Consider the following 115,343-nt stretch of genomic DNA (forward strand, 5'->3'; position numbering starts at 1 on the left):
GCTTGCATATACCTGCTTACGTAGGTGAGGCATCAGCAGCTACACCGTCTGTGAATCCGCTATAAAAGGCCGATGTACGGGAGGGAGTGAAATCGAGGGCGGAAGCGCGCATATACTACGGGCGTAAAGGATGAGACAAGAAGTCAGCTCTACTTTCTTTCGGACCAGCGCAACAGTGCGCTTACGAATCACTACCATTGCCCTCGCTCGAAAGTAAAACAAAGGTAGTCACGCCCTTATGCCCCGCGTAAGCGTATTAAGCACCATTTTACGAGGAAATTTTACCGGTTATTTTCTCCGTAGTTTCCTTTCTGCCAAGGGCGGGCTGCCTCGTTTTCGGCCAATGCCTACGTAGTCTACCCTGTCTGGCATCTTCTTGATCCTGCGCTTTACGTATCCCCGGGGGCCAGCGGGGCCCCGGCAGCGGCACGCCGCAAACAAAAACGCCAGCTGGAAACCAGCTGGCGCTTACAAAGGCGGGGGTTAGAAGGGCGGCGGCCCATCATCGAAGGTGCTGCGCGGGAAGGGCTGGGCTGGCGGTGGCCCGTCGTTGTTGATGCGGGAGCCAAGCCGAATGGTATTCGGGGCAAAGCTGGCCTGGTCGTCATCGAAGGTGCTGCTGGGGAAGGCACCGGGGTTGAAGCCCGCGTCGCCGAAGCCACCGGCCCCATCCAGGTCGGCGAATTTGGTGAAGCGGCCGATAAACTTGAGCTGCACGGTTTCCAAGGAGCCGTTCCGGTGCTTGGCAATAATTACCTCGCCGGTGCCCTGGGTAGGGTTGCCCATCTCGTCCTCGGTAATCTTGTAGTACTCCGGGCGGTACAGGAAAATTACCATATCGGCGTCCTGCTCAATGGAGCCCGATTCGCGCAGGTCACTGAGTTGGGGCTTCTTGTCGCCGCCGCGGGTTTCTACGGAGCGGGAAAGCTGGGAAAGAGCCAGCACGGGCACGTTCAGTTCCTTGGCAATACCCTTCAGGGCCCGCGAAATCGAGGCAATTTCCTGTTCGCGGTTGCCCCCACCCTTGCCATCCGTGTTACCCGTCATCAGCTGCAGGTAGTCGATGATAATCATCTGGATGTCGTGGTGGGCCTTGAGGCGGCGGCACTTGGTGCGCAGCTCCCGGATGCTCAGGCCCGGCGTATCGTCGATGTAAATCGGGGCCGACGACAGGGCCGAAATCTTATGGTTGAGCTGGGCCCACTCGTAGTCGGCCAGGTTGCCCTTCTTGATCTTTTCCGAATCCAGCTCCGCCTCCGCCGAAATCAGACGATTCACGAGTTGGAGCGAGGACATTTCCAGGGAAAAAATAGCCACCGGTTTCTTGAACTCCACCGCCGCGTTGCGCATGGCCGACACCACGAAAGCGGTTTTGCCCATGCCGGGCCGGGCTGCAATAATCACCAGGTCAGATGGTTGCCAGCCGCTAGTTACCCGGTCCAGGGCCGAGAAGCCGCTGGGCACGCCCGTGAGGCCGTCTTTCTGGTCTTTCTTTTCTTCCAGCTCCTTGATGGCCTTGCCCATCAGGCTGCGCATGTCGTCGAAGTTCTTGCGAATGTTCGACTCGGATACTTCAAACAACGACTGCTCCGTGCTGTCGAGCAGGTTGAACACGTCGGTCGTGTCCTCAAAGGCGTCGCGCTGAATGTCGCTGGCAATGCGGATCAGCTCGCGCTTGATGGCGTTTTCGGTGATGATGCGGGCGTGGTACTCAATGTTGGCCGCCGAGTTTACCTTAAAGGTCAGGTTGGCCACGTAGTGCGCGCCGCCGGCCGCTTCCAGCTCGCCCATTTCGCGCAGCTCGTGCGTAACGGTCAGAATATCAATGGGCTCCGACTTGTCAAACAAGTTCAGAATACCCTTAAAGATGCGCTGGTGCCCATCTTTATAGAAGCTCTGGGGCTTCAAAATATCAATAACGGTGGTGAGGGCATCCTTTTCCAGCATGAGGGCGCCCAGTACAGCCGCTTCCAGCTCCAGGGCCTGGGGCGGCAGCTTGCCGGCCGGGCCACCCATGGGTACCGCGGCGGGGCGGCTATTCCAGGCGGCTTTGGCCCGCGAGGCCGATAATTTCAGGCGGTCATCCATCCGGTCGTTCATCACTAGGTAAGCACTACAAGGTAAGCAGGTTGGACGGTTTGTAGCGGAGCACCGGGAAATTTCATCCCACTCACCGTCCGTTTTTTGCAAAGGGGTACAAAGCTAACGGCTGCGTCCTACAATCTGGAAGGGGTGGGAAAGGTTTCTTTTCGGTGGTGAGGTAATGAGGTGAGGAAGTTACAGGTGACAAGTGACGAAGTGACAGGTAATGAGCAGGTGAGGAGGTGACAGGTGGGTTGGGCGAAAAATGAAGAACTACGCGGGCCAAGCAGTATGCCTCCACCCACCTGTCACCTCCTCACCTCATTCATCACCCCATCACCTCCTCACTTGTCACTTGTCACCTGTAACTTCCTCACCTCATCACCCCATCACCTCATTACCTCTTACCTTTGCCGCCTGCTTACCTATTTATTGAATGGCTGCTACTCCTTCTTCGCTCCAACGTTTGCACCTGATTGCCGTCGGGGGCAGTATTATGCATAATCTGGCCCTGGCCCTGCACCAGCGCGGGGCCCACGTAACGGGCTCCGACGATGAAATTTTTGAGCCCGCCAAAAGCCGGCTGGCCAAAGCCGGGCTACTACCGGCGGCGGAGGGCTGGTACCCCGAAAAGATAACCCCGGACCTGGACGCCGTGATTGTGGGCATGCACGCCCGCCCCGACAACCCGGAGCTGCTCCGGGCCCAGGAGCTGGGGCTGCGGGTGTACTCGTTCCCGGAGTTTATTTACGAGGCTTCCCGCAACAAGCAACGGGTAGTCATTGGGGGCTCGCACGGCAAAACCAGCATTACCTCCCTGATTCTGCACGTATTGCGCTACCACCAGCGCCAGTTCGATTACGCCGTGGGCGCCCAGCTAGAGGGTTTTGAGCTGATGGTACAGCTCACCGACGACGCGCCTGTCATCATCATCGAAGGCGACGAATACCTGTCTTCGCCCATTGACCGGCGGCCCAAGTTCCACCTCTACCACCACCACATTGGGGTGATTTCCGGCATCAGCTGGGACCATATCAACGTGTTTCCGACCGAGGAAGTCTACCGCGAACAGTTCAAGATTTTCGCCGAGATGACGCCCAAGGCGGGCACCCTCATCTACGACCAGGACGACGAGCAGGTGCAGCTCGTGACCGTGCCCAGCAACCCCGATGTTACCTACATTGGCTACGGCCCCCATGAGCACGTCATCCGCAACGGCAACACCTTTCTCATCACCAAAAAGGACGATGAGGTGCCCGTTAAAGTGTTCGGGGAGCACAACCTGCGCAACATTTCCGCGGCCAAGGAAGTTTGCAAGCAGCTGGGCATCAAGGGCAAGGATTTCTACGAGGCCCTGGGCTCCTTTAAGGGGGCGGCCCGCCGCCTGGAGAAAGTAAGCGAAGGGGAAGGCTCCGTGGTGTACAAGGACTTCGCCCACGCTCCCAGCAAGCTGAAAGCCACGGCCACGGCCTTCAAGAAGCAATACCCCAAGCGCAAGCTGGTGGCCTGCCTGGAGCTGCACACGTTCAGCTCGCTTAACCCCGCCTTCCTGCCCCAGTACGCCCATACCTTCGATACGCCCGATGTGGCCGTGGTGTACTTCAACCCCCACGTGCTGGAGCACAAGCGCCTGCCGCCGCTACCCCCCGAAGCCGTGCAGCAAGCCTTCCAGCGCCCCGACCTACGGGTGTTTACCAACAGCCGGCAGCTGGCCGAGTTCCTGCACGCGCAAAACTGGCAGGACGCGAATCTGTTGATGATGAGCTCGGGCACGTTTGACGGGCTGGACCTGAACCAACTAGCCGCTGAAGTGACAAAGTAGCACCAGGTAGCAGGCGCCCGGTGAGCCAATCGGCCCCTCCCGGTGGGGGCCAGTTGGAGGCCCGGCGCCACGTACCTCTGTCGGAATCAAGACATGCAACACACGATTTTGCTTCTGCATGGGGCCCTGGCTTCGGAAGCTCAGCTAAAGTTTTTAATCCGGGAGCTGCCACCCTTCTACGCGGTGCACTCCTTTTCCTTTACCGGGCACGCGGGCCAGCCCCTGGTGGCGACCGACTTCACCATGAAGTGCTTTGCCCAGGAAGTTGCGGAGTTTATTCAGCGCCAGGGCTTGCCCCCGGTACACGTATTTGGCTACAGCATGGGCGGCTACGCCGCCCTGACCGCCGCCGTAACCGCGCCCGAGCTGTTTCGGAGCATTACGACCCTGGGCACTAAGTTCGACTGGTCGCCGACAACGGCCGCGGCAGAAACGCGCCGGCTGGATGCTGAGAGTATGCGCGAGAAGGCCCCCCAGCTGGTGGAGCAGCTGACGCGCCTGCATGCCCCTACCCCCCTACCAGAGTTGCTCACTGCCACCAGCGCCATGCTGCGCAGCCTCGGCGAAGCTCCCTTGCTGACCACCGCCAAGCTGGCCGAGCTGGAGGTGCCGGTGCAGGTGCTGGTAGGCGAGCTGGACAAAACGGCCGGCGTGGATGCTTCCCGCCACTTCGCCGACCACATGCCCCGCGCTACCTTCGAAATCATCATGAACACGCCCCACGCCCTGGAAAAAGTCAACCCCGATTTGCTAGTCAACCGCATTGCCCGCTTCGTGGAAACCGTACAGGAAGGCATGATTTAGCAGGCAGCACAACCGCTCATGCCCGAAAAAGCCCGCGACGTAGCGGGCTTTTTTCATTGACCGGTGGGCTTATCCTGGTCGTCGGGACGGGGCGCCGGGGGCGCGGGTTTCGGTTTCCGCCGGTCGGTAGTGACGAGCAGGGCCAGGGCCGTTAGAGAGAGGCGCAGAATCCATTTCCGGCTCAGCATGGCTAGCGACGGGGGAAAAAACCGTTGGTTTCTTCCACGCGCAGGTCGCAGCGGCTGCCGCCGGTGTTTTCCTCGCAGGTGGTGCCTACAATTTCGTTTTTCTCGAAGTTAAAGAAGCAGAACGTGCAGCCCACGCCCGTGATAATGTAACGGGCCGCGTTGGAGCTCAAATACAGGCTGTTATCGGAAGAAGTTTGCAGGGGCAGAGCCATGGCCCGGAACATGCCGTTGCGCAGGCCCATACCCACCAGGTAGTACACGGCCTTGTCTTTGGCTGTTTCCTGCACCTTGCGGATAACCGTTTTGTCGATGGCCGTACCATCGCCAAACTGCCGGGTGAAGGCCGCGGAAAGCTGCTCCCGGGGCACGATGTAGCGGATTTTTCCTTCCGCCACTTCCGCTACTTGCTTGCTGCTGGCTTCCAGCTTGCGGCGGTTCACCGCATCGGGGTCAGTGGAGGGCGAGCTTACCTCGGGGAAGCCCCGCTTGGTGGTTTCACAGGCGCTCAGCCCGCTTAGCAGCAGTGCTCCTCCCGCCAACGAGGAAAATAATAAACGCAGAAAACGATTCATTCGGGGTAGATAAACGGGCCGGGCTTAACGGCCTTTATAGTAGGTGCGGGCTTCCGGCAGCTGCTTCTGGATGTCGGCGATGCGCGTACCGTTCGAGGGGTGAGTGGAGAGGAATTCGGGTGGTGAAGCGCTGTTTTCCCGCGCGTCCATGCGCTGCCAAAATGCCACGGCGCCGTCGGGGTTGTAACCGGCCATGGCCATAAAGATAAGCCCTAAGTGGTCAGCTTCCGACTCCTGGCTGCGGCCGTGTTTGAGCATGCCCAGCGAGGAGCCTACCCCCACCGCCTGCAGAAATACGTTCTGCGTAACCGTTGGGCTTTGCCCGACGGCCGCCGACAACACCCCACCCAGGCCCTGGGCGGCCATTTGCTGACTCATTCGTTCGGAGCTGTGGCGGGCCACGGCGTGGGCAATTTCGTGCCCCATTACCACGGCCAGGCCGGTTTCATCCTGGGTGATGGGCAGAATGCCGGTGTACACGGCCACCTTGCCGCCGGGCATGCACCAGGCGTTTTCCTGCTTGTCATTGAGCAAATTGAATTCCCAGGCGTAGCCTTCCAGCTGGGCCTGGGCGTTCTGCTGGCGGAAGTACATTTCCACGGCCTGCTGAATGCGCTGGCCCACTCGCTTCACCATGGCCGCGTCGTTGCCGCTAGTTACTACCTGACTGGAAGCCAACACCTTCTGGTATTCCGTGGCGGCCATCGTGTTCATTTCGGTGTCCGAAATAAGGCTGAGCTGCCGGCGGCCGGTAATGGGTACCGTGGCGCAGGCGCTGGCCAGAAACAGACAACTAGCCAAGGCAATTTGGGGAAGTTTCATGCGGTAACGGTGGCTGAAGGGAGAGATACGGTCGGGACTACTGCTCGGCCTGGGTTTTGCCCGGCAGCAGCAGCAGTGGATGGAATGCTATACGTGAGGCGGCGGGCAAAATGTTTGCGGTGCGCCCGGCGGCAGGAGAACAGGGACGAATTTTGCCTTTTCGGCGCCGCGAATTAAGGCTACTTTTGGGGACTTTGCCATTGACGAAACCGGGTTAAGCGGGCGGCTCTGCGGCGCCAACGCACCTTCTTCCGCTCCCTTGGTTTTCCATCTGGTCCCTACCCCTTACGTAGCCTCCAAGCCCTCCTACCCCATGAAAATTCTCTGCATCGGCCGTAACTACGCAGAACATATCGCTGAGCTTCAGAACGAAATGCCCGACGCGCCTGTCATCTTCGCCAAGCCCGACACGGCCCTGCTCCAGCGCAACCAGCCGTTTTTCATGCCCGATTTCTCCCAGGACATTCACCACGAGATTGAGCTGGTGCTGCGCGTGTGCAAAAACGGCAAGAACATCGAGGAGAAGTTTGCGCCTACCTACTTCGACGCCATTGGTCTAGGCATCGACTTTACGGCCCGCGACCTGCAAAGCAAGCTCAAGAGCAAGGGCCTACCCTGGGAGCTGGCCAAAGGGTTCGACGGCTCGGCCCCTATCTCGCAGGAGTTCAAGCCCGTAGCCGACTTCCCCGACCTCAAGAACATCGACTTCCGGCTGGAAGTGAACGGCGAAGTGCGCCAGCAGGGCAACTCCAGCCTCATGCTCCACGACTTCAACAAAATCATCAGCTACATCTCCCAGTTCATTACCCTGAAGATGGGCGACCTGATTTTCACGGGTACTCCCAGCGGCGTAGGCCCGGTAAAAATCGGAGACCAGCTGACCGGTTACCTGGCGGACGAGAAGCTGCTGGATCTGGCCGTGAAATAAGGGGCGCACCCATCAGCCTGCCGCCTTCCTTATCATGCCGAGCCTCTTCGTGTCATTCCGAGTGAAGGGAGGAATCTGGGTTAGCCTTTGGTGAGCAGCCCAGATTTCCCGTCTCTGCGGAATGCTCGGAATGCTCGGAATGCCGCATGCAAGCCGCTCTGGTAGCAGTCGGCACCACTGACTAGACGGCGTACAGATAGGCCTTTGGGGTACTGCCGCCTGGGCTGCGGTAGGGTACGTTTTCCGGAGCGGGCCCTGCCCCTGCGCAGCTGCCATGCGCCGCGGCCGCCGGGCGCGTTCTTTACTTCCTCCGCAACCTTGCCAATGGGCTTTCCGTCCGGGAAGGCACGATAATGGCTTGCCTAGGCCCAGCGGCCGAGGGCTGCTCTTCTTTTTCTGCTGCTGATTTTTTTCCCTGAATGCCTGATTTGCTGACTACCGGGCCGCGCCGCCTGCTAAGCGTAGCCATTCCTTTCCTGTTGCTGGGGTTGCAGCCGGCCTCCTGCGGCGGCCAGGAGCCCGACTCGACTACAGAGCCTACAGTAGCCCAGGCCACCGCTGCTACCCCCGGCCCGCTCCCCACGGTGCCGCAAGGCTACTTTCTCTTTCCTATCAAGCCCGGCCAGCAAAACTTCCTGGCCGCGAGCATGGGCGAGCTCCGGCCCAACCACTTCCACGGGGGCCTCGACATCAAGACCGATGGCCGGGTTGATTTGCCGGTGTACGCCGCCGCCGAGGGCTACATCTCGCGCATGAAGCAGAGCAGCTTCGGCTACGGCAACGTGCTCTACATCACCCATCCCAACGGCCTGACGACAGTGTACGGCCACCTGAACCATTTCAAAGGCCCCGTGGCCGAGGAAATGCGCCGCCAGCAGTACCAGAAGCAGACCTATGAGCTGGAGCTGTTCTTTAAGCCCGAGCAGTTCCCGGTGAAGCGCGGCGAGGTAGTGGCCCTGTCCGGCAATACGGGCGGCTCAGCGGGCCCCCACTTGCACTGGGAGGTGCGCACGGCCGAAGGCGGGCAGCTCAACCCCTTGCAGTGGGGCGGCTTTCCGGAAATTCAGGACCACGTAGCGCCTAGCCTGCAGGCCTTTGCGGTGGAGGCGCTGGGCATTGATTCGCGGGTGCAAGGGCGCTTCGGCAAAGCCGTGTTTGTGCCCAAGGCTCCGCCCCTGCCGGGCGGGGGCGGCTACGTGTGGGCCGACACAATTCCGGCCTACGGCACGGTGGGCTTGCTGGTGCAGGGCTTCGACCGGTTCGACCAGGTGTGGAATAAGAACGGGTTTCAGAAGGTAGAAGTGCAGGTAAACGGCCGGCCCCTGCACAGCCACGTCGTCGATAATATCCCGTTCCCGCTGGGCTCCCGGCAAGTAAACCAGCACATGGACTACGAGTGGCGCGCTACCCAGGGCCGGCAGCTGGAAAAGCTGTTCGTGGATGATGGCAACGAGCTGAGCATCTACACCACTGGCTCCAGCAAGGGCAAGTTGCGGGTGGAAACCGGCAAGCTCTACAGCGTAGAAATCCGGATGAGTGACTCCTACGGCAACAGCACGCCCCTGCGCTTTGTGCTGCGCGGCACCGAGCCAACCTACCACAAAACCCGCTCGGCGGCCGTCAAAACGCAAGGGTTGCGCTACGATGTGAGCCGCAATTTGCTGGTGGCCGTAGCGGCCGACCCCGACACGGCCGCCGTGGGGGGCAACCTGACGCTGTTTAAGGGCAACCGCCGCCTCACGCTCAAGCCCAGCTACACCGAGCAAAGCCAGAACGTGTACCTCTACGACCTGCGCGCCGGCCGCCCCGATTCCCTGCAGTTTGGCCGCATTACGAAGCGGTTTGAGCGCCAAGCCCTGATTCCGTCCGGGCAGGAATACGGCTTCTCGACGGCCAATCTCAGCCTGGGCTTTGCCCCGCACACGCTGTTCGATACGCTGTATGTGCAAACCAGCTACAAGGCCGGCCTCTGGACGGTACAGCAGCCCCGCACACCCCTGCACGAAACCCTGGCCCTGACCCTTAAGCCGGAAACTCCGGTAGCAGACCCGCGGCGCACGGCTATTTACGCCGTGACGGCCAAGGGCGGCAAGGCCTACGTAGGCGGCAAATGGCAGGGCAGCACCATCACGGCCCCCATCAAAACTTTCGGGCAGTTCCGCTTACTTACGGACACCATCCCGCCCTCCGGCCGCCTCATTAGCCGGGGCGCGGCGGGGGTAGTGTTCAAGGTTGGCGACGACCTCTCGGGCCTGGCCAGCTACAAGCTGGAAGTCAACGGGCAGTTTCATTTGCTGCGCTTCGAGCACAAGAACTCCACTCTTTTCTCGGAGCGCGACGATAAGCTGGGCCCTGCCCTGCGCGGTCCGGCTACCCTCTACCTCACCGACCAGGCCGGCAACGAAAAAGCTATTCACGTAACGCTGTAAGCTAGGTGGTCAACACCATAAAAAGGGCGGCTTTCCTCAGCAGGATAGCCGCCCTTTGTTTGCGCGGTTACAAAAATCATTAAGATGATACTTCTGTCATCCTGAGCTTGCGAAGGACCTTATCACGGTAGAACGAGTGTCGTAACAACGACTTGCGCGTGCGTGATAAGGTCCTTCGCAAGCTCAGGATGACAGTTTTTAAATAAACGTTAAACTGTTCTTTGCCAGCCCGACGCCGGAGGAATGACAGTTGGTGGAAATGGCGTTAATCCACGGTTTGCTGACGGACGAACTCCTCTCCCACTTTGTCGCCGGGCTGCACGTAGGGTTGGATGATGATGCGCGTGCCCCGCTGGTAGGTAAAGAGGCGGTACAGCCAGTTGGTCATCACAATGAGCTTACTGCGGAAGCCGATGAGGTAGTAAATGTGCACGAACAGCCAAGCTACCCAGGCAATGAAGCCTTTCAGGCTCCGGTTGCCCGGCAAATCGGCTACGGCGCGGGCGCGGCCCACAATGGCTAGGGAGCCTTTGTCGAAGTACTCAAACGCCTCCCAGGCCTGGTTGCGCCGCTCACGCGTGAGGTTTTTGCCCAGCAGGCGCCCTTGCTGCAGGGCCGGCTGCGCCACCTGCGGGTGGCCCTTCGGCCACTTCTCCGACTTCATCAGGGCAATGTCGCCAATAGCGAAAATATCCTCGAAGCCCAGCACCTGATTAAAGTGATTCACAAGGTAGCGCCCCCGCTCCAATGACTCGGCGGGCAGCCCTTCCACGGTAGCCCCGGCTACCCCGGCGGCCCACACCAAGGTTTGCGTCCGGATTTGCTCGCCATCCTTAAACAGCACGGTTTCACCGTCGTACGACGAGACCAGCTTGTTGAGCTTGATGATGACGCCCAGCTCTTCCAGGTACTGATGCGTGTTTTTACTTGATTCCGGCGAGAGGGGCGGTAGCACCCGGTCCAAGCCATCGACAAGATAGATGTTCATCTGCCGGAAGTCGAGGCCGGGGTAGTCGCGGGGCAGCACGTGGCGCCGCATTTCGGCCAGGGAGCCGGCCAGCTCCACGCCCGTAGGTCCGGCCCCGGCAATAACGATGTTGAGCAAGCTCTGGCGCTGGTCCGGGTCCTTGGTGAGGTTGGCTTGCTCGAAGCTTTGCAGCAGCTGGCTGCGCAGGTTCACGGCGTCGGTCAGGTTCTTGAGGCCAAAGGAGTTGTGCTTGATCTGCTCATTACCAAAGTAGTTCGACTTGGTGCCGGTAGCAATAACCAAGTAGTCGTACTGCACGTCCCCAATCAAGGTAGTGACGGTTTTGGCGGCGGGGTTGATGGCCGTCACCCGCACGAAGCGGAAGTGAAAGTCGTTTCGGTCGTCGAACAGCTTCCGAATGGGTTCGGCAATGGACTCGGGCTCCAGGCCGGCGGTAGCCACCTGGTAGAGCAGGGGCCAGAAGCCGTAGTAATGCTGCTTGCTGAGCATCACCACCTGAAACTGGTCGTCGGGCAAGTATTTGGTCAGATTTACGGCCCCAAATCCACCACCAATTACTACCACGCGGGGCTTGGTCGTGTCCGGAATATTAAGCGAGAGTTGTTCCAGGTGCAACATGAGCGGAAAGAAAGAGTAGCTCCTACCTATACGGTTGGGTGAGTAAACCGGCTGCTACTGTCGACTCTGCCCCGGGGCTCACCGGCCCTTCCCCGCTCGGCTCAGCCCGTCCCCGTAGGGCCCGATGTAGTGGTGGTTTTCCGCCTGAAAGTGCTGCCGCTGGGTGGCGGCGGCATCTTCCGCGCCCCGGAGTTCGTACTGAGGGCGTCTTCTATCTTCTTGCTTGTTATGGCTAACCTGCTCAAACGCCGTCGTCCGGTGTTGTTTGCCGCCGCGGCCGCCGTTGTTACAACTGGCGTGGCCGCGTACACGTACGCCCGCCGCAAACTGTACGCTCCCCTGCCCACCGCAGCCCACGTGGATCTGCACAAATATGCCGGGCTCTGGTACGAGGTAGCGCGCCTGCCCACCCGGTTCGAAAAAGGCTGCCAGCACGTTACGGCCGAGTATAAGCTCCAGCCCGATGGCAAGGTCAGGGTGCTCAACACTTGCCACAAGGAAGGCCTCAACGGCCCGGTGGAAACGGCTACCGCCACCGCCCGCGCCGTGGACAGCACCAACAGCAAGCTCAAAGTCCAGTTCTTCTGGCCCTTCGAGGGCGACTACTGGATTCTGGACCTGGACCTCTCCGATTACCGCTACGCGCTGGTAGGTGAGCCCAGCCGGAAAAACCTCTGGCTGCTGAGTCGCACCCCGCACCTGGAGCGCAGCATCCGCGACCGGCTAATAACCTATGCCCGTGGGCTAGGTTTCCCCGTCGATAACCTGCTGTTTACGCCCCAGCCCGTTGGTGAGTAGTGAGATGGTGAAGTGGGTGAGTTGATGTTCAAATTGCGCTGTAGCGCTAGCGGTGCTATTAGAACATCAACTCACCATCTTACTATTTCACCACTTCACCGCTACCTTCGCGCAAACATCTGCGCTATGGCACTACCTCAAGTGGGCGAACCGGCCCCGGCTTTCGAAGCCCCCGACCAACACGGCACCCTCCACCGCCTTCAGGACTACGCGGGCCGCAAAGTAGCCCTCTACTTCTACCCCAAAGATGACACCTCGGGCTGCACGGCCCAGGCCTGCAACCTGCGCGACAACTACCCGAGCCTGCTCGGGGCCGGTATTCAGGTGCTGGGCGTGAGCATCGACTCGGAAAAATCGCACCAGAAGTTTGCTACCAAGTACGAGCTGCCCTTTCCCCTGCTGGTGGACGAGGACAAGAAAATCGTGGAAGCCTACGGGGTGTGGCAGGAAAAATCCATGTACGGCCGCAAATACATGGGCACCATGCGCTACACCTTTCTGATTGACGAGCAGGGCCGTCTGGAGAAGGTCATTACGAAAGTCGACACCAAGAACCACGCCGCCCAACTGCTGTAAAAGTTTCAGAAGCCTCGCCTATTTCGGCGGGGCTTTTTTGTGAGGGTAAGTACGGAGGCCGGCGGCGGGGCCGCCTACATCGGCCACCAGCCCGTTACCTGCTTACTTGTTGCCTGTACCTGTTCACTACCTCTCCCCTCCGCCCAACTTCCTACCTTTGACTTACCAACTCCTTACTCAATTTGAATCTATGGCTCAGGAAACATCATTCGCCGCTTCTTCCGAAACGCACGCGCCTACCCCCACCCGTTCAGTAGGCGAGCTGAAACAGATTGCCGCGCAGGTGCGCCGCGACATCGTGCGCATGGTGCACGCCGTCAACTCGGGTCACCCCGGCGGCTCGCTGGGCTGCACCGATTTGCTGGTGGCGCTTTACTTCAAGGTAATGAAGCACACCCCAGAGCCTTTCGACATGGACGGCATCGGCCAAGACCTGTTTTTCCTCTCCAACGGTCATATTTCCCCGGTTTTCTATTCGGTGCTGGCGCGCTCGGGCTACTTCCCGGTGGGGGAGCTAGCTACCTTCCGCAAGCTGAACTCACGTTTGCAGGGCCACCCCGCTACCCACGAGCACCTGCCCGGCGTACGCGTGGCTTCCGGCTCGCTGGGCCAGGGCCTGAGCGTGGCCATCGGGGCTGCCCAAGCCAAGAAGCTCAACAACGACGACCGGAAAGTATTTGTGCTGATGGGCGACGGGGAGCTGGAAGAAGGCCAGATTTGGGAGGCCGCCATGTATGCTCCTCACCACAAAGTAGATAACCTGATTGCCTTCGTGGACCGCAACGGCCAGCAGATTGACGGGCCCACCGAAAAAATTGGCGGCCTTGGCGACCTGCGTGCCAAGTTCGAAGCCTTCAACTGGCGCGTGCTCGAAACCGACGGCAACGACCTCGAAAAGCTGCTCCCCACCATCGAAGAAGCCGTGCAGCTCAGCGGCCAGGGCCAGCCGATTATGGTGCTGATGGACACGCAGATGGGCTACGGCGTTGACTTCATGATGGGCTCGCACAAGTGGCACGGCGTAGCCCCGAACGACGAGCAGCTGGAGAAAGCCCTGCAGCAGCTGAGCGTAGAAGAAGCCGGCGACTATTAGGAGTTGTTAACCGTTGGCTCGAAGTCCGTCATGCAGAGCCGGAGGCGAAGCATCTGGCTCTGCATGACGGGCTGATGCAACTCATCTATCCTAATTGTTCACTCGCCCTAGTCGCCTACCTGGTAGTAGTTCACAACCACGTGTTTGTCCTGCTGAGCGTAGTCGAAGCATCTCTCCCGCTTCGTTGCAGTAGCATTGATTACCCTCGGTAGAGATGCTTCGGCTCCGCTCAGCATGACAGTTCTTTCTTCTGCTTAAATGCGCTACTTGGTTTTGGTTACGTACTTGCTGCTGAGCCTCCTGGCTCCTTGGCAGTGCCATGCCCAAAACGTACCGCCCGAGAAGCCTCGCGTTACCCGCATCCTGTTCGTGCTCGACGCGTCGGGCTCGATGCGGGCGCCGTGGGAAGGGCAGCAGCGCTGGGACGTGGCCAAAAACCTGCTCTCCAAGATGGTGGACTCGCTCAACGCCTACCCCAACCTGGAGCTGGCCCTGCGCGCCTACGGTCATCAGCACGAGAACAAGGAAAATAACTGCGAGGACTCGAAGCTGGAAGTGGCCTTCGCGCCCAAAAACGCGGGGGCCATCAAGGCGCGGCTGAAAACCATCGAGCCCAAAGGCAACACGCCCATTACCTACTCCTTGCTGCAGTCAGCCCAGGACTTTCCGGCGGACCGCACGGCCCGCAACGTCCTGATTCTGATTACCGACGGGCTGGAATCCTGCAAAGGTGACCCATGCGCTACAGCGGTAGCTCTGCAACGAAAGCACGTATTCCTAAAGCCCTTCGTGATTGGTATTGGAGCGGAACGGGAGTTTGGCAAGCAGCTAGAATGCCTGGGGCAGTACTACAACGCGGCCGATGTGAAGACCTTTCGCACCATCCTCAATGATGTAGTAGCCCAGACCCTGGCCAAAACCACGGTGGCCGTCAACCTGACCGACGAGGCGGGCCGGCCGGTGGAATCGAACGTGAACCTGACCTTCCTGAACAACGTCACGGACCAGCCGGAGTACAACTACGTGCACTTCCGCGACGCCCAGGGCCGGCCCGATGTGCTCGACATTGACGCCCTGCAGAGCTACGATTTGGTGATTAACACGGTGCCGCCGGTGCGCCAGCAGAACCTGCCCATCCGGCCCGGCAAGGCCAATGTCCTCACCTACAAAACGCCCCAGGGCACGCTCTGGCTGCAGAACCCCGGCCTCTCACCAAATCCCTACGGTACGGTGCAGGCGGTGGTGCGGGCCCAGGGCAACCCGGCCACAGTGGTGGCCCTACCCTTTGGGAGCCGGCAGAAGCTGCTGGCCGGCAACTACGAGGTGGAGCTGCTGACCCTGCCCCGTCAGATTCGGCGCATCTCGGTGAAGCAGGGCCAGGAAACGGTCGTGACCTACGAGGCGCCCGGCATCCTGAACATTGTCAACGACCTCAAAGGTTACGGCAGCATCTACCGGCTCAATAACGACGAGTCGCAGACGTGGGTGTACAACCTGCCCGAAGGCGGCAGCAGCAAGATCAACTTGCCTCTGCAGCCGGGGGCCTACCGTCTGGTGTTCCGCACCAAAACCGCAATCGGCAGCAAGTTCACCGACGTGCGCAACTTCACCATCCGGCCGGGTCAAACCAGCTCAGTCAGCATTTTCGGGAAATGAAAAGTAGCGTGGCAACAGAAAATCAACTGAACGGTCATGCAGAGCGCAGCGAAGCATCTCGCGGGCTGACGCCTGTTTACCAGTGCAACGTCAGCCCGCGAGATGCTTCGGCGGCGCCTCGGCAGGACGTTCTGCAGGAGACAGTTCAGAAGCTGCAAGAAAATGGCTACTCGACCTTACTAGGCGTCTTTTCTCCGGCGGAGGTAGCAGCTCTGCTCCACACCGTTGAGGCGGCAGAAGCTACTACGCCCAACTTCCGGCGCAGCCAGGACGTGTTTGCCATCCGGAATCTGCTGGGCGAGCTTCCGCAGCTCCGGGAGCACCTGCTGACGCCCCGGCTGCGGGAAGTGCTGGCGGCGCTGTTCCCCGGTACCAGCCCGCATCTGACCAAGGCCATTTACTTCGACAAGCCCGCCGGCTCCAACTGGCTGGTGGCCTGGCACCAGGACGTGATGATTAGTGTGGACCGGCGGCTGGACCTGCCCGGCTACGGCCCCTGGACCAGCAAAGGCGGTGAGGTGACGGTACTGCCGCCCCGCGAGATTCTGGAAGGCATCTTCACCCTGCGCCTCCACCTCGACGACTGCGACGAAACCAATGGTGCCTTGCGGGTAGTACCCGGCTCTCACCAACACGGCGTCATTCCGAATGAGCAACACCCAACCTATACGCCCCAGGCCGTTACCTGCCCCGTACCAGCCGGCGGCCTGCTGCTGATGCAGCCCTTGACGCTCCACGCCTCCAACCGCAGCACGAGCACCCGCCCACGCCGCGTGATTCACCTGGAGTTCAGCGACGCTGATCTACCCGCAGGATTACACTGGCGGGAGCGGCAGGAGTTGCATCCCACCACTGAACGCCATTCCGAACCTGCGAGGAATCTGGCGGGCTGATGTTGAATTACTACCACAACGTCGGCCCGCGAGATGCTTCGGCGGCGCCTCTGCCTGACGTTCTTCTAAACACAAACCAAGTCCCCAAGACCCAAGTCCCTACCTTATGAAAGACTTTCCCTACACCGAATCAAAGGATACCCGCAGCGGCTTTGGCGCGGGCCTGCAAGAGCTGGGCAAAACCAACCCCAACGTGGTGGCCCTCTGCGCCGACCTCATTGGCTCGCTCAAGATGGATGCCTTTATCAAGGACAACCCCGAGCGTTTCTTCCAGGTGGGCATTGCCGAGGCCAACATGATGGGCCTGGCCGCCGGCCTCACCATTGGGGGCAAGATTCCCTTCACCGGCACCTTCGCCAACTTCAGCACGGGCCGCGTCTATGACCAGATCCGGCAGAGCATTGCCTACTCGGGCAAGAACGTGAAGATCTGCGCTTCGCACGCCGGCCTGACCCTGGGCGAAGACGGCGCAACCCACCAGATTCTGGAAGACATCGGGATGATGAAGATGCTCCCCCACATGACCGTCATCAACCCCTGCGACTACAACCAGACCAAGGCCGCTACCATCGCCATTGCCGACTACGAAGGCCCGGTGTACCTGCGCTTCGGCCGCCCGGTAGTGCCCAACTTCACCCCCGCCGACCAGCAGTTTGAGGTAGGCAAGGGCATCGTGCTTAATGAAGGTACCGACGTGAGCATTTTCGCGACCGGTCACCTGGTGTGGAAGGCTATCCTGGCGGGCAAGCTGCTGGCCGAGAAGGGCATCAACGCCGAAATCATCAACATCCACACCATCAAGCCCCTCGACGACGAGCTGGTGCTGCAGTCGGCCCGCAAGACGCGCTGCGTGGTGACGGCCGAGGAGCACCAGATGAACGGCGGCCTCGGCGACTCCATCGCCCAGCTGCTGATCCGGGAGGAGCCCCTGCCCCTGGAAATGGTGGCCGTGAATGATTCCTTCGGCGAATCGGGCACGCCCGACCAGTTGATGGAGAAATACGGCCTCAACGAGCACGCCATTGTGGCCGCCGTGGAGAAAGTACTGGCCCGCCGGAAGTAAGCTTCCTAATACAAACAAAGAACACCGCCCCGGTTGCTCTGGTAGCAGCCGGGGCGGTGGCGTGTTCCGGCGGCCTGTTCTTTGCTTTAGAAATGAGTTGCATTTAACAGTTGTCATTCCGACGAAGGAGGAATCTGGCTCAGTTCTCAGAGGGCGAATCCAGATTCCTCCTTCGTTCGGAATGACAGGAAGTGCTTGGTGACTTGTCAGATGCAGCCTAGGGGCTGCGAACAGGGAGTGTGGACGGTATGCAAAAAGACCGTCATGCTGAGCGCAGCCGAAGCATCTTTACCGCTGGCTAACTCAATCGTGGGGGCGAAGCAGTAGAGATGCTTCGGCTGCGCTCAGCATGACGGCCTAATGGGGGTGAGCATCCATTTGTGTGAGTGTCTATTTAGCAGAACTCTTCACGTATTTATTACAACTCACGACGCGGCCTAGAACACCTGCCCGATGCCGAAGAACAGCAGCCGGTCTTCCTTGGAGCGGCCGTAGTCCAGGAACACGATGGTGGACAGGTTCCAGGCCACGCGGGCGCCTATGCCGTAGGAGGTTTTGATGTCGCGGAAGCTCAGGTCCTGCCAGTGGTCGCGCACGGTGCCGGCATCGAAAAAGGGGGTCGCGCCCAGCCCGAAGTTTTGCTTGCCCAGCTTTACATCGGCCAGGCGCACGCGCAGCTCGGCGTTGGTAAAGGCCACCGTGCGGGCCAGAAAGCGGTTCTGGCGGTAGCCGCGCAAGGACTGCCGCCCGCCCAGGGCGTTGATGCTACCATCGGGGCTCCACTGGTCCTGAAACTCGAAAAACGGCGCTTTACGACCGAAAATGGTACCCACGGCGGCCCGGCCCGCCAGCACGGTGCGCTTACCAAAAGGTAATTTCTGGTAGGCGCGCCCTTGCAGAAACACCTTGTTGAAGTTGAACTGAGAGCCGATGATCTTATTCGAAAACTCATTGGCCGCTTCAAAATACCGGCCCCGGGTCGGGTCCGGGTCGAAGTCGCGGGTGTCGTAGATGAGGGCAGTCTGCACCAGAGACACCCAGCCACCGTTGAGGCCAAAAATACGCCCCTGCTCGAAGTCCCGCTCCAGCAGCGACTTACCATTGGGCGCCTTCTCGGCGTTGCCGGTGGCGGGGTTGGTGGCGTCGGTGCGGGTGCCGGTGAAGGTTTTGTACTGCAGGTTCTGCAGTTCGTAGCCGCCCATCACCCGCCACCGGCCTTTGCCCAGGGCGTAGTCGGCTTTGAGGTTGAGCATAAACTCGGTTTCGCGGAAGCGGTTCGACAGCGCATCGGTGACGAACGGAGCCTCGCCGGCTTGGCCGGGTCGTAACTGCTTGCGGGCCGCGTTGTAGGCGGCATAGGTGGCAAACGTTCTGGTTGGGTCCGAGGGTAGCCGCAGCCGGCCCAGGGTGGCTTCACTGAGGCCGAAGTACAGGTTGGCGGGGTTTTGCTGGGCCTTGAAATCAACCCGAAACCGCCAACGCGAGCCCCGGTAGTACGGCACATCGGCCGAGAGGGACAACTCGCGGGCGTTGGTAGTGTAGTAGGCCACATTGGCCTTGAGGTGAGCCAGGTAGGGCGTGTAGGCAAACAGCGGATTGTCGCGGGTGCCGTTCCAGTACACATTGGATTTGATGCCCACGCCGAAGCCCGTCACGGGGTCCGAGGAAAGGTCGGGCAGGCCCGTAACGAAGGTGCCCTCCCGCTTCTTGGCCAGGTCAGCGTCCGACATGCGCTTAGAGCGGATAAACGACAGGCTGTCGGGTTGTTGAGCCCAGGCATTCAGGCCGATGCCCTGCGCCAGCAGCGCCAGAACCAGGTGGCGGGGTAGTTTCATACAGTGTAATCGGTCAGCTCGACGTTAGGAAAAGGGGCTGCTACAACGCACCCCGGGCCGCAGTTGTTACCTGCTGCAAAGGCTCCCAGCAACGGCTGATACCAGGATTTTCGAGGTCGAACCTTTCCTCACTTGGCAAATAGCGAAATACACGCTTACTGAGCAGGTTATGCTGGCCGCCGTGGAAAGATAGTGGCCCGCCTAAAAAAGTTTTGCCGCCACGATTTCCGCCGTTGAAGCCCCGGTTGCGAGGCGGCCGGCACTGACTTGTTGGTCGGGCTCCGCTTGGTTAATGACGTAGGTTAGCCCAGCGCTGGGGCAGCACGGCATCCAGGTACAGCCATTGGTAGCGGTTGGCGAAGGTGTAGTCGTGGTAGCAGGCCAAGAAGGCCTCGGTTTCGCGGTACACGTCCTGCATTGCTTCCGCCGGGCCATCGGCGGCTCGCTCGTAGTCGGCGGCTAGGCCGTAAATCCAGCCCACTTCACGGTCCGACTCAACCAGTGTGCGCAGGCGGTAGACGGATTGAATGACCCGGCCCACCGGCCAGGCTCCAGCCGCCAGCTGCTGCAGCCACCCCAGCGCCGGCCGCACCGAAAACCGCTCGCCCTGACAGGCCCGGGTCAGGTGAGAAACTACCTGCTCCTTACCAGTGCGCAAGTGGCGGTATAACTCCACGAAGAAGCTTTCCAGGGCGGCCTCGTGCAGCAACACGTTATCGACCCACTCGCTCAGGTCAACCAGCGTCAGCAGTTCTAGCTGCAAGCCCAACCGAGCGTAAAAGGCCGTTTCGGCCACCGACAACCCTTTAAATTTCCGCATCCAGGTGCATGGCTGTAGGGGCGTCCCATCAGAGGTAGTGCCTTTTTCTCCTACGCATGGGCGCCGGGCAGGTAGTTAGCAAACGGAAGGTTTTCGGTTTGGCCCGGTACCGGAATGGCAGGCAGCCAGATAAGGAACTTACTTTTTAGGCTCCTGAATGCGGGCGGTAATGTCGCCGCTGAAGTTTTCGTGCTTGACAATGGAGCCCTTAACCAGGCGGGCCTGCTGACCCGTGTGCTCAGCTCGCGCGAAGAAGGCATTTGCCGCAGCCTGTTCTCCGCTTTTTGCAAAATACTTGCCCAGGTGCTGCAGCAGCAACTTACTTTCCTCTAGCCCGCGCATAGACTGGTAGAGCATGCTTTCCACCGATTCACTGACTTCGGACAGTAGGGCGCTAATGGTGTACGCATGGCCGGTGTGGCAGCGGTAGCGAATCAGGTTGCCTTCGATCAGCTGGGTAAGCGCTCCGTGACAATCCGGGCAGGTAAAGGGCGTTAGCTCTCCTTGCTGAATAATTCCGAGCTCAAAAGCATTGTCGTTCTTGGCAATGGCAAACTCTATTTCCAGTAGCTCCCGCGTGGCTTTAGGGACCCGGGTCGCAGCTGCTGCCGGTTCCATAGTTAGGCGCACCAACAGGGCCGAAAGCTCAGATAGTGGCACTACGTGGTCGGCCGTCACGAACTCCAGGGCGCTAAGGGGCATGAAGGGCGCCGCGGCATCTTCCGGAGTTTGCACTACGGTCACGCCTCCCAGGCGCTGTATGCTCCACAGGCCAGATGTACCGTCGTCGAGGTAGCCGGTGAGCACCACGCCAATCACGCGCGGGCCGTAGCCGTAGGCAGCCGAACGGAACAAGGCATCAATGGAGGGACGAAACCGGTTTTCCTTCGGCCCCCGCTTGACCAGCACCTTGTCGTCCTCTATCAGCAGATGCTGGTCCGGAGGCGCCACGTAAATCATGCCGGGCCGAATAGGCTCCCCGTCGCGGGGGTGCTTGGCCGGCAGGGCGGAGGCCTTGCTCAGCAGCTCGGGTAGCAAGCTAGGCGCGTAAGGTGCCACGTGCTGAACCACAAAAATAGGCGCGGGAAAGTCGTGCGGCAGGCTTCGAACTAGTTCAATCAGGGCCTGAATACCGCCGGTTGAAGCCCCAATAACTATAATATCACGGGAGGATGGAACGGGGAGAGCTTTTTTATCAGAGGGCATTCAGTACAAGCTATTTCTGGGCAAAAACCGAACCTTCAGCATCCACTATCTACCCCAAGGCAGCTTGTTCACGGCCCGTAGAGCCGCAAGCAGGGGCAGGAATTTCGGCTAGGTGCTGGTATCCAAATACGCGAAACTTTCAGCTCAGTTTACCGCCGGCCGTTCAGGTAGCCAGTCCGGCCCGACCTGCCCGGCGTGGGTTGCGGGAAAACCTGATTTCTCTCCTTTTTCAGTCGGCACATCGCCGTGGCGGGCGACAAACGAAGTCACGCGGCTTATGCACCGGTTCAAGTAGTAACAAAAGGACAGACAAGGTCCATCAGCAGTGCATTCTGTGCATGAAGCAGAAACCCAGCATGCCGGCCTCCCGACTCGCGGAACAGCTTCCTTAGCAAAGAGGGCGAGGTGTTCAACCTAGAAGTAGCCTTTCGGTGTGCTCTATTTCACTGGTAGGGGCCAGAAGCTCCGCCAGCGGCTCGTATACTTGCAGCACATCTTGAGGAACCTGCTTCCTCCCTGTGCATGCGCTTTTCCTTTCTGCTGCTTTCTGCGGGCTTGCTGCTGACCCTTGGTGCTTCAGCAGCCCACGCCCAGCGCGCCGATACTACTCTAATCCGCTACTCCGGGCAGCTCGCTGGGCAGTACACCTCCGGCGGGGTCAACCGGACGCTGTTTTCGACCAGTCACTCCGTTACGTTTCTGCGGGGTCTGCACTTTGGGGCGCCGGTTACGGGTAGCTTCGTTTTTGGCAAGCAAGACCGGCAGCTTAAGGAGCGGGAGTGGCTGCTGAACACGACCCCCTACTATTGGAAAGGCCGCTTCCGTTTCTACGGCATCGGGGGCTACGAGCGCAGCAACCTGCGCGGCATTGATAACCGCTTTCAGCTGGGAGCTGGCCCCGGCTGGGCTTTCTACTCCGATTCCCTGGGGCGGGAGGTAGCCGTCAGCAACCTGCTCATTCGGGAATCAACGTATTTCCAGGACGGCTCCACGCGCTTTGTTTCGCGCAACTCTACCCGCCTGAAAGTGGCCTATTCTTACCGCGTCTTCAGCCTGAACTCCATTACCTTCTACCAACCCAACCTGCAAAACTTTCAGGACTACCGCCTTACCCAGCAGTCAACCCTGGCGCTGCGCTTTACGCCGCGTTTTGCCATCAGCACCACCTACTCCTACACCTTTGAGCAGCGCGTGCTCGAGGGCAAACCCACCGATAACACCAACGTGACCGTAGGCGTAACGTACAGCACGAAGTAGCTCGGCTTAGGACTCTTACGCCTTTATTTAGCGCGGCTGAAATTGCCCGAGGTAGGCCAGGGCGGCCTGTTCCGTCCGGATTTCAGTGGCGGAGAGGTAGCTGAGGAAAGGATACAGCTGCTGCTTGAACACGACCAAATCGGGGTGGCGGCCGTGCAAGATTTCCAGTTGCGTGACGGCCCCCTTCGTGAGTAGCTGGCGGGCATACGTGCGCGGTACCTGCTGCTCAGTCAGCCAAGTGGCCAGGCCGGTGGCCACTATCGGGTCGGGGGTGGAGAGCCCCACCACTAGTTCGGGCATGATGCGGGCCCACTCCGCCGTGGTAGGCGGGTGGTAGCGGTAGTAGCCGCGCAGCAGCTGCATTACTTGAATTCCAAGGGTAGCATCGCGCAAAAATGGAAGTAGCTGCTGGGCCTGAGCTGCAAATTGCAGCCGGCTGGCGGCCTGGGCCACGGCTTTTTCGCGCACGGTATCAGCGGTAGCATAACACAGGGTAGCCACAGCCTGCTCAAACGTGGGAGCCACCGGTCGCTGCAGTTGCTGCAGGGCGGCCTCGTAGCGGGCCTGGTTTAGCTGGGGCGCTTTCCGGCGAAGGGCGCGCACCGCGGAAGTGTCTGGCATCCGGGCCGCCTGTAGGCTTTTGAAAGCCACCTGAAACTCTGGGGTGTGGAGCTGACGCATTTGCCAAGTGGCATTTAACTGACCGATAACTTGGGCATCCGCTTGCGCCCGTGCCCGGCACGGCGGCGATGGTTGCGAGCGGAGCGTAACCAGCATGATATTAGACAACCCAATGACGTTGGCGTCTGGGTAGCCCATGGGTCTGATGGTCGCCATGCAAACCGTTTCTTTACGGCGGTTCAGCTCGTCCACAAAATCCGTAGTAGATGTGCCGGCCGGTAAGCCCCATATTTCCACTTCCGCCGGCTTCACTTGCCCAACGGCCCGGTGGACTGTACCCGCAGCTACCCACCCTAGCAATACTAAAAAACGAAGCGTCATAGTTTACACCTAGATAATTGAAGAACAGCCGTATACCCTTCCTGCTACCTACCCGGCAGCAATATATTTCTTTCCTGGGTTAAACCTACGGGCTCCGCGCTGCTCTAACCCGGTAACTACCGCCGCCCTAACCCGCTCGCCTGCGCCCCTTGGAAGACCAGGAGATACTTCTCAAGTTTCGTGACCCGGCCTCCCGCAACGTGGCCTTCAACCAGCTGGTGCGCAAGTACCAGCAGAAGGTGTACTGGCACGTACGCAAAATGGTGGTCGACCATGATGATGCTGATGATTTAACCCAGGAAGTCTTTATTAAGGTGTGGAACCACCTGGAGAATTTCCGCCAGGATGCCTCCCTCTACACCTGGCTGTACCGCATTGCCACCAACGAGTGCCTGAGCTGGCTGCAAAGCAAGCGGCGCCGGTTTTTTCTGCCGCTGCATGACGTGGGCGCCGAGCTGGCAGCCAAGCTGGAAGCCGATGAAAGCCTGGCCGGCGACGAGGTAGAGCGCAAGCTTCAGAAAGCCATTCTGCGCCTCCCCGATAAACAGCGGCTGGTGTTTAACCTGCGCTACTACGAGGAAATGCCCTACGAGCAGATGGCCGAGGTAACCGGTACTTCCGTAGGCGCCCTGAAGGCATCGTACCACCACGCGGCCAAAAAAATTGAGCAATACGTTAACCAGCAGTCGCCCAACGATTAAACCTGCCGCCCCCCGGGGCCTCTAACTTATATGAACACTCCTTTTCGTCTGGATGAACACCGGCGCCGGCCCCAGCCCCCGCTTTCGGCGCCCCCGGACCGCTACTTTGAGCAGCTGCCCCAGCGGCTGATGCAGCGCGTGCAGGCAGCTGAGCCGGCGGCTCCGCTGGCCTGGGGCTGGGTGGCGGCCTTGTCGGGGCCCGTACGCACGGCCCTGGCCTCAGGAGTTGTGCTGGGCGGCTTCGCGGCGTGCTTCTGGCTGAGTGCCGGCCCCGCGGCCCCAGTAGCGCCCCCCGATTCGCTGGCCCTGGTGCCGCGGCAGGAAATGGTGCAGTATCTGCTGGCCAGCGACCAGCGCGTGTCCCTGACTGACCTGGCTGAGTTGCCCGCCGCTACCCCGGAGCTACTGCCCGCCGATGAGTACTTGCACGCTTCCCCCGCCGAGGTGCAGGACGCCCTGGATGCGCAGCCTCTTGAGGACGCCTACCTCTAACCCTTACTTTTGCGCCTACTTCCCTTTTCTTCCATGAAAGATTTTCTGCGTAGCGTTCTGCTGGTGCTGGTGCTGGCCGCAGTGCCCACTGTTTCCTTTGCCCAGGCCGGCCGGTCGGATCGGCTGAGCCAGCTGGAAAACGCCAAAATTGCCTATATCACCGATAAAATTGCCCTGACCCAGGACCAGGCCCAGAAGTTCTGGCCCGTTTACAATGACTTCAGCGACAAGCGCCGGGAGCTGAACCGCCGGCTGCGTCAGCTGCGCATCACGGCCCCCGACGCCCTCACCGACCAGCAGATCAAAGACAACCTAACCCAGGCCATGGACCTGCGCGAGCAGGAAGTGAAGCTGGAAAAGGACTACTTCAATAAGTTTCAGAAGCTGCTTAGCATCCGGCAGGTGGGTAAGCTTTACTCCGCCGAGCGAGACTTCACCCGCGAAGTCATCAAGCGCGTAGCCGACCGACGCGGACCGCGCACCGCTCCCTCCTCCACCCGCACCGACGAGTAAACGGCTTTACCCTTTTTTCCTTTTCCGTAGCGCGAAAAGCGGCTGCCCTGGCAGCCGCTTTTTTTGTGGCCGTCAGCGGGCAGCTCCACCGTGGTTCTGGCCGGCTGCGCGGGCAGTAGGTTGGGGAAACGCTACCCCCGGCTAGCCCGGCAAACTTCGGCCGCGACCTTACCTTTGCGGCCCGCCGTTGTTTATTCTAGTATGCTTACTCCTCGCCAGCTTTTCCTGCGCCACCAGGCCCAGACCTCCGATTTTCCCCTGCTGCTCGAAATTGAGCGCGCCGAAGGTGTGTACATGTACGATGCCGAAGGCCAGCGCTACCTCGACTTGATTTCCGGTATTGGCGTCAGCAACGTGGGCCACCGCCACCCGCGCGTGCTCCAGGCCATTCAGGATCAGCTGGATAAGTACCTGCACCTGATGGTGTACGGGGAGGTAGTACAGGCCCCCCCCGCCCAGCTAGCCGAGGCCCTGCACCAGACCCTGCCGGCCCACCTCGACAACGTATACTTCACCAACTCCGGCACCGAGGCCGTGGAAGGGGCCCTGAAGCTGGCCAAGCGCCACACGGGCCGCACCGGCCTGCTTTCCAGCTACAACGCCTACCACGGCTCTACTCATGGGGCCCTGAGCATCACTGGCTCCGAGGGGTTTAAGAACGCCTTTCGGCCCCTGCTGCCCGAGGTGCGCCACTTCCGCCACAACCACTTCGAGGACCTGCAGCTGATAAACGAGCACACGGCCGCCGTGGTCATTGAAACGGTGCAGGGCGAAGCCGGCGTGCGGGTGCCCGCGCCCGGCTACCTGCCGGCCCTGCGCCAGCGCTGCACCGAGGTCGGGGCCCTGCTCATTCTCGATGAAATCCAGTGTGGCTTCGGGCGCACCGGCACGTTCTGGGCCTTTGAGCAGTTCGGCATCGAGCCCGATATTCTACTGACGGCCAAGGGCATGGGTGGCGGTATGCCCATTGGGGCCTTTATTTCGTCCCAGGAAATTATGGCGGGCTTCAAGACCAACCCCATTCTGGGGCACTGCACTACCTTTGGGGGGCACCCGGTGTCGTGCGCCGCTTCCCTGGCTACGTTGCGGGTTATTCAGGAAGAAAACCTGCTGGCCGGGGTAGCCGATAAAGCGGCCCGCTTCCGCCGGCAGCTGGTGCACCCGGCTATTCGGGAAGTGCGGAACTGGGGGCTGCTGATGGCCGTGGAGTTTGAGTCGTTCGAGGTACTCAAGCCCATCATCGACCACGCCCTCTGGCAGGAGCACATTCTCACCGACTGGTTTCTGTTCTGCGACAACTCCCTGCGCATCGCCCCGCCCCTAACCATCACCGACGCCCAAATTGACGAGGCCTGCACCGCCCTGCTTAGGTCAATTAACAGCTAAGCAGGATTAACCAGGAGCCGTTCAACGCACTTAAAAAAATCGTTGAACGGCTCATTTTCAGGCCTTTATCCTTAACTGTTATTTTGTAATTGCTCCAGCGTATCATCTTTAATCTGCTGGCGCGGGAAGCCGTCTTTCACGCCCTGGGAGATTTTGCGCACCAGCACGGCCACGATGTCCTTGCGGAAACCGAGTTTCTCGGCCATATCCACGCAGAAGTCCATTTCGGTGTCGTCCACTACCCCGTCGGCCAGCATCATATCCACCAGGTCGAAAATCTGGTCGAACCGTTCGGAATCGTTATCTGGAATAATTAGCTGCACCGCACTGGCGTTGCCCACAATCGAGCGCACCTCATCGGCCCGCATGCCGTTTTTTTTGCCCACCGTCACGATAAAGCTCATTTCCCGCTCGTCAATGTGCCCATCGGCCTTGGCCAGCGCCACCAGGTTCATGATGTGGCTTTTGACTTTCTTGGTCTGTTCATTTTCAAAAAAACCAAACATACGAACGGGGCATTAGGTAGAATGGGTGGGATGGGACAGCGGAAAGCACAACGGCCCCGTAATCGGGGCCGGGCCATTGTACTAGTCAAGATAGCCAGTTGTGGCCCGTTGTGCAATAGCTCGCATACGCAGCTCGAGAAAAAAGGGCCGTCCGTGGGGGCTATTTTATCTTTTAAACGGCTACAGGCTGTACTTTCCCCGCGGATTTACCACCTTTGCCCGGCCCGGCTTTGTCGGGCTTTTGTTTGAGTACCGAACAGATTTATGATGAAACGCATTGCAGTTTTCACCAGTGGAGGCGACGCGCCCGGCATGAACGCGGCTATTCGGGCTGTGGTCCGCACGGCCGTCTACCACGGCATTGAAGTATACGGCATCATGCGCGGCTACAGCGGCATGATCAAGGGCGAGTTTGTGAAGCTGGATTCCGCTTCCGTAGCCAATACCATTCAAAAGGGAGGCACTATTCTGAAGTCGGCGCGCAGCCAGAAATTCCTGACCAAGGAAGGCCGCCAGCAGGCCTTCGACCAGTTGGTAAACCATGGTATCGATGGCTTGGTGGCTATTGGGGGCAACGGCACCTTTACCGGGGCCATGATCTTCGAGCAGGAGTTCGGCATTCCTACGGTAGGCGCCCCCGGCACCATTGACAATGACCTGTACGGTACTGACTATACCATTGGCTACGACACGGCCGTGAACACGGCCCTGGAGGCCATTGACAAAATCCGCGACACGGCCGACTCTCACGACCGGTGCTTTTTCGTGGAAGTAATGGGGCGCGACTCCGGTTACATTGCCATTCCGTGCGCCATCGGCGGTGGGGCCGAAATTGTCATGATTCCGGAAACGCAAATGTCGACGGAAGCGGTGGTGGACAACCTCAAAACCAGCTGGCAGCGCTCCAAAACCTCGTTTCTGGTGGTAGTGGCTGAGGGAGATGAGGAAGGCAATGCCCACGCGGTGGCTCAGCAGGTGAAAGCCGCTATTCCCGAGCTCGATACCCGCGTAACCATTATCGGGCATATTCAGCGCGGCGGCTCGCCCTCCGCTGCCGACCGCATGCTAGCCTCCCAGATTGGCATTGCAGCCGTAGAGGGCCTGATGAACGGCATGCGCAACGTCATGGCCGGCATCGTGGACCGCAAGCTGGTGTACACCCCGTTCGTAGACACTATTCACAAAAAGAAAATGATCAACCAAAGCTTCATGCGCATGGTTGAAATCCTGAGCGTATAAGCTAGCTTCCGGGCGGCTCCGCTAGCTCAATTCCCTGCCAGAGCATACAGGTCTGGCAGGGAATTTGTGTTTTGCTATATATCTCTACTATTATTTTCCTCCTATGTCTGTGCACTACTCTTCTGCCCTTTTGCTAGGTTTCTTATGCGCCCTGGCCCAGCCTAGCCACGCTCAACAGCACTCAACTACCCCTCCCGCCCATCGGCCGGCCTTGTTTCGAGTTGGGGCAGGTAGTGCACTCAATGGCTCCGGCGATTATCCGGTATTCAAGACTTACCTGGAATATGCCCCCCAAGTAGGCCAGCAGCTGCGGCTGGGGTCACGGCTGGCCTACATTGGCAACTCGCACCCTCGTCAGCTCCGCGACGGATATTCGATTCCACAGGAGTACCGGGCTGTGAATATAGAGCAAGAGATATACTGGCTTCCTTTCGGGGCTGGTAAAGTGGTAGAATTTGGGGTTGGCGGCGGCGTGGTAGCGGGCTATTCAAAGCAGAAAAGCTATAAAGCTGCGGGGTTTAACAGCCAGCAAGAATTCTTCTACACTCCTGATAATACGGAAGGTATGCACCTGGGCTATATTGGCTCACTCTACTCGGATGTTGCGCTGAACCCAGCGCGTACTTGGCGCCTTGGGGGCCGGGTAGCCTTGCAACATGACACGCGCGGTACGATTCTGCCTGGTGGCCAGTTGCAACTTAGTCGGGCTTGGTGAAACGGGAGGTCGCATTCTGCTACCCTATTTCCTCCGGGTGGAACCACTGGTACCGGGGGTCGCGGCGAAGCCAGGTGAGCTGGCGTTTGGCGTAGCGGCGGGAGTTGCGCTTGAGTAGGCGCACGGCTTCGGCGTAGTCGTAGTGACCCTCGAAATACTGGAACAGCTCCTGGTAGCCCACCGTTTGCAGGGCATTGTGGTGGCGGTGCGGGTAAAGGCTGCGGGCTTCGGCTTCCAGGCCGGCGGCCAGCATTTGGTCCATGCGCTGGTCGATGCGCTGGTAGAGCTCTTCCCGTTCCCTAGTGAGGGCCACTTTCACTACCCGAAATGGCCGGGGAGCCGCCGTAGCTCCGTGAAAAGAGCTGAACGGCTGGCCCGTAGCCCGGCTGATTTCCAGGGCCCGCAACACCCGCTGCGGGTTCTGGCGGTCGATGCGGGCGTGGGTTACGGGGTCCAGGCGTTCCAGTTCGGCCACCAGCGGCTCCAGGCCGTGGGCTTCCAGCTCGGCCCGTAGCTGCTCCCGGACGGCGGGCGGGGCGGCGGGCAGCTCATCCAGGCCCTCCGTTACGGCGTGCAGATACAGGCCCGAGCCACCCGTCAGAATAACCACGCGGTGCCGCTGAAACAGTTCTGCCAGCAGGGTCAGCGCGTCCTGCTCAAACCGGCCGGCGTTGTACTCTTCCGTAATACTATGGGAGTTGATGAAATGGTGCGGCACGCCCTGCATTTCCTCCGGGGTGGGCTTGGCGGTTCCGATGTTCAGCTCCCGAAAAAACTGCCGCGAGTCGGCCGATACGATTTCCGTTTGCAGCTCCTGGGCCAGGCGCACACACAAGGCCGTTTTGCCGACGGCCGTTGGCCCCGTAACAACCAGGAGCGTGGGTTCAGTGGCAGCGGTAAGTTCGGCAAGCATGGTGGGGGTAGCAGAAAGATGAGCCGGCAAAGATACGGGCATCAGGAGCTTGCGCGGGGGCTTTGTCAAGCAGCCACTACTACGGCGGGCGCCTAGCTCAGAGGCCGCCCTACCCTACCACCTCCCGGTACAAAGCCAGCAGCCGCGCTTCTTCGTGCTGCCAACTGAGTTGGGTCCGGGCCCGGCGGCAGTTATCAGCCAGGCGGTGGTAGCGGGCCGCGTCGCCGCCCGGCAGCAAGCGGTTAAGGGCTGCCGCTAGGGTTGCCGGCGCCAGGTCGGTAATCAGGTCGGCCACCTCGTACTGCTCGTTCAGGGCGCGGTACTCGGGAAAGTCGATGACCAGCTGCGGAATGCCGGCGTGCAGGTAGTCGAAGAACTTGTTAGCCAGGGAGTAGTAGTAGCTCAGGCCTTGGTTTTCAAGCAGCATCACGCCTACCGTGGCCTGGCGGGTCAGCTCCCGCAGCTGGGCCGGCAGCACGTAGCCCCGAAACTCCACCTGCCCGCTGACCAGCAACCCGAGGCGGTCCGCCCGGGCCCGCAAGTCCACCGACAGGTCGCCTTCGCCGCACACCACCAGCCGGCCGTTTACCCGGGGCATGGCCTCCAGCAGCTGCTCCAGGCCCCGGCCGGCGTTCAGGGCCCCCTGATAAAGAATAAACCCGCCGGCCGGCGCGGCGGCCGGGGCGGGCGGCAGTTCTTCGTTGGTGAGGCGGCTGATGTTGCGGATTACCTCGAAGGGCCGGCCGTAGCGCTGCTTCAGCAGGGCCGCCAGGGCTGGCCCCACGGTGTAAGCCCGCGTGGCGCGCAGCACAATAAACTGCTCTACCCACCGCCAGAGCCGCTGCACCCGGGGGCGGGCTACTACTTCCGGCACCTCCGTAAACAGCTCGTGGGCATCGTAGAGAAACGGCTGGCTGCTCAGCCGCGCCCGCAGCCACACGGGTAGGGCGGTATCCAGGTCGATGGCGCACCAGGCGGCGGCCCGCTGGCCCAGCAAAAACAGCAGCAGCCGCACCGTAAACTCCAGGTAAAACAGCTTACCCCGCGTGTTCCAGCAGCGCAAGCGGTGCTGCTGGTAGGGCTGCGGGGTGAGCGGCAAAGAACCCGGCCACTGCCGCCCCACCAGCAATACATCGTAGCCGGCCCGGGCCAGGGAACCACAGATGCGCTGCATCCGTTGGTCGTAATTTAAATCCGTTGTAACGGTGAAAATCAGGCGAAGCGGCGCAGGAGAGGGCAAGTTCCTAGTCGAGAAAGGGCGGTAGTTTCAGGAATTGTCGCCAATTTAAGAACTTCATCCGGTGCCTGGCCTTGTGCCTGGCCTGCTCCCGCGCATCCTCCTTCTTCCATGAACACACTTCAGAGTACATCAGCCGCTGCCTACCCTCAGGGCTCCGGCTTGTCGGCCGACGTGTATCGGGCATTGTTTGAGGAGTCCTTTGACAGCTTGCTGCTCTACGACTCCACGGGTACCCTGCTCGACTGCAACCAGCGCGCGGTCCAGTACCTGGGCACTACCCGTCCTATGCTGTTAGGGGCTGGTCCCATGGCATTTGCCCTCACCCCGGAGTCGGCCGCCGAGAACCACCTTACTTCGGAACTGCAGCTGCGGGAACATGTGCTGGATGTTATCCAGACGGGCCAGAAAGCCTCCTTTCGCTGGAGTGGCCACCGGCCCGACGGCCAGCGCCTGGAAGCCTGGGCCACCCTCAGCCGCCTGAGCGCCGCCGAAACCCCGCTCGTGCTGCTCACCCTGCGCGACATTGTGCCCTACGTGAATCCGACGGTGCAAACCGCTACCGGCCTGAAAGAATCCGTAGCCTCCCAGCTGGCAGATTTTTCCCGCGGCAAATTTCGGGACGTACTTAGCCGGGCCGGCATGTGCTACCTGCTGCTCGACAAGGAAGCCCGAATTCAGGATGTTAATGAGTACTTCTGCGAGCTGACCGGCCGCCCGGCCCCTACCCTCTACGGCAAGGACTACTTTACCTTGTTTGCGCCGGTTGCCGAGCAGGCCCCGCGCCGCTACGCCTTTCACCGGGCCATTGATGAAGAGGAACTGCAGGACTTCACGGAACGCTCGTTGCTGACGATTTCCGGGCAGGGCCGCACCTTTTTCTGGCACTCCGAGTTCGAGCGCGACGACCACGGCGTTATCACCGGGATTTTATTTGTGGGGCGCGACATCACCGACAAGCAGGTGGCCGTGCGCGCCCTCACCGATAACCGCAACCGCCTCCAGGACTTCCTCGACAATGCCCACGACCTGATTCAGAACCTGAGCATTGACAACCGGTTTCTGTTCGTGAATAAGGCCTGGAAGGAAAAGCTCGGCTACGAGGATGAGGACCTACCCCACCTGACTCTCTCCGACGTGGTGCACCCCTACTACAAGGCCAAGCTGCTTTACCAGCTGCGCAACCTGTACAAGGGTGAGAAGGTGAACAAGCTGGAAACGGTATTCCTGACTAAATCTGGCAAGCCGATTCACCTGATTGGCTCCATCAGCTGCTCCTGGCAGGACAACGAGCCGGTAAGCACCCGCGCCATTCTGCACGACATCACGGACCGTATTAAGGCCGAGCGGTTGCAGAAGGTGTACTACAGCATTGCCAACCTGGCCATCAGCTCCAAGGACCTGCATTCCCTCTACGGGGCCATTCACCGGGAGCTGAGCAAGATTATCGAAACCAACAACTTCTACATTGCCCTCTGCGACGAGGCCCGCACCCAGTTGCAGTTCGCCTATTTCGTGGACCAAAATGCCCAGGGCGACCAGAGTATGATGGCCCGGCCCTTTTCCTCGGGCGTGTCGGAGTACATTATCCGGACGGGGCGGCCCCAGTACCTGCTGCGCCAGGAATTGCAGGACCTGATTCAGAACGGCACCATTACGGCCTATGGCCTGATGCCAGAGGTAATGCTTTGCTCGCCCCTGAGCATTGGGGAGCGAATCATTGGCGTCATTGCCGTGCAAGACTACCAGAAGGCTGATGCCTACGCGGCGGCCGACATTGAGATTCTGCACTTCATTTCCAACCAGGTGGCCCTGGCCATTGAGCGCAAGCGCAATGAGGTGCAGATTCAGAAGCAGAACGCCCGCCTGAACGCCATTTTCGAGAGCGGCTCCCACCTGATGTGGTCCGTGGATACGCACTCCCGCCTCTCGTCCTTTAACCGCAACTACGCCGCCTACTTCCTGCGCCGCAACGGCGTGTACCCGGCCCTAAACGTGAACCTCTGGCAGGCCGACGTGGCCCTGATGGAGGAAGATGCCCGCAAGGCCTTTATCGAGAACTACCGCAAGGCCTTCCAGGGCCATCCGCAGCGGTTTGAGGTGCGCCTGCGCGACGCCCGGGGCCACGACACTTGGCGCGAAATCTACCTGAACCCCATCTACCTCGACGACGGCTCCTTCGAGGAGATATCGGGCATTGCCCACGATATCACCGACAAGAAACGCTCCCAGCTGGAGCTGGCCGCTCAGGAAGAAAAATTCCGGGCCATTTTCGAGTCGTTCCAGGATGTGTACTACCGCACCGATGCCAACGGGATGCTCACCCTGCTTAGCCCCTCCGTTATGGACATGCTGGGCTACACCCCCGAGGAGGCCCTGGGCCACTACATCGGCGACTATTACACCTACCCGCAGCAGCGCGCTTCCTTGCTGGAGAGCGTGCGCCAAAACGGCGAGGCCCGCAACTTTGAAATTGCCATGCGCCACAAAGATGGCCATGCCGTTAGTGTGCTGGTAAACGCCCGGCAGGTAGGCAGTGGAGAAGCGGCCGGCACGGAAGGCATTGCCCGCGACATCACGGAGATGAAGCAGATGCAGGACGATTTGCGCCGGGCCAAGGAAGCCGCCGAGCAGGCCCTGGAAGCCAAAACACTGTTCCTGGCCAACATGAGCCACGAGCTGCGCACGCCCATGAACGGCATCATTGGCATGATTGACTTACTCCACCAGACCGTTTCCTCGGAGGAGCAGGAGGAGTACGTGGATACGCTGCGCAAATCCTCGGATGCCCTGCTGGCCATTCTGAACGACATTCTGGACCTGTCGAAAATCCAGGCCGGTAAGCTGCAGCTCAGCGAGTCCGGCATTGACCTGCACTACACCCTGGATAAGATCCACTCCTTGTTTGCAAACCGGGCTAACCAGAAGAATCTCAACTTCACGTATCACATCACACCGCACACGCCGCGCTTCATCATCACGGACGAAACGCGGCTGCTGCAAATCCTGAGCAACCTTACCTCCAACGCCATCAAGTTTACGGCGGCGGGCACCGTGAGCATCATCGTGTCCTCTACCGTTACTGATGGGGAGGAGCACACCCTGCGCTTTGCCGTGCAGGACTCGGGCATTGGTATTTCAGAGGAAAACGAGAAGCTGCTCTTTACCAACTTCACCCAGCTCGATACTACCCCTACCAAAGCCTTTGGCGGTACGGGGCTGGGCCTGGCCATCAGCAAGCAGCTGGCCAGCCTGCTGGGCGGCGAAATCGGCATTTACTCCAACGTGGGCGACGGCTCCACCTTCTGGTTTACCATTCGCTGTCAGGTGGCGCACAACGAGGAGGAAATTGTGCAGGAGCGGCTTACGGCGCGGGAGCGGCCCCAAGAAGTGGTGCGCTTTGAGTCGATGCCGCGGGTGCTGCTGGTTGATGATAACCCCATTAACCAAAAAGTCGCCACCCGCTTGCTCGATAAGCTGGGCTGCGACATTGTGGTAGCCTCCGATGGGTTCGAGGCCATCAGTTATGCCACGGCACCCAAGGCTTCCTACGACTTGATTTTCATGGATATTCAGATGCCGGAAATGGATGGCGTGACGGCCATGCAGGAAATCCGGCAGCGCCTGGGTAACGCCTGCCCGCCCATTGTGGCCATGACGGCCTACTCCATGAAGGAAGACGCCGAGCGGTTTGTGCAGCAAGGCATGGACGACTACGTCTCGAAGCCGGTGAAAAGCCAGGACCTGTACGCCGTGCTGCGGCGCTGGACCATGGACCGCGCTACCGCGGCCGCCGTGCTGCCGGCCGAGGCCGAGGCCACGGCCGCTGAGCCGGCCACTACCCCACCCATCGACCTAGAGATTGTGGAGCAGCTGCGGCAGCTGGGCGGTGGCGAGTTTGCGGCGGAGCTCTACCAGGATTTCGAGCAGGAAGCCGAGCAAGTGCTCAGTGACGCGGCGGAATTAGTAGGAGCCGGGCAGTACGAGCAGATTTTACCACATTTGCACCAGTTAAAAGGCACGGGCTTCACGTTGGGTATTCAGGAGATGGCAGAATGTGCTAAAGCATTAGAACATGAGTTGAAAAATGGCCGTACGGAAAATACACCGGCGGATTTTCAACGTCTGCTTGATTACTTTGCACAATTCAAGGCCGCCTACCCTGCACTTACCCGGGCCTTGTAGCCAGCCACCCCGCTTGTTGCGCCACTGGCTTTTGACAACCACCCTCACAACCCCTCACCGAAGTACCCACTCTTTCTCCCTCTTATGGCCGACTCTAAAACTATCTTGATTGCTGAGGACAGCTCCGTTATCCTGAACCTGACCAAGAAGATTCTGGAACTCCAGAAGTATCGTATCGTCTCGGCCAAAAATGGCGGCGAAGTCATCAAGCAGGTGGAAAGCCAGCCCATTGACTGTGTGCTGATGGACATCAACATTCCCGTGAAGGACGGCATGGAATGCACCCGCGAAATCCGCCGCCACTCCGACCCGCGCATTGCCAAGATTCCGGTTATTGCCATTACCGGCAACGCCAACAACTACTCCATGGAGCAGTTCCGGGAGGCCGGCGTAACCGACTATCTGCCCAAGCCCCTGGACTTTGACGCCCTGGTGCGCGTGGTGAAGCAGTACATCGGCTAGCCGAATTAATAATTGAGAATTAGTAATTAAGAATTGGGGCCTTGCTTCCTGTTCGTGGCTTTCCGGGCAATTATTAGTTCTTAATTCTTAATTACTAATTCAAACGAAGTGGAAATCACCTTCCTTGGTACGGGCACGTCGCAGGGCGTGCCCGTCATTGGCTGCTCCTGCATAGTATGCCGGTCCGTGGACTACCGCGACAAGCGGCTGCGGGTTTCAGTGCATCTGCAGGTAGAAGGCAAAAGCATCATCATAGATTCAGGCCCCGATTTTCGGCAGCAGGCCTTGCGGGAGCACATCAACCACCTCGATGCGCTGGTGTTCACCCACGAGCACAAGGATCATACCGGCGGCCTTGACGACATCCGGGCCTATAATTTTCGTCAGCAGCAGGACATGCCCCTGCACGCCGAGCCGCGAGTGCTCGACCAGCTCCGGCGCGAGTACGCCTATATCTTTTCCGAGCACAAATACCCCGGCATTCCGCAGGTCCAGACGCACCCCATTCTCAGCGACACCGACAGCTTTTGGGTGGAAGGCGTGGAGTTTCAGCCCATCAGGGCCCTGCATTATAAGCTACCGGTGCTGGGTTTCCGGGTTGGGGGCTTTACCTACGTTACCGATGCCAACCACTTGGGTCCGGAAGCCCTGGAACGCATGCGGGGCTCGGAAGTCATCGTGCTGAACGCCCTGCGCCACGAGCAGCACATTTCTCACTTCACCCTGCGGGAAGCCGTCGATATTCTGGAGGACCTGGCCCCCAGCCGCGCCTACCTCACCCACATCAGCCACCAGCTCGGCCGCCACCGCGAAATTGAGGCTGGGCTACCTAGCTTCATTAAGTTGGCGTATGACGGCCTGCGCGTGAGACTGTAAGCGCCGCGTGGGAAATAGATTACGGCTTCGTAATGCGTAGCACGACGGAAAGGTCTTTCTTCTGGGGCTGCGTCACGTTTTCTGCCACGATGTAGCGGTGATAGTACAGGACGTAGCGCCGGTTATTAGCCCGCACGCTGGTTGTATCAATCCAATTGGCTGCGCGAGTACGGGCCTGACTTACCGGCATCTTTACTTGCTGCGTTTGTCCCCGCTGGTCTGTAATGCTCAGAGTAGGCGCCACAAAATCAGCCACAAAGCACCGGGCATTGGGTGGGCAGAAGCTGTACTGTAGTTCGGCAACCGAAACGGTCAATTCCGCTGAGTTAGTTACTGGCAGCTTAGCCTGCTGTCGGTAATACAAAGAAAATTCCTGGTCGAACCCCACGACAACGGCAGCCGGCACCGCCTCAGTTGCAGTGTCTGAGCTTTGGCACGCTGCCAGGGCCAGAGTCGAAATGAGGGGTAGTATATAGTTTCTCATGAGTGGGAACGGGGGAATAGGAAGGAGACCCGGATTACACCTTTTACTTAATTCTTCAGAGTCGGAGCAAGCGCTAAAAGTTGCAAGTACTGCTGCATTACCTCCAGGCTCTATTTGCTTTCTACCATCTTGCGCCTTCCATAAGCGCCTTTAGCCTCAAACCATAATGCACACCAACTACTACTTCCTGCGTCAACTGGCGCCGGCTCTTACCCAGCAGCTGCAAGGCTACACGGTGGCCACGTGCTTTTCGCAGGAGAAAGACGAGTTGGTAATTGGACTGACCAATGGTGCGCAGGAGTTCTGGCTGAAGGCCCACCTGGCCGCAGCCGGCCCCATGCTGACGATGCCGGAATCGTTTCACCGGGCCCGGCAGAATTCAGTGGACTTGCTGCCGAATTTGCTCGGCCAGCAGGTAAGAGCTGTTGCCGCCTGGCCCAACGACCGGGTGCTCCAGCTTACGTTTCAGCGTGGAGCTACCCTGCTGTTTAAGCTATATAGCACCCGGCCCAATGCGGTGTTCCGGCCTACCCCCGAAGCTCCAGCCGAACTGTTTCACCAGCGCTACACCGACGATGCGGAGTTGCGACCCGCGCCGGCAAATGCCGATGCATTTCCTACGCCTGCTGAAGCCAGCAACCTGCCAGCAAACCCGCTCAAAGCCTATCCTAGCCTCAACGATGTGGCCCTGGCCTACCTGCGCACTCGCGGCTATGATCCGGCCCCGCTGGAGCGGAAGTGGCAGCTTGTACGAGAAACCGTGCTGGAGCTGGAAAACCCGGCGGCTTTTTACATCATTCGCTTCGACGGCCGCACGCGGCTGAGTTTGCTGCCCGTAGGTGAGGTAGAGTACACATTGCCGGCCACCGACCCCATCGGGGCGCTGCGGCGCTTTGTGCCGCTGCTGCTTAACCGCCGCGCCTACGAGGCGGAATTGCGGCAAGTGCGGCAGCAGCTGGAAAAGCGCGCCGATGAAGCTGCCACCAGTGCCCAACATGCCCGGCGGCGGCTGCACGCCCTGGAAAACACGGTGGGCTACCGCCAGACCGCCGACCTAATTATGGCCCACCTCAGCCAGATTCCGGCCGGTGCCGCGCAGGTAGAGGTAGTGGACTTCTACCAGAACAATCAACCACGCACGATTAAGCTCAAGCCCACCGAAACGCCCCAGCGCACGGCCCAGAACCTGTACCGCAAGGCCAAAAATCAGCAGCTAGAAACCCGGGAGCTAAGCGCCCGTGCCGAGCGGCGCGAAACAGAGGCCCTGTGGTGCCTGGAGCGCCTGGAGGAGCTGGCCGCCCTCCCCCCCGGCGACCTCCGCGCCCTCCGGCAGTGGCGCAAGCTGCACGGCCTTGATCCTGCCACTGCGGCCAAAGCGGCCCAGGAGCTGCCATTTAAGGTATTCGAGGACAGTGGCTTTACCATTCTGGTAGGCCGCAACGCTCAGAACAACGACCTGCTCACGCAGCGCTACGCTCACAAAGACGACCTGTGGCTGCACGCCAAGGACGTTACGGGCTCCCATGTTGTCATTCGGCAGCGGCCCGGCCACGCGGTACCGGCCCCGGTGCTGGAGCGGGCGGCCCAGCTGGCGGCCTGGTACTCCCGCCGCAAAAATGACTCGCTCTGCCCCGTCACGTACACGCCTAAAAAGTTTGTGCGCAAGCCCAAGGGTGCCATTGCCGGCCAAGTGGTGGTGGAGCGCGAAAACGTGCTGCTGGTAGTGCCCGCCAATCCGTTTGAGCGAGTAGAATAGGTGCGTAGCAACATCCTTCACAAGCCTCTTTCCCGCCCGATAGTCATTCCGAACCTCACATATATAACCATGTGGCGGAGGCAGCGCGGAGTAACAGGAAGTAACGCCGCTTTTGCCAATGGCACTGCGCGGGTCATTGTGGCAAACCCAACAAGGCAAATTGACCCGCAAGACCTAAAAGCAAACAGCCCCGCTTCGCATGACCGAAGCGGGGCTGTTGCAGAGTGCGCGCGGGGAGATTCGAACTCCCACACCCGAAGGCACCACCCCCTCAAGATGGCGTGTCTACCAGTTTCACCACGTGCGCAGGTTGGTAAGCACTCTTTTCTCTGGACAAAAGCCGAAGCTTCCGGATTCACTGAGGCGGCGAATCGAGGACAAAAGTAGAGGGCTGAGGCCTAGAGTCCAAATCTGACCGGCTATTTTTTCGCCGTCAGGGCCTGGTCCGGCCCTTGATTCGGGGTTTCAGCCTCAGTGTCAGCCGGAAAAAAGTTGGCACGGCGCTTAACCGGCACGTACTTTTTTCCCAACTAGTGTTGGCCACCACCGCAGTGGGCTATCAACTTCTGCCGTTACCTAGTAGTAGGTAGTAGCCCACGGTGGTGCTGCCACGCAAAAAAGGCTTCCGTACGGAAGCCTTTTTTTATGCAATAGAGAGTGCGGGAAGTTATTCAGCGCGGGCCAGGGGCGTGTCTACTACGTGCTCCGAGACAAACCATACCTGCATTTCGTTGGTGCGCATCACGTTGCTCACAATCAGGTCGTTGGTGCCGTCATCACCGGATTCGTCGGCGCGCTTGGCGAAGTCATGGCAATTCTTGAGGATGATTTGGTGGGCTTCCAGCAGGCGCGAAACCTGCACGGGGGCTTCTTCCCGGTCGCGCGGGGGGCGCGGAATGCTGGTTACCTCAGCAATATCGGCAGCCATGGCCACGGCCACCCCACCCAGAATCTGGATGCGCTCGGCAATCATATCAATCAGGGCATCCTGCTCTTCGTAATGCTTGTCAAACAGCAGATGCAACTGGTAAAAAGTAGGGCCCACCACCTGCCAGTGGTGCTTTTTGTACATATCACGGATGCTGCAGGTATCGGCCAGCATCTGGTTGAGCATCTCGACGCTCTCCTGGCGAATGTTGGCATCCAGGCCAATGGGTAGGCGCTGCGACACCGTGCCGTACTTCTGCAAGGGCGCAGGCGCGTTGAACTGTTGGTTCAGAATAGGCTGTACGCTCGGGCCAGTCTGGCCGTTGGCGGCGCTATTGTCTTTAGAAGAAGCAGCCTTCTTGGAAGCCGAGGCGACGGGGGCAGCCGCAGTGGCCGGAGCATTTTTGGCGGTGGTTTTGGCCATGATAGTTGCAGGAAAATAAAGTAAGGAGAAGGGCGGGCAGCCAGTGGCGCACCGCCGTGTTACCATACGCATAAGCGCGGCTCAGGTTAGCGCGGCGGCCATATTTAGCCTTACCTGGGGCAATTACCCGCGCCCCGATGCTTGCCTGGTCGATGGCGCGTAGTAGTTGGGCGTTGTGCCTCGTTTGGTGGGTGGCGGGCGGTTGTGTTTGCCAGGGCCGGCGCAGGAAGTAACTTCGTAGCCACATTAGATTCGCACTTAGCCGGTTGTTTTCTGGCTGGCGCAAGCCCCCTACTCCGCTAAATGGGTACATGAATGGATTGGCCGTTTTGTACTGCTACTTGTAAACCAGCACTGTTATGCCTTTTCCTTTCCTCGGCGACGATAAATCAACGATTTCGCAGATGCTAAACACCTTGCCTCAAGTCGGACGCCTGGAATGGATAGGCCTGCGGCCGGTGCGGCGCGCACCCATGCAGGCCGTAGCCGAAGTAACGGCCGAAACCGACCGGCATCTGCAAGGCGACCATGCCCGCCCCAAGCCCGGCGGCAAACGCCAGGTAACCCTGATTCAGTACGAGCACCTAGCCGCCGTGGCCGGCTACCTGGGTTTGCCTGAGTCTGTTGACCCAGGCCGGCTGCGGCGTAACTTAGTCGTGAGCGGGCTGAACCTGCTGGCCTTGAAAAACCGGCGAATTCGTATTGGGGAAGAGGTCGTCCTGGAAATTACGGGCGAGTGCCACCCCTGCTCCCGCATGGAGGAGGAATTGGGCCCGGGCGGCTACAACGCCATGCGTGGCCACGGTGGTCTTACGGCGCGCATCGTGCAAGGAGGCCTCATGCGCGCTGGCGACCCAATTCGGATAGAACCCACGGCGCCGGCGGAGCCCGGTGCCTAACAAGGTAGGCTGTTGGCGCTAGCTAGCTGTTTGCGGTACCTCGCGCAGTTGTGCACTAAAACGGGTATCAACGCGCAATACCTGCGAGACTGGGCAATTTTGCCGGGCATCATCAACCAGCTCCTGAAACCGGGCCGGGGGTAGGCGCGGCACGGATGCTTCCACCGTTAGGTTCGATTCGCGGATACAGCCTTCCTGCAAGACTATTTCGCAACGCGCATCAATGTACTCGGCCCGAAAACCGGCCGCCTGCAGACCAAAAGCCAGTTTCATGGCGAAGCACCCCGCGTGAGCCGCTGCAATGAGCTCCTCCGGGTTTGTGCCATTACCTTCCTCAAAACGCGTGTGGTAGCTGTAGCGGCAATTATCAAGGATGGTACTGGCGGTAGTAAGGTGGCCTGTACCGTCGGTGCCACGGCCATGCCAGCGGGCGGTAGCTGTGCGCTTAATTGGAGAAGCAGCCATAATTATCTACGAAAAAGAATCTAATTAATCAGATGACCGGTGCCGCAACCTGGACTATTATCTGTGCTCTGTCAGAGCATCCCAGGCACTTACCCGCTAATATAAATCCAAAAATCCCGTCATAATATAAATAGACACATCTATTGAGTCTATACTTTTCGCCTTACGGTTCGGGGCCAACTGGTTAGCACGATGGCGCTGCGCGGGCAGCGTTGCGCTTTCTTGAACACTCAACCTGGTTTATAAGCAGCTTCCGACCGAAAAACAATGTACATAGCAATTGCTTTACTATTTTTACATGTTTTTCATCAGTAAAGCACTCATTTGTAATGCGTGACGAATCAAGTAGCCCGCTGCCGCGGCTGCGAGCGTGGTTTGGCCTGAGCCAAGCTGGTTTGGGTCGGTCTATGGAGCTTAGTAAAGCCATGGTGTCACAGGTAGAGCGGGGGGTGCGGAAGCTACCTATGGCCGCTTCCCTACCTCAGGCCGCGCTTACGCTGGCCCAGCAAGCCACTACTGCCGAGCCAACGTCCGAGGCGCCCGATATTGCAGCCCTGCGCGAGCACCAGCGCGCCTGTCAGCACCGCGCCGAGCAGATGGCCCTGGAGTTGAGCCGCATGCCGGAACGAGCCACCTGGGCCCGCCGCCGACTTGCCGCCCTACCAACCCTGACCGCCGTACTGGCCCCTGGCAAGGCCACTCCCCCAAGCTGGCTTAACGAGTTTGCCGAGGAAGCCCGGACGGAGCTGGTTCGGAGTGGTAGCACGGCCCAGGCCCTGTTGCAGGCCCGGCAAGCTGCTTTTGCCGCCGAGGCCGCTGAGCTGGTCCGACTGCTTGCTGCTTACGAGGCGGGCCCACCGGCCAAAGGCACGGCCGGCAAAGCAACGCTCAGCGCTAGCTAAGTCACAAGTCCTATGCAAACGAGCTCCGGCAACGACCCTGGAAGTAACTGCCGCGTCATACGCAGGCTGCCCAGTCTTGTGTACCCTAAAATATTATCAGGTACCTGGCCTGATATGGACTAATTTATATAGTATTCATATCATAGTATTTTTAATTTAAGGCTTATAAAGCACCGTTCATCGAGCAAATATTAGGTTTGAACCTGCTATTTACCCTACTTAGTGAATCCAAATCTACCTTTGCTGACGTATATAGGGAAACTTGATGTTTGCCAGCTTTCACAGCCAGCTATGTCCGGTACCCGTCCTATACTTCAGTGCCTCGCGCCCACACATCGGCAGCAGGCCATTTTCAGTGTTGCGTATGTCTTATTTCACTCTACATGAACTCATGTGCCTCCACTCCCAACCTGGCGGCTACTGCAGTAGCGCTGTTATTGCTGGCTGATTTGTTGCCAGCTCTTCCAGCCCGCTCCCACGGCCCGGGCATATTTTCCACTACTACCTACCAGGGCACGGCCGTATATCGCCACCGGCGCCATCGGCCTTAGCTGATCCGTATCAAAAAAAGGCCCCGATAATGCATCGGGGCCTTTTTTATTACCTATTACGGTTTCTACACGCCACCTTCCATGCGCACAATGCGCGGCGTGAAGGAGCCTAGCACGTCCACGAGGTCGGTTTGGCTTTGCATTACCTGGTGGATGTCTTTGTAGGCCTGCGGAGCCTCATCCACACCGCCGCCCAACAGCTCTACGCCGTGCTGCTGGAGGTAGCGGCGCACGTCGGCTTCGCCCAGCTCCTGCTTGGCCCGGGTGCGCGACATCTGCCGGCCCGCGCCGTGGGAAGCCGAGGCCAACGAAGCCGCCTCGCCCCTACCCCGCACAATGAAGCCAGGAGCCGTCATGGAGCCCGGAATGATGCCGAGCACACCTTGTCCGGCCGGCGTAGCTCCTTTCCGGTGCACGACTACCTCCCGACCATTCACTAGGCGCTCTTTCCAGGCGAAGTTGTGGTGGTTTTCCACTTTGGCCAGGGGTCGCTCGCCGAGGGCTTTGGCCAGGCGCTGGTGAATCTGGTGGTGGCAGGCCGAGGCGTAGTCACCGGCCAGGTTCATGGCGGTCCAGTACTCCTGCCCGGCTTCGGTGTCGAGGCCCAGCCAGGCCAGGTGACGGGCTTCAGCGGGCAGTTGGCAGGTATCCTGGGCCAGCTTGGTGTAGTGGTTGGCAATGCTGGCGCCGAGGCCGCGGGAACCGGAGTGGGAAAGCAGCCCCAGGTACTGGCCCACGGGTACGCCCAGTTCGTTGCTGGGGTCGGTGATGTCGACCACGCCCCACTCCACGAAGTGGTTGCCGCCCCCGGAGGAGCCGATTTGCGCGGCGGCCGTGTCCAGCTTGTTGCGCAGGAAGGGGATTTCCTGGAACTCGGGGCGGTCGAGGACGGCGTGGCCCAGCTTCTGCCCGTGGCGGAACACGTCGCGGTTGCCGAATTTGGTGTTGTCGAGCAGCAGCTTACGCAGCTCCTGCACCCGCTGCTCCAGGTAGCGTGGGGGCAGAGCAAACACCGACAAGGCCATGCGGCAGCCAATGTCCACGCCCACGGCGTAGGGAATCACGGCGTTATCCACGGCCAGCACCCCGCCAATGGGCAAGCCGTAGCCGTGGTGGGCGTCGGGCATGAGGGCGCCGGCCACCGTGACGGGCAACTTCATGGCCGTTTCCATCTGGTGGATAGCGCCCTGCTCGATGTACTCGGCCCCGAATACGGCGTACTCCTTGCGCTCCGTGAGGGCAATGTGCCGGCTGGGCGGGGGTAGCAAGGCGGCGGCCGTGTGGCTCCAGTCGAGGTGGGTGAGGTAGGAGGCGGGATTCGCCAGCAGCTCTTTCAGGAGCGTGAGCTGGTCGGTTTGGGAGAGTTTTTTGAGGTGCTTGCGCTGCAGTTGAGCCAGCGCGAGCCCAATGGCCCGACCTTCCGGGAAGCCAAGCTGCCGAAGGTCGTTGCCGCGTAGTTGTGAGGCCATACGAGTAAGAATGTACTTGAGAGAAATTTCCGGCGACGGAGCAACGGGCAGGCAGCGTATCCTGAGGGGTGGGTGTGCACCCGCAGTCAGGCCGAAGGAACGCGGCCCTACGGCATCCGAAAGCGGAAGAAAAATGAGCAACCGGCAGGGTAAAAAGGTGGGCAGGCGCTTAGTTCCAAACGAAGTATGCCTGCCCTACGACACCGGCCGGCCGCTCGGGAGTAATCCATAAAATCTGTTCGGGGCAACAGGCGGGCGGCCCCTATATCCTGCTCTACCTAGCTGAGCTACAGCTCCTACCCGGGGGGTAGCAACTGGTGGGACTCGAACCCACGACCCGGGCAACCAAAATGCGAAGTATGGCCGCCCTACGGCACCCGAACAGATGATATTGGAGGTGAGGTAACCAGCGAAAAGCGTTCTGTAAACTGGGCGCTTTTGACCACTCAGCCACTTGCCCACGCTAGGGGGCAAGGCGGGATTCGAACCCGCGGGCCACAGCAGGCCAACCGACGAAGTAGCGCTTTCCTACGACACTCACCTTTTTGTTTTCCGCGGGGGTGGGGCAACAAGCACCGGGCCTTCTGTCCTGCTCTACCTGACTGAGCTACAGCAACTGCCACAGCAGCCACCAGCGGGATTCGAACCCGCGACCTGGGCGTTAAGAGCGCGAAGTATGGCCTGGTTACGGCACCCACTCCCACGGAAAAATAAAACCTGCCGGGGCAACAAACGAGCAGCGAAATGACCGGCCCGAAGGCCGTTCCGCTCTAACCAACTGAGCTACAGTCCAAGGTAAAAAATGGGGTTGGACTGGCCCGAATCGAACGGGCGACCCGAAGTAACGCTGCGCTACGACACCCGGCGGGGTGATTTTTCGGCTGACCCTCGGCGTTTGGGACAACAAGCGGCCGGCGAGTACCCCACAGCCGGAGCTGCGGGATGGGAATCGAACCCTACGCCGGGAGCACCGGCGTATTCAACCAAGACGAAGTAACGCCTGCCTACGGCACCCAAACGGGCAGAGGTCAGCCGGTTTGGAGCGGGCCGCCGAAGCACAGTGCTCCGGCGGTATGCCGCCCCGGCCGACAGCAGCCATCAAGTGGTCAGCCGCCGCCCCAATCAGTAGAAGTTGTGGCTTCTGAGAGTATTTATGTTACTATAAGAGGAGTTTGGTAAGAAGGCTTCATGGGTATGAACGTTACAACAGGTGATTATGATATGGTAAAAAGCGGAAAAAAACTACGCTTCAGCTAGGTTTAGGCCTCTTTACAGGGGTAGTAGCACCTGGCTACTCTGTTATTGCCGTGTTTGTATTTCTACTAGGTCTTCGCTATCAGAGAATGAAGTACCTGCTGAAAGGTTGTCAGCACTGCGTAGGGCGGTTTGGGGTCGAAGATGGCAAAGTCGAGGCGACGGAAGCGGCCCCGGATGGCCGGGTCAGCTAAGGCTTCGGCAAATAGCCGAGCTATCTGCGCCGGGTCGTTACCAAACACCCCGCAGCCCCAGGCCCCGAGGACCAGCGCCTCCACGCCGTGGCGGGCGGCAGCGGCCAGCACCAGCCGCAGGCGGTGGCGCATCACGGGCTCCAGCTGGGGTAGCAACTCCGGGGAGTTGCGCCGCAGTGCTCCGGCATTCACGGCCGGGGCCGTCAGCACATCCAGCCGGAAGGGCTGGGGCAGCCACTCCCCCGCTTCGCCGCGCAGCACGGGCACCTGGGGCGAGTACACCAGGTAGTTGCTGTAGAGGCCGGTGCTGCTAGGAAGGCTGTTGTGGCGGTACATTTCCTTGAACTGCGTCAGGCACGGATACAAACCCGAGGAGCGCGCCAGGCTTTCTTCCTGGGCCTGGCTGCCACCCAGAAAACCGCCGCCAGGATTGCGGGCCGAAGCGAAGTTCAGACAGCCTACCCGCTCGAACTGGCTCACCAGGTTGGCGGCCGCTTCGAGGGTAGTAGCCTGATATACCCGCACCTCGGCCGGCTCGCCCGCGGGCTGGTCAAACTCGCGCAGCAGGTCCGCTCCATCTTCCGGGCGGTACAAGCAGCTGCCGGTTTCGGCGGCTCGCTGGTATTCCCGGAGGTTAATACAGTGGCCGGCCGGGTTTTCGTAGCTACCTCGCTGCAAAGCGTCAAGGGTGCTGTGGGCTATGCGTTGTCGTATTTCTCGGTTCATTGAAGTACAGGTTGTCGGGACGTGACCCGGGAGTGGCACCGCTGTTAGGTTGCCGCAAGCCACTCCCGGGGCCGCATTTTTATAGAGTTATGGAATAATAGATTGTAGGTATCAGGGGCTTCTTATAGAATATAGAACACATGGAGCTAGAGGGTCAAATCGTAATCTGAACGTCTTGTCGAGACATCTCGCGTGCTGACTCTGCTAAGGCAACTGGCATTCCGAGTTGAGTGAGGAGCCTCACATGCTGATGTTGAACTACCACTGCAGAGTCAGCACGCGAGATGCTTCGCTGCGCTCTGCATGACGGTCTATGTTGTGGGTTCACATTCACTTTAGCCTACAGCTCGATCTTCTCGATTTCAGTGAGGGGGGAGCCGCCGTTGTCGAGGGCCGCCAGCACGTCGAAAATCTTATCCGACCAGCCGGCAATCAGGGCCGCGCCATGCTCGGGGTGTACCTGCAGGGGCGTGGTGCCGTGGCCGGCCAAGTCGAAGAGGTAGAGCTGGGCCTGCGGAGCGACGGTGTGCCGGTACTTTGCCCACTCTTTCGCCACGCTGGAGCCATTGAAGTGCGCGTTCCAGAGCTGGCAGTCGGTGAACAGCATCACCTTATCCACTACCTCCCGGCGCAGGCGCAAGTCCTCGATAACGAGGTAGCCGTTGGTGCTGTAGCCCACCTCGCCTTCGCGCTTGTAGAATTCCTGCACGTTGCCGAGCACCGGGCCGCGGGGTAGGGCCAGCCGCTTCCAGGTGCTGCCAAACATGCCGGTTACCACGTTTTGGCAGCGGCTCTGCAGGAGCATGCCCAGCACCAGGCCCACATCGTAGTACAGCACTTTGCTGCGCTGGGAAATGGGCTGCTGCATAGAGCCCGACACGTCGCAGGCCACTACTACCCGGGTTTCCGGGCCGAACCCACGCAGGTTGGCGGCACTGTGGCCGATGGCGGCTTCCAGGGCGGCCAGCACCTGCGGCACCGGGCTCTGGCGCAAGCCTACCGCCGCCCGCCCCGACTTCAGCGTGCCTTCTTCCAGGGCCAGCACCTCGCGGTATGCGGCCAGGAAGCGGAAAGGCAGCTGCTTGCTACGGGCCACCGCCCGGGCATCGGCGAGGGCAGCGCACACCTGCGTTACCACCTCAGCGGGCACGCCGGCCTGCAAAATATTGCGCAGGTTGCGCAGCAAGGCCATGTAGCCCAGCTTACCGCTCCCAATCAGCTCCGTCCATTTCTGGCGGAACGCGGCCGCCTTTTCAGCCTCCGACGCGAAGCCACCTTGCCCCAGGGCCGACAACTCGGTTTCCCAGGTGTAGGGCGTAGGCAGGGTGCCGGCCACCAACTGGTTGAACAGAGCCTGCCGAGCCTCGTCGGCGGGGCGGGGGTGCACCAGGAACAGCGCGTCGCGGAGGCGCACGGCGCCGGCCCGGTCGTACTTGGCCAGCTGGTAGCCATCGAAGCGGTTGAAGGCCTGGGCCAGCCCCTTCTGCACCTGCTTGGAGAGGCGGTTGAGGGTTTTGAGGCCGGTGCGGCCGTTGGCCTGGGCGTAGTAAGCCAGCAGCTCCGTGATTTCATCGGGGCGCTGCACCACGCGGGCTACCAGGCGGCTAACCAGGTTGGTGCCCTGGTGCCGGCGGGCCAGCTCCACGGCCAGCACCAGCGGCACGGAGCGCAGATGCATCTTTTCGCGGGCATACACGGCCAGGCGGGCCACAAACTCGGGGTCGTTGCGGGCTACCAGCTCGCGCAGGCGCACCAGGCGAGTATCGGCGGTTTCATAGAACTGGTCGCTGAGGGCGGCGGTAGCCACGGCGGCGTACAGCTCTAAGGCGGGGGTGAGGGTATAGGCCGGTGCGCCCTCGTGGTTGAGCACCGGAGCCGGGGTAGGCCGACGGAAGGGTAAGTTGAAACGCATCGGATGGAAAAAAATCAGGTAGTGAGTAGTGGATGAAAGCTGGCAGACGGAATTAATAACGCGTAATTATTACTCAGAAAAGCGCATAGTTTTTCCAGCATAATTCACGCAATGAATTATTAAGTAATAACCCTAAAAATTAGAGGCAATAATTTTCCTTTACGCTACAAAACAGCAGCGAATAGTATGTAATCACCAGGAAAATTAATTAACCAAACCGGACTTACACTGCGCCTGATTGCGCGAAAACATAAGCCGTTAGCTGGTGCGGTTACTCCGGTTTACTACCTTTTTGCCAGGGTGCTACCCCTAACAGTACGTGACACGTAACGGTAGTAGGAATGGAGTGTGAGGGGTGGAAGAATAACATGGCAGGAAGTAGGAATAGAGTAACGGAGAAAACAAAAACGCCCGAACCTGGTAGGATTCGGGCGTTTTGCGGAGGATGGTCCTAAGATAGAAACCTTACCTGTCTGCTGGCGCGCCGAACCCCGGCTGAATCTCCCGATCCAGCTTGCTGAGTGATGGCATATATTGATTAAAGTGGCAGCGCATGACAGATGAAGGCGTAAAGTCGTTAGCGTTTGGGCTGTTGAACGTGACAAAGGTAGAAAAGTTATTTTCTACTATACAATATGAGTTCAAAAATTTTTAAAAATATTTTTATCCTACATGAAAATATCGTTTTAGATTATCTATTCGGCGTTTTTAATGATTATTTAGAATGATTTAAATTCAAATTTATATACAGCAGTAACGCAAATAGCCATACCGCAGTAGTTTTTACCGGTTGATAATTTACTTCATCAGCGCCTGATAAAGCCAGCAGCCTACTAGTAACTCCGGATGGTAGGCATATGCCTATTATCATACTCGCATGGCCTTGTGTAAGCTGGCCGTCTGTTAGCCCTGGGAGCGGGAGTAGGCCGCCTTAGTTCACCCTTTTGTGCAGCCAAGTGGGGGTAGCGTCGAGGAAACGGGGGAGTTGGTAGATGTTTTTCGTGGGTCAGGAAGGCCGCAGGGTAGGTTTGTGCACTGATCTACCACACCAGATCGGCATTCCACTTCTTCTTTCTCTCCGTACTACTCCATGAAAAAGTTTCTGGCAGCTTCCCTCCTGCTCGGCCTGTTGGCCGGCGCTACCGCTCCCGCCGCGCTGGCCCAGACGGCTCCCGCCAAAACCAAAGTCAAAGCCAAAAAAGACAAGGTGAAAGCCAAAGGCACGGCCGAAGCTGCTACCCCCGCCGAGGGCCGCGGTGGTCCGGGTGGTGGCCGTGGCGGACGCGGCAACATGCTGGCTGAAATGACCAAGGAGCTGAACCTCACGACCGACCAGCAAACCAAAGTAGCTGCCATTCAGCAAGACCAGATGCAGCAGATGAAGAGCCTGCGCGCCAGCGGCGAAACCACCGACCGCCAGGCCCGCATGCAACAAATGCGTAGCCTGGAGGAAAGCACCGACGCCAAGCTGCAAGGTGTGCTCACGCCCGAGCAGTTTCAGAAGTACCAGGCTAAAAAGCAGGAGCGCATGCGCCGCCCCGGCCCTCAGGGCGCCGGCACCCGCTAGCCTAAAGGGCTAAATAACCTGCGTGGGAGCTAGCCCTGGCTCCCCTCCTTGGAAAGGAGGGGTTGGGGGTGGTTGACCGGAGGGTATGAGTAGTTTCTAGCTTTAATCGCCTCACCCCTAGCCCCTCTCCAGAGGGAGAGGGGAACCAGCTCTAGAAACCTTCCTACCCCATCAACCACCCCCAGCCCCTCCTTTTCCAAGGAGGGGAGCTAGTTGCTAGCCCTGGTTCGCAAGTTTAGTAGCGCTGACCTGCTGACCTGCGGAGGCCCTTCCCTGCGTTCAACATGCCTTGTTTTACTTGGGCTTCGTATTCTTACCGGCTTTTAGTTACCCACCTCCTGCATGTTCAACCAAGACAAAACCACCCGTCAGCGGATCCTGCGCGTGATTGTGCACGTGGCGGCCTGGGTGGGGGTAGCGGCCATTCCGCGGCTGTTGTCAGACAACCCACCGCCGTTCCAGCCCCGGCACCTGATGCTGCCTTTGCAGCTGGCGGGTTACTTCTATCTGAATTACTACGTGCTGATTCCGCGCCTTTTTGCCCGGAAGAAGTTTACGCTCTATTTTCTGGTAGCCCTGGGACTACTGGCGCTTCTATACATGCCCTTGCTGCTCCGCATTACCGGCATTATTCAGCCCTTGCACCACGGGCCGCCGCCCGGCGCCATGCGCTACTCCCGACCCCCGCACGGCATGTGGCTGATGGGTATTCTGGTATGGATTATCAGCAGCGGCATGCGCATCACCAGCGAGTGGTTTGACGCCGACGGGGCCCGGCGGGAGCTGGAGAACAAGCAGCTGACCGCCGAGCTGGCCTTTCTGAAGTCGCAGGTAAGCCCGCACTTTCTCTTTAACACGCTTAATAATATCTACTCCCTGGCCCAGCTCAAGTCCGATGATACGCCGGAGGCCATTATGCAGCTTTCCCAGCTCATGCGCTACATGCTCTATGAGTCGGCCGCCGCTAGGGTGCCGCTGGCCCGCGAAACGGAGTACCTGCGCACCTACATCGACCTGCAGCGCCTACGCCTCGACCCTGAGGAAGTAGACATTCGGTTTACAGTGGACGGCCCCTTGGATGGGCACCTGATTGAGCCCATGCTGCTGATTCCCTTCGTGGAAAATGCCTTCAAGCACGGTATCAGCGCCCGCAACTTCTCGCGCATTGCCGTGAATATACTAGTGCGCGAAGACCGCCTGCTGTTTACGGTGCAGAACTCGCGCTTTCCCCGCACCGGCACCCCCGACCCCAACTCCGGCATCGGGCTGCCCAACGTGCGTCAGCGCTTACAACTCCTCTACCCCGACGGCCGCCACCACCTGCACGTAGAGGAAACCGCCGATGAATTTATGGTAGAACTAACGTTGACTTTAGCGTATGCTCCGGTGCCTACTCGTTGATGATGAACCCCTGGCCCTGCGCCTGCTAACCAGTTACGTGGAGCGCGTGCCGTTTCTGGAGCTGGTGGGCACCTGCCGCAGCGCCCTCGAAGCCATGACCGTGCTGCAGCGCGAAACCGTGGATGTGCTGTTTCTGGATATTCAGATGCCCGACCTTACGGGCATGGAGTTTGTACGCAGCATGCAGCCCCAGGCCCTCGTGATTTTCACCACCGCCTACGAGCAGTTTGCCCTGGAAGGCTTCAACCTGAACGCCGTGGATTACCTAGTGAAGCCCATTGCTTTCGAGCGGTTTGTGAAAGCGGCCCAGAAAGCCCAGGACCGCCTCGCGCCCCGCCAGCCCGAGCCGACTGCTGCCCCGGCTCCTACCCCCGCGCCAGCCCCCAGCCCTACCCCGCACGACGACTACATCTTCGTGAAGGCCGACTACCACACCCAGCGCCTGAACCTACGCGACATCCGTTACCTGGAGGGCCTCAAAGACTACATCAAGATTTACGCCGGCGCCAAGCCCATTCTCACCCTCAACTCCCTGAAAGCCTTCGAGGACCGCCTGCCGCCCCAGGATTTCGTGCGCGTGCACCGCTCCTACATCGTGGCCCTGGCCCACATCGACTCCATTCGCAAAAACCGCATCTACATGGGCGAGGCCATCATACCCATTGGTGAGTCGTACGCGGAGGCCTTCTTTAAGCTGATTGAGGAGCGCAACATGCACTAAGGGGTGAGATGGTGAACTTGTGGGTCAGTGAGTTTGACGGGCTGCAGTTGCCGGGGAAATCTGGTGCTTTACTGCGCATCCTGTCTCTGCTACCTTTTATAGGTAGCATTACCTGACCAGTAAGAACGTCATTCCGAGCGGAGCGAGGAATCTCGCGTGCTGATGTTGCAATGCTCATCCTGACATCAGCACGCGAGATTCCTCGCTCCGCTCGGAATGACGTTCTTTCTTTGCCGTTCATTGCTCACAAAGCCTACTATGCGACCTGCCGATACCCGCCACCGGGGCCCCCATCCAGCTGATACCCGACTATTTGCACCCGAGTGGATACCGGTGCTGTGCAAGGCCGTTGGGGAGCTGTCCTGGCTCCTGACGCGCGGGTATCCGCCCAGCGCTACCCTCAAGCTGGTGGGCGACCGGTATGCGCTGACCGAACGCCAGCGCTGGGCCGTGGGCCGAGCCGCCTGCACCGACGAGCAGCACCAGCGGCGCCAAGCCGCACTACTCCCACCCGTTCCCCTAGATGGCCGTCCGGTGTCTATCGATGGCTTCAACCTGCTGATTACCCTGGAAACGGCCCTGAGCGGGGGCGTGGTGCTGCGCGGCCGCGACGGCGCCCTGCGCGACCTATCGAGCATACACGGTACTTACCGGGCCGTGCAGGAAACTGACCGGGCCATTCGGCTGGCCGCGGCCGCGTTACTACCGCTCACGCCCGGCCCCGTGCGGTGGCTGCTCGACCAACCCGTGTCCAACAGCGGCCGGCTGGCGGCGCGCCTGCGCGAGCTGGGCCCCGCACTCGGGTTGCCCTGGACGGTAGAGGTAGTGATGAACCCCGATACGGTGCTGGCCGATACCACAGATATCGTCGTGACTTCCGACTCGGCCGTACTGGACCGCGCGGGGGCCTGGCTTAATTTGGCAGCCTTGGCGCTGGAAGCCGAGCCGCCGCAGTGGCTGCTCGATTTAAGCCAAGGCAACGGAGAGGTGGAGGCGGGTTAATCAGGCTTGTATCGGCCCTTCGCCTTCTTCCGGCTTCTCTTCGTACAGAAAGCTCCCCGCTACTGCCCGTTTCCCAATGCCCTGCCTTGCTACTTCTGACCGTTACAGCATCCAACTGCCTGCCGGCCACCGCTTCCCCATTGCCAAGTACGCCCTGATTCGGGAGCAGCTGCTGTGGCAGGGTATTGCCCCGCCCGAGGATTTCTACGACCCCGGTTTGTGCGCCGAGGAGGACATTCTGCGGGTGCATTCCGCGGAGTATTGGCACCGCGTGCGGGATTTGCAGCTTTCGGCCCAGGAAGTGCGGCGGCTGGGGCTGCCCCAGAGCGCGGAGCTGGTGCGCCGCTCCCTGAGCAGCTCGGCCGGCACGGTGCAGTCGGCGCGCAAGGCCTTGGAGCACGGCATTGGCCTAAGCCTAGCCGGGGGCACCCACCACGCTTTCCGCGACCGGGGCGAGGGATTTTGCGTGCTCAATGACATAGCCATTGCCGCCGCCCATCTGCTGCACCACAAGTTGGCGCGGCAGGTGCTGGTCGTGGACCTGGATGTGCACCAGGGCGACGGCACGGCCAGTATTTTCCAGCATGAGCCGCGGGTGTTCACGTTCAGCATGCACGCCGGCGCCAACTACCCCCTGCGCAAGGAGCAGTCGGATCTGGACGTGGCCCTGGACCTGGGCACCGACGATGACACCTACCTGCGGATTCTGCACGAAACCCTACCCCGCCTGCTGGCCCAGGTCCGGCCCGATTTCATCTTCTTCCAGGCGGGCGTTGATGTGCTGGCCACCGACAAGCTGGGCAAGCTGGCCCTCACCCAAGCCGGTTGCCGCCGCCGCGACGAGTACGTGCTGCGCCTCTGCCGCCAGCACCAAGTGCCCGTAGCCGTGAGCATGGGCGGCGGCTACTCCGAGCAGCTCCGCGACATTGTAGACGCCCATTGCAACACGTTTCGGGTGGCGTATGAAGTGTTTAGCGGGTAGAAAAATAACTGCAACCACCACGCTGACCGACACAGCCAAAACGTAGTAACGCAAGCTTAGCGAGCAGAAACAACCCGTTGTCATTCCGACGCAGGAGGAATCTGGGTTCCGGCTACGCCTTATAGTATTACTCTCTAGTCAGAGGACAATGTCATGCAGAGCGCAGCGAAGCATCTCGCGTGCTGATGTTGTGGTAGTAACTCAACGATTCGAGCAAGATGCTTCGGCTGCGCCTCTGCATGACGGTCTTTTTTGCTACCTGGCCTCACCAAACGTCGCTCCAGACTCCTTATTCTTGCTTGATGCGCAACAGGCTTGGGATGATAACTGCGCTTTACTCCTTTTTACTACCCCTACCTTTGCCCTCATGAATCTGCACAACCCCGCTACCGACCTTCCCGCTGCCAATTCTCTGCCCATTCCGGCCCCAGAAGCAGCACCAGGTACGCCGGCCCAGCGGGCGTTTCGGGCGGCGGTGGAGCAGGTCGAGGGTTTGCGCCAGCGGCTGCGGGAGCTGCGCCAGGAGCAGGCCGAAGCGCGCCGCCGCTACTGGCAGCAGGTAGGCCCGGCGGCCGCTACCGTAGTGGAAGCCCGCCGGGCCTTGTTCGGGCCGCTGGAAGAGGCGTTGCTGCTCGACTACTTCAGCCGCCTGGAGCACCGCCAGATTCAGGAGATTATCGTGGGCAACGCGCGGGCCTTGCAGGACCGGTTTGGGGAAGATGCCGAGGATATTCTGCGCAAATACGGCCCCCGGCGCCGCGTAGACCAGGACGACGAGGAGGCGCCGGCTGCCGAGGCCCCTACCCCCACCCTCGACCCCAATCTGCCGCCGCACGAGCAGGCCGCGGCGCACGCCCGGGCCCGCCGCAAATCCAAGGCTCAGAAAGCGGCGGAAGCTGCCGCTCAGGAGTCGCGCGAGCAGCAGCAACGGCTGCTTTCCAACACCAAAACCCTCTACCGCCAGCTGGCCCGCCTCCACCACCCCGACTTGGCCCGCGACCCGGCCGCCCAGGAGCAGAAAACGGCCCTGATGCAGCGCATCACGGAAGCCTACGAAACCAACGACCTGTACACGCTACTGCAGCTGCTCTCGGAGGCCGGCCCCACCGAGGCCACCGACGATGACGTCCTCACGCGCTACACCCAGGCCCTGCACCAGCAAACCACGGAGCTCAAGCAGCAACTCAACGCCCTGAAATTCGGCGAAAATGGCTTTTTCGGGAGCACCGGCAAGAAGCGCGAGCAGGAAATCCGCCAGCTCAAGCGCCACCTGCGTGCCGAGGCGGAGTACCTGGCCCACGTCCGCCAGCTGATGCAGGAGCCGGAAGGAATGCGCGAGGTACTGCGCCAACTGGCGGCCGAGGGACACGAAACAGTGTAGCGCTGCACCTCTTTTTAGCCCGCGTAGAGCTTCACCGTCCTACCTCCCATTCTCACCCTACCCTGTTCTTCCGACGCCGAAGGATTCTGAGGCAAACCGTTGGACTCTGCCCCAGACCCTTCGGCAGTGGAAGGACGACTTGGGCGCTTGCTCACTGCAGAAAAGCGACTACCTGCTCGAGTACGGTGGGGTCGCGCATGATTTTGTTGTGCCCTAGACCGGTAGTGGGGCGGAAGTCGAGGCCAGGCCAACTAGCGGCTATTTCCTGAGCTTCGGCGAAGGGAATACTGGCGTCGTCGTGGTCGTGGAAGAGCATGGCGCGGCCCACGGGCAAGCGGTGGCCCGTACGGATGAGGCTGAAGCTTTCTGCGTCTCGGCCGTGCTGCTCGCGCACGTAGCGCGCCATGCGGGCTACCACGGCCGGGGGCAGCTGGAGCAGGTCGGCGAAGCGCTGGGCCACGGCGCTGGTACTGCCGGGCACGGCCAGCAGCACCAGCCGGGGCAGCTGGCCGCCCTGGGGCTGGTTAAAGCGCACGGGCACGCCGGCCGTGGCGGCCCCACCCAGGGAGTGTGCTACCACGGCGTACACCTCGCCCAGCTCGTCGGCTACGGCTTGCACGGCGCGGGCGTAGGCGGGCAGCGTCACGCGCGTGCCGTCGGAAGCGCCGTGGGCCGGAGCATCCAGGGCCACCACCCGAAAGCCCGCCGCGGCTAGCCGGCGGGCCATGGCTCCCCAGAAGCTGGCCCGGTGCTCCCAGCCGTGCACCAGCAGCACCGTGCGCTGGCCGGCCGGGTTCCACTCGTAGGCGGCCACCAGCCCGCGGTTAATCGTCACCTGAAAGCGTCGGGCCTCGGCCAGGGCGGCGGGCTCCCACTTCTTTTCGGGTAGCCGACGCGGGGTAGTAAACAGCTTCCACGCGGCGCCAAAAGCCAGCTCAGTAGAAAGCGCCGCCAGCAGCCGAAACTTCAGCTGCAGCAAACGGATAGCGGACGGCAGGGCAACCGGGGCCGGGGCCGCAGTCGAGGAAGTAGCAGTACTCATACGGGGCAAATATCCGCTTCCTTTCCCACTCTGCGAGCCGGCGCCGGGGGCAAGCTCAACTGTTTCCGCAATTTCTCGTATCGGCACGCAGCCCTTTCACCCCGCTAACTTCCCGCCTGTCTTCCGCTCAGGTAGCTGCTATGGTGTTGACTTTATCCGACTTACAGGTACAATATTGCGCCGAATTATTTCTGTTACGCGCCCAATGGTGCGCACCGCACAAGCGCATGACCCGGTTTCAGGAAAGCATGAATTCGGCGGCTTACCTGCTGGAACTCGGCGTAATTCACACGGCCATCCTCGACCTGCACCACCTGCCCAACATTGGCCACGACGACCAGTATTGGCTGGCAACTAACTGGCTTCCCCGCATTTCGGTGCCCGCTCTGCAACAGGTAGGAGTAGTACTACCCTCTTCTAACCTCTACAATCAGTTGGTGGTAGAAAGCCTGATCCACGTAAGCCAGCACTTCATGCACTACGATATTCAGTTTTTCAGTGCTGTTGCGGAGGCACTAGACTGGTCCGTGGGTAGCCAGCAACCCGACCTCCAGCAAGCCCTGGCAAGTGAATGGGCAGCCCATGTGCCGGGCGCAGTGCTTTACTAGCTAGCCTTGGCATGGGGTAGTAGCTCCTTGCCGGAAATTCCTTTCAACAGCTGTCCGGCAACGTGTAGCGCTACATCTCACCGCCAATCCTCTGATCTGAAGTCTGACAGCCGTGGCCGCTACCCTACGCCCGGCGTAACAGCATTCTACTTGTTAGTTAAAACTTACCCCAGCCGGGCCAGTAGTTCCTCTACCTGCCGCTCCAGTCGGGTTACCCGCTCTTCTACCAAAGCCGGCGGACGCAAGTAGGTGCTGAACACGCCCTGCACTTCCCACACTTCCAGCGCATCGGTAAAAGGCACGTCCTGCACCGGGTAGTCGGGATTATCGGCCCGCAGGCGCAGCACGTTGTCGGAGCGGTGTTCCAGCAGCCGGCGCACCAGCAGCTGGTTTTGCAGCACGAAGGCGTACAAGCGGCCGGCGCGCAGGCGTAGCGTGGCCTTGTCTACCCGGCAGGTGAGCAGTACATCCTGGTGCCGCACGGTGGGCTGCATGTCGGCGCCCTGCATCTCGAAGGCCCGGGTGACGCCGCCCAACTCAGGCGGAAACGTTAGGTTAGCCAAGCCCTGCACGAAGGCGGCGTCGTGGTGCCGCACAATGTACTCCATGAGCCGGGTTGTGGGTACGTATGGCGTAGTCCCCGAGCCTGCTTCACTGGCCGTGGCATCAGTTGCTGGCGTATCGGGTTGCTGGTACCGCTCAAAACCATAGAGGTCATTTACGGTTAGTTCTTTCGTTAATAGCAGGTCAACAGATAGGCCAAAATGAAGAGCAATCTGGATAAGTGTCTCCATTTTCGGCTCAGAGCGCCCTTCTTCGTAGGCTCCCACACTAGGCCGGGCTAGCCCAAATAATTCGGCGAAAGCCGCCTGACTCAGCTTTTTAACCGTTCTTATCTTGCGGATGTTCTTTCCGACGTGCGACATCGTATTAAAAAATATTTTCGCTCAAACTTTGAGCATATACTGAAACCTCAGTACCATTGCATCGTAAAGCTACCAGAATACCATGAACTGCTTCTCTGGACTCGGCTATTTTTTTGAGCCAAATTTATCAGCCGGTCCAAGCAGGTCAAGGTAGGTAGCCGTCAGTTCGCTTTTCTCTTACTCCTTGTATCCGCTTTATGGCCAACCGCTACTTTACTGTTATCAAGGGCTTTTTGCTGGAATTGGGCTTCGATATCCGCCACGAAGAGGCGGCGGCCAACGTTCTGGTGGTCAACAAGCTCGACCAGGGCATCCGGCACTTGGTGCTGAGCTGCGGCGAGCCGCTCCTGATTCTGGAGCAGCACCTGCTGGATTTGCCGGGGCCCTCCTGCGAGGTGTACCAGCAACTGCTCCAGAAAAACCGCGACATCATCCACGGTGCTTTCGTGCTGGATGAGTCGGGCCGCAAGGTCATTTTCCGCGACACCCTACAACTCGAGCACCTCGACCGTCCCGAACTAGAGGCCGTGTTCAACTCCCTGGCTCTGCTGCTAAGTGAATTCAGCGACGAGCTGATTGCCTTTTCCAAGGCCTAATCTTCGGCGAGGCGAAGCCTTGGTTTCGTCAGGCGCGGCCCCGGTTGTCAGTTGCGCCCGGGCCTGTCGCCGCCCACCGGCATTTTTTGGATGCGGAGCCGGAGCTTCGCGCTACCCTTTGTTTATATACTGCTATGAACCTCTTCACGCGTCTTTTCAAAATTGGCCAGGCCGAAGCCCATTCGGCCGTTAATCAGCTGGAAGACCCCATCAAGCTCACGGAGCAAGCCTTGCGCGACCTGCGGCAGGACTTGGACAAGGCCCTGCACGCCCTGGCTGAAGTGAAGGCGCTGGCTATCCGCAGCCGTAACGAGGCCGAAACGGGGCGGGCACAGGCCCTCGAATACGAAGGCAAGGCCGTGCTGCTGCTGCAGAAGTCGGGCCGGCAGGAGCTGGCCCCGGCCGAAGCTGACCGCCTCGCCACCGAAGCCTTGACCAAAAAGGCCCAGCACGAGGCTCACACGGCCCGCGCCGCCCAGGAGCAGGAGAAATTTGAAGCGTCGGCCCGGCAGCTCGAGGAGAATGTGCAGCAGCTCAAGCAAACCATTTCGCAGTGGGACAATGAGTTGCGTACGCTTAAAGCCCGCGTTACCGTTAGCGCGGCCACCAAGACCATCAACCAGCAGCTGGCCCAGCTTGATTCGTCGGGGACGGTGGCCCTGCTGGAACGCATGAAGGAAAAGGTAGCCACGGAGGAAGCCCTGGCGGAATCGTACGGACAGATTGCCCAGGACAACAAGTCCATCGACCAGGAAATCGACAAAGCCTTGGGCAAAGATGGCAGCAGCCAGGCTGCCACCGATTTGCAAGCCCTTAAAGCGAAGCTGGGGCTGTAATCTCAACGGCTTTGCCCCGGTTTTGCGCTACCCTTGCCCTCGTTATTCAACTACAAAACAGCATGAATACCAGTGAGAAACTAGCGCATTACCTTGGCGCGCTGCTTGTTATTGCTACCGCGCTTGCCCGCGGCTTTCACTACCTCGAGGCCAAACAAGCTTCTCCGCCGCTGGTATTTGGCTTCCTGCTCATCGTGGGGGCGCAGAGGCAGTACATCAAGCGGCTGGAACGCCACGCGGCGGAGCCCAAAGCGCCTACCCAGCCGCTTCAATAGTTACCCTAGAGGTTTCCTTAGTTCACTACCCGCAGCTACTACCCCACCGATGAATACCACTGAGAAATTGTTCCACTGGAGCGGGGTAGCCCTTCTTATCACGGCTATCTTGTTAAACCTGTTCCAGCAACTAGAGGCCCCTTCCGTGGTGCGCATGATGAGCACGGGCATAACCTTTTACGCGGTGGCAATGACGCGCTACACCCAGCGGTTAGCCCTTGAAAACAAAGCGCTTCGGGCGCCTAAATCAGCGCCTCAGGCCTGAGGGTATAGTGCAGCTTACCTGACTTTTTCAGTACTTTCCGCAGCAACACTCTGCCTGCCCCACCGACTATGACCGAACTGCTGCACGCGGCGCTCCTGCCGCCTAATCTGCTGCCCACGGGCCTGCTGGTATTCGTGCTGCTGTACTGGCTGACGGTTATTGCGGGGCTACTCGATTTCAAGTCCCTGGACCTGGACGTGCACCACGACGCCGACTTGCACCACGCGCATGCTCACGCCTCCGGGGGCGTGGGGGTAAGCTGGCTGAATCATGCCCTGGCCTTTTTCAACTTGGGCCGGGTGCCGCTGATGGTGTTCGTGAGCTTTGTGGCCCTGCCGCTCTGGGTGGGTAGCATTCTGCTCAATTACTACCTGGGCAACAGCTCCTGGCAGCTGGGGTTACTGCTGCTGGTGCCGCTGCTGCTGCTGGCTCTGCTGGTGGCCAAAGTCCTGACCACGCCGTTCGTGCACCTGTTTGCCGCCTTCGATAAAGACCACCACGACGGCAGCCGGCCCCTGGGCAAGGTTTGCACTATTCTGCTGCCCGCCAGCCGGCAGCAGCTGGGCCAGGCCAGCGTACCAGTGCCCAACGGCGCCCCCCTAATGCTCAACGTGCGGGCAGCCGGCGCCACCACGCAGCTGCGCAAGGGCGACTCGGCCCTGGTGATTGATTATGATGAGCAGCGCCGCTGCTACGTAATTGAGCCGTACGAGGTGTCCTGAGTGCTAAATTCTGCTACCTTTAGCGCACGCTTTACTCGCCATGAATCAGGGGTTTAGGTCTACGATAAGCTGGTGTTTTTTGGGGCCGAGCCTGGGCTTGCCGGCAGCTGGCGCATTTCTGCTGGGCCCGCCGTCTGCGGTCTGGCTGCTGGCTGGGGTAGCCGCCTTGGCGCTCTGTGTATATTGCCTTACCTACTATTCACTTACTTCTTATGTACTTTTAAGCAGAAGCAACTTTTTACCCTATCAACAAACAGGTCAAGCTATTAGCTACCCTAGGCCTACTACCCACAACCGCCTTAGTTCCCCGGCCCAGTCGCGCAGCCGACTGGAAACTTGCTACCACCAGGTCGGTACGGCGTGGGTTTTGCCCGCCAACCTGGCCGGCCCTGTAACGGAGTTAGTACAACGTAATGCTGCTATCCATCATGGTTGATTTGCTGGGTACTCTCAAAACGTTCTGGCACTGGCTGGGTAGCCTGCTGCTGGATGGCCTACTGGCCGATTTCTTTGCCTGGGTAGCCGAGTGGCTGTTTCCGTGAGCCATACGCCGGCGCTGAGCCTACCCCATCTTTTTCTTCCGTAACACCCCTGCCGGCGGTTTCTACCCAGTGCAGACGGGCACCAGCATACCCAATTGTACCAATCCGCGCCCGAATTAGGGTGCGCTACCCCCGCATCTATTTCCTTACTCCTACTCCCTACTTCCATGTTGGAACAACTCTCCCTGGCGGTGATTATCATCGTCGCCGTCCTGTTATTGGGCTTTTTGGCCATTATTGCCCGCATGTACCAGAAGGCGGTGCAGGGCGAGGCCCTCGTGCGAACCGGCATGGGCGAAACCAAGGTTTCCTTTAGCGGCATCTTCATCGTGCCCATTCTCCACAAGATGGAGGTCATGGACATCAAGCTCAAAACCATCGTTATTGCCCGTGCCGGCTCCGAAGGGCTGGTCTGCAAAGACAACCTGCGGGCCGACGTGAAGGTAAATTTCTTCGTGCGCGTCAACAAAACCCACGACGACGTGCTGAACGTGGCCCAGAGCATTGGGGCCCACCGCGCCTCTGACCCCGCGGCCCTGGAGAACCTATTCGACGCCAAGTTCTCGGAAGCCCTCAAAACCGTAGGCAAGCACTTCGATTTCATTGAGTTGTATAACTCCCGCGAGCAGTTCAAGCAGGAAATCTTGCGCATCATCGGCACCGACCTCAACGGCTACGTCCTGGACGACTGCGCCATTGACTACCTGGAGCAAACCCCGCTGGCCGCGCTCAACCAAGACAATATTCTGGACGCCGAGGGCATCAAGAAGATTATTGCCCTGACCTCGGAGCAGAAAATTCAGGCCAACTCCATCCAGCGGGAGCAGCAGAAAACCATCAAGAAGCAGGACGTAGAGGCCCAGGAAACCATTTTGCAGCTGGAAAAGCAGTTGATTGAAAACCAGGAAAAGCAGAAGCGGGAGGTAGCCAACATTAAGGCGCGCGAAGCCGCAGAGGCCGAAAAAGTGCAGCAGGAGGAAACCCTCAAATCGGAGAAGGCGCGCATTGCTACCGAGGAAGAAGTGCGCATTGCTGAGCAAAATCGGGACCGGCAGGTACTGGTAGCCGAACGCAATAAGCAGCGCACCGACGCCGTGGAAACCGAGCGAGTAGCCCAGGCAAAAGCCCTGGAAGCCAACGAGCGGGAGCGTATTGTGGCCCTGGCCCAGATTGAAAAGGAAAAGGCCCTGGAGGAAGAGCGCAAGAACATCCAGACCATTATCCGCGAAAGAATCTCGGTGGAAAAAGCCACGGTGCAGGAAGAAGAAAAAATCAAGGACACCCGTGCCCAGGCCCAAGCCGACCGCGAAAAGCTGGTGGCCCTGACTGCCGCCAAGCAGCAGGCCGAAGCCGCCACGGTGGCCCTGGTGGGCAACGCCGACATGGAGAAGCAAGCCGCCGAGTTCCGCGCCAAGCAGGCCCTGATTGATGCTGAGGCGGAAAAAGCTTCCGCCGAGTTCAAAGCCCAGGCCATCCGCACCTTGGCCGAAGCGGAAGCCAGCAAAGCCACGGCCGTGGGCCTGGCCGAAGCCCAGGTAATGCAGGCCAAAGCCACCGCCCGCCAGAAGGAAGGGGAAACCCAGGCCACCGTACTGCAACTTACCGCCGCCGCCGAAGCCCAGGCCATTCAAGCCAAAGCTGGGGCCCAAGCCGAAGCCGACGAGAAGCTGGGCTTGGTGGCCGCCAAAGTAAGCCGCGAAAAAGGCCTCGCCGACGCCTCCATCATTGAGGCCCGCGCCGATGCTGACCAGAAAAAGGGCCTGGCCGAAGCCGCCGTATCGGAACAGAAATTCGCGGTGGAAGCCAAGGGCATTGAAGCCAAGGCCGACGCCATGAAAAAGCTCGACGGCGTGGGCAAAGACCACGAGGAGTTCAAGCTGCGCCTCGACAAGGAGAAGTCGGTGGAGCTGGCCCAGATCAGCATCCAAAAGGACATTGCCGCCTCCCAGGCCGACGTTATCGGCGAGGCCCTCAAAGCCGCCAAAATCGACATTGTGGGGGGCGAAACCATGTTCTTCGACCAGATTATCGGCTCCATCACCAAGGGCAAAATGGTGGACCGCGCCGTGCACAACTCCGAAGTGCTGGGTACCGTGAAAGACGCCTTCTTCTCCCTCGACGGCGGTGGAGACTTCAAAACCAACCTCCGCCGCTTCGTCGACCAGTTCGGCCTTAGCAGTGAGGACATGAAGAACCTCAGCGTCTCGGCGCTGCTGCTCAAAATGATGAACCAAGCTGGCGACGACGCCACCCGCGCCACCATCACGCAACTAGCCGGCACGGCGCAGGTAATGGGCATCGGGGACAAGCCCGCCCGGATGCTGGAGTTGAAGTAATAACTACTATCTAAGCTAAGGCCAGAACCTAGCTCCCCTCCTCAGATGAGGAGGGGTTGGGGGTGGTTGAAAAACTAGAGCTAGAAACTAGAATTAGTCTGTCGTTCAACGATTGGTCAACCACCCCTAGCCCCTCCTTATCCAAGGAGGGGAACTAGCCTCTGGACTTCTATAGCTATGCCCGATACTAACCACATTCATAACCTAGGCTATCAAAAAGCTACCCGCCGGACACTTCGCAGCAACCTCACTCCTGCCGAAGCCCTACTTTGGAAAGCACTTCAGCGCAGCCAGCTAGCTGGCCGCAAGTTCCGCCGCCAGCATGGTATCGGACCGTACATAGTGGACTTCTACTGTCCAGCCGAAAAGCTGGTGGTGGAACTGGATGGCGCCGGGCATTTCACGGCAAGCGGTGAGGCGCAGGATATGGAGCGGGACGCTTATCTGGGTAGTCTAAGCCTGAAAGTGTTGCGGTTTGAGAATAAGCTAGTCGTGCAACATATAGATAGTGTACTGGCGGCTATTGAGGCCGCTTTTCAGAGTACCGTTCTACCTTCATCAACCACCCCTAGCCCCTCCTCATCTGAGGAGGGGAACTAGTTTCTAGCCTTAGCTCAAGCTGATGTTTGGGCTGCTTTTATGGAACAAACTACCCAACTCGAAACCGGCACCTACGAAATCCTGCGCAACCGCCTGCTCAAGAGTAGCACCGACCTGCGCCAGCGCCTCGACAAGCTGAATGCGGAGCGCAAGCAGGTGTTTGGGGCCGTGGATACGCGCCTGCTGGGCACTGGCCGCATTACCACGGAAAACAACTGCGTGCCCTGGGATATGGTGCCGGTGGGGCAGCGGTTCATCTTTGGGTATAACGTGGTGTTGGGGCTGAAGGCGGAGCCAGATTTGGCCGACGTGTTTGGGGTGTACGAGTACACGGAGCACGACTTCCGGCCGCTGGGGCTGGAGCTGCTGCAGAACCCGCAGTTTCTGGAGGAGTTCCGCAACCTGTACCGCTACTACAAGAACACCCAGTTCGTGAAGTTTGCGGTGCTGGGCGCGCACCTGTTCATGGTGTTCCGGGTGGGCAAGAGTGCCTCGGATGTGAAGACGTTTAAGTGGCTCCTGCAGGGCGACACGCTCACCTACCTCGACAACCGCTCTGACCATGAGTACACCTTCCCGCCCCAGCACGAGTTTCAGTGGAAGCGCGCCACCCGCGACATGCAGCGCGGCGGCAAGCACCCCCACATCAGCATCGAGGACAAGGTGTTTGTGGAAACCATTGGCGGCGATTTGACCATTAAAGTCGAGGACAACACCAGCACCGGGCAGGGTATTCTGAGCGAGCCGGTGGACGACAAGGACCAGACCCTGGACGACTCGGAAATCTACTTTGCGGTGGTGGGCAACCTGATTCTGCTCAAGATCCGGCCCTACCAGGAGCAGCAGTACCGCTACTTCATCTTCAACTTCAAGCTCAAAACTGCCCAGCGCCTCGATGCTTTGGCCGATGCCTGCGTGCTGCTGCCCGACGGGCAGGGCCTGATTTTTCCGCACGGCTTCTACCTGCAAACCGGCGACAACAAGCTGTTCGACAACGGGCTGCGGGAGATGCTGTTTGAGAAGCGGGTGGTGTCGCCGAACGGGGAGGATTTCCTGTACGTGTTCTACAACAAGGACCAGGGCACCTACCTGCTGCTGAGCTACAACCGCATTGCCCAGCGCGTGGATAACCCCATTGTGTGCCACGGCTACGCCCTGTTTGAAAACGGGGAGCTGTGCTACTTCCGGGCCGACGACGAGCCCAAGAAGCACCACGCCGTGCAGATCTGGCAGACGCCCTACACGGCCCCGGATTTCGAGCTACCCGTCACCTCCGATTCCTACCTCTACAAGCTGGGAAATAAGGAGATTGTGCGGGCCATGAGCGAGGTACAGGAAGTCCTGACGCTGACCAGAAAGGACGACTCCTACGCCGGCCTCTATCTCGACCTGATCCGCCAGACCACCGCCCTGACTGACGCCTACCACTGGCTGCGCGAACCCGCCGCCCAGGCCCTGGCCGAGCCCCTGGGCGAAATCCGGCAAACGGCTACGGCGGCCGTGGAGGAGTTTGAGAAGGTGCAGAGCATCCGCAAAAACACCGCCCAGCAAACCCAAACTGTTTTCCAGAAGGCCGACGAGCTGGTGGGCCGCATCCGCCGCTCGGCGCCCGATACCGTCACAGAGTTTGTGCAGCTGCTGGGCGAGCTGCGCGGGGTGCGGGGCGAGGTGATTTCCCTGAAAGAGCTGCGCTACGTGGAGCTGCCCGCCGTGGAACAGCACGCCACTGGCCTAGAGGAGCTGAGCAAGGAAGTAGCCACCCAAACCGTGGATTTCCTGCTGAAGCCCGATGCCCTCCTGCCCTACGCCCAGCGCGTGCAGGCCATTGCCGACGGCGTGGAGCAGGTGCAGAAAACCGTGGAGGCCGACCAGCGCGAGCAGGAAGCCACCGCCGTGGCTCAGGAGCTGGAGCTGCTGATTGAGGTAGTGAGCAACCTACCCATCCCCGACCCGACCCAGACCACGGCCATCATCGACAACATCTCGACGGTGTACGCCCGCTTCAACCAGATTCGGGCGGCGCTAAAGCGGCGGCGGCAGGCCCTGGCCGGCACGGAGGCCCAGGCCGAATTTACCGCCCAGCTCAAGCTGTTGGAGCAGGCCCTCACCAACTACCTCGACCTAGCCGACACGCCCGCCAAGTGCGACGAGTACCTGACCAAGCTCATGGTGCAGCTAGAGGAGCTGGAAGGCAAGTTTCCCGACTTCGACCGGTTCATCGAGCAACTTACTACCCGCCGCGAGCAGGTGGTAGAAGCCTTCGAATCAAAGAAGACGGCCCTGGTAGCGGCCCGCAACCAGCGCGCCACGGCCTTGCTGCAAAGCGCCGAGCGGCTGCTGAAAGCCGTGCAAAGCCGGCTTACCCGCCTAGAATCGGTGGCGGACATCAACGGGTACTTTGCCGCCGACGTGATGGTGGAGAAGGTACGCCAGACGGCTCAAGAGCTACTAGGCCTCGGCGACTCGGTGAAGGCCGACGACGTGCAGAGCCGGCTGAAAACTCTGCGCGAAGACGCCGTGCGCCAGCTCCGCGACCGGGCCGACCTGTTCGCCGACGGCGGCCAGACCCTCAAGTTCGGCCCCCACGCCTTCACCGTGAATACCCAGGCCCTGGAGCTGACCGTGGTGCTGCGCGACGACGCCCTACACTACCACCTCACCGGCACCAACTTCTTCCAGAAAATCAACGACCCCGCCCTGCTGGCCGCTAGGCCAGTGTGGGAGCAAACCGTAGTATCGGAAAACCAGGACGTGTACCGGGCCGAGTTTCTGGCTTGGCGCATTCTGCAGGCCGCCCAGCACCCCACGCCCGCCGACTCGGAAGCGGGTCGCCCCACCGTGCTGTCCGTACCCGAGCTGGGCCACCTCAGCGCCGCCGAGCTACTGGCCTACGTGCAGCAGTTCATGGCCGCGCGCTATCAGGAAGGCTACCTCAAAGGCGTGCACGACCACGACGCCACCCTGCTGCTCACGGCCCTGGTGCGCCTCACCCGCACCGCCGACCTGCTCCGCTACCCCGCCGACACCCGCGCGGCCGCGGCCCTCTACTGGCTGCGCTTCGCCGACCCCGACCAGCGCGCCCACTGGGAGCGGCAGCTCCAGGGCATCGGGGTGCTGCTGCAGGTATTCCCCGATTCTCAGGAGTTCGACGAGCTGAAAACCGAGCTGCAAACAGCCGTGGACACCTTTGCCCAGCAAACCGGCCTCTTCACCCTAGGCCAGGTAGCGGAAGCCGGCGACTACCTCTTCCACGAGCTGACCCACACCGGCACCTTCATCATTGCCGCCGAAGCCGCCGAGCTGTACCAGCAGTTTCAGAAGCAGCTGCAGGAGCGCCAGGCCACGGAGCTGTTTCAGCAGTCGGTGACGGGCCTGCAGGACCAGCCCGCCGCCCAGTTGCCCCTGATTCGGCAGTGGCTACAGGCCTACCTGCGCCAGGCCCCGACCGCCGCTACCCTCTCCGATTTCTGCAACGAGTGCGCCGTGCTCCTGCTCACCGGCACGTATGATTCGGCGCGGGTGGTGCACACGCCCCTGCGTGAAACCCTAAGCGGCTTCCAGGGCAGCCACCCGCGCATCGTCACGCCGGAAAACCTAAGCCCCCAAGACCCGAAGGCCCCTACCCCCAGCTACCACCTCAACTTCCCCGACTTCCGGCGCCGGCTGCTGCACTACGACCGGGTGCTGGTGCCGCAGTTCGAGCAGTTTCAGGAGCTGAAGAAGCAGCTGCTGGTGCGGGCCGCCCAGGACCTGCGCCTGGAAGATTTTCGCCCGCGGGTGCTCACCTCGTTTGTACGCAATCAGCTGATTGACAAAGTATATCTGCCGCTGATTGGGGCTAACCTGGCCAAGCAGATCGGGACGGCGGGTGAGGGCAAGCGCACCGACCTCATGGGTTTGCTCCTGCTCATCTCCCCGCCCGGCTACGGCAAAACTACGCTCATGGAGTACGTGGCCAACCGCCTAGGCCTCATCTTCATGAAAATCAACGGGCCAGCCATTGGGCACGCCGTCACCAGCGTAGACCCTGCCCAGGCTCCCAACGCCGGGGCGCGGCAGGAGCTGGAGAAGCTGAACCTGGCCTTCGAGATGGGCGACAACGTGATGATTTACGTGGACGACATCCAGCACTGCAACCCCGAGTTTCTGCAGAAGTTCATCTCGCTCTGCGACGCCCAGCGCAAGATAGAAGGCGTGTACGAGGGCCGCGCCCGCACCTACGACTTCCGCGGCCGCAAGGTGGCGGTGGTGATGGCCGGCAACCCCTACACCGAAAGCGGCGACGTGTTTCAGCTGCCCGACATGCTGGCCAACCGCGCCGACATCTACAACCTCGGCGACATTCTCACGGCCGGCTCCGAAGACGCTTTCCGCCTCTCCTATCTCGAAAACGCCCTCACCAGCAACGCCGCCCTAGCCCGCCTCGCCACCCAAAGCCCCCAGGACGTGCCCACCCTCATCCGCCTGGCCGAAACGGGGCAGCAGGACGGCCTAAGCCTGGAGGGCAACCACTCGCCCGAGGAGCTGAACGAGTACGTGGCGGTGCTCCAGAAGCTGCTGCGCCTGCGCGACGTGGTGGCCCGCGTGAATGCCGCCTACATTGCCAGCGCCGCCCAAGCCGATGCCTACCGCACCGAGCCGCCGTTCAAGCTGCAGGGCTCCTACCGCAACATGAACAAGCTGGCCGAGAAAGTGCGCCCCGTAATGAACGACCAGGAAATCACGGACCTGCTGGCCGCCCACTACGAAAGCGAAGCCCAAACCCTGACCAGCGCCACCGAAGCCAACCTGCTCAAGCTGCGCGAGCTGCTGGGCTGGCTTACCCCCGCCGAGGAAGCCCGCTGGCAGGAAATCAAAGCCACCTTCCGTGACAACCTCCGCAACTCCGGCGCCGGTCAGCTCCTACAGATGCTCGACAAGCTCGAAAGCATTGCCGGTGGCTTGAGTGGAATTCGGGAGGCGCTGAAGCGGGAGTAATTCATCAACTCAGCACGTCATGCTGAGCTTGCCGAAGCATCTTGCATGCTGACATTGCCAAACTAACTGAACCTTTCCGCCTCTGATATATACTGTTATTGAAGGGTCAGGATGCCCATGCACAATTTGCCTACTGAACTCCTACTAACAATCCTTGCGGGTTGTGCCCTACTGGTTGCTGGTCAGCAAAGCAGGCGACGCTTCCTGCGGCTGCACCACCACGGACTCCGCACGCAAGGCACTGTTGTTAGCTTCCGGAAAACCGGTGATGATCGGTACGCCACGATTTGCTTTCTTACCGAAGACAACCGTCAGATCATTCAGGAAGTCATTGACTACGGCTATTCCAAAGAATCCTCGCTTTCTATTTGGTATGATCCTCTTTTACCGACTCATTTTGTCATCGGCTCTCCCTCGAAGATGGGCTTCTATTCAATTACCCTTATTGGCACTATCCTAATCGTCTATGCTATCTGGCGGCTCATCTCCTAAGCCCGCGAAAACTCCGGCGCCGGCCAATTTCTGCAGATGCTGGACAAGCTCGAAACCATTGCCAGCGGCTCGAGCGGGATTCGGGAGGAGCTGAAAAGAAACAAGCGCCAGAACCAGGCTCCTTCCGCGGTTTAGGGACTAGGGGTGGCTGACCTTTTACTACCAACCAGCATCGGAACTGATACTTACCGAAAACTGCCCTTTCGCAGGTGACAGCTCACTTCTTAGCCAAGCTCAAAAACCTTCGCTGATTACTCCACTTGCCTTATTACCTTTGATTTTTGCTTTGCTAAGCATCCTATATTTCTCTTTCCCAAATGCGTCTTTTACTCCGCAGCACCCTCTCCCTATCCTTACTTGGCTGTATTTCCTTTGCTAGCCTAGCGCAGACGACAACGCCTGCCGCTGCACCGGCCGCTGCAGCGGTTTCCACTCCGTTGCTCAAGCCTGGCCTGACAAAAAACCAATCCTATAAAAAATACCTCTACCAACGCTACGCCGGCGACGAACAAGCTACGCGCGTAATTCGGCTGTTTGCCCACCGCCAAATAGGTGGCAAGCTGTGGCTGGGAACGGGAGCATTGGCCATCGGCTTTGTGGCTTCGCAAACTGGTACTAAGACTAACTCCAATGGAGGCACCACTACTACCACGGTTAGTCCCCTGGGCTACGGCCTCATGCTGGGTTTGTTCGGTGGGGTTGGAATTAGCAAGCTAGCGCGTTACAGCAACGAGAAGCTATACCAGGAGTTGAGCGGTTACGACCGGGACCACGCCTTTTCGCCTAATGTGCAGGCCAAAATCGACTAATCATCGGCCGGACGACACGCCCCCGCTAGCGAGAGTTACTCCCATTTGGCGCGAGTTTGGCGCAGCGCAACTCGTGTCGTAATGCGTGAGAAGAGTGTGTCTCTCTTGCTGCGCCAGCAGCAAGCATCGTCCGCGCCGCCTAGAGAAATCTGGGCGGCGTTGTCGTTGGTATGGAGGAAGCCCTATCCTGCTACCCAGCCAACTCCTCTACCCTCATGGGCAAGCAATACCCCACCATCAGCGCCGACACTCAGGCCTTCATTGAGCGACAGCACGTGTTCTTCGTAGGCACGGCCGCCGCGGATGGGCGCGTCAATATCTCGCCCAAGGGCCAGGACACCCTGCGCGTGCTCGATGCCAACCGCGTGGCCTGGCTAAACCTGACCGGCAGCGGCAACGAAACAGCCGCCCATCTGCTGGAGGTAAACCGCATTACCCTGATGTGGTGCGCCTTCGAAGGCAACACCGCAGCATTACCGCCCTACCCCAGCCGCAACAGCAGCATCCCAAACTCCGTTTGCGCCCCCAGAAACTCCCGTAGCTGAGGAAGCCGGGTCAGCAGGAACTCGGCTAGTTTTACTACCGGCACCTGCGCGTTCTGCACGGCCCCCACGCGGAGCGGGAACCCTTCGCTCAGTACCAGGCGCAGAAAATCTTCATCCTTGATCAACACATCGTAGCCGTGCCGCCGGGCGTAGCGCCAGATGGTGGTATCCGGACTGTTATCCAGGCCAATGTCGCGAACGTGTAGTACCTCCGTGCAGTGGGGGCGAGTGGGGGCGCAAGTAGGCTACCAGTCGCCACGATATATTTTCATCGAGCAGGAGGCGCATAACCGCTTACGCCACCGATAGCAGCACTACGCTTTCCTTGAAGGCCGCATACAGCAGGCAGGCCCTCACCTGCTCCGGCCCAATTGCCGGAAAATCTTCCGCTATGTCGGCCGAGCTCATGCCGTTGGCCAGCATTTCCAGCACTTCTGCTACCGTGGTACGCGTACCCTTTACAATAGCCTTCCCAAACCGCACCTGCGGGTTCAGCTCGATGTAGGCTGTAATAGCGGCGGTATCCATGGCGGCAGCAATAGTAGCGGGTGTACTTCAAAAGTAACAAAAACACCTAACTGACGCCTAACTTGAGTCTGGCCTTGTGAACAGGGCTTTGGCCCCACGCCCAACTACCCTACCTTGCTCCCCAGCTAATTCCCTTCCTTCATTTCAGCGGTGGGTGTTTCCTAAGCTGCGCCTGGTGGGGGAGGCGCAGTGCTTACGTCGGGATGTACACCGAAAACGTGGAGCCCACGCCCAGCTCACTTTGCACTTCTACGCGGCCGCCCAGGTTCTCTACTATCTTTTTGACGGTGTAGAGGCCTAGGCCAGAGCCTTCTACGTGATTGTGGAAGCGGCGAAACAAGGCAAACAGCGAGGTTTGTTGACTCAGAGTCAGGCCGAGGCCGTTGTCCTGCACGGTCAGGTGCCAGAGCCCGTTTTGAGTGCTGCAGTTCAGGCGCACGTGGGGGGCGCGGTCGGGGTGGCGGTACTTGATGGCGTTGCTGAGCAGGTTATAGAGCATGGAGCGCAGGCTCTTGGCTGGCACGTTCACCACGGGGCAGGCGGCAGCATCTATTTCCAGCGTGCCGCCGGTTTGCTGCAGGGCCGGCAACAAATCCTGGCGTAAGTCCTCGACCACGGCGGCCAGCTCCACGGGCGGGGCGGCGGGGTCGTGGGCCTGGTGTAGCTGCAGCACGTCGTTGAGTTGCACCAAGGTCCGCTGGAACCGGGTCACGGCATCCTGCATCATGGTTAGCAGCCCGCCTACCTCCGCGGGCTGAGGCGTGGGCAGCAGTTCCTGGAGGGCCTCTACCAACCCGCCCAGGTTGTTAATGGGCCCTTTCAGGTCATGGGCGGCCATGTACACGAAGCTGTCCAGGTCGGCATTGACGCGGGTAAGCTGCTGGTTGGCTTGGTCCAGCTCCTGGTTGAGGGCCTGCACCTGCTGCCGGGCCCGCACTTGCTCGGTTACTTCGAACGCAAATACATACACCCCATCAATCTGCTGGTGCTTGTTGTAGTGGGCCTGAAACGTGTAGTTGAAATAGGCATCGGTGGGCTCTGACTCCGCGGGGCGCACCAGCGAAATGCGTACGTCGTGCTCCTGTCGGCTTTGGCCGGTCTGGTACACCTGCTGCAACTGCTCCCAGATGGGCGTGCCCCGTAGTTCGGGTGCAACCTCCAGCAGGGGCTTGCCTACCAGTTCCTGGCCCGGAAACAGCTGCTGGTAGCTGGGGTTGACAAACTCATACACCAGCTTCGGCCCCGAGTGCAGGCAAATAGCGGCCGGGGCCTGCATCACCAGGTGGCTCAGGCGCTGCCGCTCCTGCTCGGCCTCGGCTAGGGCATCGTACTCCCGGTGTTGGCTTTGGCGCAGAGCCCGGCGCGTGAGCACCTCCTCCGTTACGTTTACGCTACTATGAATGATGTAGCGCAGCTTCCCCTGGGCATCAAATACGGGCGTATTCAGGGGCTTCCAGTGACGCTCTACAAACTGCCCCGGCCGTTGCGGATCGAGCACATCATAGTGCTGCAGAGGCATTTGGTGGGGCTGGCCCGTGGCAATAACTTGCTCCAGCGAAGCCCGCCAGTTGCGCACCGCATGGGCTTCTGGCGCGGCCGGGTTGTCAGGAAAGGCATCGAAGAGGTAGCGCCCAACCAACTCCTCGCGCCGTTTCAGGGTATTGAACAAATACGCGTCGCTGGCCGTCAGAATAAACAGGTCGGGCGACACGACGATATACGAGTCGGGCACCGTTTCCAGGGCCTGCAGGTACTGCCTAAGAGCCGTGACAGACTCCATAATGCTGAAGTATAAAGCGAAATATCCGCTTTAACGAAGCTCACCCAAAAGCGGCCACACCCCACTGGGCTCATCGTGGCGGGTTGTTGGCTGGGTCTGGGGCCTGATTTTTATCCAGCTACCCTATTACTCCTGATTACAAACAACTTACCATTGTTACCAACGTCAACTAAGCCTCCGCTAGCCAATGGTTGGCAGCCGCTGGCCTCCTGCTGCCGTTGGCGGCGGCATTTCTAGTCCTGGCTATGGGCCTGGGCTTGCTACCAAACAAGAAACAGCCACGCAGTCTGCGGGCTTCAACCTAGTAGCCTGCTCCAGAAAAACAGGCCTGGGCTGCTGCGCCCGGCTACGCAAAAGGCCCCGCAACGTGCATTGCGGGGCCTTTTGTATGGTTAGCTACCCGTTTCGTTATGGCATGCCGGCGCCGCCGCTGGCCCCGTACACCTGGCCAGTGGCGTAGCTGGCCTGTGGGTCAGCTAGCTGCACGTAGATGGAGGCCAGCTCCACAGGTTGGCCGGGCCGCTTCATGGGGGTGTCGCCACCGAACTTCTGCAACTTTTCCTGGGTAGCGCCTCCGCTGACTTGCAGGGGCGTCCAGATGGGACCGGGAGCTACGCCATTCACGCGGATGCCCTTCGGAGCCAGCTGCTTAGCCAGGGAGCGAACGAAATTGGTAGTAGCCGCCTTGGTTTGAGCGTAGTCGTAGAGGTCGGCGGAGGGGTCGGTGGCCTGCTCGGAGGTAGTACCAATGATGGCCGAGCCCGGCTTCAGGTGGGGCAGCGCCGCCTTAATAATCCAGAATGGGGCGTAGATATTGGTCTTCATCGTCGCGTCGAAGTCCTCAGTCGTGAGGTCCAGGATGGACTGGCGCTGCTGCTGGCGCGCCGCGTTGCTGACCAGAATATCGAGTCCGCCCAGCTGGCGTACGGTTTCATCAACCAGCTTTTTGCAGAAGGCTTCGTCGCGCAGGTCGCCGGGAATGGCTACGGCTTTCTGGCCGGCGGCCTTAATCAGGGCCACCACTTCCTTGGCGTCGGCCTCCTCGGCGGGCAGATAGTTGATGGCTACGTCGGCACCTTCGCGGGCGTAGGCAATGGCCGCGGCCCGGCCCATGCCGGAGTCGCCACCCGTAATGAGGGCCTTGCGGCCCTTGAGGCGGCCGGAGCCCTTGTAGCTTTTCTCGCCGTGGTCGGGCACGGGGTCCATTTTGGAGGCCAGGCCTGGCCAGGGCTGGGTCTGGCTTTTAAACGGGGGCCGGGGGTAGGCGGTGGTTGGGTCTTTCAAGGGTTCGGGGGCTGCATCGGCGGAGCCAGCGGCTCCTTCAACGGGTAAAACGGATCCTACGGTGGCAATGGCCAGACTGGCACTTAACCCACTAATTATCTGACGGCGGCTGAGTTTGTTTTCTTCTTTCATACCCTTAGCAACAGGCTGTGTAAAGATTGGTTATCAGTTTTGCTTGCTTACCATCTCCGGGGCCGGGCCAGTTTATGAACCGTGGCCCGGGTAATACCGCTGTTTTACCGCTCACCTCAGCCTTGGCCTACCCTACCCTTGGCACCCCGTCGCAAGCCAAACAGCTTTGCCGAAAGCAGCTTGACTCCTCCCCTTCGCACTGGTCCAACCGGCCCCAGTTACCGGCTGGCCCGCTCGCCCCGGATGCGCTGGCCCAGCCGATGAAACCACAGTTTCTTTCTGGCCCGGTGCTGCTTTTTAGCGCGAAGTCGGCGCAAACGGGCCGCACGCCGGGCTTTGGCTTGTGCACTTTTGGAGGCGTGCAAGCGCGCTGTTGCGCGCGAAGCGGCGCCAGAACGCGGTTTGCCAGCCAGGGCGGCACTTTCCGGGTTCGGGACGATAACGCCGGCTGGTAGGTTGCCCACGAACTGCAGGCTCAGGTAGGGCTGGTAATAGTTACCGGCCTCGTCGGTAGCCGCGGATTGCTCGGGTTGGTCACCGCTGGCCCGCACTTGCAGCCGATTGGCCCCAATGCCAAACCCGCGCAGGGCCTGCACGGCTGCCCGGGCCCGCTCCTCACTCAGGGCCTGCGTTGAGCGCTGCCCGTCAAGACTGTCGCTGTAGCCATTGACTTGAATCCGGGCCCGCGGAAAGGCCCGCAGGATGTTGGCCAGGTTGCGCAGCTGCTGCTGCGCCGCCGCCGGCAGCGTGGCCTGCCCAGCCTGGAAATACGCCTGATCAACCGGAATCCGGTTGGCGCCCTGACGTAGGGGCCCGGAAGGCTGGGCCGCGCCGGCCAGCAGCCGGTACAGTTGATACTCGGTGGAGCGGGCAGCCACGCGCTGGCTGGTACCATCGCCGAGCAGCAGCAGCACCGGCTGGCCGGGGTAATCCAGGTACATATCTGCGCCCACGGCATAGTGCGCGGGAGCGGCCTCAGGCGGGGGCGCCGTAGTTGTCAGGTTGGTCGCAATATAGGCTCCAGCATCCGGGCTGGGTTGGGCCTCAACGGGAGGGGCAGCCTCCGCGCTGGGGATAGTTTGCCGGACCAGTGCCGTTGGGCGGCGAGCAGCCGACGAAGGAGAGTTTAGGCGACCTATCCCAAACCCAAACGCCAGGGCGGGCAGCAGTAACAGCACGGGCCAATAGTGCCGCGGTAACCGGCCTTGCAACAGGGTTTGTAGGGCCGGACCTAGCCGGCGGGCTTTTCTATGGGAGCTGGCTGCCGAGTGGGAAGGGGCCGGGCGGGCTGCTCGAGCGGGTTCCGGGCGGGGCGGTGGGGTAGCTGCCTCCGTTGGGGGCAATTGGGGTAGGGCCCCGGGTTGCTGCTGCAGCCAGCGGCTAATGCCAGCGGCATCCAGCTGCTGGGCCGCCGCATGGTGGCGCAGGGCATCCAGCGTGGCGGCCACTACCACGTCTACCAGCAGGGGCATCGCCTCTAGGGGCACCCCATTGGTTTGGCTTATTTGCCGGCTGCGGCTGGTGTAAATAGGGCCCAGCAGCGCCTCTAGCAAGGCAACGCCACGTCCGCGCCAGGGATGCGCTTCGGCGGTAGTCAGCAGGCTGGTCCAGTCCGGAGCGGGTGCCCGTTCCATCCAGTTCCATAAGGCCTCCTCACCGGCAGGCTGCTGGCTGCGGCTGGCGAAGGCCGGAATAATTAACGCTACTACCTGACTTACTGCCTGCTGAACTGCCGGCGCACCAGCTTGCACAGCAGCACTCAGAGAAGCCAATGTTTCGCCCGCCAGACTGGCTTGTACCGTGGTTGCTAACGTTTGCTCCTGACTCATACTGGTTGCTGCTGGCAGTTCACATAGTTACTCCAATAACTAATTTACATAAATATCATAATATAATACCATAGAAGACACAGGTGCCCTAATCTTCTTGTTTTGAAAACAGCCTTCTGCCTAGGCCTGGGGGGCACAAACGAGCAGTTAATGGGGTGGCACTCCGCTATACCCCCTCCTGCTGAGCGGGGTGAAGTACTTTGCTTAGCGTCAAAAAAGCGCTTTTCCAGTGCCTGTTTAGGCTCCTTATCCGTTGCCGCTCTGGCCATATTACCCCAACTTGTGAGCTCAACCGTCGATGCTGAGCTGGCTCACTCTAACCTTTATTGCTAAAATTATTGTACATGATTTTATGCTAGTTACCCGACTATAAAACGTCAATTCCGGTGTGAGCTGGCACTTTGCCACTGTTTCTACGTATGCATGTACTGCCGAGTAACTACCGCTCAGTTAGCAGCTTGCGGACTTCTCTCGTCAATGTTCAGGTAAGCAGGCGCATAACCTGGACCGTACGCCGCCCAGAAAAGAAGGCCGGCATGGTAGCTCAACCGTACGAACGTACTGTCGACTTCACGCGTAAAGCACAACCAGGAAAGTTTAACTATTCCTGGCCCTACGCCGAAAACAGACAATACACATGGTTGATATTCAAAATAATATATACACTGCCGAGTATCTTTCTTTTATACAAAAGAAAGAGTTTCCGTGCGTGGCCGCCAAGACGGCCCTCACCTGGCAACAACTGCAGTGCCTAGTAGTAGACCACATAGCTTGCCCCAAAGACGATGCTGCCATCCTGGAGTTTCTCTACGAGTTTGTAGATACCTACCGGCAATCCGACAAACTGTACCACAGCGCCGCCATCATCTTCAAGGGGCCCGAAGTACCGAATGAGGCCTTGTTTGAGGAGTTGTTCTGGCAACGCCTGCAGGCCCTGTCTAACCTCGATGCTCAGCGCTACGGCTACGACCGGCGCGTGGTAGCTGACCCTACTTCCCCCGATTTCAGCTTTAGCCTCAAGGAAGAAGCCTTCTTTGTGATTGGCCTGCATCCGGGCAGTTCCCGGCCGGCCCGGCGGTTTACTTACCCTACCCTGGTATTCAATGCCCACGCCCAGTTTGAGCAGATTCGCGCCAATGGCCGCTACGAGAACCTGCGCGACACCATCCGCACCCGCGACGTGGCTTACTCCGGCTCCATCAACCCCATGCTCCAAGATTTCGGCTCTGCTTCCGAAGCCTACCAGTACACTGGCAAAGCCTACGATGAATCCTGGAAATGCCCCTTTTTAAGCCAACATGACTCAGTTAAACATCATTCCGCCGCGTAGCGGCACGGCCTTTATCCTGCGCAAAGGCCAGCAGCTCAAAGTAGTTGACATTGAAGGCGAGCAGGTTTCGGACTTTATCTGCTACAACCTCAACGACCGGGCCGAGTACTTGTCCTCGGGCCGCACCATCGACTACGCCGAAACCATTTTCCTGACCAAGGGGCACCCGTTTTACTCCAACCGCAGCAACGTTATGTTCGAGCTGGTGGAGGACACCGTGGGCCGCCACGACTTCCTGCTCACGCCCTGCAGCGCCGACACGTTTCGTATTATCTACGGGCATCAGCATCCGCACCGGGGCTGCTTTGGTAACCTTTGTGAGGCCCTGCAGGAGTATGGCATCAGCCCCGATGCTATTCCTATCTGCTTTAACATCTTCATGCACGTAACCGTGGACGGCACCACGGGCAAGGTGGATGTGCTGCCGCCCAAAAGTAAAGCCGGGGACTACGTAATTCTGGAAGCCAAAACTGACTTGCTGATTGGCATGACGGCCTGCTCAGCCGAGATGTCGAACAATTATGCTTTCAAACCCATTGGCTACCAGATTCTGGACCCGGCAGCTCAGTCGGCGGTGGCCTCGGCAACGACTGGGTCTGCTACTTCCTAGCGCCGAAAGTAAGGTAGCCACGCTGCCAGCCTAAGCAGGTTGGCTGGCAGCGTGGCGCGGCAGATACACCCGGAACGTGGTGCCTTGCCCCACGGTGCTGTCGACCTCTACCCGCCCGCCGGCTTGGTGGGCCAAGCGGTTAACTAGGTAGAGTCCCATACCGGAACCCACTACCTCGGGGTGAAAGCGGCGAAACAGTTGGAACAGCTGCCGACCGTGGCGGCTTAGGTCGATGCCCCGGCCATTGTCCTGGACGCTGAGTATGGTGGCATCATCGGCGGCGGTGGTGCTAACCCGAATGTGAGGCGGCCGGCCGGGCTCGGCATATTTCAGGCCGTTGCTGAGCAGGTTGTACAGCATGCTGTGCAGGCCGGGCCGGGCCATGCATACGGTGGGCGCCGCCGCAAAATCAAGAGTGAAGGCCGCGTTTTGACCGTTGACCTGCTGCAGGCTACCAATAATTTCTTCTGTGAAAGGCTGCAGGGCCACCACTTCCAGGGGTACCTGCTCCAGTTGGCGCTGCAGTTGCACAACCTCCGTCAGGCCCTTAATGGTGGTGAGAATTTGCTGGAGGGCCTGGGTAAACATACTCACCATTTCGGCCGCCTCGGGGTCATGAAACGTGACGGTGCGCCGAAGTTCCTGGAACAAGCCCGCCATATTCTCGATGGGCTGCTTTAAGTCGTGGGAGGCGGTATAGACGAAATTGTCCAGGTCGGAGTTGATGCGGGTAAGCTGTTCGTTTTTGCTGGTAAGCTGCTCATTAACCCGGGCTAGCTGCTCGCGCTGCTCCTCGGCCTGGGCTTTGGCCCGCAGCAGTTCCTGCTCGTACTTGCGGCGCTCCGTAATATCAAACAAGGTCACGCGCACTACCAGGGGCTGCTCATTGGAGTCGCGCACCAGCTGGGCGTTCATCAGCACGGGCAGGGTAGTTCCATTTTTGCGCCGAAGCGAATAGCTCAGCTCCCGCACCTGCCCCCGCACCAGCAAGAGCGGAACACAGTGCGTTTCATAGTGCAGGCGGCCGCCCACAGTAAAAAGCTGCTGCAGGCACCGGCGCGCTACCAACTCCGGGCGCTCGTAACCCAACCAGCTCAGCAAGGTGTGGTTAAGCTTTACCAGCGTGCCATCGGGCAGGCAGGAGCAGTACCCGCAGGGAGCGTGCTCGTAGAGGTCATCTAGGTTTTCCTGCGTCAGGCGCAGGTCTAGTTCCGGTAGCAGCTCATCGTCGGGTGTACTCATGATTCTGGTATAGAGGCTGCTCCCTGCAGAAAGTGGTCAATGGCCCTGATTGTCGCCGCCGGGGCGCTCAGGTGCGGACAGTGGCCGGAAGTATTCAGTACGACCAACTCATTTACGGGCAGCTGATGGTGCAGATAGATGCCCACGGCCAGGGGCGCCAGTGCATCGTGGGCACACTGCAGTACCAAAGTGGGTGCGGGCACCAGGGCCAGATCAGCCCGATTATCCGACAGAAACGTGACGCGGGCAAAGTGCCGGGCAATGGTAGGATCCGTCCGGCAGAAGCTAGCGTTTAGCTCCGCCGTCAGTTCCGGCCGGTCGGGCCGGCCCATAATCACCGGCGTAATGGCTCCGGACCACCCCAGGTAGTTGTCGTCCATGGCCTGGAGTAGCTCCTCAATGTCGGCCGGCTCAAAGCCCCCGAAGTAGTTCGTGTCGTTGAGGAAGCGCGGGGAAGGCGCCACCAGCACCAACCGGCCAATGCGGGCCGGTTCCTGAACGGCGGCCAGCACCCCAATCATGGCGCTGACGGAGTGCCCCACGAAAATAACCTCGCGCAGGTTTAGCGCCGCCAGCACCGCCAGCACATCCTCGGCGTGCGCCCGCAAGGAATCGTAACGCCCCGGTTCGTACGCCGTGAGGTCGGAACTGCCGGCCCCTACCAAGTCAAGCAGCACGATTTGGTAGCGCGCCTCGTAGGCCGGGGCCACCAGCCGCCACATGCGCTGGTCGCAGCCGAACCCGTGCACAAACACCATGGCCTGCGCTCCTACCCCAGAAATGCTGACGTTATTGCGTGTGAGAACATCCATACCCGTGGAACCGACAACCAGCACCCACGGAAACGCGGCTTTGCCAGGAGGCTACGTAAGCTGTATTCTTGCTCCTAAGGTAGTAGTTTATAGGTAGCGAGAAGTATAAGCAGGACAGTAAAATTCTTTCTGCTTGCCACTCCGTTATACCCACAAACCCCAGGGCGCTCCAACCGATACCGGGCGTGGTAAAGGGTAGCCCTTTTTTACGGGACAGGACCGCCACCAGCGCATGGAATAATGGCCTGTTACTTCATGCGCCAAAGCTGCATCAGGAGTTGTGCATGGCAGCGTAGTGCTCGTCAATGGACTGGTCCATGGCTTTCTGAAACGTCGACAGAAGTTTGATACGCTCCGTGTCCGGCATGTTCTGTAGCGTGTGCTCAAACGTGGTCCGGTACACATGCGCCATGAAGTCGGCGCCGTAGGTGGTAAAGAATCCGTCGTGGATTTTACTGAAGGCTACCTTCTCGGCAGAGGAAATAGAGAGTGATAAAGCCAGCCATTCTTTGGCGTTGTTAGCCAAGCTAAGTTGCAGGTCTTGGTCCACGGGATAGAGGAAAAAAAGAGGAGGATGCGGACCTTACTGCTGGCGGCGGTAAGGCAGGTAGGTGCTGGTGGCAGCCGGGGCGGCCACGGCTCCGCGGCCCCCGTGCGCGGCGTAAAAACTCTCGATTGCCGTTTCCAGGGCCGGCCCGTCGTGCAGGGCTACCGTGGCAAACACATCCTGCGCCGCGAGCGGGGCAGCCAGGTTGCTTAAGCGGCAGCCATCAATACCCAGGGGGTGCTCAATAAACAGCCGGGTACCATCCTGCGCGGCGGCTTCGTGTTGGTAGCGCCATGCCTGACGAAACGTAGGTTGATTGGCACCACGGGTGGTGGAAACGGCGGCAAAGCCCAGGCTTCGCAGGTAAGAATCAGTCATGGAGAACAAGGAAAATTTAGGAAGTAAGGGAGAGCTCGGCGGCCCAGTTTACCTGGCGCAGCAGCACGCGGAATTCAGCCTCCGAGGCCACCCGTCCCTGAAAGTTGTACAGCATCTGCCCATTTACTACCTCCAGCAGGGTCAGCTCTCCATCCTCATACACCACGATGGTTTCCTGCCCGCAGGCGCTGTTGCGGCTGTAGCGCAGCTGGCCGGGCGGAGAAGCAAACACAACAAAGCCAAGAGCGCGCAGCAGCTCAGCAGTGGGCTGATAGGAAGCAGACATGAGTAGATGGGGAGAGAAGCGCGCGGCAGAAGTGCCGCGCAAGGGGCCAACAGGCGCCGGAGGTAGTAAAAGCGCTGGCTAGTAGCAGGGCTTGCATCAGTAGCAAGCGGTAGCGCCGCGGTTAAGTTCGGCATTTGCCCGCCAACTTCCTATTTATTACGGCAAGCGCCTCCTATAAAGCCCGCCGGCCCGCTCACCTCAACCCGGACCTATGAGGGCAAGCTACTACCGGGTAGGCGGCCTCACCCGCCACCGAGCGGCACGGTAGCTACCCCAGGTGCTTTCCGGGTTTACTCCGTGGTTTCAGACTTAATCAGCTCGATTTCCGACTTATCTAAGGGTTTGTGAATCAGACGGGTAACCAGGGGGTTTTGGGCAGCCCGGGTTAAGTCGGTCTGGGCCAAAGATGAGGTAAGGATGTAGATGCGGGTGTGGTCCAGCACGTGCGGCGCCACGGGCTGGAGCGCTTCCAGAAACTCCCAACCGTTCATCACGGGCATGTTCAAATCCAGCAGGATAACCTTGGGCAGCTCCGGCACCGGAGCCTGCTGTAAATACCCCAGGGCCTCCTGCGCCGATTGAAAAGAGGTTATAGAATCGGCAAATTCTTCGCGTTGCAACAGCAGCCGCATCAGGAAGATGCTCGTCATGTCGTCGTCGATTAAAACGGTATGCATGCTCACTCTTTAGGATAAATGTACCACGAATTGGGTGCCGACATTCACGGTGCTGGTTACCGTAATGCGTCCGCCCATCGCCTCAACATGCGTTTTTACCAAGTATAAGCCTAATCCGCGGCCTTCCGGCTGGGTATGGAAGCGCTTATACAGCTTAAAGATATCGGCGCCGGCCTTTTGCGTATCGAAGCCCGACCCATTGTCGGTTACTTCTACCTGCGTGCCGGGCCCCGGCTGGCTGGGCTGGGCAACGATGGTGATGCGCAGCGGCCTTTCCTCTGAGCGATACTTTATGGCGTTGGAAAGCAAGTTAAAGAAGACGCTGTAGAGGTAGGCCCGGGTACCTCGCACGCACAGCCCGACGGGTATTTCGTAGTAGACCTCACCCTTGCACTGGTCCAGCGGATCCTGCAGGCTTTCCACTACCTGCTGTACTACCTCGGCCAAAGGCACCTGCTCCGGCTCCGATACGCCCTGCTTGTCGCGCACGGTCAGGATGGTGTTCATGTCGTGCAGAACGGTATCCAGCTGGCGGGTATTCAGCAGCAAGTGGTGCAGCAGCTGCTCGTACTCGGGCGCCTGGCGCTGCTCCCGCGGCTGATCAATCAGCAAGTCAACCAAGCCCAGCATATTGGCCAGGGGCGCCCGCAGGTTATGCGACACGATGTAGGCGAACTGCTGCAGGTCCTGGTTTTGGCGGTACAACTCCTCGTGGGCTTTCACCTTGTCCGTAACATCGGTAAAGTACACCGACAGGCCCTCTTCGGAGGGGAATACCCTTACTTCCAGCCACAATTGCCGGGGCTTAAAGAAGGCCTGAAAGTGCACGGCGTTTCCCGTCGTCATGGCCACCTGGAACTGCCGGTGGAACTCCCCGAGGCTTTCGCCCATGAATACCAGCCAAGCGGTTTTGCCCAGGAGCTGCTCGCGGCTCATGCCCAGCAGCCGCTCTACCTCACTGTTGATAAAGCTAAACGTCCAGCGCCGGTCGAGCAGGAAAAACGCATCCGTAATACTCTCAAAAATGGTATTGAGCCGCCGGGCCTGCTGGGCAATGATGGACCTGGAAGCGGCCTCCACGGTAATGTCCTTGGCCACCATGTGCACCCCCGTTACCTGCCCATCAACCCGCAGCGGCACTTTGGTTACGTTTAGTACCCGGGACTCGGCGCCCTTAAGCTGCACGTCCACCTCAAACTCCACTTTGTGGCCTTGAAAGGCTTCAGCCAGCTTCTCGTTAAACAGCGGCGCTTTGTCGGGGGGTAGGAAGTCAGAGAAGGGCCGGGCCAGCACTGCTTCCTTGGGCCGGCGTACCAGTTCCAGAAAGGCCTGGTTGGCATCCAGGATAACCCCAGTTTGGTTTTGGAACAGCACAAAGTCGGGGTTGTTCTCGAACAGGGAGCGATACCGCTGTTCGTCTTCCACTAGTTGCGTGTCGATATTCATGAGCAGACGAGCACATGGGTTGGGTATTCCATCTGGCTGGTCGGGCCGGATAGCATGCAGTAGCACGTTGGTTTTCAGGGCTTCTCCTGATATATCCACTTCTACCATCAGGCCGGTATTGCCCGCGCTGCTGGTAGTGCCCAACTGAATTTACGCTTTCGAGCGCAGCAGGGCCGCTAAGTCCGGAAAATTTTTCCGGAAAATTTCACAGTCCCAGTTATTGGCCGCAACGGGCTGGTCTTCTCCTCTGCCGGCAGGCGTAGGCTTTCTACTCGTCATTGACACGCGCAGACCGACCCGCTACCCCTTTGGCACTGCTGGCAGGTGAGCTACTAAAACACCCAAGCGCCGCGCAGCCACTGGCGGCCGGCTGGAGCCGGCTGCTTTTCCCAACTGAAAGGTCAGGCTACTGGTCTACTGGTTCGTACACGAGTACGTACGCCGGGGGTAAGTTTTGCAGCACGTGCGTTTCGGTGAGTGAGCGAAAGAATCTGGTAAATAGCTTCTTATTCTGGAGCGAGTATTGAAATAAGATGAGCTTACCGGCGGGGGCCAGCAGCTGCCGGGTGTGCTCCAAAATACGCCACCCCACCCGCCGGGGCAGCGACGAAAAGGGCAGGCCGCACACCACGTAGTCGGGCTGGGGGAGCCCCAGCTTACGCAGGTGGTCCCCGGTCTGGTCAGCCGAGCCGTGCAGCACGTGCACATCGGCGTGGCTGGCGTAGCGCTCCTGCAGCAACTGGCAAAAGCGCCGGTTTACCTCCATGAGCACCAGGGTAGTTCCAGCTTTGCGCCGCTTCATCAGCATCTCGGTAAAAACACCCGTGCCGGGCCCGTACTCCACAATACAGGTAGCCGCATCAAAATCGATAGGCTCCATCACCTTGTCGGTCAGGGCTTGTGAGCTAGGCACCAAAGACCCCACCGTGGCAGGGTTACGGAAAAACTCTTCTATAAAGGAAGCAAGCATGGCAAGCACAGGTTGCAAAAAGAAGACAGAAAATAAACCGGCTGCTGATTGTACGGCGGCAGGTTGATGGGGGCTAAATAAGACGCTTCCTCTGTGGTAGAGACAGTGAATCACCGAGCGTGCTGGCTTTAGTGAACATGATGCTTCAGCACCGCCTCTACATGCTGAGGAATGCGGGCATCGTAGGCTGGCTCTGTATTTATTACCCGCCTTGCCTGTAAGGCTAATGCCCCTGCATCGGTCAATGAGGGTTTACATCATCTGAAAACCTTGGAAGAGGATATAGCCTTAAGCATTTATTTATAATTATTTCTTTTTTAAATAATACTTTTACAATCACCTATCTTCTTATTATTGAATCCGCCCGATGCGCCACAGTCACTCTGTCTTCGTTTTTTTGTTGCTCACCTGGGGGCTTTTGCCACCAACTCCGGCTACTTCCGGAGCCCAGCCACCGCGTAAAGAACCTGCCGTTACTCGTATTGGGGCTATTCAGGGCAGCGCGGGAGCAGCTAAAGCCGGTACCTACACCATCCAGGCCATCGTGACGGGGGTGTATCCGGGCCTGACGCCGGGCGGATTCTACGTGCAGGAAGCAGCCACCGCCTCCGACGGTAACCCCGCTACCTCCGATGCGCTGTTTGTGGTGCAGCCAGAAGCCAAGGTGGCCCCCGGCGACAAAGTACAGGTAACCGGAACGGTGCAGGAAGCCGGCACCGCGCCCTCCTTCGACCAGGCCGTACTCACCGACGCTACTGTTCAAGTGCTTTCCAGCGGCAACGCGCTGCCGGCCTTCATTACCCTACCCCTGCCGCCCTACTCCGGGGCTGCTTTGGAGCGTTACGAGGGCATGCGGGTGCAGTTTCCGGTGCCGCTTACCGTTTCAGACGTGTATACCCTGCGGCAACGGGGCGAGCTAACCCTGACCACGGGCGGTCCGGTGTACCAACCCACCCAGTTCATCGACCCCAACGACGACCCCGCCACCGGCACCCGCAGCACCGGCACGAGCAATCTGGCCGCCATCAACGCCTATCAGGCCGCCAACCTCGACCGGTCCATTCTGCTTGATGACGGCAGCGCGGCTACCAACCCTACCCCCATTCCCTTCCTCGACCCCGCCCTACGCACCGTCCGGGTGGGTAGCACCGTGGCCCAGCTGCGCGGCATTCTGGGGTTTGGCTTCGGGAAGTGGCGGGTGCAGCCCCTGCCCGGCCCCGACGCTCCGGTCCTGGTGGTCACGCGCCCGCCGGTGCCGGTGTTTGGCCCGCTACATCTGAAAATAGCCAGCTACAACGTGCTCAACTACTTTAACGGGGATGGGGCCGGCGGCGGATTCCCGACCCCGCGCGGGGCCAAAACCCCGGCCGATTTCGCCCGCCAGCGTAGCAAAATCATCCAGGGGCTGGTGCTGATGAACCCGGACATCATCGGCCTCACCGAAATTGAAAATGATGGCACGGGCCCAACCTCCGCCATTCAGGACCTGGTGAACGGGCTCAACCAGGCCCAGGGGCCGGGCACTTACGCTTTCATAAACGATGGGGGCGCCACCCAGCAACCGAACAATACGGATGTTATCCGGTGCGCTATTATCTACAAGCCGGCCGTGGTGGCCCCGCTCGGGGCGGCGCGAGTAGCCTCGGTAACGGGCGTGTTTGAGCGGCCGCCCCTGGCCCAGGTGTTCACCACCCGCCGCAAGGCCCGCCCCGATACGCTGGCTGTCGTCATCAACCACTTCAAGTCCAAGGGCAGCGGCACTGGCGTCAATGCCGACCAGAACGACGGGCAGGGCGGCTCCAATGACCGGCGCCGCAACCAAGCCAGTGCCTTGGTGCAATTCGTGAATACCTCCGTCGTTCCGGCCGGCACCAAGCGGGTCGTCTGCATCGGCGACTACAACGCCAACTACGAGGAGGACCCCATTGACATTATGAGGGCCGCGGGGCTGGTCGTCGTAACGCCGCCCACCAGCGCTTCCTACGTTTTCAAGGGCCTTACCGGCTCCCTCGACCATTGCATCGTCACGTCCAACATGGTGGGGTTTATCGATGTGCACAAGTGGAACATCAACTCCGGCGAGCCGCTGTTTCTGCAGTTCGACATGGCCGGCGCGGCCACCGACGTGAGCACGCCCTTTCGCTCCTCCGACCACGACCCGGTGCTGATTGGGGTGAACTTCGCCGGCATTACGCCGGCCAACATGGGCACGCCCCGCCTGTTCGTGTATCCCAAGCCTGCGGCCGGCGGCCAGGCCTTTACCCTGGCCAACCTGCCCAAAAACACCGGCCCGCTCACGCTGGAAGTACTTCTGCCCCAGGGCATACCCATGCTCCGGCTACACGGCTCCGGCAGTCTGCTCCAAGCCGAGCTCAACCGCTACACCGGCCACCTGGCCCCCGGCATATACGAGGTGCGCTTGCAGGGCCGCAACCTCAACCGCACCCAGCGGGTGATGAAGGAGTAATTCTAGGACAAGCAAGGCTAGCTCCCAAACCACCTACGCCTTGCCATTGGCTGTGCTCTGAAGAAAACGGGCCAGGTGGGGAGCGGTGCGGCTTTGCTTTGACTTAATGATGGTAGCCGGCGGGCCGGCGGCTATTATCTGGCCGCCCTCATCACCGGCGCCGGGTCCGATGTCCAGCACCCAGTCGGAGGCGGCTACCACGCGCATGTCGTGCTCTACTACGATGACGGTGTTGCCCGCTTCCACTAGGCCATCAAGCTGGATGAGCAGCTTTTCTACGTCGGAGGGGTGCAGGCCGGTGGTCGGCTCGTCGAGGATGTAGAGGGAGTTGCCGCGCTGGGCCCGTTGCAGTTCGGTGGCTAGCTTGATGCGCTGGGCCTCACCGCCCGATAGTTCGGTGGCCGGCTGGCCTAGGCGCAGGTAGCCCAGCCCTACCTCGCGCAGCACCGTGAGGGCGCGCTGCACGGTGGGTTCTTCTTCGAAAAACGCCCAGGCATCGTCCACGGTCAGGCCCAGCACCTCGGCAATGTTCTTGTCGCGGTAGGTAATTTCCAGGGTTTTGGCGTTGTAGCGCGCCCCCTGGCAGACCGGGCAAGGCGCGTACACGCTGGGCAGAAACAGCAGCTCTACCATTACAAAGCCTTCGCCCTGGCAATTCTCGCAGCGCCCTTTGGCCACGTTAAAAGAAAAGCGGCCGGCATCGTAGCGGCGCTTGCGGGCGGCGGGCGTAGCGGCAAACAGCTTCCGGACGTGGTCGAAGAGGCCGGTGTAGGTAGCCATGTTGGAGCGCGGGGTGCGGCCGATGGGTTTCTGATCTACGCGCACCAGGCGCTTGATCTGCTCCATGCCGCCGGTAATTTGTCCGCCGGTTTGGGGGGTAGCGGCCCGCTCCAGAGGGTCGGCCTCTTCCTCCTCGGCGGCTACCTCCTGCCCCAGCTGCTCGGCGACCAGCTCCACCAGCACCTGACTAACCAAGCTGGACTTGCCCGAACCCGATACGCCCGTGACGGTGGTAAACACGCCCAGTGGAAACTCCACTTCAAGCTCCTGCAAGTTGTTGCGCGTGACGCCCTGCAGCCGCAGCCAGCCGGCTGGGGTGCGCGGCTGATGCGCAACCGCCTCGCGGCCAGCCCCGAACAGGAAGCGCCGCGTTTGGGAAGCCCCTACCGCGGCCAAACCGGCGGGCGCACCGCTGTACAGAATTTCGCCGCCCTGCTCCCCGGCCGCGGGCCCCACGTCCACCAGCCAGTCGGCCTGGCGGATAACATCCAGGTTGTGCTCTACCACGAACAAAGAATTGCCAGCCTGCTTCAGGCCCTGCAGGGCGTTGAGCAGGGCCTCTGTATCCGAAGGGTGCAGGCCGGCCGAGGGCTCGTCGAGCACGTACACTACCCCAAACAGGTTGGAATACAGCTGGGTAGCCAACCGCAGCCGCTGCAACTCCCCCGGCGACAACGTGGGCGTACTTCGCTCCAGGGCCAGGTAGCCCAGGCCCAAATCCAGCAGCACCGTTAGGCGGGCGCACAGGTCGGCGGCAATGCGCTGGGCCACGATAACCTGCTCAGGATGGGCCGCATCGTGGGGCTGGCGCGCGGCCCTGCCCTCGGCAAAGGGTCGTAGCAGCTCGGCGACCCGCTTCAGCGGCAGGCCCGACATGTCGGCAATGTCCAGGCCGGCAAACGTGACGGCCAGGGACTCGGGCCGCAGGCGCTTGCCCCGGCAGGTGGGGCACTCCGTGCTGAGCATGTACTGCAGGGCCCGCTTTTTCATGAGCGGGCTCTGGGTGGTAGCGAAGGTGTGCAGCACGTGGCGCTTGGCGCTGCTAAAGGTGCCCATGTAATTCGGGGGCTCCCGGCGCTTAAGGGCCCGCTGGGTTTCCTGGGGCGAGTAGCCGGGGTAAACGGGCACTACGGGCTGCTCCTCGGTGAATAGGATCCAGTCGCGCTGCTCTTGGGGCAGCTCTTGCCAGGGCCGGTCCACGTCGTAGCCCAGGGTCACGAGAATGTCGCGCTGGTTTTGGCCGCCCCAGGCCTGAGGCCAGGCCGCAATGGCCCGCTCCCGGATGGTGAGCGAAGGGTCGGGCACCATGCTTTGCTCCGTTACCTCGTATATGCGGCCCAGACCGTGGCACTGCGGGCAGGCGCCCTCGGGGGTGTTAGGCGAAAAGCCCTCGGCGTACACTATGGCCTGGCCGGCGGGGTAGTCGCCGGCCCGGGAATAGAGCATGCGCACCAGGTTCGACAGCGTGGTAACCGAGCCCACCGAGGAGCGGGTGGTGGGCGTACCGCGCTGCTGCTGCAGGGCCACGGCCGGCGGCAGCCCTTCAATCGAATCTACTTCGGGCACGGCCATCTGGTGAAACAGCCGCCGCGCGTACGGCGACACCGATTCCAGGTAGCGGCGCTGGGCCTCGGCGTAGAGCGTGCCAAAAGCCAGGGAAGACTTGCCGGAGCCCGAAACGCCGGTGAACACGACCAGCGCATCACGCGGAATCTGTACGTCGATGTTCTTGAGGTTGTGTTCCCGCGCCCCGCGCACCTGCACGTAGCCAGTAACGTTTTGAGGGGCAGGCAAAGAATCCTTTTTTGACATGGAGAAGGCAGCAACAGGGTCATTCCGAGGGCGAGAAACAAGCTACCTATGAGCCGGCCAGCCGGTGTTCTTCCCTACCCCTGGAATAGCAATACTACTTCCCGGCCGGTAGGGTTATTTCAGGGGCTCCGCCGCTGGCCGCTGCTCCAGGCTTTCCGAGTTCAGGCAGTAGCGCAGGCCGCCGGGCGCCGGGCCATCCGGGAACACGTGGCCCAGGTGGGCGCCGCAGATGTTGCAGAGGGCCTCCATGCGCTGCATGTGGTGGCTTTCGTCGAAGGCGTAGCGGATGAGGTTGCGGGCCAGGGGCTGGGTGAAGCTGGGCCAGCCCGACATGGCGTGGTACTTGGTGCTGGAGTCGAAGAGCGGGGTGGCGCAGCCCCGGCAGGCGTACACGCCGGGCTCGTAGGAGCGGCAGTAGGCGTTGCGGTAGGGCGGCTCGGTGGCTTTCTGGCGCATTACCCGAAATTGGGCGGGGCTGAGCTGGGCCTGCCACTGGGCCTCCGACAGTTCCAGCCGACGCGGGGGTTCGGGGTTGCTGTATTTGGCGAATGTAAGCACGTCTATCCAGCGGAGCATACTACCTTTGAGGTCAGGGGTGGAAAAGAAAGAGGGCGGGTTTTGTAGGATTTGGACGAAGTTGAACGCGGTTGCTAGCCGCACGTGGCATGGAATATTTGTACGAAACCGCTTCTCTTTCTATTGGCTACGACCCCGACCACCAGTGGCTGTACGTGGAGTGGAAAGGCGTGCACGATGCCACCTCAGCGCAGACGGGCGGCGAGCTGGTGCTGCAGTACCTGAAGCAGCGCCCCTGCCACAAAATGCTCAACGACAACAGCCAGGTAACCAGCGGCTGGGAGCAGGGCGCCAAGTGGGTAGGCAGCCAGTACTACCGCATGCTGGCCGAGGAAGGCATGCACTTTGTGGCCTGGGTGTGCCCGGCCCATTGGTCGGCGCGCAAGTCCATGGATACGGCCATGCAGTTCGTTACCCAGCCGGTGGTAGTACTCTTTGATGACGTGGCCACCGCCTACGGCTGGCTGGTGCGCCAGGCCTGAGCAGCCGTTCCGCCCGCACCCCAGGGACTTAACTACGGGGACATTTTCAGCCGCTTCCCTACCCCACGCAGTTGCCTAGAGCTGGGCTAGGTGCGTCTGAATTTCGGCCAGCAATGGGCGGGCCGCTACCTCGGGCTGCAGGCACTGCTGCTGCAAAGCCAGCAGGCTCTGGTATGTAGCAGCCGCCGCGGCCGGCACCTCGGTGCGGGTCAGCAGTTCTTCCAGCAAGCAGCCAAAGGCTCGGGTCTCCAGGCGCTGCAATGCCTGGGCGGTACTGGGGTCGGCGGGGTTGAAAAAGCAAGCTGCCCCAAAGTCGCTTAGCAGGGAGTCGCCGGCCGGGGTGTGCAGGATGTTGTGGGCGTACAAGTCGCCGTGCAGGATGCCGCGGGCGTGCAAGTGCGCCGTGGCCCCGGCAATGCCGCGCGCCAGGCGTAGGGTAGCCCCTAGGTCGAAGCGCAGGTCGGGGGCGTACACGTCGCGGGTGCAGGTGGCGAAGCTGGGCGGGCCAGCCAGGTTCCGGAAGGCCGGATCAATCAGTTCCAGCACCAGCCCCTCCGTGTCCGCATGATTGGCCACCTTGCCCTTCACCGCCACCAGGTTGGGGTGCACGCCCGCACTCATGCAGGCTACCATCTCGCTACGGGGCAGTCCGTCGCTGGTGAGGGCACCCTTAAACAGCTTTACCGCCACGGCTTCAGCAGGGGTGGCCGGCTGCTGCCACTGGGCCCGGTAGATCCAGCCCGAAGCGCCTTCCCCGAGCTGCTGCTCTATCCGTAGGCTGTCCCAGGCAATGCCCCTAATAGGATTACGATTTTCGGCAGCGGCTTCGGCCGGCTCACTACATGGGTTGCCGGCAAAGGCCAGCCAGGTCAGACGGGGCATGGTCAGCAGCCACGCCGGCAGGCTGGTAAAGCGGTTGGCCGCTAGGCGCAGCAGCTCCAGGTTGGTGCACCAAGCCAAGGTTTCGGGCAGCTGTTCCAGGTGGTTGCCGGCCAGCATGAGCTTCTGCAACTGCGGGCAATTGCCAATTTCCGGGGGGAGTTCACCAAGCTGATTGTCGGTCAGAATCAGCCAGCGCAGCTTGGGGGGCAGAGCCGCGGCCGGCAGCACCTGAATCTGGTTGGCCTTAAACCCGACCATGCTCAGCTCCGGGCACTGGCCCAGCACCTCGGGCACAGCAGCAAACTGGTTGTCGGAGCAAAACAGAATACGCAGCTTCCGGAGCCTGCCCAAATCCGGGGGCAGCACCGAGAGGCGGTTGCCGCTCAGGTTCAGGATTTCCAGCGTATCGGCCAGGTCGAAAATCTCCCGGGGAAACTCCGTCAGGTCTTCCGATAAATCGAGGCGGGTAGTCCCCGCTAACTTTCCGGCGCGCAATTGGTCAAGCGTGTGCATGCGGCAAAGGTCGGCAAGGAAGCCCGGACGCGCATCATGCCCCCTCGGAGCGGGTAGTAGAAAAGAGGCAAGAATGAACGCAAAAACGCCAGTCATTCCTCGTCTCACTCGGTATGACTGGCGTTTTAATCCACCTGTTTCGGCGGGGCAGCTAGTATGCAGGGGCAGCACGCCCCTGCCCTATTCCCGGCTTACGAGCTGCACGAGAGGGTAGCGCTGCCCGGCTTTTCGCGGGCCCAGTCGGGGCGTTTGGCGGCTAGCTCCTCGTGCTCGGGCTGCTCATCGAAGGGCTTTTTCAGCACCTCCATCAGGCGGTTCAGCCCCGACAAGTCGCCGGCTTCGGCGGCTTCAATGGCCTGCTGGGCCAGGTAGTTGCGCAGCACGTACTTGGGGTTGGCGCGCAGCATCTTTTCCTGAATAGCCTCCGGGCTGGCCTGCTCCTGCTGCAAGCGCAGGAAGTACCGATGCAGCCATTGCAGCAAGTTCTGCTCCTCATTGGGGGCCATGGTATAGGCCGCCGCGGCCAGCAGCTCCCGCCACTGGGCCTCCCCGTTTTCGGGAGCTTTCAGCAGGGCGGGCGCGGTGTGCGAGAGGTGGCGGAAAAACAGGGTCATGTCTACCTCTGACTCGGCCAGGGTCTGCTCCAAGGCCTCGAACAGGGCCTGATCTTCTGCCTGGTGTAAGGAAGTGAGGCCGAGCTTGTGCAGCAGCATCTCGTGACGGGTGTTTTCCAGGGTGCTGATGTACACGTCGAGCGCCGGGTTCAGCACCTCCACGCCCGCTACCAGCGGCAACAGGGCCTGGCCCAGCTGCATCAGGTTCCAGAGGGCCACCTTGGGCTGCTGCCCGAAGGCGTAGCGCCGGCCGCCGAAATCGGTGGTATTGGGCGTCCAGTCGGGGTCGTAGGGTTCCAGCCAGCCGTAGGGGCCGTAGTCGATGGTCAGGCCCAGAATGCTCATGTTGTCGGTATTCATCACGCCGTGCACAAAGCCCACCGACTGCCAGTGCGCAATCATGATGGCCGTGCGGCGGCAGATTTCGGCAAACCAGCGCGCGTACACCTCCGGCGAAGGCTCGCCCAGCTCGGGGTAGTAGCGTCGGATAACGTAGTCGGCCAGGGCGCGCAGGTTGTCCATTTCGCCGGTGGCCAGGAAAATTTGAAAGCTGCCGAAGCGCACGAAGGTAGGCGCCACCCGGGCCACAATGGCGCCGGGCTCGGGCCGTGGGTTGCCGTTGTAGAACATGTCGCGCACTACCATGTCGCCGGTGGCTACCAGACTCAGGGCCCGGGTGGTGGGCACGCCCAGGTAGTGCATGGCCTCGGAGCAGAGAAACTCGCGCACAGAGGAGCGCAGCACGGCCCGCCCATCGGCCCGGCGGGAGTAGGGCGTGGGGCCAGCGCCTTTCAGCTGCACTTCCCAGGTGGTGCCGTCGGTGGCCGTTAGCTCACCCAAGGACATGGCCCGGCCGTCGCCGAGCTGCCCGGCCCAGTTGCCGAACTGGTGGCCGCCGTAGCGGGCAGCAAAGGGTTTCATGCTGGGAGCCAGGCGGTTGCCGGCCAGCACCTCCACGGCCGGGCCCCGCTCCGGGGGGCGCGTCAGGCCCAGGAAAGCGGCCAGCTCCTCAGACCAGGCCAGCAGCTGCGGGTCGGCAACGGGGGTGGGCTCCACGCGGGAGTAGTGGTAGCCGGGCACCTGCCGCGGCCGTTTGTCGAGGGAAGCCTCGCCGCGCAGCTCATCCACAAAGGAATTCTGAAACGGGGCCTGCTCTATGGAATGGGGGGTAGTAGACATAGGAAAGTAAGCTAAGGGGGCCTTGCTTGGGCGGCCCCCGCCCCTCGAAAACGCGAATCAGGCCCACAAGTTTCCGCTGGGCGGGCCCGGAAAACGGCTAGCTGAACGGTACGGCGGACCTCCCCCCGGCCCCAACCTCGACCATAACCTCCGACCCCCAAACCGCGCTACACCTGCTACCACCTACCCTACTCTCTCCATGGCAACTCAGAAGCTGCGCGGCAACGACCTGCGCAAAATTGGCTACCCCGAAGGCCGGGCCACTACCCTGGCCCTGGATATTCTGGAGGACCGCCAGCTCAAGAACCTCGACAAAGGCAGCGCCCTGGCCCTGCTTCAGAAAATAAAGGCCGACCCCTACGCCTACCTCCGCGACTCGCTGTGGCGGGAGCTGGCCAAGGAGTTCGTACCCGACCCCAGCCGCGACGTCAGCCTCAGCCCCGACGTAAAAGACTACCGCCGCTACGGGGAGGCCTTTATCGAGGACGGCGCCCGCAAGCAGATGGACACGGCCATGAAGCTGCCCGTGACCCTGGACGGAGCCCTCATGCCCGACGCCCACCAGGGCTACGGCCTGCCCATTGGCGGGGTGCTGGCCGTGGATAACGCCGTGATTCCCTACGGCGTGGGCATGGACATCGGCTGCCGCATGGCCCTGTCGGTATTTCCTTTGCCCCCACGCTACCTGGAGCAGCGCACCCAAGAACTGAAAAAGCTGCTGCACAACCACACTCGTTTCGGGGCTAAGGAAGTGTTTAAGAACCCCACCCACGACCCGATTCTGGACCGGCCCGAGTTTCGGGAAATTCCGGTGGTCAAGGGCAAGCGGGAGGCCGCCATCAACCAGCTGGGCTCCTCGGGCTCGGGCAACCACTTCGTGGAGTGGGGCGTGGTCGATATCACCACCGAAGACAACGAGCTGGGCGTACCCATCGGCCAGTATTTGGGGCTGCTGTCCCATTCCGGCTCCCGGGGGCTGGGGGCGGCCATTGCCCAACATTACACCAAGGTAGCCATGCAGAAGTGCCCCCTGCCCCCGGAGGCGCGCTACCTGGCCTGGCTCGACCTTGCTTCGCAGGAGGGCCAGGAATACTGGCGGGCCATGAACTTGGCCGGCGACTACGCCTCGGCCTGTCACCACGATATTCACCGCCGCTTGAGCCTAGCCCTGGGCGAGAAACCCCTGGCCAAAGTGGAAAATCACCACAACTTTGCCTGGAAGGAAACCCTGCCCGATGGGCGCGAGGCCATTGTGCATCGCAAGGGCGCTACCCCCGCCGGGCAGGGCGTACTCGGCGTGATTCCGGGCTCAATGACGGCCCCAGGCTTTATTGTGCGGGGCCGCGGCGAGCAGGACTCCATCCAGTCGGCTTCGCACGGGGCGGGGCGGCGGCTTTCCCGCACCCAGGCCAAGCAGCAGGTGTCGGAAGGCGAACTGCGCCGCCTGCTGCGCGACCAGGGCATTGAGCTGATTGGCGGCGGGCTCGACGAAGCGCCCCAGGCCTACAAGGACATTCACCAGGTAATGGCCCACCAGCAGGACCTGGTCGATGTGCTGGGTTCCTTCCGCCCCCGCATTGTGCGCATGGATGCCGGCGGTGGGGGCAAAAGCAAGTACGGCGGCGAGTAAGCAGGAATCAACACCAGATAACTCAACCCGAAGCCCGTCAGGTTTTGCCTCCGGCACTGCCTGATGGGCTTCGTTATATCCCGGACCATGGATACGGTCAAACCTATCAGGTGTAGCTCGTAGGGTTGGGGTAGGCCCTGCGCCTATCCTACCAGCTGCGCTTCCCGCACCGGGGCCAGGGCTTCCGTTTTCAGATGATGGGCCAGCAGCAGGGCGTGAGCCACAATAGTAAGGGTAGGATTGGCGTGCCCGCCCGTGGGGAAAACCGAGGAGCCCGCCACGTACAAGTTGTCCAGGCCATGCACCTTGGCGTGCTTGTCGACGACGCCCGTGCGCGGATCCTCCGACATGCGGGTGGTGCCGATGTGGTGGGCCGAGGAGTTGAACGAGCCGATGTGCTTGCGGATATGGTCACGCAAATCAGCTTCCTCGCAGTTGATTTCGCCTAGGTTCAGGGCCTTGAAACGCTCCACGAACAGCTTGTGGGCCTGCACCACCGACTCCACATCGGACTCCAGAAACGCCAGCTTTACCTCAGCCCGGGGCATGCCAAAGGCATCTTTCTCGGTTGCTGAAAGGCAGATGCGGCTTTCCCGGTTGGGGGCCTGCTCGGCCTGAATGTAGAGGCCCCAGTAGGGGTTGCGGCGCGAGGGTAGCAGGTAGGGTACCCGGCGCTTGGCCATGCGCTTGAACCCCAGCTTTACCAGGTCCGGAATTTCGGTCAGGCCGTTGCGCAGGATGTTGGCCAGGTGCTCCCGCAGGGCGGGTAGCTGCTGCCGGGCCTGCTGCGCGCCCCGGCTCACCGACTTGCGCCCCTGGCTCAGAATGAACAGCAGGGACTTGGCCACGAACCGGGAGGAGAACAGCACGTCGCGGTGGCCGTTTTCGTTTTTGGCGTGGTACAGGAAAAAGATGGTGTTGAGCAGGTGGTGAGCCTCTTGGGCAGGCTCCGGAATCCACCAGCGGCGGCGGCAGTATACGCCGCCCGCGTCCCGCTCAAAGTCGGCCTGCAGCTTTTTGTTGTCGTGCAGCCGGATGTCGGTATACACCCCGCAGATGTGGGCCATGTAGTAGCGCCCCACATTATCATGCTGGTTGCCCAGGCCAGTTGGAAAACGCGCGCTGGTGGAAGCCAGCAGCAGCCGGGCATTTTCGATGCCGCCGGTAGCCAGCACAAACTGCCGGGCCTGCACCCGCAGGTTGCGGCCTTCCATGCGCACGTTCACATGGCCGACGGTGGTGCTGTGGTCGTCCTCCATTTCCAGGGACAGCACGTGGGCATCGAGCAGCACTTGAATGGTGCGGCTGCTTTCCAGACGCTCCCGGTAGGTTTTGGCGAAGTGCACCGGCGGGCTCCAGCGCTCTAGCGGCCCGGACGTCAGCTCCTCCGAGTCCATACCGGCCAGAATTTCGCGCTGCCCCTTGGGAAAGGCCTGGTGTCCATCAAACTCAAAGCGCCCAATCTGACACACCTCGGCGGCCTGGTGGTAGTAGGGCAGCAGCTCCTCGTAGGAAATCGGCCAGCCGCTGTCGGGCACCCAGGCCCGGGGCTTGAAGTCGAGGGGCTCGAAGGGGATGCAACGCCCACCCCAGGCGGCGGAGCTGCCGCCAAACTGCCGGCGCCGGTTTTCCTCCAGGGGCTCGTGGGTGCCGGCCTGGGGCACCACGCCCCGGTACAAATCCTGGTTGGCCAAGGTTTCCGTCCAGCCCCCGCCCGTGAGCACCAGCACCCGCAACGGGGAGTTTTCCAGGCTCAACGCAATGGAAATAGCGGCCGGACCGCTCCCAATCAGGCAGAGGTCCGCCGTCAGCGTCTGGCCTTCCTCAAACGTGTTTTTCGAGATAATCATGCGAGTAGCTGGTGTAGGTGGGGCAAGGCGGCGGGCAAACTGGGCACGTAGCGCAACGACTCAATATTGTGCTGCAAGTGGCCCAGGCTGCTGGTGCCGAACAGCACGATGTCGGCTTGTTTTTCGGCCAGCACCGCCCCAATCAGCAGCTGCGGGAGCGTCAGGCCACTCAGGCCCGGCAGCTGCTGCACCGCCGCCGCCTGCCTAGCGAAAGTGGGCTGTAGGGCGCTGAAGGGCTGCAGGACCATGTTGGCCAGCACCGGCACGCCGTGGGCCCGGCACAGGGCCACAATGGGGTTGGGGTTGCGCCAGCTTACGGTGGTTTGCACTAGCTGCACCTGCCCGCTCGAGATGCCAGCTTCTACTACCCGGTAGTCGTTGCTGGAAACGCCGGTGTAGCGCGCCAGGCCCTGCTCTCGGATGCGGGCCAGACCCTCCCAGGGGTCGGCCTGGGCAATGTCGTTCCACGTGGGCTCGTGCAGGAGCAAGGCATCGGCGGCTTCCACGCCGAGGCGCCGGTTGCTTTTCTGCACGCTGCTGATCAGGTAGGCAGAGGTGTAGTTGTTTTTGGCGCCGCTGCGCTGTTTCACTTTCTTGGCCAGCTGGTTCAGGGGGGAAAGCCAGCCCGGCGTGTGCACGCAGGGCTGCCCGGCTTTCGTAACCACAAAAAACGGCTTGCCCGTTGCCCGGATGCCTTTCCGGATCAGCCGCTCCGCGTCGCCGGAGCCGTAGAAGTCGGCCGTGTCAAGCAGGTTTACCTCGCGCTCGGCAGCCACTTCCAGAAACTCAGCAAAGGCGGCCGGCGCCATGCGGCTGCCCAGGGAAGCTACCCGACTGGTTCCAATGCCCAAGGGCGACAACTGCTCAAGTGAAATCATGCCTTTTTTGCGGTTAAATAGGACGCTGCTGGAGTACCTGGGCCACAGTTGCCAGTGGCAACTGCCAACCTGAAGCAAGCAGCAGGAAAGGAATCGGAGCGCTGCTCGCCTTCGGTGCCGGGCTCCGCCGTGCTACCTCACAAAGAGTGCGAAAGCCCCTTGTTGGTAGTACATAAGAGAAGCAAACCGAAGGGCAACAGAAGAGGAAAGAGGTTTCCACCAGGGTAAATATTGATACATTTTTTGATTTTATATAATGATTTGAATAAATATTTTAAAACATAGGTATACCCCTCCTTGGGAGAATGCCAACCGGAGCCGGTAAACAAGAATAGCTGAGCCTAGCTGTTGCAGCCGGTTCCATAGTATCCTTTGCCGGGCGGGAAGCCGGTTGACGCCTCGTCGTTACTAGGTCAGATAAGCCTATGGCGGTGTAACACCAGTCTTTCAGGCTGCTTCGCTGCCTTCCTGCCCTGGGCTTATCAGTTCACTTGCTACCCACGGGTTACCAGGGGTTGCGCTTGTCTGTTGTTCGGCTAATCAAGTACATTTAGCCTCCCCTGGGGCGTTTCCCTACTGTCCCGCCTCGGGTTAGCTGGGCCGCGGGCCACCCTACCCGGGACCTGGCTTCTCGTATTCCTTTTTCCTCAGCCTATGCGTTTTACTACCCTTCTGGCGGGCCTGGGCCTGGCCACAACTCTTCTATCGGCCTGCACCCGCAGCAGCACGCCCGCTACTTCCCGCGCGCCGGGCGAGCCTCTCCTGAGTGCCATTCAGGAGGACGACGTGCGCCGGGACCTGTTTGCCCTGGCCGATGACAAGTTCCGGGGCCGCCGGGCCGGCACTGCCGATGAGCTGCGCGCCGCTGTGTGGGTGGCCGAGCGCGCCCGCGAAGCCGGCCTGGAGCCCGCCGGCGACGAGGGCACGTACTTCCAGTTCTACCCCCTGCGGCGGGTGACGGTAGCCGCCTCCACGCGCCTCACGGTCAGCGGTAAGCCCCTGAGCCTGTGGAAAGATGCCTGGGTGACTACCCCGCTCAACGCCCGCTTGGATGGTCCGGTTGTGTGGCTGAACTCTCTGGCCGATACCGTGCGCCGGGACCTGCGCGGCAAGATTGTGGCCATGCCCCTGCTGCCGCCTACCCCCCTGCCGGCCCCGAAGATGAGCTTGTGGGCCATGCGCTACACCCTGGCCGCCATTGCCCAGCAAAGCACGGCCCTGCGCACGCGCGGAGTAGCCGGCATCGTTCTGGCAGCTAATGCTACGGCCGAGCCCAGCCTGGAGTTTGTGGGCCACCGCTACCAGGATGGGCTCTACCTGCTGCCTTCCATGCCCCTGCCGGCGTCTGCGGTGCCGGTGCTGCTGGTGCGCCAGGCCGTGGGGGCCCAGCTGCAAGCCCGCGGGGCCCGGTTGCAGGCCGAGCTAACAGCCAACGATTACGAGTACCCCTCGATGAACGTAGTAGCGCGGGCCCCCGGCACCGACCCCACCCGCCGCACGGAGCACGTCCTTTTTAGCGGCCACCATGACCACGACGGCATTGGCTCGCCCGTAGCCGGTGACTCCATCTGGAACGGGGCCGACGACAATGCTACCGTGAGCGTGGCGCTGCTGGCCATTGGCCGGGCCTGGAAGCAGCGGCCGGGCGCCCGCTCAGCCTTGTTTGTGTGGCACGGGGCCGAGGAGCGGGGGCTGCTGGGCTCGCGCTGGTACGCCGAGCACCCCACGGTGGCGAAGTCCTCCATTGTGGCCGTGCTGAACGGGGACATGATGGGCCGCAACGCTCCCGACTCAGCGGCGTTGCTGGGCTCCACGCCGCCCCACCGCAATTCCAAAGCCCTGGTAGACATGGCCCTGAAGGCCAACGAGAACTTCACCAAGTTTGCCCTCGATAACTCCTGGGACGACGCCAAGCACCCCGAGGGCTGGTATTTCCGCTCCGACCATTTGCCTTATGCCCGGGCGGGCATTCCGGCCTTGTTCTTTACCACCCTGCTCCACCCCGACTACCACACCCCCCGCGACGAAGCCTCGCGCATTGACGTGGCCAAGCTAACCCGCATGACCCGCTGGATGTACGCCACCGGCTGGGCCGTTTCGGCCACGCCCGAGCGCGTAACCGTGGACCCCGACTTCAAGCTGGAGCGGTAGTCTACTCACTTCTACGTAGTCGCAGCTCCGTGGCGCCCGGCTTCCTGAATCAGGGGGTCGGGCGTTACGCATTTCAGCCCCACTGGATGATGCGTTTGATCTAGCGCCGTTAGGCGTTGGGAGCTGCTACCAGGCACCCTGAATATGTTGCCGCAGCCTAATACGCGTAGCGCCTAAACCTCTCATTTACTTGCATTAATACAAATTATCCTCTATATTATTTCCTAAATCCACCTGTAAATAGCCCCTCCTTAACATGTCATGCTGAGCTGGCGGCCAAGCATCTCGCTCAGCTGATGTTCCCCTGTTAATCAGACGCTTGCTGCGCAAGCTGCGCCGGCTTTGCGTAGCGCGATTGGAAACGCTTTCTACCCACGCCACCACTTACTGCTGCTGCCGAGTCCTATTTTTCCACCTTCATTTCCTCGCCTTATGAAGAATCTACTGGTACCCACTGATTTTTCACCCACTGCGCACAATGCGTTTGAGTTGGCCCTGCAGGTAGCCCGGCGCACCGGCGGTCAGGTTACCCTCCTGCACGTAGTGGACCTGCCGGAATCGGCGCGGTTTGTTACCACCGGTGGCCTGGCGGGCGGGGGCGGCCTCAACGATGTGTACACGCTCAAGCTGTTGCAGGTAGTGAAGCGCCACATGCACGAGCTGATGGTCGAGGCCCAGCGCACTTTTCCCGGCGTGCCGGTGCAGGACCTGATTCATACCGCGGCCTTGGAAGACGCGGTGCTGGACACTATTCAGGAACGGCGCATCGACCTGGTGGTGATGGGTACCAAGGACCACCACGCCTGGCACCACGTGTTTACCGGTTCGCGCACCGAGCACGTAGTGCGGCTGGCTTCCTGTCCGGTTCTCACGGTCAAGCACCCGGCCCCGCACTTCGAAGTGCGGCACATTGTCTTTGCCTCCGATTTTTCGGCGGAGGCCGATCTGGCCATTGCCAGCTTGCGGCAGGTACAGGAGGTGTTTCCGGAAGCTTTACTGCACCTGCTCGACGTTGTATCGGACCCGGGGCAGCACGACAAGGCCATGCAGCGCATCCACCACTTCGCCGACCGTCATCAGCTAACCCATTATGAGCCCGACGTATTTGCGGCTCCCAGCGCCAGCGCCGGCATTCCGCGCTTTGCCGAGCAGGCTCATGCCGACCTGGTGGTAATGCTGACGCACGGCCGGGCCGGGCTGGCTCACCTGTTTCAGGGTAGCATTTCGGAGAGCGTGGCCCTGCATGCGGCCTCGCCGGTTCTTACCTTCCACGCGCACGCCTAGCCCTGACTCAGCTGCCAATCAAGGTATTAGCGGGTTACTTTTCGCTACAGAAGCCGCGGGCTTGGCCGGCTGACGAGCGAAATACGCGTTTCCCGCGCGCTAAATCAGTAGAAACCCGGGAGCTGAAACGGCTGGTCTGGTGTCTATCTTTCAGAACGAAATAAGTAAAGTTTTTCTTCTGCACTTCCAATATTCCCATGACCATTCCAACTGCTACCATTGATCTGCAACTGCACTTGGTGCCCGCTGGCTGCCGTCTCGACTTTCCCCGGCAGGCGGGCCGCTTTGCCTATGTGTACCGCCGCCAGGCCAACCAGGAGTGGAAGTGCATTGCCCACAATGCCTGCAGCCCCCACATCGACCGCGCCGTTCCTACTGGTAGCGGCCGCATCGACTACCTGGTCTGCTACTGCGACGCGGCCGGCACCATTACGGAAGCTACCCCGGTAGTGCACACCTATCCTACCCCGCTGGCTCATCTTACTCCGCCGGTAAGTACCCTGGCCCGGCCGGCCTAGCGCCTGCTACCCCAGCACAAAGCCCCGACGACCGAAGTCGCCGGGGCTTTGTGTGTATGGAAGAAAAGCCTGGCTTACAGATTCTTCAACCACACCTGGCGCAGGGCCAGCTGGGCGGCCGTAGCGGCGGGGTCCTGACTGAAGACGTAGCGCTTCACGTCCTCGGTGCTGCCCAGCTTCACGCGTATCGTTTGCTCCTGGCCGTTACGGCTGATGGTTAGGGGCAGCTCGGAGCCGGGCTGGCGGGTGGCTACCCGTCGCAGGGCCGTGAAGTCGTTGCGCACGCCGTCTACGGCCAGCAGCTGGTCGCCGACCTGCACACCGGCAGCTTGCAGCGGGCCGCCTACCCGGGTGAAGTACACATTGTTCTCACGTGGGGCCAGGCCCACCTGGCCCAGGCTGGCAACCTGTTTGCCGGTATGCACAATGGGCTCGTAGCGCACGCCCACTTTGCCGTAGTATTCCTGCAGGGGCAGGGGCTCGGCGTTCTGCACGTAGCGCTTAAAGAAGTCCCCAATTTCCGGGTACGTCAGGCGGGTGAAGTCCTGGAAGAAGTTTTTCTCGCTGATGGGCTTGTTGGGACCATACTGTTTGGCCAGTTCCAGCAGCACGTCGCGCAGGCCGCGCTTGCCCCCGCTCAGCTCCAGCAGGCGCAGATCCAGCAGGCCGGCCGTAAGGGCCCCACGCTGGTAAATATTGCCATATTGGCGCTGGCCTTCGTCGCTGAACGAATTCAGACCCAGGCGGCTCAGGCTGTAAGTGGTATCGGTGCGGGTCCGGTCGTACTGCACCTTGTCGTGCAGCATGCTCAGGTAGTCGTCCAGGGGCACCAGGCCGCCGCGCAGCTGCATCATGTGCGAGGCCCACTCGGTGGTGCCTTCATACAGCCACAGGTGCTCCGAGCCGGTGGGCTGCACGAAGTTGAACTGCTCAATTACCTCGGAGTGGATGTTGAGCGGCGTCATGACGTGGAAAAACTCATGGGCCGCAATGTCTACTACGCCCTGCGCCGACTCAGGCGTCAGGGGCTGCTCCAGCAGCACATACTCCGAGCTGTAGGAATGCTCCCAGGCCCCGGCCGAGCGGTCGGCGAAGTGGTAGAGGAAGGCGTAGCGCTGCACCGGCAGCTGCCCCCCGAAAAAGCTCTGGGCAGCATTCAGCATTTTCTGCATGTAGCCCAGCAAGGGTTCGGCCTGCACTTTATCGGTAGCGGAGTAGCAATACAGGGCCACGTCGGCGTTGCCAAGCTTGGTGCTGGCTTCCGTCAGGCGGCCCAGCAGAATGGGCGAGTCCACGGCGTGGTCGTAGTTCTGCAGGTGGTAGTACCCCTCCTTGTCGGCCTGCAGCACCGAGCCGGCCTTCCAGCCGCTGGGGTACTCCAGCTTCAGGCGTAGGGGCTTATCCTGCATGCCTTGGGGGTAGCCCAGCAGGGTTTGGCCGTTGAGCAGGGCGTGGTCGGTTTCCAGCGAAGAGCCGCACATGCGGTAGATGCTGTGCTCCTTAACCGGCGTATCCCAGGTTTCGGCAATGGTATAGCGGATTTCGCGGGTTTTTTCGGGCTGGCTGAGCTGCCACTGATTGGTAGACACCTGCTTGGCCTCCAATGGCTTGCCTTTGTCATCAAAGGCCTGGAAGTTGCTTACGAAGCGGCCCATGTCCATGACCTGGTAGGTGCCGGGCGCGGTGGCGGCAAACTGATAGGTTGCCTGGTCTTTCTTGAGCTTGGGCAGTTGCAGCTTCACCTGAAAGGCGTTGCTGTTTGCGGCCGGGTCCATGCTCACGGTGTACGTCAGCTCGCGGGGGGCTTTGGCCAGCACCGGCGCAGCCAGGGCCAGCAGGGCAGCTACGGCAGCCGGACGAAAAATGGAGGTCATGCGGGAGAAAATGGAGAAATGAAAAAGGAACGTGGGCTACTGACGCGCAACGTAGCGGGCGGTTGCGCAAGGCCCCGCGAAGCTACTGGTTTGCGGCCGACTACCCCGGCGGCGCCAACTCAACATAACCTCCCGGCCCTAATGCAGTACACAAGAGCCAGCCTCTGCTGAGTTTCTCGCTTCATTTCCTTTCTGCCATGCACACGCCCACCCCCGATACCAACCCCACCCAACTGCTGCGCTACCGCCTGCAGATTCCTACCCTCACCGACGCCGACAGCATTGGGCGGGCCCGGCAACTCCTGATGAGCCTGGGCCTGATAGTGGACCGCATAGAAGCCGGCGAAGCAGAAGTAGCCGTGGTAGCCGCCACCGAGAATCCTAGTCCGGAAGGCATCCGGCAGGCCTTGACCAAGGGCGGTTTTACAGTGCAGGACATTACGGCCGAGGGCAGCTAAGCTACCCGGGACCCGTAGCCGCAATGCTGCTCGCTCACTCCGGCAAACTTCGCATGCTTACCAGGCACTAGCCGTTGGCGGCGCGCTGATGGCTTACTGCTTTCCTGCGTCAGGTAGTCTATTTCCGGTTTAGATGCCGCGCACTTGCCGGTTTATGAGCCTGGCGCACCCAGCCCCAAAAAACCTTTCCAGCCCCGAGCAGTATTTTATCAGTATTGTTGTACCTAACCCTGGTAGTGGGTACCAGGGTAATAGTAGGTTTTGCAGTCTGTTTTCTTGTGCCTGACTTTTTTGACTCTGTGCTCTTTTCAGCCGAAGTGGGGAACACTTTCCCGCTCGATGAGTTGTTGCAGGGCTTGTTTGAAGTTTCGCTGACGGGCATTGCGCTGTACAAACCCATCTATAACAGCGCAGGCGGCGAGGAAATTGTGGATTTCACCATTGAGTTGCTCAGCCCCAAAGCCCAGCAGATTCTGGGGCTGCCGGCCCGGCCTACCGAAACCTACCTGCAGCTTTACCCCCATACTCTGCCCACCGGCGTGTTCGACTTTCACTGCCGGGCCTTTACCTCGGGGCAGCTGGAGCGCTTCAGCGTTAATTACCAGGGCGACGGGCTCGATAACTACTTTCACCTCTCGGCCCGGCGGGTAGGCAGCGGCCTGCTGGTTAGCTTCACCGATACGGCCGACCAGTCGCGCACGGCAGTGGAGCAAGCCCTGCGCGCCAGCCAGGCCCGGGAGCAGGCCGCCCGCACCGAGGCCGAAACCCAGCGCAACCGCCTGCACCACCTGTTTATGCAGGCCCCGGCCATGATTACCATTTTTGAGGGCTCGGAGCACGTTTTCAGACTCGTGAACCCGCTTTACCAGGCACTCGTCGGGAAGCGGCCTTTACTGGGCAAGCCCATCCGGGAAGCCATGCCCGAGCTGGCCGGGCAGCCCATATTTGACTTGCTCGACGAGGTGTACCGCACCGGCGAAACCTTCCATGCCACCGAAATGCAGGTACAGCTCGACCACGACAATACCGGCGGCCTGGGCCAGCGCTACTACAACTTCATTTACCAGGCTACCCGCAACTTGGCCGGCGCCGTGGATGGCATTCTGGTATTTGCCTACGAGGTGACGGAGCAAGTAACAGCCCGCCGCCGCGTGGAGCTAAGCGAAATGCAGCTGGGCGAGGCCAACGAAGAACTGGCCGCCACCAACGAGGAACTAACGGCCACCAACGAGGAGCTGCAATCGGCCAACCTCGAGATTCTGACCACCAACAATGAGCTGGAGCGCCGCGTGGCGGACCGCACCCGGGAGGCGCAGCAGGCCCAGGCCGAGGCCGAGCGCCAACGCGCCCGCCTGGAGCGGTTTTTTATGCAGGCCCCGGCCGCTATTTGCGTACTGGATGGCCCGGAGCTTGTCTTTGAGCTGGTGAACCCTGGGTATCAGGAGCTGTTTCCGGGGCGCGAGCTGCTGGGCAAACCCATTCTGGAAGCCCTACCCGAAATTGCGCACCACAGCGTGTACCGCACCTTCCGGCAGGTGTACGAAACGGGCGTTACGCACCAGGAAACCAGCATCCATATTCCGGTGGCCCGGCCCGAGGACGGGCAGCTGGAGGACCGGTACTTCACCTATATTCAGCAGCCCCGCTACGATGAGCGGGGCCGCATTGATGGGGTGCTGGTGTTTGCCTACGAAGTGACGGACCTGGTGCGGGCCCGCCGCCACGTGGAGCACAGCGAGCTGGCCTTCCGGACCCTGACCAACGCCATTTCCAACCTGGTCTGGACGACTACCCCCACCGGTGAGGCCGAGTACCACAACGAGCAGTGGTACGCTTACACTGGCGGCACCCCGGCCCAGACGAATGGTCAGGGCTGGATGTCCTTTTTTCATCCCCAGGACCTGCCCCTGATGCAACAGCATTGGCGTGCGGCCCTGGCTACCGGCAACCCCTACCAGGTAGAGGCGCGCCTGCGCCGGGCCGATGGGGCCTACCGCTGGTTTCTGGTGCGGGCCCTGGCCCTACGCGATGAAAACGGCCAGCCCCTGCGCTGGTTCGGCACCAACACCGACATTCACCAGCAGAAAGAGCTGGCCGAAGCCCTGGCCCTGGCCAGTAAAAAGCTCGCTACCTCCAACAAGGAGTTGCGGGAAGCCAACGCCAAGGCCCTGGCCGCCAACCTGCAACTAGGCCACACCAACGAACAGCTGACCCGCATCAATCAGGACCTGGATAACTTTGTGTACACGGCCTCCCACGACTTGCAGCAGCCGGTGCACAACATGGCCGGCGTGTTTGAGGAGCTCAAGCGCACGGCCACCTTCCACGACCCCGACGCCGAGCGCCTCATGCAGATGTTTGAGGATGCCCTGGGGCAGATTCAGGCCACCATTCAGGGCCTGGCGCAGGTAGTGCAGGCCGAGCGGCTGGCCCAGCGCTTCCCCACCGAAGTTGTGGAGTTGCAGCCCCTGGCCCAGAGCGTGATGCAGAGCCTGCGCAGCCAGGCCGAGGCCCAACAGGCGCAGTTTGAGCTGGATTTCGCCTCCGTGCCGCGGGTCGTGTTTGCCCGCCTTAACCTGCAGAGCATCCTGTATAACCTACTCAGCAACGCCCTCAAGTACGCCCACCCCGACCGGCCGCCCGTAGTGCGGGTTTCCTCCCGGATAACGGCCGCGGGCAGCCCCCTGCTAGTGGTGCAAGACAACGGCCTGGGGCTGGATCTGGCGCGGTTCGGCCCCGATTTGTTTACCATGTTCCGGCGCTTTCATGACCACGTGCCGGGCTCGGGGCTGGGTCTTTACCTGGTAAACCGTATTGCTCAGCAGGCCGGAGGCCACGTAGAAGTTAGCAGCACGGTGGGCCAGGGTACCACCTTCCGCATCCACCTGCCCGCCTCGGCGCTGCCCACTGAGTAGACGCGGCCAGCCGCCCTACCCCCACCGAGCCAAGAACTTAAGCAGAGGAGGTTGGGTAGCGAGACAATAAACGTCATGCCTAGTGTGCTGCGCCCGCAGCATAAGAGCAGCAGTTCGCAGGCTGAGTACGGCCGACATGCTGAGCGCAGGCGAAGTATCTCTACCGCTGGCTGATTAATTAGAGGTGACAACGAAGCGGTAGGGATGCTTCGACAAGCAGAGACTAGATCAAGCAGAACAGGTACTCTTGCAACGTCATTGCCCCGTTAGCAGGCCCGGAGCTGCGTCTTAGGCTAGCAGGACAGCTTTTGTGCACCTGGCACCGTCGTCGTCACCAGGCGCGCCGCCTCGGGTGCCTTGGCAGCCGACAACAGGTTATTTTTCAGCATGAAACGAGCGTCCTGCTTAGGCTTGTCCTGGGCTGGACGCTCGTTGCTTTAATTCTAGAATTTTGGGCCTACTCCCGGCTCCCGGCCGGAGCGGGGCAGCACGGTTCTTTTGGTTTGCTACCGGTCCTTGAGCGGGTCGTGGCCCCAGTTCATGAGGGAGTAGCGCCACCGCGAGGTTTCTACCTCGTTCTGGTTTTGGGGGCCCTGGGCCAGGTGGCGGCTGACGTAGCTGTGCACCTTGTGCATGTGCTGTTCGTCGGCCTCGGTGAGGTCGGCCTTTTTCTTGCGCAAAATCTCCACAATTCGCTCCCCGGAGTGGTGCCCGATGCTGGTGCCGTCGCCGCTGTCCTGCCCCACAGACTGGGATTCTTCGGTTTTAAGCCACTTCTCAATTTCAGCGGCAGTCATGTTCACGTCGCGCTTGAACTCCGCATAGACCTCGGCGCTGGGGGTGGATTTGGTTGGCATGGCTTAGGATGGAGGGTGAAAGCACGGAAAATACGAGCCGGTGTTGCCCGGCTGCCTCCGTCTCAACGGCAACCCGAGCCGAACAGTTACCTAGGCTACCCAGCCAGGCAAGCAAGCGGGCAACTGCCAGCCCCAGCAGAAGGCCCTGCTTAAGCGCCAGTTGCGCACCCACAGCAAGGCGTTCTGCTGAGGCAGCGCAGTTTTTCCGCGCCCTGACTTGGGGCGCGGTTAATTTGTGGGCTGATCTTCGGTACTGTTCCGTAAGGGTAGGCCCTCCTCTTTCTGGCCGTTGATGAGAAACTTGCGCAGGCGGTTGATGTGCTTCTTGATTTCGTTAAGCTTTTCCTCCTGCTGCGCGCTCCAGAGGCCCTCCCCGCGCACAGCCATGCTGGTTAGCAGGTTTTTGCGCTCCTCCATCATGCGCAGGGCCACCCACAGGGTTTCCTCCATGGCATGCTGGGTTTTCTCCAGCAGGGCATCGGCCGTAAAGGAGTGGCCGGTGTGGCAGCGGTAGCGCAACATTTTGCCTTGCCGAAGCTCCCAGAGAGTTCCGCCGCAGTCGGGGCAGGTGAGCGGCACTTGCTGGCCCAGCTGGTCTACTTCATAGGTTTGTCCCACAACACGTTCGGCAATTGAGGCTTCCAATCTTAAATCTTCCGGCACAGAGGCCTCGACAAGCGGGCGGCTGGGCATTCCTACCAGTTCCAGTAGCAGGCGGCCCATCATATCCAGCGGCACTACGTAGTCGACATCGGTTCCGTGCAGGGCGCTTTCGGGCATGCTCGGGAACTCCGCGTCGTGGGGGTCCTGCACCACGGCTGTGCCGCCGCAGCGCTTAATAAAGTCAAGGCCGGCGGTGCCATCGTGCAGCATGCCAGTAAGCACCACCCCAATTACGTTGGGCCCATGGTGCACGGCCGCCGACCGGAACAGGGCGTCGGCGGCGGGGCGGTAGTTGTTTTCGCGCGGGCCTTTGGTTACCAGCAGATAGTCGTCTTTCACCAGCATATGCCGGTCGGGCGGGGCCAAGTAGAGCGTGCCGGCCTCGAGCGGCATGTTGTTTACAGCCAGCTGGCAGCGTAGGTCGGTATGGTGGTTGAGGCGGTTTACTAGGGGCTCGCCCGTGGAGTCGGGCGAGAGGTGTTGCACTACCAGCACGGCGGCGGGCAGGGAGGCAGGTAACTGCTCTACCAACTGGGTAAGGGCTGGCATACCGCCCGCAGAGGTTCCAATTACAATGAGGTGAGCAGGAAAACTAGTCACGGGCCAGAAGGGAGAGGAAGAAGGATAAGTGCGGGCTAACGCCCGTAGGTACAGCCTGCTGTACGCAGCCAAAGCCAGTCAGTCTCTGGTTGAGCTTCGTTTTCTCTCATAAACTCTCGGATCGAAACGCCGGGCAAGCGGGTTATATTGGATAGCTTTACCTCAGGCAGCCCGTCATGTTGGGCGGCCACTTAGTGGCGGCCGCACTCAAGCCGCTACCTCTTTCCCTTTCCTCATGACTCCAGATTTTCGCCCGAACCCGGAAGCCCACCTCCCTTCTGCGGCGCCGGCTACCCCCACGAATGGCGCCGGACAGCTCCCCACGGCGGAACAGCCCAGCCCAAAAACTTCCAAACTTGGGGCCGCTACCCTGAAATTTCCGGTAGTTGCTATGGGCGGCTCGGCGGGCTCATTGGAGGCGTTTGAGCGGTTTTTTGGGGCCATGCCCACCACCAGCGGTATGGCGTTCGTGGTGGTGATGCACCTGCTGCCCAACCACGACGGCGACCTGGCCGGCGTGTTGCAGCGCTACACCGACATGCCCGTGGTAGAAGTAGCCGACGGAATGCAGGTGCAGCCCAATACCGTGTACGTTATTCCGCCCAACTGGGACCTGAGCCTGCTGCACGGCACGCTGCTGCTGCTACCGCCTACTCAGGCGCCGGCCCTGCGCCAGCCCATTGATTTTTTTCTGCAAAGCCTGGCCAAGGATGCGCGTGAGCAGGCCATCTGCGTGATTTTCTCGGGCCTGGGCTCCGATGGCAGCACCGGCCTGAAGCTGGTGATGGAAAACTACGGCATGGTGATGGTGCAGGAGCCCAAAACGGCCCTTTACGACTCCATGCCCCGGGCGGCGCTGGCCACCGAGTTCGTGGATTTTGTGCTGCCCCCGGAACAGATGCCCGCCAAGCTGCTCGACTACGTGGAGCGGCCCCTGCTTGCGCGCCCTTCCCGGGGCGACGTCTACGACGAGCCAACGACCATGCCCGCCCACGCGCTGCAGAAAATTTTCTTGCTTATCCGGGCTCAAACGGGCCACGACTTCAGCTTTTACAAGCGCAACACGGTGTTCCGGCGCATTGAGCGGCGCATGAACGCCCACCAGATCAAGGAGTTCGGCCACTACGTGCGCTACCTCCAGGAAAATCCCCAGGAAGTGGAAAGCCTGTTCAAGGAATTGCTGATTGGGGTGACCAAGTTCTTCCGCGACTCGGACGCCTTCGAGAGCCTGAAAGTCCACCTCCGGACCCTGGTTCAGGCGCGGGAGTCGGGCTCTACCATTCGGGTGTGGGCCCCGGGCTGCTCCACCGGCGAGGAGGCCTACTCCCTGGCCATGACTCTGCTGGAGTGCCTGGATGAGGTGGACCCCAGCCGCCACCTCAAAATTCAGCTGTTTGCCACCGACATCTCGCCCGAGGGCGTCAGCTTCGCCCGCCAGGGCCTCTACTCCAACAACATCACGGCCGACGTGAACCCGGAGCGGCTGCAACGCTTCTTCTACAAGGAAAACGACCACTACCAGATTCGGAAGGAGGTGCGCGATTTGGTGGTGTTTGCCCTGCACAACATCCACAAGGATGCGCCCTTCACCAAGCTGGACTTGCTTTGCTGCCGCAACCTGCTGATTTACCTGAGCGCGGAGCTGCAAAAAAGCCTGCTGCCGGTGTTCCACTACTCCCTGAACCCCGGCGGACTGCTGTTTCTGGGGCCCAGCGAAAACATTACCGGCTCCCAGGACCTGTTTCAGCCCCTGGATTTGAAGTGGAAGATTTCGCGCCGCAACGACTCGCCTACTGCCTTTCCTCGCCTGACGAATTTTCCCTTCGCCCTGGCCCCCCACCCTACCCTGGCTCCGGCCCCGCCCGCCCTTATGTCTTCTGCCACTTCTACTCGCCGCCAGGGCGGGGCGTTTGCCTCCCTGGTCCAGACGGTGCTGCTGCGCACCTATGCCCCGCCGGCCGTGGTGGTCAACCCCAAGGGCGAAATTCTCTACATCCACGGCCGTACGGGCCGCTACCTGGAGCCGGCCCCCGGCCTGAGCGGCATGAACCTGTTTGAAATGGCCCGCGAGGACCTGGCCTACGAGCTGAGCGCGGCCGTGCACCGCGCCGCCGAGACCCACGAGGAAGTAACCGTGGACAACGCCCGCCTGCAAACCGACAGCGGCCAGCAGCTGGTGCGCCTTACCATCAAGCCCCTCGATGAACCCAGCACCCTCTCGGGCCTGCTGCTGGTGGTGTTTGAGGAGCAGCCTACCCCCCGCCGCATGCGCAAAGCGGGCCGCCCCGGCCCCGACCTGACCCGCGACGAGGTGGTAGCCAACCTGGAAAAGGAGCTGCAGTACACCAAGTACCGCCTGCAAACCTCCCTGGAGGAAATGGAAAGCTCCCTGGAGGAGATGAAAAGCATCAACGAGGAGCTGCAGTCGGCCAACGAGGAGCTGCAAAGCACCAACGAGGAGGCCATGACCAACAAGGAGGAAATGCAGAGCCTGAACGAGGAGCTGATGACCCTGAACATGCAGTACATGGTGAAAACGGAGCAGCTCTCGGAGTCGGCCAACGACATGAAGAACCTGCTGGACGCCACCGAAATTGCTATCATCTTCCTCGACAACAGCATGACCATCAAGCGGTTTACGCCGCCCGTGGAGCGCATCATTCCCCTGGTTCCCACGGATGTGGGGCGCCCGCTCATGCACTTTGCCTCCAACCTGCGCTATGAGCACCTGCTGCGCGACGTGCGCCAGGTGCTGGAACGCCTCACCAGCGTTTCAACCAACATCCAAACCGTTTCGGGCGAGTGGTACACCATGCGCATTCTGCCCTACCGCACCCTGGACAACTACATCAGCGGGGCCGTCATCACCTTCACCGACGTGACGGGAATGAAAGTGCTGGAAAACCAGCTTCAGGAAGCCGCCCGCCTTGCCGAAAGCGTGGTGGAAACGGTGCGGGAGCCCCTGCTGGTGCTCGATGGCGACCTGCGCGTGGTAACGGCCAGCCCGTCTTTCCTGCAGGCGTTCCGCCTAACGGCCCCCGAGGTGCAGGGCCAGCCGCTGGCCTCCCTGAGCAACGGTGCCTGGGACAACCCAGGCCTGGAGCGCCACTTGCAGGCGTTGCTGGCCCCAGCCATTCTCACGGAAACCGCCACTGAGGCCGCCTTCGACTCTTACGTGCTGGAGGCCCAGTTTCCGGAGCTGGGCCGGCGCCGGCTGGTGCTCTACGGGCGGGCCATTCTGCGCGGCGGCCACCAAACCAACCGGCTGCTGCTGGGCATAGAAACCTTGGAGGTAGTAGCCTGATTTTCTGGCGGGTAGCCCTGGCCAGCAAGCGTCCTGCTGGCGGCTGCCGGCCCAGAACGTTCCCTATTCTTTTGCGTAGCTCCTCGGAGCGTACCTGCTTTACGCGCTGCCAGTGTTATGAATGAACTTGAGCCGGGGTTAAACCACCACCCAATTGACGTGCCTGCCGCCCTGCGCGACCTCCGGGCCCGGGCCGAGCGGCGGGCGCTGGTAACCCACAGCCTTGCGCCGGATGCCTCCCCGGAAATGCACCGGCTGGTGCAGGACCTGCAAACCCACCAGATAGAGCTGGAAATGCAGTACGAGGAATTGCTGCTGGCCCAGGCTACTGCCGAGGCTTCCCGGGCTCAGTACGTTGACCTCTACGACTTTGCGCCGGTAGGCTACTGCACCCTGGCCCCCGATAGTACCCTGACCCAGCTGAACCTGCAGGCCTGCCAGCTGCTGGGGCTGGTGCGCCAGCAGCTGCTGGGGCGGCGGCTGGCTTTGTTTGTGGTCCCGTCGTACCGCCACCAGTTTGCCGAGTTTGTGGAGCGCATCCAGCAGCACCAAGCGCGCCAAGTGCTGGCCGTGGAGATGCGTCACTACGACGGGAACATCTTGTTTGTGCGGCTGGAAGGGGTAGCCATTCCTGATGTCGGGGGCAACCAGCTCTGCCGCCTGGCCCTGATTGATATTACCGAGCAGCGCCAGGCCCGCCGGGAGTTGGAGCTTAGCGAGCGGCGCTTCCGCATCCTCTTCGACCAGAGCCAGGATGGCATGCTGCTCATGCGCGACAACCGCTTCGTGGACTGCAACCCCGCCACGCTGCGTTTGCTGGGCCTCATCGAAAAAAGCCAGCTGATTGGGCAGCATGCCGCCGCGTTTTCGCCGGAACGGCAGCCCGATGGCCAGCTGTCCTTTACCCTGGCCCAGCAGTACTGGGAGCACGCCCTTCGCTGGGGGCACGCCCGTTTTGAGTGGTGCCGCTACCGCAGCAACGGGGAGCAGTTCTGGGAAGACGTCCTGCTCACGGCCATTCCCGAAACCGACGGCCACGTGGTGCACGCCTCCTGGCGCGATATTACGGCGGAAAAGGAAAGCCCCCGGCTAATGCGGGAAAGTGAGGAGCAGCTGCAAATGGCCCTGACAGCCTCGGAGGCCGGCGTATGGACCATTGAGTACGTCACCAGTGAAATAACCTGGAACGAGCGGGCCCGCAGCATTTGCGGCCAGCCCGAGGCACCCTCCCCCGCCCCGCTTCAATTCCTGCAGCAAGCCATTCACCCCGATGACCGGGAAGCAGTAGCGGCCCACCTGCACCGGGCCGCCACCGAGGAGGTGCCCCTGGATCTAGAGCACCGCCTCATCTGGCCCGATGGCAGCATCCGCTACGTCTCGGCCTTCGGGAAAGTTATGCGCGAGCTAGGCCGGCCCACCCGCTTTGTGGGCCTCATGCGCGACATTACCACGCGGCGGGTGGCGGAGGAGGAACTAGGCTACAAAAACCGTTTGCTTTCCCACATTCTGCAAAACCTGCCCATCATTCTTAGCCAGATTAAGCCTGATGGTCATTTTCTGAGCGTGGAAGGCGAGGGCCTGCGCCGCATTGGCATTCAGGACAATGAATTGGTGGGGCATTCCCTGACCGATGCCTTCCCCTCCCTGGCCAAACCGGCCAACGAGCTGCTCTCCGGCCGGGCCGTGCGGTTCCTGGATCGGGCCGAGTACGAAGGCAAGCCGGTTTTCTTCCTCAACTATGGCTTCTTTGATGCCCTGCGCCAGCAAGCCGTTCTGCTCGGCATCGACGTGACAGAGTCGGAGGAGCAGCGCGAAAAGTTGCAGGCCGAGAAGGAGTTTACCAAAAGGCTGCTCGATAACACCATCGACTGCGTTATCGCCCTGGATACCGACCTGCGGGTAACGGCCTGGAACAACAGGGTAGCCGCCGTTATGGGCCA

Annotated in this window: 97 protein-coding genes and 2 tRNA genes (1 of these 99 running past the window's edge); 54 read left to right on the forward strand and 45 right to left on the reverse strand. The window is 60.6% G+C overall.

What is annotated here, in order from left to right; translation table 11 throughout:
• Nucleotides 1–483: 483 nt before the first annotated feature.
• Nucleotides 484–2,016 (reverse strand): replicative DNA helicase, encoded by a 1,533-nt coding sequence (gene dnaB, locus IEW18_RS18075; RefSeq protein WP_229728842.1) that lies wholly within the window; start codon nt 2,014–2,016, stop codon nt 484–486.
• Between the two features lie 502 nt (nt 2,017–2,518).
• On the opposite strand from dnaB, the gene IEW18_RS18080 reads away from it, so the two are divergent.
• Both IEW18_RS18080 and IEW18_RS18085 read left to right on the forward strand, forming a co-directional pair.
• The gene (locus tag IEW18_RS18080; RefSeq protein ID WP_188559288.1) at nt 2,519–3,904 is read left to right on the forward strand and encodes a UDP-N-acetylmuramate--L-alanine ligase; all 1,386 of its coding nucleotides are present in this window, start codon (nt 2,519–2,521) and stop codon (nt 3,902–3,904) included.
• Nucleotides 3,905–3,997: 93 nt separating this feature from the next.
• Nucleotides 3,998–4,708, forward strand: coding sequence for an alpha/beta fold hydrolase (locus tag IEW18_RS18085; RefSeq protein WP_188559289.1), 711 nt, complete (start codon nt 3,998–4,000; stop codon nt 4,706–4,708).
• Nucleotides 4,709–4,761: 53 nt separating this feature from the next.
• On the opposite strand, the gene IEW18_RS21895 is transcribed toward IEW18_RS18085, so the two are convergent.
• Genes IEW18_RS21895 through IEW18_RS18095 form a run of 3 tightly spaced genes read right to left on the reverse strand, consistent with a single transcriptional unit; the run spans nt 4,762 to nt 6,290 of the window.
• Entirely contained in the window at nt 4,762–4,896 is a 135-nt protein-coding gene (locus IEW18_RS21895; RefSeq protein WP_262891900.1) for a hypothetical protein, read from the reverse strand.
• A gap of 2 nt (nt 4,897–4,898) precedes the next feature.
• Entirely contained in the window at nt 4,899–5,468 is a 570-nt protein-coding gene (locus IEW18_RS18090; protein ID WP_188559290.1) for a hypothetical protein, read from the reverse strand.
• 24 nt (nt 5,469–5,492) lie between these two features.
• Nucleotides 5,493–6,290 (reverse strand): M48 family metallopeptidase, encoded by a 798-nt coding sequence (locus IEW18_RS18095; protein WP_188559291.1) that lies wholly within the window; start codon nt 6,288–6,290, stop codon nt 5,493–5,495.
• A gap of 313 nt (nt 6,291–6,603) precedes the next feature.
• Here IEW18_RS18095 and IEW18_RS18100 point away from each other — a divergent pair, with 313 nt between their 5' ends.
• Nucleotides 6,604–7,218: a fumarylacetoacetate hydrolase family protein gene (locus tag IEW18_RS18100; RefSeq protein WP_188559292.1), complete on the forward strand. Its 615-nt coding sequence runs from the start codon at nt 6,604–6,606 to the stop codon at nt 7,216–7,218.
• A 419-nt stretch (nt 7,219–7,637) separates the two neighbouring features.
• Nucleotides 7,638–9,647: a M23 family metallopeptidase gene (locus IEW18_RS18105; protein WP_188559293.1), complete on the forward strand. Its 2,010-nt coding sequence runs from the start codon at nt 7,638–7,640 to the stop codon at nt 9,645–9,647.
• Between the two features lie 265 nt (nt 9,648–9,912).
• On the opposite strand, the gene IEW18_RS18110 is transcribed toward IEW18_RS18105, so the two are convergent.
• Nucleotides 9,913–11,253 (reverse strand): NAD(P)/FAD-dependent oxidoreductase, encoded by a 1,341-nt coding sequence (locus IEW18_RS18110; RefSeq protein ID WP_188559294.1) that lies wholly within the window; start codon nt 11,251–11,253, stop codon nt 9,913–9,915.
• A gap of 228 nt (nt 11,254–11,481) precedes the next feature.
• Here IEW18_RS18110 and IEW18_RS18115 point away from each other — a divergent pair, with 228 nt between their 5' ends.
• The 6 genes from IEW18_RS18115 to IEW18_RS18140 all read left to right on the forward strand — a co-directional run bounded on the left by IEW18_RS18115 (nt 11,482) and on the right by IEW18_RS18140 (nt 17,332).
• Complete coding sequence (locus IEW18_RS18115) at nt 11,482–12,051, forward strand: lipocalin family protein (RefSeq protein WP_188559295.1); 570 nt, start codon at nt 11,482–11,484, stop codon at nt 12,049–12,051.
• A 126-nt stretch (nt 12,052–12,177) separates the two neighbouring features.
• Nucleotides 12,178–12,627, forward strand: a complete 450-nt coding sequence (gene bcp, locus IEW18_RS18120; protein ID WP_188559296.1) for a thioredoxin-dependent thiol peroxidase — start codon at nt 12,178–12,180, stop codon at nt 12,625–12,627.
• Nucleotides 12,628–12,817: 190 nt separating this feature from the next.
• A complete protein-coding gene (locus IEW18_RS18125; RefSeq protein WP_188559297.1) occupies nt 12,818–13,720 on the forward strand; it encodes a transketolase in 903 nt (300 codons plus the stop codon).
• Nucleotides 13,721–13,978: 258 nt separating this feature from the next.
• A complete protein-coding gene (locus tag IEW18_RS18130) occupies nt 13,979–15,376 on the forward strand; it encodes a vWA domain-containing protein (RefSeq protein ID WP_188559298.1) in 1,398 nt (465 codons plus the stop codon).
• On the forward strand, nt 15,373–16,269 hold the full coding sequence (locus IEW18_RS18135; RefSeq protein WP_188559299.1) for a phytanoyl-CoA dioxygenase family protein: 897 nt from the start codon (nt 15,373–15,375) through the stop codon (nt 16,267–16,269). The genes IEW18_RS18130 and IEW18_RS18135 overlap by 4 nt, the downstream gene beginning before the upstream one ends.
• Before the next feature lie 106 nt (nt 16,270–16,375).
• Complete coding sequence (locus IEW18_RS18140; RefSeq protein ID WP_188559300.1) at nt 16,376–17,332, forward strand: transketolase family protein; 957 nt, start codon at nt 16,376–16,378, stop codon at nt 17,330–17,332.
• Nucleotides 17,333–17,769: 437 nt separating this feature from the next.
• Here the strand turns inward: IEW18_RS18140 and omp85 are convergent, their stop codons facing one another.
• The 3 genes from omp85 to IEW18_RS18155 form a co-directional block, all read right to left on the reverse strand.
• Entirely contained in the window at nt 17,770–19,167 is a 1,398-nt protein-coding gene (omp85, locus tag IEW18_RS18145; RefSeq protein WP_188559301.1) for an Omp85 family outer membrane protein, read from the reverse strand.
• Between the two features lie 289 nt (nt 19,168–19,456).
• Nucleotides 19,457–19,987 (reverse strand): hypothetical protein, encoded by a 531-nt coding sequence (locus IEW18_RS18150; RefSeq protein WP_188559302.1) that lies wholly within the window; start codon nt 19,985–19,987, stop codon nt 19,457–19,459.
• 138 nt (nt 19,988–20,125) lie between these two features.
• Nucleotides 20,126–21,193, reverse strand: a complete 1,068-nt coding sequence (locus tag IEW18_RS18155) for a chemotaxis protein CheB (protein ID WP_188559303.1) — start codon at nt 21,191–21,193, stop codon at nt 20,126–20,128.
• Nucleotides 21,194–21,715: 522 nt separating this feature from the next.
• On the opposite strand from IEW18_RS18155, the gene IEW18_RS18160 reads away from it, so the two are divergent.
• Entirely contained in the window at nt 21,716–22,450 is a 735-nt protein-coding gene (locus IEW18_RS18160) for a DUF481 domain-containing protein (protein ID WP_188559304.1), read from the forward strand.
• A gap of 27 nt (nt 22,451–22,477) precedes the next feature.
• Here the strand turns inward: IEW18_RS18160 and IEW18_RS18165 are convergent, their stop codons facing one another.
• Nucleotides 22,478–23,071 (reverse strand): hypothetical protein, encoded by a 594-nt coding sequence (locus IEW18_RS18165; protein WP_229728834.1) that lies wholly within the window; start codon nt 23,069–23,071, stop codon nt 22,478–22,480.
• Between the two features lie 530 nt (nt 23,072–23,601).
• Here IEW18_RS18165 and IEW18_RS18170 point away from each other — a divergent pair.
• From IEW18_RS18170 to IEW18_RS18185, 4 genes are all read left to right on the forward strand, one after another.
• Entirely contained in the window at nt 23,602–24,153 is a 552-nt protein-coding gene (locus tag IEW18_RS18170; protein WP_188559306.1) for an RNA polymerase sigma factor, read from the forward strand.
• Between the two features lie 30 nt (nt 24,154–24,183).
• Nucleotides 24,184–24,645 (forward strand): hypothetical protein, encoded by a 462-nt coding sequence (locus tag IEW18_RS18175; RefSeq protein WP_188559307.1) that lies wholly within the window; start codon nt 24,184–24,186, stop codon nt 24,643–24,645.
• Nucleotides 24,646–24,678: 33 nt separating this feature from the next.
• Complete coding sequence (locus IEW18_RS18180; protein ID WP_188559308.1) at nt 24,679–25,158, forward strand: hypothetical protein; 480 nt, start codon at nt 24,679–24,681, stop codon at nt 25,156–25,158.
• A gap of 201 nt (nt 25,159–25,359) precedes the next feature.
• On the forward strand, nt 25,360–26,544 hold the full coding sequence (locus IEW18_RS18185; RefSeq protein WP_188559309.1) for an aspartate aminotransferase family protein: 1,185 nt from the start codon (nt 25,360–25,362) through the stop codon (nt 26,542–26,544).
• 71 nt (nt 26,545–26,615) lie between these two features.
• Here the strand turns inward: IEW18_RS18185 and IEW18_RS18190 are convergent, their stop codons facing one another.
• Nucleotides 26,616–27,050: a tellurite resistance TerB family protein gene (locus tag IEW18_RS18190; RefSeq protein WP_188559310.1), complete on the reverse strand. Its 435-nt coding sequence runs from the start codon at nt 27,048–27,050 to the stop codon at nt 26,616–26,618.
• A gap of 267 nt (nt 27,051–27,317) precedes the next feature.
• Between IEW18_RS18190 and pfkA the strand changes: the two genes are divergently transcribed.
• Entirely contained in the window at nt 27,318–28,289 is a 972-nt protein-coding gene (pfkA, locus tag IEW18_RS18195; RefSeq protein WP_188559381.1) for a 6-phosphofructokinase, read from the forward strand.
• A 130-nt stretch (nt 28,290–28,419) separates the two neighbouring features.
• Nucleotides 28,420–29,004 carry a hypothetical protein gene (locus tag IEW18_RS18200; protein ID WP_188559311.1) on the forward strand — a complete coding sequence of 195 codons (585 nt, stop codon included), beginning with the start codon at nt 28,420–28,422 and terminating at the stop codon, nt 29,002–29,004.
• A gap of 19 nt (nt 29,005–29,023) precedes the next feature.
• On the opposite strand, the gene miaA is transcribed toward IEW18_RS18200, so the two are convergent.
• Nucleotides 29,024–29,917 carry a tRNA (adenosine(37)-N6)-dimethylallyltransferase MiaA gene (gene miaA / locus IEW18_RS18205; RefSeq protein ID WP_188559312.1) on the reverse strand — a complete coding sequence of 298 codons (894 nt, stop codon included), beginning with the start codon at nt 29,915–29,917 and terminating at the stop codon, nt 29,024–29,026.
• A gap of 109 nt (nt 29,918–30,026) precedes the next feature.
• Nucleotides 30,027–31,157, reverse strand: coding sequence for a glycosyltransferase (locus IEW18_RS18210; RefSeq protein ID WP_188559313.1), 1,131 nt, complete (start codon nt 31,155–31,157; stop codon nt 30,027–30,029).
• Nucleotides 31,158–31,265: 108 nt separating this feature from the next.
• Here IEW18_RS18210 and IEW18_RS18215 point away from each other — a divergent pair, with 108 nt between their 5' ends.
• The 3 genes from IEW18_RS18215 to IEW18_RS18225 all read left to right on the forward strand — a co-directional run bounded on the left by IEW18_RS18215 (nt 31,266) and on the right by IEW18_RS18225 (nt 36,677).
• Complete coding sequence (locus IEW18_RS18215) at nt 31,266–35,339, forward strand: PAS domain S-box protein (protein ID WP_188559314.1); 4,074 nt, start codon at nt 31,266–31,268, stop codon at nt 35,337–35,339.
• A gap of 84 nt (nt 35,340–35,423) precedes the next feature.
• A complete protein-coding gene (locus tag IEW18_RS18220) occupies nt 35,424–35,801 on the forward strand; it encodes a response regulator (protein ID WP_110978142.1) in 378 nt (125 codons plus the stop codon).
• 108 nt (nt 35,802–35,909) lie between these two features.
• Nucleotides 35,910–36,677 (forward strand): MBL fold metallo-hydrolase, encoded by a 768-nt coding sequence (locus IEW18_RS18225; protein WP_188559315.1) that lies wholly within the window; start codon nt 35,910–35,912, stop codon nt 36,675–36,677.
• Between the two features lie 19 nt (nt 36,678–36,696).
• Here IEW18_RS18225 and IEW18_RS18230 read toward each other — a convergent pair whose 3' ends face one another.
• Nucleotides 36,697–37,161, reverse strand: a complete 465-nt coding sequence (locus IEW18_RS18230) for a hypothetical protein (protein WP_188559316.1) — start codon at nt 37,159–37,161, stop codon at nt 36,697–36,699.
• Between the two features lie 166 nt (nt 37,162–37,327).
• Between IEW18_RS18230 and IEW18_RS18235 the strand changes: the two genes are divergently transcribed.
• Complete coding sequence (locus tag IEW18_RS18235; RefSeq protein WP_188559317.1) at nt 37,328–38,917, forward strand: NFACT RNA binding domain-containing protein; 1,590 nt, start codon at nt 37,328–37,330, stop codon at nt 38,915–38,917.
• A gap of 225 nt (nt 38,918–39,142) precedes the next feature.
• Here the strand turns inward: IEW18_RS18235 and IEW18_RS18240 are convergent.
• Both IEW18_RS18240 and IEW18_RS18245 read right to left on the reverse strand, forming a co-directional pair.
• A tRNA-Leu gene (locus IEW18_RS18240) sits at nt 39,143–39,224 on the reverse strand.
• A 360-nt stretch (nt 39,225–39,584) separates the two neighbouring features.
• Nucleotides 39,585–40,268: a Dps family protein gene (locus IEW18_RS18245; RefSeq protein WP_188559318.1), complete on the reverse strand. Its 684-nt coding sequence runs from the start codon at nt 40,266–40,268 to the stop codon at nt 39,585–39,587.
• A gap of 359 nt (nt 40,269–40,627) precedes the next feature.
• On the opposite strand from IEW18_RS18245, the gene IEW18_RS18250 reads away from it, so the two are divergent.
• Nucleotides 40,628–41,167 carry an MOSC domain-containing protein gene (locus tag IEW18_RS18250; protein WP_188559319.1) on the forward strand — a complete coding sequence of 180 codons (540 nt, stop codon included), beginning with the start codon at nt 40,628–40,630 and terminating at the stop codon, nt 41,165–41,167.
• Nucleotides 41,168–41,185: 18 nt separating this feature from the next.
• Here IEW18_RS18250 and IEW18_RS18255 read toward each other — a convergent pair whose 3' ends face one another.
• A complete protein-coding gene (locus IEW18_RS18255; protein WP_188559320.1) occupies nt 41,186–41,632 on the reverse strand; it encodes an OsmC family peroxiredoxin in 447 nt (148 codons plus the stop codon).
• Nucleotides 41,633–42,096: 464 nt separating this feature from the next.
• Between IEW18_RS18255 and IEW18_RS18260 the strand changes: the two genes are divergently transcribed.
• The gene (locus IEW18_RS18260; protein ID WP_188559321.1) at nt 42,097–42,534 is read left to right on the forward strand and encodes a hypothetical protein; all 438 of its coding nucleotides are present in this window, start codon (nt 42,097–42,099) and stop codon (nt 42,532–42,534) included.
• A gap of 383 nt (nt 42,535–42,917) precedes the next feature.
• Entirely contained in the window at nt 42,918–43,085 is a 168-nt protein-coding gene (locus tag IEW18_RS18265; RefSeq protein ID WP_188559322.1) for a hypothetical protein, read from the forward strand.
• A 65-nt stretch (nt 43,086–43,150) separates the two neighbouring features.
• Here IEW18_RS18265 and IEW18_RS18270 read toward each other — a convergent pair whose 3' ends face one another.
• The 4 genes from IEW18_RS18270 to IEW18_RS18285 form a co-directional block, all read right to left on the reverse strand.
• The gene (locus IEW18_RS18270) at nt 43,151–44,554 is read right to left on the reverse strand and encodes an RtcB family protein (RefSeq protein WP_188559323.1); all 1,404 of its coding nucleotides are present in this window, start codon (nt 44,552–44,554) and stop codon (nt 43,151–43,153) included.
• Between the two features lie 309 nt (nt 44,555–44,863).
• Nucleotides 44,864–45,012: transfer RNA gene (locus IEW18_RS18275), tRNA-OTHER, on the reverse strand.
• A gap of 864 nt (nt 45,013–45,876) precedes the next feature.
• Entirely contained in the window at nt 45,877–46,728 is an 852-nt protein-coding gene (locus IEW18_RS18280; protein ID WP_188559324.1) for a TIGR02452 family protein, read from the reverse strand.
• Nucleotides 46,729–47,068: 340 nt separating this feature from the next.
• Nucleotides 47,069–48,640 carry a TROVE domain-containing protein gene (locus IEW18_RS18285; protein ID WP_188559325.1) on the reverse strand — a complete coding sequence of 524 codons (1,572 nt, stop codon included), beginning with the start codon at nt 48,638–48,640 and terminating at the stop codon, nt 47,069–47,071.
• Nucleotides 48,641–49,730: 1,090 nt separating this feature from the next.
• On the opposite strand from IEW18_RS18285, the gene IEW18_RS18290 reads away from it, so the two are divergent.
• The 6 genes from IEW18_RS18290 to IEW18_RS18315 all read left to right on the forward strand — a co-directional run bounded on the left by IEW18_RS18290 (nt 49,731) and on the right by IEW18_RS18315 (nt 55,694).
• Nucleotides 49,731–50,207 carry a DUF4890 domain-containing protein gene (locus IEW18_RS18290; protein ID WP_188559326.1) on the forward strand — a complete coding sequence of 159 codons (477 nt, stop codon included), beginning with the start codon at nt 49,731–49,733 and terminating at the stop codon, nt 50,205–50,207.
• Between the two features lie 342 nt (nt 50,208–50,549).
• The gene (locus IEW18_RS18295; RefSeq protein ID WP_188559327.1) at nt 50,550–51,608 is read left to right on the forward strand and encodes a sensor histidine kinase; all 1,059 of its coding nucleotides are present in this window, start codon (nt 50,550–50,552) and stop codon (nt 51,606–51,608) included.
• Nucleotides 51,586–52,329, forward strand: coding sequence for a LytR/AlgR family response regulator transcription factor (locus IEW18_RS18300; protein ID WP_188559328.1), 744 nt, complete (start codon nt 51,586–51,588; stop codon nt 52,327–52,329). Before IEW18_RS18295 ends, IEW18_RS18300 begins: the two co-directional genes overlap by 23 nt.
• Before the next feature lie 258 nt (nt 52,330–52,587).
• A complete protein-coding gene (locus tag IEW18_RS18305) occupies nt 52,588–53,331 on the forward strand; it encodes a DUF434 domain-containing protein (RefSeq protein ID WP_188559329.1) in 744 nt (247 codons plus the stop codon).
• Nucleotides 53,332–53,407: 76 nt separating this feature from the next.
• The gene (locus IEW18_RS18310) at nt 53,408–54,313 is read left to right on the forward strand and encodes a histone deacetylase family protein (RefSeq protein ID WP_188559330.1); all 906 of its coding nucleotides are present in this window, start codon (nt 53,408–53,410) and stop codon (nt 54,311–54,313) included.
• A gap of 367 nt (nt 54,314–54,680) precedes the next feature.
• Complete coding sequence (locus IEW18_RS18315; protein ID WP_188559331.1) at nt 54,681–55,694, forward strand: J domain-containing protein; 1,014 nt, start codon at nt 54,681–54,683, stop codon at nt 55,692–55,694.
• A 151-nt stretch (nt 55,695–55,845) separates the two neighbouring features.
• Here IEW18_RS18315 and IEW18_RS18320 read toward each other — a convergent pair whose 3' ends face one another.
• On the reverse strand, nt 55,846–56,736 hold the full coding sequence (locus IEW18_RS18320; protein ID WP_188559332.1) for an alpha/beta fold hydrolase: 891 nt from the start codon (nt 56,734–56,736) through the stop codon (nt 55,846–55,848).
• 140 nt (nt 56,737–56,876) lie between these two features.
• Here IEW18_RS18320 and IEW18_RS18325 point away from each other — a divergent pair, with 140 nt between their 5' ends.
• Nucleotides 56,877–57,344, forward strand: coding sequence for a hypothetical protein (locus IEW18_RS18325; RefSeq protein WP_188559333.1), 468 nt, complete (start codon nt 56,877–56,879; stop codon nt 57,342–57,344).
• A 164-nt stretch (nt 57,345–57,508) separates the two neighbouring features.
• Here the strand turns inward: IEW18_RS18325 and IEW18_RS18330 are convergent, their stop codons facing one another.
• On the reverse strand, nt 57,509–58,270 hold the full coding sequence (locus tag IEW18_RS18330) for an XRE family transcriptional regulator (RefSeq protein WP_188559334.1): 762 nt from the start codon (nt 58,268–58,270) through the stop codon (nt 57,509–57,511).
• Between the two features lie 197 nt (nt 58,271–58,467).
• Here IEW18_RS18330 and IEW18_RS18335 point away from each other — a divergent pair, with 197 nt between their 5' ends.
• Both IEW18_RS18335 and IEW18_RS18340 read left to right on the forward strand, forming a co-directional pair.
• Entirely contained in the window at nt 58,468–58,866 is a 399-nt protein-coding gene (locus IEW18_RS18335; protein WP_188559335.1) for a CesT family type III secretion system chaperone, read from the forward strand.
• Nucleotides 58,867–59,000: 134 nt separating this feature from the next.
• Entirely contained in the window at nt 59,001–59,702 is a 702-nt protein-coding gene (locus IEW18_RS18340; protein ID WP_188559336.1) for a PspA/IM30 family protein, read from the forward strand.
• Nucleotides 59,703–59,782: 80 nt separating this feature from the next.
• On the opposite strand, the gene IEW18_RS18345 is transcribed toward IEW18_RS18340, so the two are convergent.
• Complete coding sequence (locus IEW18_RS18345) at nt 59,783–59,938, reverse strand: hypothetical protein (protein ID WP_188559337.1); 156 nt, start codon at nt 59,936–59,938, stop codon at nt 59,783–59,785.
• Between the two features lie 88 nt (nt 59,939–60,026).
• Between IEW18_RS18345 and IEW18_RS18350 the strand changes: the two genes are divergently transcribed.
• From IEW18_RS18350 to IEW18_RS18385, 9 genes are all read left to right on the forward strand, one after another.
• On the forward strand, nt 60,027–60,242 hold the full coding sequence (locus tag IEW18_RS18350) for a hypothetical protein (protein ID WP_188559338.1): 216 nt from the start codon (nt 60,027–60,029) through the stop codon (nt 60,240–60,242).
• Between the two features lie 68 nt (nt 60,243–60,310).
• A complete protein-coding gene (locus tag IEW18_RS18355; protein ID WP_188559339.1) occupies nt 60,311–60,964 on the forward strand; it encodes an OB-fold-containig protein in 654 nt (217 codons plus the stop codon).
• Between the two features lie 413 nt (nt 60,965–61,377).
• A complete protein-coding gene (locus IEW18_RS21900; RefSeq protein WP_262891901.1) occupies nt 61,378–61,506 on the forward strand; it encodes a hypothetical protein in 129 nt (42 codons plus the stop codon).
• A gap of 167 nt (nt 61,507–61,673) precedes the next feature.
• Entirely contained in the window at nt 61,674–63,842 is a 2,169-nt protein-coding gene (locus tag IEW18_RS18360; RefSeq protein WP_229728835.1) for a flotillin family protein, read from the forward strand.
• 177 nt (nt 63,843–64,019) lie between these two features.
• Nucleotides 64,020–64,442 carry an endonuclease domain-containing protein gene (locus IEW18_RS18365; RefSeq protein WP_188559340.1) on the forward strand — a complete coding sequence of 141 codons (423 nt, stop codon included), beginning with the start codon at nt 64,020–64,022 and terminating at the stop codon, nt 64,440–64,442.
• A gap of 39 nt (nt 64,443–64,481) precedes the next feature.
• The gene (locus tag IEW18_RS18370) at nt 64,482–69,419 is read left to right on the forward strand and encodes a DNA repair ATPase (protein WP_188559341.1); all 4,938 of its coding nucleotides are present in this window, start codon (nt 64,482–64,484) and stop codon (nt 69,417–69,419) included.
• Between the two features lie 117 nt (nt 69,420–69,536).
• Nucleotides 69,537–69,911 (forward strand): DUF3592 domain-containing protein, encoded by a 375-nt coding sequence (locus IEW18_RS18375; protein WP_229728836.1) that lies wholly within the window; start codon nt 69,537–69,539, stop codon nt 69,909–69,911.
• A gap of 317 nt (nt 69,912–70,228) precedes the next feature.
• Nucleotides 70,229–70,720, forward strand: coding sequence for a hypothetical protein (locus IEW18_RS18380; RefSeq protein WP_188559343.1), 492 nt, complete (start codon nt 70,229–70,231; stop codon nt 70,718–70,720).
• Nucleotides 70,721–70,890: 170 nt separating this feature from the next.
• Nucleotides 70,891–71,265 carry a pyridoxamine 5'-phosphate oxidase family protein gene (locus IEW18_RS18385; protein WP_229728837.1) on the forward strand — a complete coding sequence of 125 codons (375 nt, stop codon included), beginning with the start codon at nt 70,891–70,893 and terminating at the stop codon, nt 71,263–71,265.
• On the opposite strand, the gene IEW18_RS22020 is transcribed toward IEW18_RS18385, so the two are convergent.
• From IEW18_RS22020 to IEW18_RS18410, 5 genes are all read right to left on the reverse strand, one after another.
• The gene (locus IEW18_RS22020) at nt 71,202–71,456 is read right to left on the reverse strand and encodes a DUF5615 family PIN-like protein (protein ID WP_188559384.1); all 255 of its coding nucleotides are present in this window, start codon (nt 71,454–71,456) and stop codon (nt 71,202–71,204) included. The genes IEW18_RS18385 and IEW18_RS22020 overlap by 64 nt on opposite strands.
• Before the next feature lie 103 nt (nt 71,457–71,559).
• Nucleotides 71,560–71,793, reverse strand: a complete 234-nt coding sequence (locus tag IEW18_RS18395) for a DUF433 domain-containing protein (protein WP_188559344.1) — start codon at nt 71,791–71,793, stop codon at nt 71,560–71,562.
• A gap of 193 nt (nt 71,794–71,986) precedes the next feature.
• Nucleotides 71,987–73,573 carry a sensor histidine kinase gene (locus IEW18_RS18400; protein ID WP_188559345.1) on the reverse strand — a complete coding sequence of 529 codons (1,587 nt, stop codon included), beginning with the start codon at nt 73,571–73,573 and terminating at the stop codon, nt 71,987–71,989.
• Nucleotides 73,574–73,981: 408 nt separating this feature from the next.
• The gene (locus tag IEW18_RS18405) at nt 73,982–74,989 is read right to left on the reverse strand and encodes an SDR family oxidoreductase (protein WP_188559346.1); all 1,008 of its coding nucleotides are present in this window, start codon (nt 74,987–74,989) and stop codon (nt 73,982–73,984) included.
• Nucleotides 74,990–75,207: 218 nt separating this feature from the next.
• Nucleotides 75,208–76,818, reverse strand: coding sequence for an OmpA family protein (locus IEW18_RS18410; protein ID WP_188559347.1), 1,611 nt, complete (start codon nt 76,816–76,818; stop codon nt 75,208–75,210).
• A gap of 637 nt (nt 76,819–77,455) precedes the next feature.
• On the opposite strand from IEW18_RS18410, the gene gntA reads away from it, so the two are divergent.
• Nucleotides 77,456–78,148, forward strand: coding sequence for a guanitoxin biosynthesis heme-dependent pre-guanitoxin N-hydroxylase GntA (gene gntA, locus IEW18_RS18415; protein WP_188559348.1), 693 nt, complete (start codon nt 77,456–77,458; stop codon nt 78,146–78,148).
• Complete coding sequence (locus IEW18_RS18420; protein ID WP_188559349.1) at nt 78,117–78,758, forward strand: DUF1989 domain-containing protein; 642 nt, start codon at nt 78,117–78,119, stop codon at nt 78,756–78,758. Before gntA ends, IEW18_RS18420 begins: the two co-directional genes overlap by 32 nt.
• Before the next feature lie 30 nt (nt 78,759–78,788).
• Here the strand turns inward: IEW18_RS18420 and IEW18_RS18425 are convergent, their stop codons facing one another.
• The 8 genes from IEW18_RS18425 to IEW18_RS18460 form a co-directional block, all read right to left on the reverse strand.
• On the reverse strand, nt 78,789–80,000 hold the full coding sequence (locus IEW18_RS18425) for a PAS domain-containing sensor histidine kinase (protein WP_188559350.1): 1,212 nt from the start codon (nt 79,998–80,000) through the stop codon (nt 78,789–78,791).
• The gene (locus tag IEW18_RS18430; protein WP_188559351.1) at nt 79,997–80,812 is read right to left on the reverse strand and encodes an alpha/beta fold hydrolase; all 816 of its coding nucleotides are present in this window, start codon (nt 80,810–80,812) and stop codon (nt 79,997–79,999) included. Before IEW18_RS18430 ends, IEW18_RS18425 begins: the two co-directional genes overlap by 4 nt.
• Nucleotides 80,813–81,083: 271 nt before the next feature.
• Nucleotides 81,084–81,362: a hypothetical protein gene (locus tag IEW18_RS18435; protein WP_188559352.1), complete on the reverse strand. Its 279-nt coding sequence runs from the start codon at nt 81,360–81,362 to the stop codon at nt 81,084–81,086.
• Nucleotides 81,363–81,395: 33 nt separating this feature from the next.
• Complete coding sequence (locus IEW18_RS18440) at nt 81,396–81,737, reverse strand: hypothetical protein (RefSeq protein WP_188559353.1); 342 nt, start codon at nt 81,735–81,737, stop codon at nt 81,396–81,398.
• A 16-nt stretch (nt 81,738–81,753) separates the two neighbouring features.
• Nucleotides 81,754–82,023 (reverse strand): hypothetical protein, encoded by a 270-nt coding sequence (locus IEW18_RS18445; RefSeq protein ID WP_188559354.1) that lies wholly within the window; start codon nt 82,021–82,023, stop codon nt 81,754–81,756.
• Nucleotides 82,024–82,313: 290 nt separating this feature from the next.
• Nucleotides 82,314–82,700 (reverse strand): response regulator, encoded by a 387-nt coding sequence (locus IEW18_RS18450; RefSeq protein ID WP_188559355.1) that lies wholly within the window; start codon nt 82,698–82,700, stop codon nt 82,314–82,316.
• Nucleotides 82,701–82,709: 9 nt separating this feature from the next.
• Nucleotides 82,710–84,290, reverse strand: coding sequence for a sensor histidine kinase (locus tag IEW18_RS18455; protein WP_188559356.1), 1,581 nt, complete (start codon nt 84,288–84,290; stop codon nt 82,710–82,712).
• A 262-nt stretch (nt 84,291–84,552) separates the two neighbouring features.
• Nucleotides 84,553–85,116, reverse strand: coding sequence for a class I SAM-dependent methyltransferase (locus tag IEW18_RS18460; RefSeq protein ID WP_188559357.1), 564 nt, complete (start codon nt 85,114–85,116; stop codon nt 84,553–84,555).
• A gap of 418 nt (nt 85,117–85,534) precedes the next feature.
• Between IEW18_RS18460 and IEW18_RS18465 the strand changes: the two genes are divergently transcribed.
• The gene (locus IEW18_RS18465) at nt 85,535–87,583 is read left to right on the forward strand and encodes an ExeM/NucH family extracellular endonuclease (RefSeq protein WP_188559358.1); all 2,049 of its coding nucleotides are present in this window, start codon (nt 85,535–85,537) and stop codon (nt 87,581–87,583) included.
• A 33-nt stretch (nt 87,584–87,616) separates the two neighbouring features.
• Here the strand turns inward: IEW18_RS18465 and uvrA are convergent, their stop codons facing one another.
• Together uvrA and msrB are read right to left on the reverse strand one after the other, a co-directional pair.
• On the reverse strand, nt 87,617–90,175 hold the full coding sequence (gene uvrA / locus IEW18_RS18470) for an excinuclease ABC subunit UvrA (RefSeq protein WP_188559359.1): 2,559 nt from the start codon (nt 90,173–90,175) through the stop codon (nt 87,617–87,619).
• Between the two features lie 114 nt (nt 90,176–90,289).
• Nucleotides 90,290–90,751, reverse strand: coding sequence for a peptide-methionine (R)-S-oxide reductase MsrB (msrB, locus tag IEW18_RS18475; RefSeq protein ID WP_188559360.1), 462 nt, complete (start codon nt 90,749–90,751; stop codon nt 90,290–90,292).
• Between the two features lie 89 nt (nt 90,752–90,840).
• On the opposite strand from msrB, the gene IEW18_RS18480 reads away from it, so the two are divergent.
• On the forward strand, nt 90,841–91,233 hold the full coding sequence (locus tag IEW18_RS18480) for a hypothetical protein (protein WP_188559361.1): 393 nt from the start codon (nt 90,841–90,843) through the stop codon (nt 91,231–91,233).
• 75 nt (nt 91,234–91,308) lie between these two features.
• Here the strand turns inward: IEW18_RS18480 and IEW18_RS18485 are convergent, their stop codons facing one another.
• Both IEW18_RS18485 and IEW18_RS18490 read right to left on the reverse strand, forming a co-directional pair.
• Nucleotides 91,309–92,628: a leucine-rich repeat-containing protein kinase family protein gene (locus IEW18_RS18485; protein WP_188559362.1), complete on the reverse strand. Its 1,320-nt coding sequence runs from the start codon at nt 92,626–92,628 to the stop codon at nt 91,309–91,311.
• A gap of 191 nt (nt 92,629–92,819) precedes the next feature.
• Nucleotides 92,820–94,421 carry a protein adenylyltransferase SelO gene (locus IEW18_RS18490; RefSeq protein WP_188559363.1) on the reverse strand — a complete coding sequence of 534 codons (1,602 nt, stop codon included), beginning with the start codon at nt 94,419–94,421 and terminating at the stop codon, nt 92,820–92,822.
• Nucleotides 94,422–94,620: 199 nt separating this feature from the next.
• Here IEW18_RS18490 and IEW18_RS18495 point away from each other — a divergent pair, with 199 nt between their 5' ends.
• The gene (locus IEW18_RS18495; protein ID WP_188559364.1) at nt 94,621–96,051 is read left to right on the forward strand and encodes an RtcB family protein; all 1,431 of its coding nucleotides are present in this window, start codon (nt 94,621–94,623) and stop codon (nt 96,049–96,051) included.
• Nucleotides 96,052–96,194: 143 nt separating this feature from the next.
• Here the strand turns inward: IEW18_RS18495 and IEW18_RS18500 are convergent, their stop codons facing one another.
• Nucleotides 96,195–97,901 (reverse strand): GMC oxidoreductase, encoded by a 1,707-nt coding sequence (locus IEW18_RS18500; protein ID WP_188559365.1) that lies wholly within the window; start codon nt 97,899–97,901, stop codon nt 96,195–96,197.
• Nucleotides 97,898–98,779, reverse strand: coding sequence for an aldo/keto reductase (locus tag IEW18_RS18505; protein WP_188559366.1), 882 nt, complete (start codon nt 98,777–98,779; stop codon nt 97,898–97,900). Before IEW18_RS18505 ends, IEW18_RS18500 begins: the two co-directional genes overlap by 4 nt.
• 654 nt (nt 98,780–99,433) lie before the next feature.
• Here IEW18_RS18505 and IEW18_RS18510 point away from each other — a divergent pair.
• The 3 genes from IEW18_RS18510 to IEW18_RS18520 all read left to right on the forward strand — a co-directional run bounded on the left by IEW18_RS18510 (nt 99,434) and on the right by IEW18_RS18520 (nt 102,732).
• Entirely contained in the window at nt 99,434–100,930 is a 1,497-nt protein-coding gene (locus IEW18_RS18510; protein ID WP_188559367.1) for a M28 family metallopeptidase, read from the forward strand.
• A 432-nt stretch (nt 100,931–101,362) separates the two neighbouring features.
• Nucleotides 101,363–102,214: a universal stress protein gene (locus IEW18_RS18515; protein ID WP_188559368.1), complete on the forward strand. Its 852-nt coding sequence runs from the start codon at nt 101,363–101,365 to the stop codon at nt 102,212–102,214.
• 197 nt (nt 102,215–102,411) lie between these two features.
• Complete coding sequence (locus IEW18_RS18520; protein ID WP_188559369.1) at nt 102,412–102,732, forward strand: hypothetical protein; 321 nt, start codon at nt 102,412–102,414, stop codon at nt 102,730–102,732.
• Between the two features lie 74 nt (nt 102,733–102,806).
• Here the strand turns inward: IEW18_RS18520 and IEW18_RS18525 are convergent, their stop codons facing one another.
• On the reverse strand, nt 102,807–104,606 hold the full coding sequence (locus IEW18_RS18525; RefSeq protein ID WP_188559370.1) for a M61 family metallopeptidase: 1,800 nt from the start codon (nt 104,604–104,606) through the stop codon (nt 102,807–102,809).
• A gap of 197 nt (nt 104,607–104,803) precedes the next feature.
• Between IEW18_RS18525 and IEW18_RS18530 the strand changes: the two genes are divergently transcribed.
• Complete coding sequence (locus IEW18_RS18530) at nt 104,804–105,064, forward strand: hypothetical protein (RefSeq protein ID WP_188559371.1); 261 nt, start codon at nt 104,804–104,806, stop codon at nt 105,062–105,064.
• A 299-nt stretch (nt 105,065–105,363) separates the two neighbouring features.
• Nucleotides 105,364–107,979, forward strand: coding sequence for a PAS domain-containing sensor histidine kinase (locus tag IEW18_RS18535; protein WP_188559372.1), 2,616 nt, complete (start codon nt 105,364–105,366; stop codon nt 107,977–107,979).
• Nucleotides 107,980–108,485: 506 nt separating this feature from the next.
• On the opposite strand, the gene IEW18_RS18540 is transcribed toward IEW18_RS18535, so the two are convergent.
• Both IEW18_RS18540 and IEW18_RS18545 read right to left on the reverse strand, forming a co-directional pair.
• The gene (locus tag IEW18_RS18540; protein ID WP_188559373.1) at nt 108,486–108,836 is read right to left on the reverse strand and encodes a DUF3140 domain-containing protein; all 351 of its coding nucleotides are present in this window, start codon (nt 108,834–108,836) and stop codon (nt 108,486–108,488) included.
• Between the two features lie 228 nt (nt 108,837–109,064).
• Nucleotides 109,065–110,099, reverse strand: coding sequence for a chemotaxis protein CheB (locus tag IEW18_RS18545; protein ID WP_229728839.1), 1,035 nt, complete (start codon nt 110,097–110,099; stop codon nt 109,065–109,067).
• A gap of 235 nt (nt 110,100–110,334) precedes the next feature.
• Between IEW18_RS18545 and IEW18_RS18550 the strand changes: the two genes are divergently transcribed.
• Both IEW18_RS18550 and IEW18_RS18555 read left to right on the forward strand, forming a co-directional pair.
• Nucleotides 110,335–113,403 carry a CheR family methyltransferase gene (locus IEW18_RS18550; RefSeq protein ID WP_188559375.1) on the forward strand — a complete coding sequence of 1,023 codons (3,069 nt, stop codon included), beginning with the start codon at nt 110,335–110,337 and terminating at the stop codon, nt 113,401–113,403.
• Nucleotides 113,404–113,520: 117 nt separating this feature from the next.
• On the forward strand, nt 113,521–115,343 hold the 5' portion of the coding sequence (locus tag IEW18_RS18555) for a sensor histidine kinase (RefSeq protein WP_188559376.1). The gene runs 883 nt beyond the window's last position; only the first 1,823 of its 2,706 coding nucleotides appear in the window; its start codon is at nt 113,521–113,523; its stop codon lies beyond the right edge, outside the window.

It is taken from the genome of Hymenobacter glacieicola, assembly GCF_014640315.1.
Taxonomy (GTDB): Bacteria; Bacteroidota; Bacteroidia; order Cytophagales; family Hymenobacteraceae; genus Hymenobacter; species Hymenobacter glacieicola.

Coding starts and splice junctions, on each gene's coding strand:
- dnaB (WP_229728842.1), bottom strand. CDS start 2,016: ATGGGTGGCCCGGCCGGCAAGCTGCCGCCCCAGGCCCTGGAGCTGGAA.
- IEW18_RS18080 (WP_188559288.1), top strand. CDS start 2,519: ATGGCTGCTACTCCTTCTTCGCTCCAACGTTTGCACCTGATTGCCGTC.
- IEW18_RS18085 (WP_188559289.1), top strand. CDS start 3,998: ATGCAACACACGATTTTGCTTCTGCATGGGGCCCTGGCTTCGGAAGCT.
- IEW18_RS21895 (WP_262891900.1), bottom strand. CDS start 4,896: ATGCTGAGCCGGAAATGGATTCTGCGCCTCTCTCTAACGGCCCTGGCC.
- IEW18_RS18090 (WP_188559290.1), bottom strand. CDS start 5,468: ATGAATCGTTTTCTGCGTTTATTATTTTCCTCGTTGGCGGGAGGAGCA.
- IEW18_RS18095 (WP_188559291.1), bottom strand. CDS start 6,290: ATGAAACTTCCCCAAATTGCCTTGGCTAGTTGTCTGTTTCTGGCCAGC.
- IEW18_RS18100 (WP_188559292.1), top strand. CDS start 6,604: ATGAAAATTCTCTGCATCGGCCGTAACTACGCAGAACATATCGCTGAG.
- IEW18_RS18105 (WP_188559293.1), top strand. CDS start 7,638: ATGCCTGATTTGCTGACTACCGGGCCGCGCCGCCTGCTAAGCGTAGCC.
- IEW18_RS18110 (WP_188559294.1), bottom strand. CDS start 11,253: ATGTTGCACCTGGAACAACTCTCGCTTAATATTCCGGACACGACCAAG.
- IEW18_RS18115 (WP_188559295.1), top strand. CDS start 11,482: ATGGCTAACCTGCTCAAACGCCGTCGTCCGGTGTTGTTTGCCGCCGCG.
- bcp (WP_188559296.1), top strand. CDS start 12,178: ATGGCACTACCTCAAGTGGGCGAACCGGCCCCGGCTTTCGAAGCCCCC.
- IEW18_RS18125 (WP_188559297.1), top strand. CDS start 12,818: ATGGCTCAGGAAACATCATTCGCCGCTTCTTCCGAAACGCACGCGCCT.
- IEW18_RS18130 (WP_188559298.1), top strand. CDS start 13,979: ATGCGCTACTTGGTTTTGGTTACGTACTTGCTGCTGAGCCTCCTGGCT.
- IEW18_RS18135 (WP_188559299.1), top strand. CDS start 15,373: ATGAAAAGTAGCGTGGCAACAGAAAATCAACTGAACGGTCATGCAGAG.
- IEW18_RS18140 (WP_188559300.1), top strand. CDS start 16,376: ATGAAAGACTTTCCCTACACCGAATCAAAGGATACCCGCAGCGGCTTT.
- omp85 (WP_188559301.1), bottom strand. CDS start 19,167: ATGAAACTACCCCGCCACCTGGTTCTGGCGCTGCTGGCGCAGGGCATC.
- IEW18_RS18150 (WP_188559302.1), bottom strand. CDS start 19,987: ATGCGGAAATTTAAAGGGTTGTCGGTGGCCGAAACGGCCTTTTACGCT.
- IEW18_RS18155 (WP_188559303.1), bottom strand. CDS start 21,193: ATGCCCTCTGATAAAAAAGCTCTCCCCGTTCCATCCTCCCGTGATATT.
- IEW18_RS18160 (WP_188559304.1), top strand. CDS start 21,716: ATGCGCTTTTCCTTTCTGCTGCTTTCTGCGGGCTTGCTGCTGACCCTT.
- IEW18_RS18165 (WP_229728834.1), bottom strand. CDS start 23,071: ATGCCAGACACTTCCGCGGTGCGCGCCCTTCGCCGGAAAGCGCCCCAG.
- IEW18_RS18175 (WP_188559307.1), top strand. CDS start 24,184: ATGAACACTCCTTTTCGTCTGGATGAACACCGGCGCCGGCCCCAGCCC.
- IEW18_RS18180 (WP_188559308.1), top strand. CDS start 24,679: ATGAAAGATTTTCTGCGTAGCGTTCTGCTGGTGCTGGTGCTGGCCGCA.
- IEW18_RS18185 (WP_188559309.1), top strand. CDS start 25,360: ATGCTTACTCCTCGCCAGCTTTTCCTGCGCCACCAGGCCCAGACCTCC.
- IEW18_RS18190 (WP_188559310.1), bottom strand. CDS start 27,050: ATGTTTGGTTTTTTTGAAAATGAACAGACCAAGAAAGTCAAAAGCCAC.
- pfkA (WP_188559381.1), top strand. CDS start 27,318: ATGAAACGCATTGCAGTTTTCACCAGTGGAGGCGACGCGCCCGGCATG.
- miaA (WP_188559312.1), bottom strand. CDS start 29,917: ATGCTTGCCGAACTTACCGCTGCCACTGAACCCACGCTCCTGGTTGTT.
- IEW18_RS18215 (WP_188559314.1), top strand. CDS start 31,266: ATGAACACACTTCAGAGTACATCAGCCGCTGCCTACCCTCAGGGCTCC.
- IEW18_RS18220 (WP_110978142.1), top strand. CDS start 35,424: ATGGCCGACTCTAAAACTATCTTGATTGCTGAGGACAGCTCCGTTATC.
- IEW18_RS18230 (WP_188559316.1), bottom strand. CDS start 37,161: ATGAGAAACTATATACTACCCCTCATTTCGACTCTGGCCCTGGCAGCG.
- IEW18_RS18235 (WP_188559317.1), top strand. CDS start 37,328: ATGCACACCAACTACTACTTCCTGCGTCAACTGGCGCCGGCTCTTACC.
- IEW18_RS18245 (WP_188559318.1), bottom strand. CDS start 40,268: ATGGCCAAAACCACCGCCAAAAATGCTCCGGCCACTGCGGCTGCCCCC.
- IEW18_RS18250 (WP_188559319.1), top strand. CDS start 40,628: ATGCCTTTTCCTTTCCTCGGCGACGATAAATCAACGATTTCGCAGATG.
- IEW18_RS18255 (WP_188559320.1), bottom strand. CDS start 41,632: ATGGCTGCTTCTCCAATTAAGCGCACAGCTACCGCCCGCTGGCATGGC.
- IEW18_RS18260 (WP_188559321.1), top strand. CDS start 42,097: ATGGCCGCTTCCCTACCTCAGGCCGCGCTTACGCTGGCCCAGCAAGCC.
- IEW18_RS18265 (WP_188559322.1), top strand. CDS start 42,918: ATGAACTCATGTGCCTCCACTCCCAACCTGGCGGCTACTGCAGTAGCG.
- IEW18_RS18270 (WP_188559323.1), bottom strand. CDS start 44,554: ATGGCCTCACAACTACGCGGCAACGACCTTCGGCAGCTTGGCTTCCCG.
- IEW18_RS18280 (WP_188559324.1), bottom strand. CDS start 46,728: ATGAACCGAGAAATACGACAACGCATAGCCCACAGCACCCTTGACGCT.
- IEW18_RS18285 (WP_188559325.1), bottom strand. CDS start 48,640: ATGCGTTTCAACTTACCCTTCCGTCGGCCTACCCCGGCTCCGGTGCTC.
- IEW18_RS18290 (WP_188559326.1), top strand. CDS start 49,731: ATGAAAAAGTTTCTGGCAGCTTCCCTCCTGCTCGGCCTGTTGGCCGGC.
- IEW18_RS18295 (WP_188559327.1), top strand. CDS start 50,550: ATGTTCAACCAAGACAAAACCACCCGTCAGCGGATCCTGCGCGTGATT.
- IEW18_RS18300 (WP_188559328.1), top strand. CDS start 51,586: ATGCTCCGGTGCCTACTCGTTGATGATGAACCCCTGGCCCTGCGCCTG.
- IEW18_RS18305 (WP_188559329.1), top strand. CDS start 52,588: ATGCGACCTGCCGATACCCGCCACCGGGGCCCCCATCCAGCTGATACC.
- IEW18_RS18310 (WP_188559330.1), top strand. CDS start 53,408: ATGCCCTGCCTTGCTACTTCTGACCGTTACAGCATCCAACTGCCTGCC.
- IEW18_RS18315 (WP_188559331.1), top strand. CDS start 54,681: ATGAATCTGCACAACCCCGCTACCGACCTTCCCGCTGCCAATTCTCTG.
- IEW18_RS18320 (WP_188559332.1), bottom strand. CDS start 56,736: ATGAGTACTGCTACTTCCTCGACTGCGGCCCCGGCCCCGGTTGCCCTG.
- IEW18_RS18325 (WP_188559333.1), top strand. CDS start 56,877: ATGGTGTTGACTTTATCCGACTTACAGGTACAATATTGCGCCGAATTA.
- IEW18_RS18330 (WP_188559334.1), bottom strand. CDS start 58,270: ATGTCGCACGTCGGAAAGAACATCCGCAAGATAAGAACGGTTAAAAAG.
- IEW18_RS18335 (WP_188559335.1), top strand. CDS start 58,468: ATGGCCAACCGCTACTTTACTGTTATCAAGGGCTTTTTGCTGGAATTG.
- IEW18_RS18340 (WP_188559336.1), top strand. CDS start 59,001: ATGAACCTCTTCACGCGTCTTTTCAAAATTGGCCAGGCCGAAGCCCAT.
- IEW18_RS18350 (WP_188559338.1), top strand. CDS start 60,027: ATGAATACCACTGAGAAATTGTTCCACTGGAGCGGGGTAGCCCTTCTT.
- IEW18_RS18355 (WP_188559339.1), top strand. CDS start 60,311: ATGACCGAACTGCTGCACGCGGCGCTCCTGCCGCCTAATCTGCTGCCC.
- IEW18_RS21900 (WP_262891901.1), top strand. CDS start 61,378: ATGCTGCTATCCATCATGGTTGATTTGCTGGGTACTCTCAAAACGTTC.
- IEW18_RS18360 (WP_229728835.1), top strand. CDS start 61,674: ATGTTGGAACAACTCTCCCTGGCGGTGATTATCATCGTCGCCGTCCTG.
- IEW18_RS18365 (WP_188559340.1), top strand. CDS start 64,020: ATGCCCGATACTAACCACATTCATAACCTAGGCTATCAAAAAGCTACC.
- IEW18_RS18370 (WP_188559341.1), top strand. CDS start 64,482: ATGGAACAAACTACCCAACTCGAAACCGGCACCTACGAAATCCTGCGC.
- IEW18_RS18375 (WP_229728836.1), top strand. CDS start 69,537: ATGCACAATTTGCCTACTGAACTCCTACTAACAATCCTTGCGGGTTGT.
- IEW18_RS18380 (WP_188559343.1), top strand. CDS start 70,229: ATGCGTCTTTTACTCCGCAGCACCCTCTCCCTATCCTTACTTGGCTGT.
- IEW18_RS18385 (WP_229728837.1), top strand. CDS start 70,891: ATGGAGGAAGCCCTATCCTGCTACCCAGCCAACTCCTCTACCCTCATG.
- IEW18_RS18395 (WP_188559344.1), bottom strand. CDS start 71,793: ATGGATACCGCCGCTATTACAGCCTACATCGAGCTGAACCCGCAGGTG.
- IEW18_RS18400 (WP_188559345.1), bottom strand. CDS start 73,573: ATGGAGTCTGTCACGGCTCTTAGGCAGTACCTGCAGGCCCTGGAAACG.
- IEW18_RS18405 (WP_188559346.1), bottom strand. CDS start 74,989: ATGAAAGAAGAAAACAAACTCAGCCGCCGTCAGATAATTAGTGGGTTA.
- IEW18_RS18410 (WP_188559347.1), bottom strand. CDS start 76,818: ATGAGTCAGGAGCAAACGTTAGCAACCACGGTACAAGCCAGTCTGGCG.
- gntA (WP_188559348.1), top strand. CDS start 77,456: ATGGTTGATATTCAAAATAATATATACACTGCCGAGTATCTTTCTTTT.
- IEW18_RS18420 (WP_188559349.1), top strand. CDS start 78,117: ATGACTCAGTTAAACATCATTCCGCCGCGTAGCGGCACGGCCTTTATC.
- IEW18_RS18425 (WP_188559350.1), bottom strand. CDS start 80,000: ATGAGTACACCCGACGATGAGCTGCTACCGGAACTAGACCTGCGCCTG.
- IEW18_RS18430 (WP_188559351.1), bottom strand. CDS start 80,812: ATGGATGTTCTCACACGCAATAACGTCAGCATTTCTGGGGTAGGAGCG.
- IEW18_RS18440 (WP_188559353.1), bottom strand. CDS start 81,737: ATGACTGATTCTTACCTGCGAAGCCTGGGCTTTGCCGCCGTTTCCACC.
- IEW18_RS18445 (WP_188559354.1), bottom strand. CDS start 82,023: ATGTCTGCTTCCTATCAGCCCACTGCTGAGCTGCTGCGCGCTCTTGGC.
- IEW18_RS18450 (WP_188559355.1), bottom strand. CDS start 82,700: ATGCATACCGTTTTAATCGACGACGACATGACGAGCATCTTCCTGATG.
- IEW18_RS18460 (WP_188559357.1), bottom strand. CDS start 85,116: ATGCTTGCTTCCTTTATAGAAGAGTTTTTCCGTAACCCTGCCACGGTG.
- uvrA (WP_188559359.1), bottom strand. CDS start 90,175: ATGTCAAAAAAGGATTCTTTGCCTGCCCCTCAAAACGTTACTGGCTAC.
- msrB (WP_188559360.1), bottom strand. CDS start 90,751: ATGCTCCGCTGGATAGACGTGCTTACATTCGCCAAATACAGCAACCCC.
- IEW18_RS18480 (WP_188559361.1), top strand. CDS start 90,841: ATGGAATATTTGTACGAAACCGCTTCTCTTTCTATTGGCTACGACCCC.
- IEW18_RS18485 (WP_188559362.1), bottom strand. CDS start 92,628: ATGCACACGCTTGACCAATTGCGCGCCGGAAAGTTAGCGGGGACTACC.
- IEW18_RS18490 (WP_188559363.1), bottom strand. CDS start 94,421: ATGTCTACTACCCCCCATTCCATAGAGCAGGCCCCGTTTCAGAATTCC.
- IEW18_RS18495 (WP_188559364.1), top strand. CDS start 94,621: ATGGCAACTCAGAAGCTGCGCGGCAACGACCTGCGCAAAATTGGCTAC.
- IEW18_RS18500 (WP_188559365.1), bottom strand. CDS start 97,901: ATGATTATCTCGAAAAACACGTTTGAGGAAGGCCAGACGCTGACGGCG.
- IEW18_RS18505 (WP_188559366.1), bottom strand. CDS start 98,779: ATGATTTCACTTGAGCAGTTGTCGCCCTTGGGCATTGGAACCAGTCGG.
- IEW18_RS18510 (WP_188559367.1), top strand. CDS start 99,434: ATGCGTTTTACTACCCTTCTGGCGGGCCTGGGCCTGGCCACAACTCTT.
- IEW18_RS18515 (WP_188559368.1), top strand. CDS start 101,363: ATGAAGAATCTACTGGTACCCACTGATTTTTCACCCACTGCGCACAAT.
- IEW18_RS18520 (WP_188559369.1), top strand. CDS start 102,412: ATGACCATTCCAACTGCTACCATTGATCTGCAACTGCACTTGGTGCCC.
- IEW18_RS18525 (WP_188559370.1), bottom strand. CDS start 104,606: ATGACCTCCATTTTTCGTCCGGCTGCCGTAGCTGCCCTGCTGGCCCTG.
- IEW18_RS18530 (WP_188559371.1), top strand. CDS start 104,804: ATGCACACGCCCACCCCCGATACCAACCCCACCCAACTGCTGCGCTAC.
- IEW18_RS18540 (WP_188559373.1), bottom strand. CDS start 108,836: ATGCCAACCAAATCCACCCCCAGCGCCGAGGTCTATGCGGAGTTCAAG.
- IEW18_RS18550 (WP_188559375.1), top strand. CDS start 110,335: ATGACTCCAGATTTTCGCCCGAACCCGGAAGCCCACCTCCCTTCTGCG.